This window comes from Aminobacter sp. MET-1 (assembly GCF_026521175.1).
Taxonomy (GTDB): domain Bacteria; phylum Pseudomonadota; class Alphaproteobacteria; order Rhizobiales; family Rhizobiaceae; genus Aminobacter.
Map to the genome: position 1 here is coordinate 53,879 of NZ_JAMSHL010000012.1, position 113,653 is coordinate 167,531.

Sequence of the window (113,653 nt, forward strand, 5' to 3'; positions counted from 1 at the left end):
TGCCGGCCTCCACTACCAGTTCGCCGTCGATGATCGCCGTTTTCACGTCAAGGGCCGTGAGCGCTTCGAGAATGGGCTTGCCGAACTTCCCCGTCCAGTCGAGCCCGCTTCGTGTCAGCAGCTTCGTGTCCTTTGTGTTGACATGGGCCTGCAGGCGATAGCCGTCGAACTTGATTTCGTGGACCCATCTCGTGCCTTCGGGCGCGGACGCAACAAGGGTAGCGAGCGCAGGATCGACAAAGTCCGGCATCTCAGCCAGTTTGGCCTTTTTCAGGTCGTTGGCGCCAATCGTACTTGAACCTGCGGCCTCGTCTTTGCTCCTTCTGATCCTGCCTGTCTTTGCCGACCATCCGGGCGCTTCCCGTTCGATTTCGAAAAGGCCGCGCCCGCTCGCAACCGATTCAGGTCGCTCGTCCAGAATGTCAGGCTCGTCATGGGTCCTTGCAGCGTCGTCATCGCCTTTGATGAGCAGCCAGTTGTTCCGCTTTTCGCGGGGCTTGCTCGCCATGCGGACCAGATGCCAGCGACCGGCGAGCTTTTCCCCTTCGAGCTCGAAATCCAGGTGCCCTTTGGCAAATCCACGTTTTGCATCGCCGATCGGCGACCAGCTGCCGCGGTCCCACAAGAGCACCGTGCCCCCACCATACTCACCTTTGGGTATGGTTCCTTCGAAGCTTCCATATTCTAGCGGGTGATCCTCGACCTGAACTGCGAGACGCTTTTCTCCAGGCACCAGGCTCGGGCCTTTGGTGACGGCCCAACTCTTGAGAACGCCATCCATTTCCAGCCGGAAATCATAGTGGAGACGGCTGGCGTCATGTTTCTGGACGACAAAGCTGTGGCCAGACTTCCTCGCTCGTCGCCCCCTTGGCTCCAAGGTCGCGCCAAAATCGCGCTTGCTTCTATAGGTTTCGAGTCCCATCTCTAGCTCACCTTTTTCCGGGACGACGTGGACTTGCCGACGTTTTTGACCTCGGGCTTGCTACGCGCTCTCTTCCGATCTTTCGTGCCTGCGCTTTGGCGCAGCGCCTCCATTAGGTCGACTACCTTGCCTTGCTCGCGTGGCTTGGGTGGAGTTATCTGTTTCCCCTCCATCTTGGCCTTCACCAACTCAGAGAGCGCAGCCTCATAGCGGTCGTCGAAGGCCTTCGGATCGAACGCGCCCTGTTTGGTTTTGATGATGTGTTTTGCCAGATCCAGCATCTCGCCCTTGATCGTGAAGCTCCTGACGTCGTCGAAAGCCTCCTTGGCGGGCCGAACCTCGTACTCGAAGTTGAGCGTCGTCGCGATCATACCACGGTCCTGGGCGCGGATAAGAAGCGTGCGAACCCGCCGGAAGAGTAGGGCATGGGCTATTGCCGCGACGTTCTTTTCCCTCATGCCGTCGCGAATGAGCGAAAATGCGTCCAGTGCATTCTTGTCGGCTGGGGCGAGATAATACGGTCTGTCGAAATAGACGTCGTCGATGTTTCCGCAGCGAAGAAACGCATCGATGGTGATTGACTTGTCGCCCTCGGGGATCGCAGCCTCGATCTCCTCATCTTCAAGCACGACATATTCGTCGGAGCCGATTTCGTAACCCTTGACTTGCTCGTTCCTATCCACTGCCTCGCCCGTTTCGCTGTCGACGAACTGGCGATGGACACGATGTCCCGTCTTTCTATTGATTGTGTGAAAGGCAATACGCTCGGAAGTCGACGCTGCCGTATAAAGGGCCACCTGGCAGGAGACTTCTCCCAGTATCAGATGGCCCTTCCAGTTCGCTCTTGGTGCCACGAGTGAGCCTCCGTTTTCTGGGAGGGCAACGTAAGGGCCATGCCAAGGTTCCTTTGATCGATCCGAGATGATGGACGAATTGCCAACGGTCCGATCACTGACCGATCGGCAACTCGGAGCCTCGTCACCTCAGACCGAAGAACGAAAGGATAGCCAGGACGATCACAACCAGGCCTACGAGATAAATAATGTTGTTCATGACAACGCCTCCTCGGGTTTCTGTCGTCATGGTCAACGTCGATCAGCCGACACTGTTCCGCCATGCATGCCTGTCGCGTGGGCTCCGTTGGCTTCGAAGGGTTGTTTGGCCTGCTTCGGGAACTTTCCTACGCCCAGACGATTGTGGATTTTATGCGAAACGAGGCCATCGGACTGATTCGAGCGAGGCGAAAGACGCCTCGTTACTCGTTTGTCATCCCTCTCTACAACGAAGAAGCCGTTCTGCCGCTCCTTGTCGAGCGCATTCAGGACCTGTTGGCTCGTCTGGACGGAGAGTCGGAAGTGATCTTTGTCGATCGGCGAGCTTAATCACCGGGTGAAGAATACGCTCGCAACAGTGCAGTCCCTGGCAGAACAAACGCTCAAGAGCGCCGCAACACCAAGTGCCTTTGCCGAAGCTTTCAACGGTCGACTGCTGGCCTTGGCCCGGGCGCATGATCTTCTGACGCGGCAGGCATGGCAGGCTATCGAACTCGATGACATCGCATATGCAGTGCTGGGAGGTTGGATTGAAGAGGGGCGTGCGTCGGTCGAAGGATCCGAAACTCGTATCACTCCCAAACAAGCCCTCGCACTTGCCATGGCATTCAACGAGTTGTTGACCAACGCAATAAAGTACGGAGCTCTGTCTACACCGGTTGGCAAGATATCCCTGACATGGGCTTGCAATGGCACTTGCGTTGTCCGCTGGTCGGAGCGCTATGGTCCCCTCGTTAGTCCACCGACGCGCCGAGGCTTCGGTCTGCGAGTTCTCAACCGGGCGCTGGCTTACGAGCTTGGGTATCCGGTGGAACTGCATTTTGAGCCAGAAGGCGTCACCTGCACCATCCGCCTGGACTTCATCGCCGATGGCTTGTCGAATTTAATACCTCGGCAGGAAGAGTGAGATCTCACCATGAGCAATTCCCTCTCGTCGCTTCGCATCCTTGTCGTCGAAGACGAAATGCTGGTCGCAATGTCCATCGAAGACGCGCTTGTCGAGGCAGGCCATGAAGTGATCGGGCCTGCAGCGAGGGTTGAACAGGCCCTGTCACATCTGGGGAGCGGGCAGCCGATTGACGCTGTGGTGCTTGATATGAACCTTCATGGTTTCAGCGGCGTGCCCGTCGCGGAAGAGGCAACGCATGCATCCATTCCAGTACTGATCTTGAGTGGCCACGGCGAGAATGCGTTGAACGGATTGAGTGCGGCCACGCCTCACATGTCAAAGCCTTTTGACAGCCCCACTCTGGTCGCCGCCGTGGAGGATTTGGTCAACCGCACGAACCGCCAGAGGAAGGGCGTAACGTAGCAAATGTGTCTACCACGAGTACCAGTCGTGTTGATTACGACCGGAGTTCATCTGGGTTGCGAGGCAGCCGAGCATGAAGCCAATCAGTCCCCCCACGATCATGGCGGATGAGACTGTGCCCGGGTTTGTTTTCACGGCTTGAGACACTGTCTGCGCCTGCTCGCGAAGCGTTTGAGTTGTCCGTGACGCCCTTTCGTTTGCACTGCTCAACCAACCTGCGGCGGCTCCGGTCGCTTGCTCTGCTTGCTCCGCGAGCGTTCGATTGATGCGCTCAATGTCGCGCTTCATCTGGGCGACCTGCTTTTCCAGCGCAACCTGTGCCTCGCGCTGCGAGAGCCTCGCTGCGTTCGGATTATCATTGGTGGCCATGAAGTCCTCCTGCTCGGCAAAGCGTTGTGATCAGAAGACGGCAAGATATCGAAGCAGGGATACTATGCCGATGATGATTACAACGACCTGAACGATCTGTTTGGTCTTGCCGTCCAGTGGCAGTCGATTGATCAGCCACAGAACCAAGACGATAACAAGAAAAGTGATCAAGATTCCGATCAAAATGCCCACGCTTGTATTCCCTGCGTTGTGCCGTGATCATGGGATAACGGCGCATGTGGCTCGCGGTTCCACATCAAGGTTGGGTCATCGACGCGAAATTAGGAACCCTCCCGTTCTCGCGACGTTGTGCGTCGGGAGGGACAAACCGATAGACAGGAGCGTCACGATGAAAACCGCTACAATTGCCGTCCTGGCGTTATGGGCTGGGATGTCCAGCGCGTTCGCTCAGGACGTCATCATTACGCCAGAGCGGGATACGGTGATCCGGGAGTACGTCAAGAAGAAGCCGCTGGCTTCTATCAGCATTCCTGGAATCGAGCTGAACATCGGCACCCCGCTTCCCGATGCTGTGGAGCTGCACAGCTTCGAAGGCGTTCCGGATGTTACCTATCAATACGTGGTTATCGATGGACGCACAGTCCTTGTCGACCCGGGCACACGGCGGATCGTCAAGGTCTACAACTAGGCCGAAGGGCCCGTTGCCGTATCGGCGGCGGGCTGCTTTCAGCTTCTGTCGAGTGGCGCGCGATAAAATGGATAGTGCCATGATCGTATGGGTCTGGATTGGCAGCATACTCATGGTTTGCGGTGTCTTGTTGCTCGCCATGGCCGGGATCCATTTCGGCCGTATGAGCGGATCGCGTCTGGATCCACTGGCGGGGAGAACGATTGAGCCACCCGGCCGGCAAGGACTTCGGGTCTTCGCCATCGACCGCACCTGGCCCGGGCTGCTGCTCGTTGCAGTGGGCGCGATGCTTTTGTTGGCCGGCGCGTGGATTGGCTAGGACGCTCGAGTTCATTATGCGGGCACGCTCCAAAATCAGTAGCTCATTGGTCCAGCCTGCCGCCCGTAGACTGTCGAGGTTTGCTGCTGAAGCGTCAAATTTGGCACGCGCCGGAACCAAATGCCGAAAGTCAAATTGTATTGCCAGGTGGGTCGAAGCTAAGCCCACTTGCGGTGCTTCAGCCGGGCGGCCGACTGTCACGAGGAGGCAACTGGTCGCGAGATATTCAGCCAATCAAGTACCAAACCTCCGAGTGGCTGTGGAATGATTGACTATCTCGACAATCCGTACGCGCTGAAATCCCTGTTGGCCGTCTATGATGAGGCGTGTCTGGCGCGTCGCATGGACCCGCAGAGCCAACCTGCAATCTCTCAAATATGGAAACCGCTGAAGGTGATGTATCGCGCCGGCGTGCGGGACCCGGGAATGTTGTACGCCCTCACCATGAGCCGCAATACACGTCCCGCTCGGGTTCGCCGATAGCTGCTTCTGTCGCTCTCACCCACTGAAGCGATGCGCCAGAATGGCCTCCAGCTGATGCGCGAGCTGCCGTGTCGCTTGATCAACAGTAAGGCCGCCTCCTGGGACAGGCCGTAACGAGTGGCCAGTTCTCCCACCCTACACGGCTCGTCGTCAGGTACGAGTTTCTCGATTTCGCTTGGGGTCGCCAGTTCTTGAGGCATCCGTATCGTTTCCAGTGATCAGGAAGGGAACCCATGAAACCGTATGGGGTTCCATAGTGGATCGTCTGTCCTCGGGCCGGACTAGATCGGCTGGCTGAAAATTTCGGAACCACCACCGCCGCAGCACGTTGGCCAACGTAGGTAAAGGAGATCAAGATGAACAATCTCATTGAAAGCGACAAGGTAGTTGGAACCGAGGTCTATGGACCTGATGGCGCCCACATTGGTGAAGTCGAGCGGCTGGTGCTGGAGAAAGCGGGAGGCCGGGTGGCCCACGCAATCATGAGCTTCGGCGGCTTCCTGGGTATGGGGCAGGATCACTATCCCGTGCCATGGAGCAAGCTCACCTACAATGAGAGCCTCGGCGGCTTCCAGATCGATATCACCAAGGAGCAGCTTGATCGAGCTCCGAGTTACGCCGATGACAGCTACGATTGGTCCGAGGAGAACAATCGGAGGATTTACGATTACTACGGCGCCCAGCCCTACTGGTAGGCGCGGTGTTTCCAGGTACCAACCTCCGGCCGACTGGTCGAATATGGGGGCGCGGCAACGGCTGCCGCGCCCCACTCTTCATGGCGGGTCGCGCAGAACTCCTGCATCGCGACAAAATGTTTCGAAAGCCAGCCTTGCAACTTCTGGCGGGATCGAACCTTCCTTCAAACCTTCAAAGGCGTCGCTAGCGAGATAAAAAAACGCGTTGCGAGCGCCGACGTCCCAATCCTCCAGAAAGGCGGACGCTTCATCGAAGGTGGTGATGTGGAGGAGTATGAATCCACCGACTTTCACCCAAATGGAAGGTTCCATGTTCATTCAACAGAAACAGCGTGGTCGAAAGGTGGTTGCTTCGGGCGGCCCGTGACGGCCAGCCTGCGATCGACAGTCGTCGCTATTTGGACCGCGGTTCCGAAAGCGCGGCGTCGGGTAGTATCAACCGCCGGTATCGAGGCGATGGTGCGACTTGGTTGACGCGTAACATTGTATGCAATGCACTAACTTCGAAGGCACAATCATCGGCAGCGCGATACGTTCCAATAAGCCGGTTCGCGTAGAATGTGACAAGCCTAAGCTTTTGAGCTTGGTTCGCGCGCTATTGAGAGTCACATTGGAACCGGCGCTGTTTGATGTGGAACCAAGCGCGGACTGGCCGCTTGTCCTCTCATGCCGGCTCGATCGAGCTCAATGGAGCAACGAGCGTCCAGCGCACGGAATCAGACTCTGCCAGAAAGGTGGCATTTCCATTCAGCGCCCTGGGAACTACCTGTTCCAGCACGATTCGGCCGAACCCGATCGGCGGCTCGGCCCCGGGATGAGGTCCGCCCGTCTCTCGCCAGTCTAGCCTTAAATTATGTCCTTGGATCTGCCATGACACTGAAACCCGGCCGGCAGTCGTCGAAAGCGCGCCATGTTTAGCGGAGTTCGTAGACAGTTCATGAAACGCTATTCCAAGGTTTTGAACTGCCGTTGTCGCCAAAAGGAGCGGCTCGCCCGACAAATTGAGCTGACTGACTTCCGCGAATGGCATGATCTGGCTCGTTGCGAGATCATAGAGGCTCGCCCCCTTCCACTCAGCTTCGACCAGGAGATCGTGAGAGCGTGAAAGCCCCATGATGCGCTCGCGAAACTGGCGTTGAAAGCTCTGCGGATCTTTCGATCGGCGACTGGTTGCCCCGATCATGGACAGGATGACGGCAAACTGGTTCTTAACCCGATGGTTCACTTCTCGCATCAGCTGATGAATTCTCAATTCTTTGTCGATGCGGTCGCTTATGTTCCGCGCGATTTTCGAGGCTCCGATGATCTTTCCCTTGTCATCCTTGATGGGAGATACGGTCAAGGATATCGGTACAAGACTGCCATCCTTTCGGCGCCGAATTGTATCGAAGTGGTCTATGCGATCCCCTTTGCGGATCTTCGTAAGGATCTCATCTTCCTCGGCAATCCGATCCGATGGAATGAGAATGCTGATGTGGCGGCCGACCATCTCATCCTGCCTGTAACCGAAGAGCCGTTGGGCGCCTGCGTTCCAGCTCTGAATAACTCCGCAGAGATCCTTGCTTATGATGGCGTCCTCGGAAGATTCGACGATGGCGGCAAGTTGATGCGCCAGACGCTCCGCCTTCTTGTGTCGAGACACGTCAATGAGCGAGTTGACCACACCGATCAACGGACCATGTTCGTGAAACAATGGCGACGAATAGACCAGGACCGGCAAAATTGTACCGTCCCCTCTGACAAGCGCGATCTCGCTACCCTGTTGTGCTCTTCTCTGGCCGACCGCAAGAGCCATTGGGCTTGCGTCAAGAGCGAGCGGCAGGCCGTCGCTGTGAAGAACCCCCAATCCACCACTCCACCTTGCCTCCGGCGCTGGGGCCTGGCCCCAGATTAATCTGGCCGCGTCATTAAACCAGATGATCCTTCCGGCGATGTCAGTGGTGTAGGTGGGCAGGGGCAGTTCAGCGACAGGAATGGCTCCTAGAAGCTCGGCTGGATTTGGTGATGCCTTGGTGGTCACGCGCGGCTCTCCATCATTGTACCTGTCTGCCTCGCCACCAAGATCATTGACGGCATCTGTCAGCGGTAATTCGCTCTTTCACTTAAGGTTCCGCCTTCGAGAGGATCCTGCAAGAAGGCAATATCGATGAAGTCTCTCGCTCGGGCCAAGAGAGCCTTGCTGGACCGACTTCGGCTGCAAGACCTCCTTCCGTGAGGCATTACACTTGGCTCAAGAATTTGCGGTGGCGAGGTTGGCTGGGCGGTGGCCATGATCGGTGGAACAGGAGCTGCCAAAAGACGTTTGGGATCAGAATATGTAGGAGTCTGCGTTATGGCGCCGAGATCGTTCTGGAAGGGATATCTGAAACTTTCCCTGGTGACTTGCCCCGTCGCGATGACGCCAGCGACGAGCGAAGCAGGGAAAGTCCGGTTTCACACGCTGAGCAAGCGCACCGGCAATCGGGTGGTCAGCCAGTATGTCGATGCCGGTACCGGCAAGGTCGTCGCGGAGGAAGACGAAGTGAAAGGATACCAGCGCGGCGAGGACGAATATGTCCTGCTTGAGGACAACGAAATAGAGGCGGTCGGACTTGAAAGCACCAGGACCATCGATATCGAAATGTTCGTCCGGGCCGATAGCATAAGCTGGGTTTGGTACGACAGGGCTCACTACTTGATCCCGGACGATCCTGTTGGGGAAGAGGCTTTTTCCGTCATTCGAGATGCGATGGAAGCCACAAACACTGTCGGTATCTCACGTGTAGTGCTGTACCGGCGCGAGCGTGCGGTCCTGCTTGAGCCCAGAGGTAAAGGAATCGTAGTCTGGACTTTGCGCTACGGCGACGAAGTACGGAGTCCCGACGCTTACTTTGGCGAGGTCGGCAAGGCCGAGGCAGATCCGAAAATTCTTGACCTCTTGCAGACCTTGATCGACGAGAGAACCAAGCCCTGGGACCCGAAGATGGTCAACGATCCCGTCCAGGAACAACTGCTCCAAGTCCTTGCGTCGAAAAAGAAAGACAGGAAGCAGCCACGCTCAAGGGCCGAGCGTGGAAAAGACGGGGGCAACGTAATCAACATTATGGATGCCCTGCGAAGCAGTCTGCGGTCGAGAGACGAAAAACGAAAATAGAGTCGTTTTCATTGGCGCGGTCGGAGCCAGACGAGTGCCCTTCATCCTGTTGCGGACGTTACCACCAACGCGTTGTCTGTCGGCCCGCCTAGTACCACCTTCCGCGCCCATACCAGCCACCTCCGCCGAGGAGAAGAATGATGAGAATGATAACCAACAAGGTCGTGAGATCCATAGGTGGCTCCTGTCAGTCATTGACCCGAGCGGGCCTCCGCTTCTGACATCTTTCAATCATCTCACTGCACCTATTGTTCCAAACTCAGATATTTGAAGAGCGGATACAGGTTCGGGCTCCACGGCGTTCGGAAAAGAGAAGCGAGGTGCTCACCGCCGCCCCCTGGGGGTGTCTGGCAGGTATCATGCGCTGGGAGACAATTTTATGGAACTCTTTGGAGCTTGTGGAATTAGGGGGTGCGAGGCGCGAAAGCGGAGCTAGAAAATGTGGTACGACCGTCGCTGCGGCACCCTTGTCCATAGTCCGCCCACCGAGCTTCTTGGCTTCGAAGATGCAGCACGACGCTTAGGAGATGCACATGATTGGACTGACATGTTTTATCTCGCGGTTCTGTTCGGAACGGCCAGCGGCATGTGTTGGGTGGCAGGGTTGTAGTTACCAAGGAGGTCCGGCATGACTTTGCCGATCGCAGTTCACAACACCCGAAATAGGATAAGAACCGGTAGGCTGGTCAACGCTGCGGCAGATTATCTGGGCGAGATTGAAGGTCCTCGTTGGGCCCAACTGTTCTACATTGCCGTCGCTTTCGGGACTGCGAGCGGTGTTTTTTGGTTAGCCGGGTTTTAGGTTTCCTATCCAAGCTCCTCGATCTGATCCGCGTGGGACCGCAATATCTCGGAAATTTCACAAAGCTTGAAGTCGTGTGCCATCAGGCAGATGGCGTTCTGAAGAGCCGCCTTTGATTGACGCTTGCGGATATCGAGGTTATCGCCTCTGCGAGCTCATTTAGCTTTCTGCGTCTGGACATGACAAAACCTCCGCCACATCAAGCGCAAGCTAGCTTTCTTGTTCCACGGCTCGCTGCTGAAAGCGCAACGTTTGGAGCGCCAAGAAGCGGCCAGCTACCACAACGTATGCGATTTTCTGAAAGAGCGACGTTCCCCGGTTGCATAATGAAGGTGTTGGGAGCTGCCCGGCCGATGTGCTTCGACATCCATTGGCTCGAACGCGAAAGTGAAGTTCGAGGGGTAACTCCAACCGGAGGTCACCATGCAGCACCATGGCCTTTCCAGGACATCAAAACGCTGGTGACCGAGGCTTAGATAAACCCCAACTTTGCCTGCTCGAACTCGACCTACGCTTCGGAGGATCGTTCAAGTTCTGGCGCGAGTGGGGGTTCTTGAAACATGATGGGTCTGCCGGTGAGGCGGACTTGGGCAAAAACTGCTTTCTCTATGTCTTCAAGAGCAACATTCTCGGTGCGGAAATCGTGCTGAATTTGTTTTGATATTGCCGCTACATTTATCCATCCGCCCTCGGTCGACGCTTTGACAACGCCCTCCCGAATTCCCTGCAACATTGCCTGTGAGATTGTTCGCATCGACGTATGCCTCCTTTAGGCATTATACGAGTTTGGGGCGACGACGCAAGATACCGACACAGAAAAACAAATAATATCAAATAGTTAGCTATCTACTTGTTGTGCTGATTGGTGCGCAATGGTGGGAGTTGCTGGGAGGTCCGACCTTGCCACAAATTAGGCTAAGCGCGTCTTGAATAACTTAGCGCCGTTGGGCATATATGAGTAACTTACTCATTGGTTTGCTTCTTGGGGTGCGATTAATGCCGGAGTTGGCACGCGGCGAACGCCTGCAGATCATGCTGAACGGCGACGAACTGACAGCCGTCGAGGATTTCCGGTTCCATAAGAGAATGCCAAGCAGGGCTGCGGCCGTTCGCGAGCTCCTGCGCCGAGGTTTGGCAGCCGAGGGCTTCCTAGTCGCCAATCCAACTTCGAAATCCCAGGACTTTGGCGTTCTAACTGGTGAAGAAGCGGAGGGCGAAGAGAAAGAGAGCGGTGCTTGATCGCGTCCGACCCCTTGGCGGGCCGATATGCGTCGCAAGGCGCTGTCGCTTCGGACCTCCTCGCGTTGCGAGAGCGCTACGGGAAAGTTGGGATGACCAGGCGATCGAACGTCCCCGTCTCCACGCCAAAGTGCTTGGGTGGGGATGACGACAATTTAGTGATATCCAGTTTCAACTGGCTTTCCGTTGATCTCAGTGAGCACAAGCCCAATCGCGAACCCGGGGTTCATATTCGGTCAAACTCGATTGCCTCAAAGTTTCTGCGGGATTGCGAAGTCGCCTAATAGTGATCGACTTGTCTCGATCACAGCATGTGAGTCAAGGAAAGCCACTTCATAAGCGATAGAGCAGAATGCACCGACTGAGAGAGGGTTGTCGCGGTCGCATCCATAAATCATGTCGCGCTCCACCCCGTATGTATGCCTGATGGTAGAACAGATGACCGGAAGGGGTCCTGCTTCAACGCTGTCCAGACCAACCTGGCGAGCCCGTAGATTGAAACAAACATTGAGACCCAAAGGAAAACGGGGAGGCCAAGCCTCCCCGTTGCACAGCTATTTTCTATAACCGCCGATCAGAACGGCGAATCCGGGAAGTGGTAGTTGGCGGCGTTGTCCTTGGTGACCAGCGTGGCGTCGAGGATGTAGGTGCCGTGAACCGGAACCTGATCGAACAGCTGTGCTGCCGTCAGTTCCATCGCGGTGCCAACCATTGCCGGCGGATAGAGAACATCGACAGGGACCATCTTGTCGCCGTCCATGACCTTCTTGATCATGTCCTTCGAGCCGGCGCCGCCGACGACATACTGGATGTCGGTACGCTTTGCCTGTTCGATGGCTTCGAGAATACCCACGACCATGTCGTCGTCCTGCGCCCAGACCACGTCGATCTTAGGATATTTGGTCAGGTAGTCCTGCATGACCTTGAAGGCATCGTCGCGGTTCCAGTTGCCGAACTGGCGGTCGAGAACCTTAACGCCCGAGCCGGCGATGCCTTTGTCAAAACCATCCTGGCGCTGCTGGTCGATCGGGATCGGCATGCCGCGCACGATGACGACTTCCGCGTTCGGTGTGGTGGCGGCAATGTACTTGCCGGCGACTTCGCCAAGCGCCGGGTTGTTGCCGGCAACGTAGAGGTCGCGGACCGAATCGTCATTGGTGGAGGGCGCACGGTCGACGAGTGCGACGAACTTGCCCTTGGCCTTGACTTCCTTGATCGCGCTGACCAGCGGATCGGGATCGGTCGGCAGGATGACGAGCGCGTCGATGCCCTGCGTTTCGAGGTCCTGTACGGCGTTGGCCTGCGATGCCGGATCGGGCGACGTCTTTACCACGACGTTCAGGTTCGGATATTCCTCCATCAGCTTCTTGGCGACACGTTCGGCATGAAACACCACGCCGGCCGTCCAGCCATGGTCGGCGGCGGGAATCGAGACGCCGATGGTCTTTTTGTCCTGCGCCAGGGCTGTGCCCATGGTCGCGGCGAGCGCAACGGCCGCCAGTCCCAGTAGAATTTTACGCATTAACCTCTCTCCCAAAATTGCAGGCCTGTCTTGAACCGACCGGGCGACCCGCAGTCCCGATTTGCTTCACGATTTTCGCGTCAGCGATCGCTGCACCAACATCGCGATAATGACGATTGCTCCCTGGATCGCGCCGAGCAGATACTCGCTGACATAGCTCGTCAGCAGCATGATGTTGCCGATGATTTCAAGGATGAAGGCGCCGGCCACGGTGCCCCAGATCCGACCTACGCCGCCGCGCAAGGCGGTGCCGCCGACCACGACCGCTGTGATCGCGTTCAGTTCCCACATCGTGCCTGTCGTGGCCGTGGTGGAGGAAAGGCGCGGAATATAGATGAGGCAGGCACCCGCCACGCACAGCCCCTGGATCAGGTAAGTCATGGTGCGCACGCGCGCGACCGAGATGCCCGAATAGCGCGCGACGTCCTCATTCGAGCCGACCGCGATCACATGCCGGCCAAACGAGGTGCGGTACAGAATGAACGCCGCGATCGCCGCCGTGATGAAGATTGCAAGTACGGGGTAAGGAATGCCGAAAAGATTGCCGAAATAGACCGGGCGATAGACCGCCTGCACCTCCGGATTGCGCAGCGTGATCGCGCCGCCTTGCGAAAGCCAGGTGGTCAGGCCGCGATAGATGCCCATCATGCCAAGTGTGGCGATGAAGGGCTCGATCTTGCCCAAGGTTATGACCAGTCCATTGGTCAGCCCACAGGCCATGCCGATTGCCAGCATCAGTGCCGCGGCAGCCAGAACCATCATCAACGGATTGTCGATACCGCCCGCATTCATGAACATGATGGCGAGCGAGGCGATAAAGGCGGTCATGGCGCCGACGGACAGATCAAGCCCGCCGGCGGTGATGACGAAGGTCGCGCCAATCGCAATGATTGCGATGTAGGCCGAGCGCGTCATGACGTTCAGCAGATTGTTGGCCGTCAGGAAATTGTCATGGGCAAACGAGCCAAGCACCAGAAGCAGCGCCAGTGCGATGAAGGGGGCGACGGCGCGCAGGTCGACATCCTGCCAGAGGTTGCGTCTTTGCGGGGCCGTGGTCGTCGTGTCGGTCATGTCTCAAGCCGCCTCAGAAGTTTTAACGCCCGTCGCAAGCACGACGATCTCTCGCTCGTTCATGTGTTCGCCGCTCACCTCGTCGGCAATCACCCCCTCGCGCATCACAACGATGCGGTCGGATATGCCGATCAGCTCGGGCATTTCGGAAGACACCACGATCACCGACTTGCCCTGCCGGGCGAGGTCGACGATGAACGTGTAGATCTGCTCCTTGGTGCCGATGTCGATGCCGCGCGTCGGCTCATCGATGATGACGATGTCAGGCTTCAGCATCATCATCTTGGCGATCAGCAGTTTCTGCTGGTTGCCGCCGGAAAGCTGGCCGGCCAGCAGGTCCTTGTTGCGGGTGCGAATATCGAATTCGGCAATCGCCTGATCGAGAGCGGCGCGTTCGGCCTTGCGGTCGAGCATCACCCCCCGCACGAATTTCTTCAGGCCGGCCAGCGTCAGGTTCAGGCCGAGCGCCTCCTGCAGCAGCAGGCCTTTGCCCTTGCGATCTTCGGAAAGATAGACGATGCCCGCCTTCATGCTTTGCTTGGCATTCGCAAAGGCAACCTGCCTTCCGTTAAGCCGGATCATGCCCTTGGCGGGGCGCAGGCCGACGATGCCTTCCATCAATTCGGTACGGCCGGCGCCGACAAGGCCGGCAAAGCCGAGGATTTCGCCGCGCTTCAGTTTGAACGAGGCGTTGCGGGCATAACCGGGCACATCCATGTTCTCGACTTCGAGCACATAGTCCTTGCCCTCGGGCGCAACGTGATCGGGATAGAGCTTGGACACGTCGCGGCCCACCATCAACTGGGCCATATCGAGCGGTTCGAGGCCGGCTGCCTCGCGGGTGGTGACCAGCTTGCCGTCGCGCAGCACGGTTACACGGTCGGCCAGCGTCTTCACTTCCGGCAGGCGGTGGGAGATATAGAGGACTGCCGCTCCCGATTTGCGGATATCGGAAATCACCTGGAGCAGCGCGTTGGTTTCTATCGGGGTCAGCGACGCGGTCGGCTCGTCGAAAATGACCAGACGGTGCGGCACCAGAAGTGCGCGGGCGATCTGCACGAGTTGACGCTGGGCGATCGAAAGGCGACCGACGACGGTTTTCGGATCGATATTGGCGCCAAGGTTCCGCACGGCCTTCGCCGCGCCCGCATTCATAGCCTTGTCGTCGACGCTCAGGCCCTTTTTGATCTCGCGGCCAAGATAGATGTTCTGGGCAACCGTCAGATCGGGCGCCAGCAGGATTTCCTGATGCACCAGCACGATGCCGCGATGCTCGGCATCCACCGGTCCGTTGAAGACGACGGTCTCGCCGTCGATCGTGATTGATCCGCGCGCCGGCGCGAGATGGCCCGCGAGGATCTTCATCAGCGTGGATTTGCCTGCACCGTTCTCGCCGATGATGGCATGCACCTCACCAGAGCGGATATCGAGCGAGATGTCTTTCAGCACCTCAACACCGCCAAAGGCCTTGGCCAGCCCATGTCCAGCCATGAAGGCCTTGTCGTCCTGCGGCTGAGATACCACGGACATGTTCATCCGATCTTCGTCCACACATTGCCGGCTTTCGATGAGGCGACGGAGGCTTCGATGAACTTCATGCCGTCGATGCCGTCCTCGACGGTGGGGTAGATCACGTCGGCATCGGCATTTTTACCTTCGCGCGCTGCGCGGATGGCGCGGGCTGCTTCGGTATAGATGGTGGCGAAACCTTCGAGATAGCCTTCGGGGTGGCCGCTTGGAACACGCGTGACACGCGTCGCGGCCGCACCCGCGCCGGACCCGGCGCGGGTGAGCAGCTGCTTCGGCTTGCCAAAGGGCGTGAACCAGAGATAGTTCGGGTCGGCCTGCGTCCATTCTAGGCCGCCCTTTGTGCCATAGACGCGCAGCTTCAATCCGTTTTCGTTGCCGACAGCCACCTGGCTTGCCCACAGCATGCCGCGCGCGCCGCCTTGGTAGCGAAGCAGGATCTGCACATCGTCGTCGAGCGGGCGGCCCTCGACGAAGGAGGTCAGCTGCGCCAGCACCTGCTCGGTCTTCAGCCCGGTAACGAAGGCGGCGAGGTTATAGGCATGGGTGCCGATATCGCCGATGGCGCCGCCGGCACCGGAGCGCTTGGGATCGGTGCGCCATTCGGCCTGCTTGGAGCCGGAGCGTTCCGCCGGCTCGGTCAGCCAGTCCTGCGGATATTCAGCCTGCACGACCCGGATTTCACCGAGATCGCCATTGGCGACCATTTCGCGCGCCTGCCGGATCATCGGATAGCCGGTGTAATTGTGGGTCAAGACAAACAGCTTGCCCGACGTCTTCACCAGCGCGGCGAGTTCTTCGGCCTCCTTGAGCGTGGTGGTGATCGGCTTGTCGCAGATCACATGGATACCAGCCTCGAGGAAGGCCCTTGCGGCAGGCGCGTGCATATGGTTCGGCGTCACGATGGAGACGGCCTCGATGCCGTCGGGGCGGGCAGCCTCCGCCTTGGCCATCTCTTCGAACGAACCGTAGGATCGGTCGGCGGGAAGACCGAGATCGGCGGCCGAGGCCTTGGCCTTTTCGGGGCTGGACGACAGCGCGCCGGCGACCAGCTCATACTGGTCGTCGAGCCGCGCGGCCATGCGGTGGACAGCGCCGATGAAGGCGCCCTGACCGCCGCCAACCATGCCCAGGCGGATGCGGCCGCTGCCGGCTTCCTTCTTGCTTGCTTCAATAGCCATGTCGCCTCCCCTCTCAGCTCAGGCCGAGCATCTTGCGATTTGCGGCCTCGTCGGTGCCGGCATTGGCGAAATCGTCGAAGGCATGCTCGGTGACGCGGATGATATGCGCCTTGATGAACTCTGCACCTTCGCGCGCGCCGTCCTCGGGGTGCTTGAGCGCGCATTCCCATTCCAGCACCGCCCAGCCGTCGAAATCATTGGCGGTCAGCCTGGAGAAGATCGAACCGAAATCGACCTGGCCGTCGCCCAGCGAGCGGAACCGGCCGGCGCGGTTGACCCAGCTCTGGAAGCCGCCATAAACGCCCTGCCGACCCGTCGAATTGAACTCGGCGTCCTTGACGTGGAACATCCGGATACGGTCGCGATAGATATCGATGTAGTCGAGATAGTCGAGCTGCTGCAGCACGAAGTGCGAGGGGTCGTAGAGCAGGTTGGCGCGGGCGTGGTTCTTCACGCGCTCGAGGAACATCTCATAGGAGACGCCATCGTGCAGGTCTTCGCCCGGGTGGATTTCGTAGCAGACGTCGACGCCATTGTCGTCGGCATAGTCGAGCAGCGGGGTCCAGCGTTTGGCCAACTCGTCGAACGCCGCCTCGACCAGACCGGCCGGACGCTGCGGCCAGGGATAGACATAAGGCCAGGCGAGCGCGCCCGAGAAGGTGGCGTGGGCCTTGATGCCCAAATGCCTGGAGGCGCGCAGCGCGCGCTTGACCTGGTCAACCGCCCATTCCTGACGCGCCTTCGGATTGCCCCGCACCTCCGGGGCCGCAAATCCGTCAAATGCGGTGTCATAGGCGGGATGAACGGCAACCAGCTGGCCCTGCAGGTGGGTGGAGAGCTCGGTCACGTCAAGACCATGCGAGGCGGCGACGCCTTTGATCTCGTCGCAATAGTCCTTGGAGTCCGACGCCGTCTTCAGGTCGATCAGCCTCGCATCCCAGGTCGGGATCTGGACCCCCTTGTAACCAAGGTCGGACGCCCATTTGCAGATCGAGTCAAACGAGTTGAACGGCGCCGCGTCGCCGGCGAACTGCGCCAGGAAAATGGCGGGGCCCTTTATCGTCTTCATGCACGTCCTCCCGTGGCGCTCGCGCCGAAATGTCGCTCCAGATTGGAGAGGATTCCCAGTTCACCCTGCGAGCGGAATTGATGTCATCTTATGTCCTGCGACCAGGTTTCGCCGTCATGCCGCCAGCCCGCCATACGGCGAATGGCATCTTCCACCGCACCTTAGACGTAGCGGTTGACGAGGTTTTCGAGCCGTTCCTGCCGGCCGGACTTCGGCTGGGGTTCGATCTTGTCCTTGACCACGCGCTCGGCCACGTCCTCCAGCGTGCGCTTGCCCGAGAGCATTGCCTCGCCCTCGGCGGTCTTCCAGCCGGCATAGCGCTCGGCCAGCGGGCCTGACAAAGCCTTGTCTTCGATCATGCGCGCCGCAGCCTTGAGGCCGCGGGCGCAGGCGTCCATGCCGCCGATATGGGCGATCAGCAGATCCTCAGGATCGAGCGATTGGCGGCGAAGCTTGGCGTCGAAATTGGTGCCGCCCGTCTTCAGCCCGCCGGCCTGGAGGATGTGGTAATACGCCAGCGCCATTTCCGGCACGTTGTTAGGAAACTGATCGGTGTCCCAGCCCGACTGGTAGTCGTTGCGGTTCATGTCGATCGAGCCAAGGATGCCAAGCGACCCGGCCAACGCCAGTTCGTGCTCGAACGAGTGGCCAGCGAGGATTGCGTGGCCTTGCTCGATATTGACCTTGACCTCGTTTTCCAGTCCGAAGTCCTTCAGGAAGCCATACACCGTCGCGACGTCATAGTCGTATTGGTGCTTGGTCGGTTCCTGCGGCTTCGGCTCGATCAGGATGGTTCCCTCGAAGCCGATCTTCTTCTTGTAGTCGACGACCATGGAGAGGAAGCGCCCGGCCTGCAGGCGCTCCTGCTTCAGGTCGGTGTTGAGCAGCGTCTCGTAACCTTCGCGCCCGCCCCAAAGAACGTAGTTCTCGCCGCCGAGCTTCTTGGTGGCATCCAAGCAGGCCTTAACCGTGGCTGCCGCATAGGCAAAGACATCAGGATCAGGGTTGGTGGCAGCGCCGGCCATCCAGCGCCGGCTGGAGAACATGTTGGCGGTGCCCCAGAGCAGCTTCACGCCGCTCTGCGTCTGCTTGTTGGCAAAAATGTCGACGATCTCGTCGAGCCGGTCCTTGCTTTCGGTGAAGCTGTCGCCTTCGGGGCGTATGTCGGCGTCATGGAAGCAGTAATAGGGCGTGCCGAGCAACGAAAACATTTCGAAAGCAACGTCTGCCTTCAGCCTGGCATGTTCCATCGTGGGACCAAACCAGGGCCGATCAAACGTTGGGCCGCCGAAGGGGTCACCGCCTTCCCAGGCAAAGGAATGCCAGTAGGCGACGGCAAAGCGCAGATGGTCCTCCATGCGCTTGCCGAGCACAAGCTCGTCCTTGTTGTAGAAACGGTAGGCCAAGGGACTGGCCGAGTCCGGCCCCTCATACTGGATCGGCTTGATGTCACCAAAAAATGCGGTGGTCATGTCCTGTTCCATCCTGCTTCTGCAAGTTCTGATGTACGTATATCAGAACAACCGGAGGCGCCAGAGGGCGCAGCCAAGAATCCGACGGTCAGGGTAGATTGTCGCGTAGATACACCTCGATGCGAATATGCTCCTGTCCCTCGATGAGGGTCCGCTGTTCGGTCAGCGAACGAAGCGTCCGGATGGCGCTTCGGACCTCATGGCCGGCATCCTGGTTGATGATGGCGTGGAAAAGGCCGCTTTCCAGTGCGGCGCGCGTATGGGCGCTCAGCTCGTGCGCCACCACCATCGGACGCCTTTCGACCGGGCGTTCGGACAGCGCCTCGATCAGGCCCAGATTGCCCGCCCCGATATTGTAGAGGCCCACAACATCGCTATCGCGATCCAGGCATTGCTCCACGATGCGCCGCGTCGCCATCCGGTCGTCCCGCCCCTCGACCACCGACAGCGCTTCCAGATTGGGATATTCGGTGCGGATCACCTGATCGAAACCCATGCGGCGCTCCACATGGTCACGCACCAGCATGGAGCCGGCGACCAGCGCAATCTTGCCCTTGACGCCGCGCAGGAAGCGCCCGAGCAGGCTCGCCGCAGTGCGCCCCGCCGCGACATTGTCGATGCCCACATAGCGATGGCGCTGAAAGGAAGGCGCATCCGAGACCAAGGTGACGACAGGCACATTCGCTTTATGCAGCCGCGCCAGCGCCTGGCGAACCGGGGGCGATTCGGTCGCAACCAGCGCCACGCCGCCTATCTCGTCGAGGTCCAGCCGGTTGAGCGCTTCGGCCAGTGCGTGCCCATCAAACGCAGGCACTGTGACGACGCCGAGTTCGATCCCGTCCGGCGCCATCTGGCGACCGGCTTCGCGCGCCTCGCTCTCGAGCCTGCGCATGAAGCTGTTTGCCCCTTCGGGTATGATGAAGACAACACTGTAGACGCGCCCCTTGGCCAGATTGGCCGCGGCCAGGTTGCGAACAAAGCCAAGTTGCCGGATCGCGGCTTCCACGCGCTGCACGGTCGAGGCCCGAACGCCTTCGCGGCCATTGATGACACGGTCGACCGTCGAGAGGCTGACGCCGGCTGATTGGGCAACATCATGGACCGTGGGGCGCATTGTGACTTCAGTATTTGAGTTACGTACATCATTACAGTTTTTTTGGGTGCTTGTGTCAATGACGCGATGCATGCCGACGTACAAGCAAATACGGGATCGCCTCAAAGGCACGGTTGGTCAAGAACACCCTGCCGAAAAACTGATCAGGCCAATATCGCCGCGGTGCTCACCGGACGGTTGCCGTTGGGCGCATGGCAGATGAGCTTCAAAAGGAGCCGGGAGGTCCTCAGCGTCCCCGCTGATCGATCAGGCAGAAGAGATCGGTGCGATCGAAGGGGAGATCAATATCCTGCGAGAGTCGGCGAATTTTCTTCGCCGGCATCTGCGTTGTCAGGCCAAGGCGTTCGCCGCCCGGGTGCCTGCGATCCCGTCAAGCATCGCACGCATCAATAAGTTCCATAATTATGCTTATGCGGCATTATTCTGTAGCCGCCATTTGGTAATGCGACAGTTGCCCCAGTTAGAGATGCGACACTTCCCGCTTCCGAGGCTGCTCAAGTCGCGCATAGCCGTGTCGTGATCCAGATGACGGTAGCACCGCACATCGAGGTCGGGACCTTGGCAACCCGGACACGCTGGCTTGTCCAGCCGTGCCCTAGAGCTTGGGCAGCGACAGACCAACTATCAGGACGGTGACACGGTGAGCCTCCATGCCGTAGCCTGCGAAAGCGGGTGCCATGCGGGACGTTGGAGCGCCGCCCGTCCTGATATCTCATCAAATTGTGGAGACCCTAGCCGACCTGATCCGCAAACAACTCGACTACTCGGCGCGGGCGTAATGTTCCTTTTTCACTCTACCCTCTTGGGAGAAACGATGACCCGCAGCTGTCCACGGCGCGGAACTGGGTTCTTAGCCTCGCCGAGTGAGATTGCGCCGGTCCGCTTCTCGAAGGCCGCCCATCGCTGACCGATGGCAACCTTTCTGTAGTCAGGCTCCAGTTGGCCTCTAAGCAGCCTGTCGGCTTCCGATATCGTTTCTTTGAACGCCCCCGTCCGTCGTAGCAAATCAAGTCGAAGCAGTCTCAGTTCGGTATCTGCTGCTTCCCCAATGGCGAGGATCATTTCGGCCGCGCGCACCCTCACTGAAGTCGCGTCCCGTTCGAAATCGTCGAGCACCCACGCGGCATGAAGGAGGCGTTTGATGGCTTCTCTCGGCTGCCCTATCTGCTCGTCGATGTAGGCGCGACGCATGAACCGGGTTGCCAAGTCCGGCATTCCCTCCGACATGCCTGCCTCAATGAACCCAACATGTCTTATGGTGTCGGATTCCTGCGCATCGGCAGAAGAGATGTCACGGGCAACATACAGACAGTTGGGGCATTCCTGGAGCCAAACTGCCATAGTTCCCCGGGCGCGCCAGGGCGGCCTGCCATCGAGGTCAGGATAACCGGAACTCGTTACGCTTCCGAGTCGCTCGTGGCTGCTTCTAGCGCCACAGTGAGCACACGTCACTGTGATGGGAAAATACACGGTCATGCGATTTCAGAGCATCCTCGCTTTGATCGAAGGTACTGAGAGGTGGCGCCATTGACAAGCAGCAGCGCTTACCTCCGGTAGCCTTGAGGAGCAAATTGACCGACGTTGGCATGGCCTGAAGGCATGGCAGCAGGCCCGCGAGAGCTCGCCGACAACCACTATGCGAGCCCTGCAAGGCAATGGGCAGGGGCACGCCGGCAACGGTGTGATCAACCATGGCCAATCGCGCCAAAGCCGCGCAGACGATGATCGCGATTTGCAGTGTGTCCATGACACTCTTCAGCCCTGCTGAATTGGCCGGGGTCTTTCTTGCGTTTCGGGCGGAACCTAGCCGCCATCCCAATTGTTTAACATTTACCCGATAACGAGGACGGGGAACGTGGTCCCTTTCAGCCACGTTCGAGAGTGAAGCCTGCCGCTCTTTGCCTGGCAGGCTTCACGTCGTATGCAGGTCTTCGATGCGACGGGCTTCTCATTTGTGACAGGAACTATTCGGGCTGCCAATGGTTGAGTATCGGCAGACGATTCCCTTCCCTACGTTTGCCAAGTCGCCGTCAGCACGCACTCTGGCGGCTAGGAGGCTGCCGAGACTCAAGGTCCCCTGGCTCGGCGGTCTCTTCTAAAATCTCGAGTGCTGCGCGGTATGGAACTTGAAGTCGGCGTAAAAGCCATCGCCGTTTCCATCGCCAAAATCAGCTGTTCCCAGGTCGACAAACAAGTGCTCGGCCTTGGCCGACCACTTGTCGTTGAAAGCCCATTCCAAGCCGCCGCCTGCGGTCCATCCCGCTTCCGTGTCGCTGCCACACCAAAAGTCGCCTGGCCACTCGCCATCAAGTTCACCACTGACACGTCCCATAGCCATAGCTGCTGAAACAAAGGGCAGGACTGGGCCTACCGCATACCCCGGGCGAGCGCGCATCGTTGCGGCTCAATCAACTTGGAAGGTGATGTCGTCATCACCAGCCCCAGTCGTCGCCACCGTCGCCTTTACCCGACATGCGAGGCCGCCAATGGCCCCGGGTAGCCGATTTCATCGGAATTTACGCCATCGGATGCGCTGGTGGAGCAAGATGGCAGCCGGAGGCATCACGCAACATGCTCGCATTCCTGCGGTCTCGCAACACTGTGTGGCGCTCGGGACGGCAATGCCTGCCAGCGCTCTCTGTGAATCAATAATTGACTGACCTCGTCGCTTGAAGAGCCTATCAAAGTACATGGTGGTTGATCTTTGGTCTCATCCTCGGGCTGGAACGATTCCTGTAGCCAGTAGTTGAGCCTGAGCCGCGTTGTCTATTGGCGCGGTTTTGAGGTCGCGGGTGTCCCCGACGCCCCCCACATAGCCCGCGGCCTCTCCGTTGTAGGGGGCTATCGCTACGGAAGGAACCTACCAGCGAGTTTGTCCGTGCAACGCGTTGCAACCCAGTGCAGTCGAACGGGGTCATTCTGAAACTGCGCTTAATAAGTCACATACCAGTGCGGTGTTTCAGCGGTTGAAAGCGGTGACTAGGGGAACGCCAAATAGCCGGGCCCACGACATAGCGTTGGCACTCTGTATGGCGACAATCGAGGTGCCAACGGTCCACCAGCCGTTCCCGGGTGCGACTACGAGTTCAGGCGAATAGAGCATCGACTGTAGTATGGGCCACAAGATGAGCTGCTCGTAGCATATCAAAATTGCAACCGTTCGGCCCTCTAGCTCAACGACCGGATTAGCGAATAAATGCGCCCGTGATCCACCGCTCTTGTTGATCCATGCTAGCCAGGGCTGCCACATAGAGACGGGGACCGGCATGCGCTCACGATATAGAATCTTGGCATACCTTGCCGAAATCTCGACCATGACATTGTCGTAGCCTTGCGCGTCGACCATTGTCGCCCCTGCCACCACAGAGGCATTGCTGCCATCCAGTCCCGCCCGCCAGAGCCTCTCGATAGTCGGTGTCCAGAGGCCGAGCGCGCTTTCGGGAAGGATGATAACGTCGTCTCCTGCATCAACATGCCGCCGGGCCCTCGCGATCAGATCGCGATGGTGTTCAAGTGAGCCGTCTCGTCCAAGGCCGCGACCAAACTCGAGGTCGACACCCTTCCATCCGTTCATCGGGATGGGATCGGACAATGTGGTGGCGGACCACAACCAGAATGCCCCTAGGGCGATAGCGACGGCTGGCCACCATCGCGATGCCATCATGGCTAGGGCTGCGATAGTTCCACCTAAACCCAACCATCCCCACCCCGGGAACAGAACGCCCGCCATTGTCGTCGGATGCGCCCAACCAAGAATGCCAAATGGTGGCAGCGCCATCACCACCATCGCGACCAGATAGCGCACTGACCTCCCACCCCCCGGCCGGCCGGTCCAAAGCGCGGTATGCACGCCCACGAAAGAGAGGGACGCAAAAACCCACAGCATTAAGCCAGGCCAAAGATCGGAGGCATAGTAGTTGGCAACGCCTTGCGGCAGGCCACGCGACGCTGCGAGAAAATACCCGGCCGACACCATCGTCGCGCCCAGGCGGGACGGCGACCTTGCCCATAGCAGAGGAAAAGCCAAGGCGAACGGCAAGGCTAGAAAATCGCCGCTCCATGCCACGCCGCCGACAACAGCTGCTGTCGTGGTCAGCGTCAAGGAGCGTACGACATCAGAAATGGAACGTGATGATCGGCCGGGCATAGCCGAGGAGGCCGCTTGCGGGGACGGGCCCGAAATACCGGGAGTCATATGAGTTCGCCGTCGTTGAGTGGAGGAAGAGGTAGCCCTGCGGAATTGTTCCCCCAGCAAAGGGGACAACCGCCCTGCCCTGACCGTCCGTGTGTCGGATGTCTGAGGAAGCCAGATGCTTGCCATCGATGACGACATCCTTGCCGGTCGTGACGTGTTGGCCAGGGATAGCCGCTATGGTCTTGAGCAGCGGCGCCAAGCCGCCTGGGCAAAGGCCGAGACCAAGATAGCCTCGACCGAAGGCGTTCTCGAAGGTGGCGGTATCGGGGGGACAAATGAAAACCAGGTCTCCAACCGCGGCGCTGCGGTACATAGCCTCAATGCGCCAAAGGCCACGCGGTGCGCTGGCCGTGAGATTGAACCTGTAACCAACAACTGAACATGTCATCGCAGGCAATGCCCCAGCAACCTCCACCATGAAGAGAATTCCAATGATGCGCCGGCGCCTCATTGCGTCCATGCCATGCCCTGCCTTGACGTCAGGCGAAGATGCTCGGTCTGCTTCAATGTCTGTGTTGTCCGCTCATGCTCAGCGAGCCACTGGGCCGCTCGCATCACCTGCCAGGCCTCTCGCAGCTTCTCGCGCGCGCTAGGAGGAAGGCTTTCGGCGGCCTTGTCGAACAGAGTGCCGGATGGTTCCCTTGCCGAGCTGCTGAGCAACGTCCGCTCACCGAAGCGTTCGGCTATGGCCCGGTTGAAATTGTTGATCTCGAGCTTTGTCTTGTGATCGCCCAGGACCCGATCGACAACGGCGGGAAAATCAATACGGTCGATCGCCTCGTGAATCTTCTCGAGCGCGGCGCCCGCCGCCGCGGACAATGCCGGAATGGCGATCGAGACACGACGACGTCGGGCCTGCTCCTCGTCTTCGATCTTTTCCGCCGCAAGCCTGCGCTGCCGCAGGTAGCACTCGACGTCTCGCTTCAGCGCCGGCAAATTGAGCTCGGCGATACGGCGCGCCTCCTTGTCGGCTCTGGATGCAAGAAGACCCGTCCGCCCCTTCAATGCTCCAATCGATACCGGCTCGCAGACCAGCCGAGCGAGCGTTTGTTCCGCGCTGGTCGGGTTAGCCAGAACCGCGGCAAAATCCATCGTCCGAAGGGCGGTTTCGGGATCCGCAAAGACATAACGGAAACGCGTGGATACCTCTTCCCACAGCTTTGCCAGAACCGGCTCGATGAGAAGCCTTTGCTCTACGACATCTTCAAGCGATATGGCAAAGAGCGTGACACCTGCGACCATGGGTTCGGCATCCTTCCGAATGTGCATCGAGGGCTGGAACAGGCCAAGGCGCTCGCCACTCACACGGAGTCGCCACACCAGATCGGCAAGCCGCTCCTTCTGGCGCAGCGCCCAGTCGAGGCGGTCACGAACCAGCGTGCGCGCGACACGCGATATGCGCAGCCCGCGATTTTCCGCAAAACGCAGTGCCTGTCGGTAGAGTGTGCCACGCTCGTAATCGAGCGTGGTTTCCTTGGTATTTGTTCGCGAAAGTACCTTCTCGAGCCCGCCCATTTTGGCGAAGGATCGGCGTCCATAGTAGAGCGCCAAGTCTTGCCGGTGCCGGGTCAAGGCGACATAGGCCAGATGCCGATCCAATGACAGAGAAGCCAGCACCTTGACCTGGTCGACGGTCGAACCTTGCGACTTGTGGATCGTGGTCGCATAGCCATGATCGATGTAAGGATAGAAGCGTTGCTCGACTGTCACCAGCCGGCGATGCTTACCCTTGCCGATCGCCGCAACGATCCTGCTTGGTGCCGCTTCGACAATCTGCCCAATCATGCCGTTCTTCACACCGAGCGACGTCTCGTTCTTCAGGAAGACAATCTGGTCACCGGTATCGAACTGGCGAAGACCGTCTTCGGTGCGGAAGGCATGTCCCACGCCGACGATCCCGCGCTCGACGAGCTTTGTGCGCGCGTGACGATTGAGCTCCCACACGTCACGTCGAAGATGGGCAAGGATGAGTGTTGTCTTTGTCGGATCATAGTCCCTGTTCCAATCAGCAATCAGACTGTCGATCGCCTGCGCCTTCAGCTCTGAACCACATACTCTGCCATGCTGACGATAAAGCCCGAGCGCCCGTACGACTCGGCCACGTGCCAGATCGAGCGAAGCCGCTCTCATCCACGCTTCGCGCTGGCGATAGATGGTCTCAAGTTCAGCATAACCGATGAGGTCGACAACGGCCCTAAACGCGCCCCCTGCTTCAATCGGCTGGAGTTGTTCGGGATCGCCGATCAGCACCAGCTTTGCAGCTGCCTTGGTTGCCGCTTCGACGACTAGGGCCATCTGCTTTGAGCCAACCATGCCGGCCTCGTCGAGAACAAACACTGTGCGATTGTCGAGCATGTCCCTGCCCTGTTTCCAGCGCAGCTCCCATGACGCCAGACTGCGGCTGACGATACCCGCTTCCGTCTCGAGACCTTCCGCTGCCTTGCCGGCAAGGGCAGCGCCGACAACACGATAGCCGGCAAGTTCCCAGGCCTCGCGTGCTGCCGTCATCAGGGTGGTCTTGCCCGTGCCGGCCCGGCCGACGACAGCTGCAATCCGCCCCTCTTTCGCCACATGCGCGATGGCGACACGCTGCTCCTGGGACAGTCGCGAATGGCGCGACAGAACGCAGTCCAGAACCTTCCCTTGAACGCCATGTGTTGGGCGACGAGAAAGCCACAGCGATTGCTTTGCCATCCTGGCCTCGATGCGGATCAGCTCTCGCGTCGTGAAGCGGGAACGGATTCTTGCTCCCGATGCAAGGTCGATACCGTCGCGCTCGATGCGTAGTGCCTCGGGGCTTTGCAGAATGCGCAACATCAGGTGCTGGAACATTGCGGCTTCATCGACATATCGATGCAGGATCTTGGCGATGTCGCGCTCGTCAAAGACGCTTTTCTCCGATGAGATGACGTCGAGCACGATCTCGGGACGCCTCAGGATCCGGCTAACATTCTCCTTGCGTCTGGCTTCAAGCACGTCGATTCGTTCAAGCGACAGTTCACGTCTCTCGCCCGCTGATTTGCGCTGGATCGCCTTGGCGCCAACGCCGATATGGCTGGTTGGGACGAGATCGATGCCGCGCGCGGCATAAGAGCGGCCATCAACGCGCAGGTCGATCCCGCCAAGAGACAGATGCCGGTTCTGCGTCTCGAACCAGGCGTTGCGAAGGGTCATGAAGTCACCCCTACCACCGGCCCAAAGTTCATAGACGATCTTGCCCGCCTTGGTGCGAACCACCTTGCCATTATCATCAATGACAGGAACCTTTTTGGGACCGAAGCCATCCTCAGCCAGAGGTCGCAATGTCGTCATCAGATGGACATGCGGGTTGCCAGGTGCATCGTGATAGACCCAGTCCGCAACCATGCCGTTGGCAAGAATATGTTGCTCGACGAAATCACTGACGAGCGTGATGTTCTGCTCGACCGACAGCTCCAACGGCAACGCAATGGTGATATCCTTGGCAAGCTGAGCGTCCGAGCGTTTCTCAAAAGCCTCCACCTTGTTCCAGAAGGCTTCCGACGCACCTGCCACCGAACGGTCGGTGATCAGCCCGCGCAGCCAATACGGCGCATCAGGTGGCGTTGAGAACGCCTCATACCGAAGCCCCTGCTTGCGTGTGTAGTCGACCGATCTCGCTTCCCTCTCGTAGTCCATTTTCGCGCAATGCCGATAGGCGGCCGACAGCACCACGCTGCGGCCGTCGCCGCTGCTGACGATGGAAATGGAAAAGTGGGGCACAGCCATGTCAGAAATTGCTCCTAAACAAAGAACGGACACTCGAGCGTTCGTCGGGAACTGCTGGATCGGTAGGTCGGTGAGCAAAACGTCGCGTGAGCGACGTATAATTGCGCCCTTGATCCGCTCCTTCGGAACGACGGGATCATCGTCGAGGGCGTCAGCTCTGCCGACTGCGCAATAAACGGGGATGCACTCCGTGCCCTCCCCGGCAATCCTCGCCTGATGCTTCGATCAATCCACAGCAACGGAAGGACGTCCCGAAATGAAGAAGCAGTCATCGAAAATCAGGGAAGAGATCGCCCGCCTGCAGGATCAGCTGAGACAGGCCGAAACGCGCGAGGCAGAGCGCGTTGGGCGGATAGCACTCAGGGCCGGAATTGGCGAAATCGAGATCGAAGAAGGAGAATTGCTGGCGGCGTTCGAGGAATTCGCGGCGCGATTTCGCGACAGAGCTGAGAAATCATCTGGAAGCAGGATTGGGAAAGCCGCCAGGACTGCGGCCGCCTCGGTCGCGTCTAGCCCGGCTGCAGGGGGCAATGGCGAGGCTTGAACGTATGTCACGAATGGTCAGATCAAAGGTCCGCAAACAGAATACGCGAGAGGAGATTGAGCAAGGTGCCCAAATGGTGAAAGCGGGTCGTCTCCATGAGAAGCACGCGCATATGCTTGGCCTGATGCCAGATGCACGCCAGAAACTCAAAGGGGACGAAAGCGAGCGATCCAGGCCGGAAGGAACCATCGTGAAGGGATCGGATCATGCCAGCGAATAGATTGTTGCTGGCCATCATCCCGGCGACACTGATGGTCGCAACTTTGTTCGTCACCAATGGCGTCGAACAAAAGTTAACCCAGCTCGCAGCCAACGATGTCGCGCGCCTGATGCTCGGTCGTGTCGGGCTTGCCCTGCCCTTTGCCTTGTCAGGAATTGTAGGCGTCATCTTGCTCTTTGCAGCAGCAGGTGCCGTACACATAAAAGCCGCCGGATGGAGCGTCGTGGTGGGAAGTGCGGCGGCAGTCATACTTGCCATAGCCCGCGAGAAGATTAGGCTTTCCACTCACTGGACGGTCGGAGACTCGGGACTGTCCTTTGCCGATCCCGCGACTATGTCTGGCGCGCTCATTGCTCTCTTATCAGGCTTCTTTGCGCTTCGTGTCACCGTCAAAGGCAATGCCGCATTTGTCAGACCTCTCCCAGTCCGCATTCGCGGCAAACGCGCGGTTCATGGCGAAGCAGAATGGATGAGCATGCGCGATGCCGAACGGCTCTTTCCAGGCAGTGGCGGCATAGTTGTCGGTGAATGCTATCGCGTCGATCGCGACAGCGTGTCCGCAATGGTCTTTCGCGCCGACAAAAGGGAAAGTTGGGGCGCAGGTGGGCGTTCACCGCTGCTCTGTTTCGATGGATCCTTCGGTTCGTGTCATGGTATCGCCTTTGCCGGCTCCGGCGGCTTCAAAACCACTTCGGTCACGGTCCCCACCGCACTGAAATGGGGTGAAGGCCTCGTGGTACTTGATCCATCATTGGAGGTTGCGCCGATGGTGATAGAACATCGCCGCAAAGCCGGCCGCAATGTCGTCGTTCTAGACCCCGCCAATGCCGCCATTGGGTTCAATGCCCTCGACTGGATCGGGCGCTTTGGAGGCACGAAGGAAGAGGACATTGCGGCTGTTGCGACCTGGGTCATGAGCGAAAATGCCCGACAGGCCTCCGCACGAGACGACTTTTTCCGTGCCTCCGCCCTGCAACTCCTCATCGCGCTGATCGCCGACGTCTGCCTGTCCGGGCATACGGAACCCAGACGCCAAACCCTTAGACAAGTGCGCTCCAACCTGTCCGAACCTGAGCCGAAGCTGCGAGAACGTCTCACGCAAATTCATCAGCAGTCGGCGTCCGAATTTGTGAAGGAGAACGTTGCTGCATTCGTGAACATGACCCCGGAAACATTTTCGGGTGTCTATGCCAACGCCGTCAAGGAGACACACTGGCTTTCTTATCCGAACTATGCGGCGCTCGTATCAGGCAATGCATTCGCAACCGACGACCTGGCAAATGGCGATATCGACCTTTTCATCGCGCTCGACCTAAAGGTTTTGGGTGCTCACCCAGGTCTTGCCCGTGTCATCATCGGCGCTCTTATGAACGCAATCTACAATCGAAAGGGCGCTATCGCAGCAAAGACGCTGTTCATGCTCGATGAGGTGGCCCGGCTCGGCTATCTCGGCATACTCGAAACAGCGCGCGATGCCGGGCGCAAATATGGCCTGACGCTCATCATGATCTTCCAGTCTATCGGGCAAATGCGCGAGACCTATGGCGGCCGGGAAGCTACGAGCAAATGGTTCGAAAGCGCATCGTGGATCAGTTTCGCGGCTATCAACGATCCTGACACTGCAGAGTACATCTCGAGGCGCTGCGGCGACACTACTGTCGAAGTCGACCAGACGAGCCGTACCAGCCAAATGTCCGGATCTACGCGGTCGCGATCAAAGCAGCTTTACCGGCGTCCCCTGATCCTGCCTGACGAGGTTATGCGCATGCGCTCCGACGAGCAGATCGTATTCACGGCCGGCAACCCGCCGCTCCGATGCGGGCGTGCGGTCTGGTTCCGGCGTGATGACATGAGGGCATGTGTCGCCAAGAACAGATTCCACCGCAGAGAAAACGAAGCATAAGTAGGGGAGTGCAAACCAACTGCGCGCATCGAAATCCACGGCCGTAACGCACAACCAATTTTGCAGAAGCGCGGTCCGCGTTTCACCCCGGCAAGAAACATCATCGCAATGAATCGATCACGGTGGAACGATTCAAACATGTTGTTGGACCTGGCGCGCATTCGCACCGAGACTGTCTGTCATGCTTGCGCCCTTGAACGATATTCATCTGCACCGCGTCGATCCGGCCCTGAACATGCGCCGGTTCTACAGCCTAACCCTCCAGCCGACTTTGTTTGGAGGCGTGTCGGTCATTCGGAACTGGGGAAGAATTGGTGCCAACGGACAAGTGATGATCGAAACCTTCGATGGCCCCGATGAGGCGCATCGAGCCCTGAGACGCTTGGAGACGATGAAAAAGCGGCGGGGATACTGCGTTCCTGGGGCCGAGCAATTGCAGGAATTCAAGGGATCGCGCGTTAGCGGAGTTGAAGCCGAACGCTCCTCATAGAGCGGAAACAACAACGAAAGGCGACAAGCCGTAATGCTGGAGGAGCCAGCTAGCCGGCAGGGCAGCAGCTGAAGAAAGACCCCGGCCGATCCGGCCGGGGCCTCGTTTGGGCTTAATCGCCGCGCCGACCGCTCGGGCGGGACCAGATTAGTGAGAATGTGTCACCTTCCTCATCGTCGAAGAGGTTGGCGTAGATCGGGGCGTTGAAGCTCGGATCGTCGAGCTTGAGGCCCAGGTAATCGCGGCCCTCGTTGGAGCACTTGGTCCAGGCGGCGCCGATTTCGGCGCGGCCGACCAGAACGCGGTGGCTGGGGGCGTTGTCGCCGGTGGCGCGGGTGTCGGGGACGATGCGAACGCCCTTGGCCTGGACGCTGAGGGTGACGATTTCGCCGGTGAACTCGTTCGAGCCGGCCTTCTTGAAAGTGCCGATGGTCGCCATGGTATTTCTCCGTTTTTCCGTTCCCGAGACCGCACCATGCGGCCTCGATGGCGATCGGTGGGCCGGAGGCGAGTGACGACGCATCGCTTGCGACCGAAGCAGAGCGGAGGACGGCGCAGGATCGAGTTTCTTGTCTCGCGAGGAATGGCGGCCACCCCGGGGTCCACATGCAGCTCGCTGCATGGGGTGGGTGCCGACAGGGGAAGAAAGTTGAGACGCGCTGTTGCGGCATAGACAGTCGAGGCGTCAGCCGTCCTTCGGCGAGATCAGCCCATTGGAGAGGCCGTTTGGAGCGCTCGTCGAACGGAGGCCAGACGGAGAATTTGGCGCCCATCGTCGCTTGAGAGTTGCCGCGGCACCGTTATCCGCCGATCTCACCCTTGCCTCTGGCTCAAGCTTGGGTTGTCCGGGCTCCGCATTCGAGCGCCACCAATACGGCCCCGGTCTCGTTTGGTCATGCCGCCTCAGATGGCATGCCGGTTTAAACGCGCCCTACGCGGCTGCCATCGCGGTCGCTACGGCAATCCAGCTCGTCGCTGCGTTCTATCCAGACCCTATATTCGAGAAGGGCATACATCGTCTCGTCTGGTTTGCCGGTGGTGAGTGACGACCTAAGCCTGGGCGAGCCCCTGACCGGGTTGGCCGCTACCTGCTATTCCGGCGATCCGCAAGAACGCTGCAACGCCGACGGCGACAGGACCGATGATTGAGAAGACGATTTGCTCTGCTTCAAAAGACATCAAGTGCTTCGCGATGCCATGGTGGAATAGTACCAGGAAACAACGGCGGGTGCGACGAAGACCAGTGCGATCGCAAACGTCGCTCAGAGCCGGCGAACGGCTCCAAGCAGGAGTTGGCCTGCTACGATGGTGAAACCAGCGGACAGCGCTCCGACTGGAATGGCGCCAAGCCATCCAGTACCGAATTCATCGTCCACATGCCGGTGCTCGCAGCAACGAATGGCAGCGTTAACAGGGCGAGCGTAAACAGCAACCAGCAAAAGAAGCCGATTGGAGCAATGCAGACGAGGATGCCGAGAATGATCATGGTGGTGTCTCCGATAGGAATGCCCTAACGGCTGCGCCTTCCACCGCCACCGCGCCGCAACGTCGAGCATGGCAACAGATCGGTGCCGCCGCGTGCGAAAACCACTGAGGTTTTCGCGTCGGCGGATACGATCTTCGCCTCGTCATGAGGCGAAGGGGTCGATTTCGCCGACGATCTCGGTGTCGTCGCCATCGTATTCGGTAGCGGGAACCACTGAGAGCGTTCCGTCGCCGGCGCGGAAGATCACGATGGCGACCATCAGGGTGGCGGCGAGGCTGAAGGCGAAGGCGTGTGCATCGGTGAAGGACATGGAACCGGCTCCTGTTGGGCGGAGGACCATCCCCCGCTGACAGGCGCCCGATGTGTCTGGCCGGTGGCCGCAATCACCGCGCGGGCGAAGCCGGCGCGGCGGCACGCTTTGCGTAGTCCGACCCCTTGCGGGTTGATGGCGTCAGGCCATCGGCTGGACCAAGGATCAGCGCAGATAGGCGGGGGGGCTTTTGCCATGGGGCTGGCGACCACGATTCCCCGACTCTATTGTCTTCATCGGTTTCAGGGCCGCACGGGCGTTCGCCGTCTGACCAATAAGTGCGTAGCAGGCGGGCTGCATCTCGCCCAGAAGCGGGGGTGATGCTTGAGATTAAGCGAGTTTTCGAGCCTGGTGACGTTGAGCAAGATCCTTGTGTCCGACGATGGCACAGGGTTCGAGCGGCTTGACGAAGGGAAATGGGTCAAGGGTCGCTTCGACAATAGCATACGGATAGATCAGCCGACCCATGGGGCTGGGCAGACGCACGCGCACGTCTATGGGCGCAAGGGCGATGAGATCGGAGTGGTCAATTTTGACGATTCCGCAAGCCACGGAACGATATGCAAGCTGAGCGATGATGATGATGATGCTGCTGCGCTGCGGAAGCGCGGGTTCACAATCGGACCGGGCAATATCGTCGAGTGGATCGTTCTGCCCACGCAGCCTCAGCTGCTTTTGGGCTGAAGGCGGCGCTCACGCGCCGCCAAACTTCCAGACCGGGATGCCGAGCTTCTTGGCCTTGTCGGCGAGGTTGTCGTTGATGCCCGTGCCGGGAAAGTGCATCACGCCCTTCGGCACGATGTCGAGCATCTCGTCATTGCGTTTGAAGGGCGCGGCGCGGCCATGCTTCGTCCAGTCGGGTGCGAAGGCGATCTGCGGGACATTGCGATTTCTTGCCCAGAGCGAGGCAATCTTTTCGGCGCCCTTTGAGGACTTGCCATGCATCAGCACCATGTTGGGGTGCTTTTCGTGGACCTGGTCGAGCCTGGTCCAAATCAGCCGGTGGTCATTGAAGTCCAGTCCGCCGGTGACGACGATCTTCGGACCGGGGGGGAGAAGGACCTCCTGCTCTGAGCGCTTTTTGGCCATGAGGAAGTCGCGACTGTCGATGATCGCGGAGGTCAGGTTGCGATGGTTGACCTTTGAGCCCGTGCGGGGGAGCCATGGCTTGCCGATCTGGCGTTCGTAGTGCTCGGCGGCCTGGTCGCGCATCAGCTCGAAAGCGTTCTGCCGTTCGATGAGTGTCTTGCCCTCGGCGATCTGGCGCTCGAGTTCGGCCGACTTCACCTCGCTGCCGTCCTGTTGCCGCTGCGAGCGCTTCTGCGCCTGTTCGTTGTCGTCGAGTTCGCGCGCGATCCGTTCGGTGGCGCGGTGGAAGACGTTGACGGTCGACCAGAGGAGATCGTCGAGGTCGGGTTCGAGGCGGGTGTCCTCCAGTGTCGAGATCAGGGCGTCGAAGATGTCGGCGATCGCGCCCGCGACGTGATTGCCGTCTGGCAGGAGACGCTGGTCCACCTCGTCGGCGAAAGGGCGGTAGCCGTGGAGCTGGAGTTCGTTGAGGATGTGGTCGGTGGGTGACGAATCGTGGTGGGGTTCGTAGTCGTCGTGCTCGGTCATGGAATGTTCCTTTGGCTGGACCGCGACCGTCGCGGCCTTCATGGCGACGGAGCCCACGGGCGGAGCGGACCTGCACCCGGCGCCAGGCGCCGGGCCGGAGCAACGCAGAGGATGCCGGAGGCCGGCTATTTTGCTTCGCGATGGAAAGCTGCCCCTCGGGGCAGCGCCGGAAAATAGTCGGCCGCAGACATTGCCTGTCCGAACCGCATGTGGGCCGATCGCCCTCCCGAAGGCCGAGGTGCGGCCCTCTCCAAGGGGCCGGGCATCCATGCGAGCATGATGGCGGCCGCGCGCCGCCGCCGTTCAGCCGCCGATCTATGCCGCCACGAGCATGAAGCGGGCGACGTCCTGTGGTGCGAGCTGCACCCGGAGATGCGCCATCAGCGCGTCACGGCCGTAGGTGCGGAGATCCTCGTTGAAGTCCTCGAGCATGGGCGACAGGGCAATCGCCTCGACCCCGACCGCGTTGGCCCGTTCGAGCAGCGTGTGCCACGCACCATCCCCCGCGAGATCATTGTCGCGGAGGACATAGAGCCGGCGCAGTGCATCGTGGAACTGGATGGCAGCGAGGTGCGCCGCGGAAAGTGCCGCCGCCGCCGACATGCCGGGCATGACATCTCGCACCGATAGCACGCTTTCGATGCCTTCACCGGCTGCCAGAACGTTGCCTGGAAGCCCGAAGCGGACCGCATGCCCAAGAAGGTCGCCCATTGCCTTACGCTGGATGTCGATCGGCGCCTTGCCGGAACCATCGGGCGCGAGCCAGGTCCGATGTGCGCCGGTGATCTTGTCGGTGAGATCGGTGACGGCGGCGACCATGGCCGGCCAGGTCTCGGTCGGGCTGTGCTCGTCGGGCCGATAGTAGCATCGGGAATGGAAACGCAAGCTTCCGCATACGTGCAAAGCCGTAATGCCGCGTCCGCGCAAATACGCTTCTACGAGTGTGCCGCCGAGCGGCTGACACATGGCGATGAGCCGGCGTGCAGTCTCGGCAGATCCCGATGACGCTGGCGTGCGCGCGTGTTGTTTCGGCTCTGATTCATGATCGGGCGGCATGCTGAGGAAGATGTGGGCCTCTTCCGCGACGTCGGCGAAGTCGATGAGGCCCAGCGATTCACGGATCACGTCGAGCAGATCGCCATGCTCGCCAGTTGCAGCGTCGGTCCATTTACCGGCCGGACCTTTGGCGGTGTCCTTCAGGCGCACGAACATGGACTGGCCCGGCGTATTGCGAACATCGCCAACCTGCCAATAGCTGCCCTGTCGGCGGCCGGCGCCGAGATAGCGTTTGCACACCGCCTCGGCCTGACGGCCCAGACGGGATGCGAGATCGGAAGCGTGGCGGCGGGCCATTACGCTGCCTCCCGCTCGCCGATGCGAGCCACCGGATAGGTGTCGAACAGCTTGGCGAGCACGGTCGGCCCCGTGCTGTCGATCGGCACGAAGAACCGCAGCGACCAGGAGATGATCTCGGTGAAGAGACCATAGGCGCGAAGGCGGTCGCGCATGGCTTCCGTGAAGCCGGATAGCTCGATGCGATTAGCGCCCATGACGCGCACGCGACGAAGCTGAAGCCCTTCCGCAAGGTCGAGGATCGTCCGCCCTTCGATCAGGGCCGCATAGGCGTCGTTGACCGATAGGACGGTCGTGCCGGTAGATGTCGCGTTGGCGGCCCAGGCCGGAGAGACGCGACGACCGATAATGCGCTCGCCATCGTCGGTCTGGAGCCGATAGACGCGGGTCGACTCGTTCGGCAGACGCTTCCACACCGGCAGCAGCAATCCAGCGACGATGTGGATGGTGCTCTCGCTGGAAGCGGGCACATCGCCGAGTTCGCAGGACCAGGCGGCGGCGAAGGTGCTGCGATCGGCCTCCTGCCAATGGCTTTCCGCCATCGACTTGAACGAGGCATGGAGATGTTCCATCGGGCGCATCAGCCGAACACGGCGTTCGATCTCGCCATCGTCTAGCATGAGCGACGGTGCAGGAATTTGCACGGCGGCTCGCCCGGATCGTTCGTTCACCAGCAGTTTCGCACTACGATCATCAAGCCAGCCGAGTGCGTCGTCGAGCGACAATGGACGATTGCGGATCCGCTGGGTGATGGTCAGCAGCCGGGTGTGCGCGCCCGATGCCGGATGGGTGTAGATCGTCGCGCGATCGGTGACGACGAAGCTCTCCGCCCTCAGCGTTTCGAGGCCGATGTCGTAGACACCGCTGGCGATCGCGCCGGACACCTTCGCATCGAGCAGCTGTTCGAAGGCGGTGAAGAGAATGCCCTGCAGCTCGATCGTGAGTGCAAGGAGCCGGTTGAGGAACGTAGTGATCGGCGGCAGTTCGTCCTTGATGCCGTTGTCGTCCATCAGCTTCAGGCCGGTGGCGGTCTCGAAGCGATGGAGCGAGCAGCCCTCGATCTTGCCGCGCACGATCAGGAGGTGGAGCTGGCGCAGCGCGTCGCGGGCGTAGCAGGATTCCAGATTGTCCTCGGGCCGGAACAAGCCCTGGCCGCCGGTCTGGCGCTGCCCGCGCGTGATGGCGCCGAGCGTGTCGAGCCGGCGCGCGATCGTGCTGAGGAAGCGTTTTTCAGCTTTCACGTCGGTCGCGATCGGTCGGAAGAGCGGCGGCTGCGCCTGGTTTGTCCGGTTCGTGCGGCCGAGCCCCTGGATCGCCGCGTCCGCCTTCCAGCCCGGCTCGAGCAGGTAATGCACGCGCAGACGCTGGTTCTTCGCCGACAGCTCCGCATGGTAGCTGCGGCCGGTGCCGCCGGCGTCACTGAACACCAGCACGTGCTTCAGGTCATCCATGAAAGCGGCTGTTTCGGCGAGGTTCGCCGATGGCGCGCGGTTCTCGACGGACAGCCGATCGCCCTTGCGGACGATCCGCCGCGAGCGGCCTGTCACCTCGGCCACCATATCGGTGCCGAAACGCTGGACGATCTGGTCGAGTGCCCCCGGCACGGGCGGAAGCGATGCAAGGCGCTCGGTCAGCTCGTCACGCCGAGCAACGGCTTCGCGGCTCTCTACGGGCTGGCCATCGCGATAGACCGGGCGAGACGACAGATTGCCCTCGCCATCGGTGAACGGCTCGTAGAGCTGTACTGGGAAGGAATGGGCGAGATAGTCGAGGACGTATTCGCGCGGCGTGATGTCGACGCGCACGTCGTTCCATTCCTCGGTCGGAATCTCGGCGAGGCGTCGTTCCATCAAAGCTTCACCGGTCGATACGATCTGCACGACGGCGGTATGGCCCGCCGCAAGATCGCGCTCGATGGAGCCGATCAGGGTCGGCGTCTTCATCGAGGTCAGCAGATGCCCGAAGAAGCGCTGTTTCGCGGATTCGAAGGCCGAGCGAGCGGCGGACTTCGCCTGACTGTTCAACGTGCCGGTCGAGCCGGTGATGTTGGCCGCCTCCATCGCCGCGTCGAGGTGATTGTGGATGATTGCGAAGGCGCCGGCATAGGCGTCATAGATGCGGCGCTGCTCATCGGTGAGCTGGTGTTCGACCGGCTCGTATTCCACGCCCGCGTAGGAGAGCGAGCGGGCGGTGTAGAGCCCGAGCGAACGCAGGTCGCGGGCCAGCACCTCCATCGCCGCGACACCACCGGCTTCAATCGCTCCGACGAATTCCGCGCGCGTGGCGAACGGAAAGTCATCGCCGCCCCAGAGGCCGAGCCGCTGGGCATAGGCGAGATTATGGACGGTGGTCGCGCCGGTGGCGGAGACATAGACGATGCGCGCGTTCGGCAGGGCGTGCTGAAGGCGCAGGCCGGCGCGACCTTGCTGAGAGGGGGCGACGTCGCCCCGTTCTCCCTTGCCGCCGCCGGCGTTCTGCATCGCGTGGCTCTCGTCGAAAATGATTACTCCGTCGAAATCGGATCCCAACCATTCGACGATCTGGCGCACGCGGGAAACCTTCTCGCCGCGGTCGTCGGAACGCAGCATGGCATAGGTTGCAAATAGGACGGCTTCCGACAGCGCGATGGGCTTGCCCTGCGCGAAGCGCGACAGCGGCGTGACCAGCAGGCGCTCCATGCCGAGTGCGGACCAATCACGTTGCGCATCCTCGATCAGCTTGTCGGACTTGCTGATCCAGACCGCTTTGCGGCGACCCTGGAGCCAATTGTCGAGGATAATGCCGGCCGACTGGCGGCCTTTGCCTGCGCCGGTGCCGTCGCCGAGCATGAAACCACGTCGGAAGCGAACGCTGTCGGGCGCGTCGGCGGGGGCGGCCTTCACGACATCGAAGGTCTCGTCGGCCGTCCACGATCCGGCGAGGTAATCGCTATGTGCCTCGCCGGCATAAATCACCGTCTCAAGCTGGGCGTCGGATAGCAGGTTGCGGATATTCGCCGGCAGAGTCGGCCGATAGCTCGGCTTCGGCGGCGCGATGCTCGCCATGGCGGCAGATTGGACGAGCTTGGTCGGGTGGGCCTGCGCGCCGGGAATGCGGATCGACTGCAATCCGTATTCTTCGTAGATCGCGTCGGTGAGGTGGGTGCTCTCGGCCGGCGTCCAGTCCACGGTCTCGTAGTCAAGCTGAACACCATCGGGGTCGGTGCCGGTCGGCGCCGCCGAACGTGACGTCGCGGCGCGGGCAAGATAGCCGCGCACGGATTTCGGAGGCGCGGTCGGGACCGTCGTGGACACCGACGGCATGGCGACAGGCGCCCGAGCCGGAACGCCCCGTTCGATCCAGCCGAGCAGCGTGGCGACATCGGGCGCAATGCCGGACGAGATCGGAAAGCTGGCGGGATCGCCAGCCGGCAGCTTGTCGATGACGGTCAGTCGGGTGGGAAACGTCGTGCCGTGCTTGGCGTAGACCGCGTCGGCGATCGCGGCCGAGAAGACGACCTTGCCGCGCTCCTGCAAGCGCACGAAGGCGTCGTGCCAATCCGGTAGGCCCGGCCCGACATTTGCGCCGGTGATCGCCACGAGACGGCCGCCGGGAGCAAGGCGGTTCAGCGCCGATGCGATATGGCGAAATCCGGCGTCGGCGACGCGCCCTGAGACGCTGGCCATCGCCGAGAACGGCGGGTTCATCAGCACGACGGACGGAATGGCTGCACGATCGAGATGATTGTCGATCTGGGCGGCGTCGAAGCGTGTCACGGCAAGGGTCGGAAAGAGGGATGAGAGGAGGTCAGCGCGAAGATCGGCCAGTTCGTTGAGGATCAGCGAACCGCCCGCCATCGATGCCAGGATGGCGAGCAGGCCGGTGCCTGCTGAAGGCTCCAGCACGATGTCATCAGGCGTGATCGCCGCGGCGGTCATCACTGCAAGGCCAAGGGGGACCGGCGTCGAGAATTGCTGAAGCGCCTGGCTTTCTTCCGAGCGGCGAGTGTGGGTCGGCAGGAGCCCGGTGATTTTCGATAGGGTGGAGAGCCGGGCTGTCGGTGATACGGATTTGCGGAAGAGCGCACGTCCGTATTTCCGTAGGAACAGGACGGTGGCGGCTTCGCAGGCCTCGTAGGCGGTTTTCCAGTCCCAGGCTCCGCTGGCGTCGGAGGCACCGAATGCGGTCTCCATCGCAGCGCGCAAGATGGAAGCCTCAACGCGCTCGCCGCGTTCGAGACGGCCGAGCACAATGTGGGCAGCCGAGAGGATGGCAGGCGCGAGCGCCAGGGGCACGGCCGGTACGGCCATGGGCAACAAGACAGTCATAGGAAGATCCTCGGGAGAGCGGTAACGGACAAGCTCGGCCGGCGCTCTCTCTCAAAACCGCCCGAACTCATCTCGTCCCGGCGGACCTCGCACTCTCGAAGGCTGGAATGAAAAAAAGCGCCCGGCCGTGTGGCGGGGCGCTTTGAAGACGGCCCGGGTACGCTGGACGGGCTGGGAAAACCGCCCCGCATCGACACGCTACTCTGCAGCGATCATCGCGCAGTGCTTGTCTTTCGGTTCGACGATTGCGTCGTCGCCAGCGAGGAATGCAGGCCGATTTTCGTCGGCTCGTTCTAGCGAAGCCTCTGCCTCGGGCTCGATCGCGCGCAGCGGCTCCGGCAGCCAACCGGTGTCGGCCAGCAGGCGTTCCGCTTCCTTGGCCATGTCGCCCTTCTTCATATGGTCGATGAGCTGGGCGGCCTGTTCGCCGGCGCCTTCGCGGACGGCCTCAAGGATGCGGGCCTTGGTGACGCGGCCGAGATAGTTGCCGACTGTCGGACGCCAGCCGGCTTCCACCATGTTCATGCCGGTTGCCCTGGCGAGGCGGCTGGCCTGTGTCAGGCGCACCTTCAGGCCATGCTCGCTCACGCCCGAGCCGCCGTAGGGGTTCACCTTTTCGTAGAGCGAATTGACGCCGTAGCTGACGCAATGCGCCAGCAGATCCATTCGGACGCCGTCATCGAGTTCGGTGAGCCAGTCCCACAGCCCTTCGTCATCGGCCGGGATCTGATCGCTCCATCGCTGGTGGCGGTCAGTGACGGATTTCGCGGACGAGCTATCCTTCAGCTCGTCCGCCTGCGCTGGGAAGAAGATGTGACGGACGTTGGCGTCCAGGCAACCTGCCGCGGCGTGATGCAGGAAGGCATCCGTCACCAGTTTGTGCAGAAGAGCAGTCATTGCGACACGGGGATTGTTCGCCACGGCGTCTCGTAGCGCGAGCGTGCGATGCGCGGTCAGCTCCATGACGAGGCGATCGGGCAAAGGCCTGATGCCGTCGCCTTCCTCATCCTCAGCTTGAACCGACTGCCCGCCAATGCTGATGACGGCGCGCTGGATTGCAGGGGGGCGGATCTCGCCGGTTTTAGGATCGACGTCGTCCTCCTGCGCCGTTTCATCAGCAAGCTCGACTGGCTCGTCCTCGGAACGGACATAGCCACGATCGACAAAGAGTGATCCTTCGGCATCGATGCTGACGAAGACGCCAGCGATGGCGATCTCATCCAGATCATAGCCGACTGGACGGTTGTCGATCGCTTTGATCGCCGCCTCGATCTCGCCCAGGCGGGCATCCACTTCGTCTGGAAGCTCATCGGCCTCCTCGTATTCGGCGGTCAGGCGGTCGAGTTCCTCCTGCAGAGCATCTCGCGCCACCAGGTCTTCCTCCGTGATGTCGAGCGGAACGCCCTTGATCGCACGCATGCCATGGGTGACGCCGTAGGGAATGCTGATGGCAGCCTCGACCCATTTCCAGCCGTGGGTCGCGATCTCGTCGGCGATGGTCGTGAGCTTCTCGGAAACAAGGCGATCCAGAAGCCCGACATCCTGAAGCCAGCCGCCGTCGTCGGATTCGAAAAGGTCGCGCATCACGATGCCACCGGCCGCCTCGTAGACGTCGATACCGACGAAGACGACCCGCTTGTCGGAGGCGCGCACCGTCGTCTCGGTCAGCATGCGGCGGATGTGGTACGGCTCCTTCTGCCAGCTATTGCGGATTTGCTCCCAGACCTGCTCCTGGCGGGCATGGTCGTGCGAGACGGTGAAGGCCATGAGGTGCTTCAGCTCCATGCCGTCCTCGGCATAGATGTCGAGCAGCGCCGGCGAGACCGACGCGAGGCGCAGCCGCTGCTTGACGATATTGACGTCAACAAAGAATGCCGCAGCGATGTCTTCCTCGGTCATGCCCTTGTCGCGCATGGCCTGGAAGGCGCGATACTGGTCGAGTGGATGAAGCGGCGCGCGCTCGATATTTTCGGCCAGCGAAACCTCGTCAATCAGGATAGTGGCATTGGCGGCAGATACGACGCAGGGGACCGGCGTGGCCTTGTTGAGGCGCTTCTGCTTGGCGAGCATTTCCAGCGCGCGGTAGCGGCGGCCACCGGCGGGCACCTCGAACATGCCGGTTTCCTGGCCCTCGCCATTGAGGACGGGTCGCACATGAAGGCCCTGGATCAGGCCGCGCCGCGCGATCGACTCGGCCAACTCCTCGATCGAGACACCGGCCTTCACGCGCCGGACGTTGGCTTGGCTAAGCACCAGCTTGTTAAAAGGAATGTCGCGCGACGACGATAGCGTGATCTTCTGAATGGCAGTTGCCATTTTCGTTACTCCGCGACGAGCACCGAGAGCCTCTCTCTCGAACCTAAACTCGTCACGAAGCGAAGCACTGCCCTCTCACTCTTGGAGGGCAGTGCCAGGACATAGGGAAAACGGAACAGCAGGGAGAAGCAGATCTCCGGCTTCACGGAAGTCAGGCGGCGCGGTCGAGCAGCTTCTTGGCCTTGCCCTCCAGTTCGAGCCGGGCGTCCTGATTGGTCTTTTCGCGGGCGACGGCGGTGATGCCCGCAACGAAATCGAAAATCGATTCGGGCGGGCGACCTTCTTCGGCCAGGACCGTCTCGATGATCTTGCCGGTCTCCGCCTTCGAAAATCCGCGTTTGCGCAAGAATTCCGAGCGGTCCTCGTCCGACTTCGCAACGATCCGCTCCCGCGCGGCCTCGATGCCGTTGATGAAAGGCATCGGCGAGGAGTTCGCGAAATTCAGCAGTGCCGGCGCAGCTTCGTGAGCGAAACGGGACGCCGCGTATTTGCTGTGGCGGATGGTGATTTCCTCGAAATCTTCCACGCCCCACAAATTGCGGTTCTGGCAGACCGCGCGGAGATAGAAACTGGCCATGCCGAGCGTCTTGGCGCCGACCTCGGAATTCCAGCAGTAAAAGCCGCGGAAGTACAGGTCGGGCGAGCCGTCAGCGAGCCGGCCGGCTTCGATGGGGTTCAGATCGTCCACGAGAAAGAGGAACACATCGCGATCGGACGCATAGAGTGTCGTCGTGTCCTTCGTGATGTCGACGCGCGGATTGTAAACGCCGGTCGACCAGTCGAGCACGCCGGGCACCTTCCATCTCGTATCGCCCGTGCCGTTGCCCGCAATGCGTTGCACCGCCTCGACCAGCTCGTGGTCGTAAATCCGGCCATAGTCGGGGCCGGTGACGGCGCGCAGCTCGATCCTGCCGTTGTCGGTTTCGAGCGCCTTGATCTGCTCGGCCCGATGCGAGGTCAGACCGAATTGCAGATTGATGCCCGCCAGTGCGGCCGGGAGTTGGCGCAGATAGGCAGCCGGAGCGCCGACCTGGCTGGCAAGCTGACCGAAGCTCCAGTGTGTTGGCACGACGGGCGTGTCAGAGCCCGGCAGGATGAGGGACAGCCGTTCGGGATCGGTCCGGCTCGCCTCGACATGGATCAGCGCAGTTTCCACCACGCGTGTCCGGCTGTGTTCCGACCGACTGCGCACCGTATCCGCCAACTCCGACAGAGACAGGTAACGCTCGTCATCCGGGCGCGAGAACCACTCCGAGGAAACGCGGCCGATCCGCTCGCCGCGGCTGACATCCACCTTGTAGCCGCCGCTGATTTCGCGGCAGACGTCGAGAACCTGCATGTCCATGAGGCAAACTCCATGACAGGCGCCGAGAGCCTCTCTCTCGACACTCAACCTGTCATGGAACCCCGATTCATGCTCTCACTCTCCAGGCCCGCCGAGGCTCGCAGCCCAGGCCGGACATCGGCGCCGGATCAGCTCGCTCGGCGGGCTTTTTTTGTCATGGACGGCAGGTCGGTGCAAACGCCCTCGGCAACTTCGGCGGCCATCCCGATAGTCTCGACGAGTGTAGGATGCGGATGGATGGTCTTGCCGATATCGACCGCATCCGCTCCCATCTCGATCGCCAGGCAGATCTCGCCGATCATGTCGCCGGCGGACGGGCCGACGATTGCACCGCCGATGATGCGATGCGTCTCCTTGTCGAACACCAGCTTGGTCAGGCCGTAATCGGCACCGTTGGCGATGGCCCGACCGGATGCGGCCCACGGGAACTTGCCAGTCTCAACCATGCGACCCGCGGCCCAGGCCGCATCCTCGGTCACACCGACCCAGGCAATCTCCGGATCGGTATAGGCGACTGACGGCACGACCTTCGCGTCCATGAAACTCTTGAGCCCTGAAGCCGCTTCGGCAGCGACATGGCCTTGGTGGACCGCCTTGTGCGCCAGCATCGGATTGCCAGTGACATCGCCGACAGCAAAGACGTTCTGGTTGCGCGTGCGCATCTGCGCATCGACCTCGATGAAACCTCTCGTATCGATGCTGACACCCGCTGCACCAAGGTGCAGCGCATCGGCGGCCGGCCGTCGACCTGCCGCCTGCAGGACAAGGTCGTAGCGTCTGACACCAGCCCCCTCCCCGCTCGTTGTGACAACAAGGGCATCTTCTTCAGCAACGACACTTTCGACGCGCGCACCCAAGAGAAAGGCATCGAAGCGATGGGCGTTGCGCTTGCGCCAGATCTCGACCACATCGCGGTCGACATCGGGCAGCAGCGTGTCGAGTTGCTCGACCACGTCGACACGTGCGCCGAGCGCACTGTAGACTGTGGCCATCTCCGACCCGATGATGCCAGCCCCAATGACCAGCATGCGGTCGGGGATGAAAGGCAGCTCGAGCGCACCTGTGGAATCGACAATGCGCGGATCGTCGGGCAGGAACGGCAACCTGACCGGTATCGAGCCTGGGGCGACGATCGCCTTGGCGAAGACGATCCTGCGGCTTGTGCCGTCAGAGAGCGCGACATCGACCGCGTTGGCATCGGCAAACGTCGCCGTGCCCTTGACCACCTCGACCTTGCGCAGCCGGGCCATGCCTTTCAGTCCCTCGGTGAGCTTGGCAACCACACCGGTCTTGAAGCTGCGCAGCTTATCGAGATCAAGGGTCGGCGTGCCAAACGCGACCCCATGATCTGCCAGGCGCTCGGCCTCTTCCTTGACCGCCGCGACATGCAACAGCGCCTTGGAGGGAATACAGCCGACATTGAGGCAGACGCCACCGAGAGTGGCGTCGCGCTCGACCAGGATCACGCGTTGTCCGAGATCGGCGGCGCGGAAGGCGGCGGAATAGCCGCCCGGCCCGCCGCCGATCACCAGCACGTCGCAATCGGGCGCTGCAGCTGCGGCAGGTAATGGCGTGGCTGCCACAATCGGCTTCGCAGCGGCGGCCGACGCTTCATGAATGGCCGCTTGCTTGGCTTCGCTTCCGCCCGCTGCCGCTTCCATGGTAGCAATCAGCGCGCCTTTGGATACGCGCTGGCCGATGGCCAGTTCGACCGAGGCGATGCGACCGGAGAACGGCGAAGGCACGTCGATCGAGGCCTTGTCGGATTCGAGCACGATCAGCGTCTGATCGAGGGCGACGTCGTCACCCGGCTTGATGTGCAATTCGATGACGGCGACTTCCTTGAAGTCGCCCATTTCGGGCACCCTGATTTCGGTAATGCTCATCTTCGCCTCAAATGATCGCGCGGCGGAAATCGCCCAGAAGGGCCGCGATGTGACCAAGGAACCTGGCCGCGGCAACGCCGTCGATGACGCGGTGATCCCACGACAGGGAAACCGGCATGATCAGCCTCGGCTGGAAGGCATTGCCGTCCCAGATGGCCTGCATCGCCGAACGGCCGGCGCCGAGGATCGCCACTTCGGGCGCATTGATGATCGGCGTAAAGCCTGCCCCGCCAATGCCGCCGAGCGACGACACCGAGAAACAACCGCCCTGCATGTCTACCGCCGACAGTCCGCCCTCGCGCGCTTTGTCGGCTAGGGTCCGCATTTCGGTTGCGATCTCGAGCACGCCCTTGCGGTCGCAATCGCGGATCACTGGAACCATCAGCCCCTTCGGCGTGTCTGCGGCAAAGCCGACATGGACGTATTTCTTGAGTACGAGGTCCTCGCTATCGAGCGACGCGTTGAAGCGAGGATAAGCCCTCAACGCCAACGCCGACGCCTTGATCAGGAAGGTGACCATCGTCACCTTGGCGTCCTTGTTCGCTGTATTGAGTTCCTTACGGAACTCCTCCAGGCCAGTCACGTCGGCCTTGTCGAAGTTGGTGACATGCGGAATGGTCAACCAGTTGCGGGTGAGATTGCCGCCCGAGATCTTCTGGATACGCGAAAGAGGCTGGCGTTCGACTGGACCGAACTTCTCGTAGTCGACCATGGGCCAGCCAGGAAGCCCAGTGCCGATACCGGAGCCTGACACCTGCACCGATGACGCCCCTGCAAGTCGCTCCTTAATGTGAGAGGCGACATCTTCGCGCAATATCCTGCCCTTGGCACCGGTAGGCTTCACCGCGCCAAGATCAACGCCGAGTTCGCGTGCAAATGCGCGCACCGACGGGGTCGCATGGGCGTCAGCAGAGGTCATGACGACTGCGGAGGCGTTGCTCGTTGGCGCCGGGGCCGCCGGCGCGGACGGCGCCTGCAGTTGAGCCAATGGCTCGGCCTTGGCAGGCAGTGGTGCGGAGGCAGCCTCGGCGTTCCCGGCCTCTGGGTCCGCACGTACCGGTTCGCCTGTCTCGATCGTCAGCAGCAGCGCACCCTGCGAAACGCGGGAGCCGATCGACACTGCAAATTCCCTGACCGTTCCCGCGAACGGGGACGGGATTTCCATCGTCGCCTTGTCGGACTCCACCGTCATCAGCGGGTCTTCGACGGCCACGACGTCTCCCGGCTTCACCAGGAACTCGACCAAAGGGACATTCTTGTAGTCGCCGATGTCCGGCAACCTGACTTCCATATGCTGGCTCATATCAACTCTTTCGGAACTGGAACTCGACCTGGATCAGCGCAGCCAGGGCGCATCGGCTGCGACGTCGAGGCCGTAGCGGGCGATGGCATCTGCCACCGTCTTGCGTGTCACCGACCCTTCGGCGGCGAGTGACGAGAGCGCTGCCAAGGAGATGTGGCGATGATCGACCTCGAAGAAGTCGCGCAACGCCGCGCGCGTGTCGCTACGACCGAAGCCGTCGGTACCGAGCGCGGCGAATGGCGCCTCGACATGGGACGCGATCAGCTGCGGATAGGCACGGACGTAGTCGGTGGCAGCAATGATCGGCGCCTTGCCCGGCAGGCAGTTGGCGAGGTGGCTGGCCACCGGCTCGGCAAGCGGGTTGTAGCGGTTGTGACGCTCCGCCTCCCGTGCATCGCGCGACAGCTCGGAAAAGCTGGTCGCACTCCACACCTCCGAGGCGACGCCCCAGTCGTTGGCGAGCATCTGCGCCGCCTCAATCACTTGCGGGAGGATGGTGCCTGAACCGAGCAGCCGGACGAGACCGACACACTTCTTCGGCGTGTGGCTGGCGATCTGATACAGCCCCTTGATGATGTCGGCCTCGGCACCTGCCGGCATCGACGGCTGGGCGTAGTTCTCGTTCATCGCGGTGATGTAGTAAAACTCGTCCTTGCCCTCTTCCATCATGGCGCGTGCGCCGTGGTCGAGAATGACCGCCAGCTCATAGGCAAAGGTCGGATCGTATGAGCGGCAGTTCGGAACGGTCGACGCGATCAGCAGGCTCGACCCGTCCTGATGCTGCAGGCCCTCGCCCGCCAGCGTCGTCCGGCCCGCGGTCGCCCCGATCAGGAAGCCGCGCGAGCGCTGATCGGCCGCCGCCCAGATCAGGTCGCCGACACGCTGGAAGCCGAACATCGAGTAGTAGATGTAGACCGGTAGCATTGCGAGGTTGTGCACGCTGTAGGACGTCGCCGCCGCCACCCAGGATGAGATGGCACCCGCCTCGGTGATGCCCTCCTCGAGCAACTGTCCGTTCGTGCTTTCCTTGTAGTAGAGCATCGAGCCGGCATCTTCTGGCTCGTAAAGCTGGCCGACCGGCGAGTAGATGCCGACCTGGCGGAACAGATTGGCCATGCCAAAGGTCCGTGCCTCGTCGGCGACGATCGGCACGATCCGTGGTCCGATCTCCTTGTCCTTGATCATGTTGCCGAGCAACCGGACCGCGGCCATGGTCGTCGACATCTCCTTGCCTTGAGCAGTGAGCGCAAAGTCGGCGTAGCTCCGGAGCGGCGGAATAGTTACAGGGTCTGCCGTGCGGCGGCGTGCCGGCAGGTAGCCACCGAGCGCTTCGCGGCGCGACCGGAGATAGGTGAGTTCGGCGCTGTCTTCGGCCGGCTTGTAGAATGCGACCTGCTCTGCCTGCTCGTTGCTGATCGGCAAGGCAAAGCGGTCGCGGAACGCCAGGAGCGCCTCAACGTCGAGCTTCTTGGACTGGTGCACCGTCATGCGCGACTCGCCCGCAGCACCCATGCCATAGCCCTTCTTGGTCTTGGCAAGGATGACGGTAGGCCGCCCTTTGGTAGCCTTGGCAGCCTCGAAGGCGGCAAACAGCTTGCGGAAATCGTGGCCCCCGCGCTTCAGGGCGTCGATGTCGCTGTCGGACATGTGGGCGACCAGCGCCTTGACCTCGGGATCCTCCTCGAAGAAATGCGCCAGGTTGTAGGCGCCGTCCTTGGCGCCGAGCGTCTGGTATTTGCCGTCGACGGTGGCGGCGAAACGGCGCAACAGTGCGTGATTGGTGTCGCGCGCAAACAGCGCGTCCCACTCCGATCCCCACAGCACCTTGATGACGTTCCAGCCGGCACCGCGGAAGGTACTCTCCAGTTCCTGGATGATCTGGCCGTTGCCACGCACCGGACCGTCGAGGCGCTGCAGGTTGCAGTTGATGACAAAGGTCAGGTTGTCGAGCTTTTCACGTGCCGCGATCGACAGACCAGCGACCGATTCCGGCTCGTCCATCTCGCCGTCGCCGAACACGCCCCAGACATGGCGGCCCTCGGTATCGGCGAGGCCCCGATCGTTGAGATAGCGCATGAAGCGGGCCTGGTAGACTGCGCTGATCGGGCCGATGCCCATCGACCCCGTCGGCACCTGCCAGAAGCCAGGCATCAGCCAGGGATGCGGATAGGAGCACAGGCCGGTACCGCCGATCTCCTGGCGGTAATGCTGGAGATGCTCTTGCGAAAGCCGCCCTTCGAGATAGGCGCGGGCATAGACGCCAGGCGCCGAATGCGGCTGGAAGAACACGACGTCGCCGTCGCCCGCACCGGTGTCGGCCCGGAAGAAGTGGTTGAAGCCGACCTCGAAGATCTCCGCTGCGGAGGCATAGCTGCCAATGTGTCCACCGAGCTCGCCATAGGCCTTGTTGGCCTTCACCACCATCGCCAGCGCGTTCCAGCGGATCATTGCGGTGATGCGCTCCTCCATGGCGAGGTCGCCGGGGAATGGCGGCTGCTTTTCCAGCGATATGCTGTTGCGATAAGGCGAGAACGGCAGGGCCTCATGCACGATGCCGAGTTCCTTCGCCTTGCGGTCGAGTTCACCCAAGATGTACTCGGCCCGTGTGCCGCCAGAACTGAGTAACAAAGATTCAAGGGAAGCCAACCAGTCGGCCGTCTCCTGCGGGTCGCTATCATTTACGGCGTTGGCTTCATTGATGGGGGCGGACGGGGTCTTCGTGAGCATGATCGCGCTCGAGCTCCTTGAGTTTCCACTTGGGCGCAAGGATAGCGGCAAGGCTCCAGCATTTTCTGCTGAAGATGTTGTAGATTTCGCCAGTTGCAGCAGCTACTGCTGAAACAAACATCAGTTTCAGCAGGACATGCTGCAGATGAACCTCGACGCGATAGACATCCGCATCCTCTCGGCGATTCAGGAGGACGCCAGCCTGAGCAATGCGGAGCTTGCCAGACGTATTGGCCTGTCAGCCTCCCCATGCCTTGCTCGCGTGCGTGCACTTGAAGACTCCGGCATCATCACCCGCCGCGTCGCCCTGCTTGATCCGGTGATGCTGGGGGCCAATGTCAGTGTCTTCATACAGGTCACACTGGAAAAGCAGATCGAGGCACTGCTCGAGGTATTCGAGGCCGCGATGTCGCGCTTTCCCGAGGTCATGGAGTGCTATTTGATGACTGGCGACTCTGATTATCTGCTGCGCGTAGTCGTGCGCGACACAGTCGCGCTGCAGCACTTCATCGTCGATCGACTGTCCAAGACCCGCGGCGTCGCCAATATCCGGTCGAGCTTTGCCCTCAAACAGGTCAAGTACAAGACCGCCCTGCCACTCGAAGACCTCGCCACACCTAGGTTCGGCTGATGACACGCTTGCCGCCAGGCAGTTGCGAAGTCAGCTTTATACGCGGGAGCCGGAAATCGCATTGCTGATCCGGCACACGATTCATAACTGACCAACAGAATTCAACCTTCGACAGGTGGGCTCCGCTGAAGTGCCTGGTCAGTGTGGGGGTCCTATTTGCGCCGATCACCGTCGGGCTTGGGCTGCGCGCTGCGGTGTCTGCCAACAATGACGGGGCTGTATGGTCTCAACCACTATTCTTGTGTTGCCCTCATATGCAGGGCCCTGACGCGTCACCGTATCTTGCTCAGCGTCAACATAGATGGCTCACCCGACACTCGAAGTCGGCTCACCTAGATAAGTGACGCAAACAGCCCGGACGTACAGATGTCCGGGCTGTTTGCGTTTGGCGGGTCCCACAATCAATCGCTTGCAGTCGACCCAGGGGGGCTTTGGCCCCGAAGAACAGAGCAGCACGAGTGCCCCGATAGTTGGCGTAGGCTCGTCTGCTGGAGCGCTCTCGGTCATGGCACAGCACTTGGCACTGGCGGCTTCTTGCGTCCAGCGTCAGTCGTGAGGCTAGAACGCGACTTTCGTGTCCTCGATGAGTCGAAGTGTCTTCACTCGATCCATGATTATCCGTGCGTGTTGGCCTGATAATGGTAGATTGTCCATCATCTCGCCCCAGGTGTCCGCAGCCTTTTCGACTGTACGGGTGACCTCTTTCTTGACGACGTTCGCGGGAACCCCAGCCAAATCGGCCGCCCGCTGGAAACGTGCCAGTCCGATGTTCAGCGAATCGTGGCTGTCCCGAAATTTCAAGGCAAGCTCGTTGCTGCCGTCATAGACGATCGTGGCGACGATATCGTAGGCTGGGCTGAGAGCGCCGTTGACCCCATCTTCATAAATCAGCGAGTGGTTTTTGAGATGCGCGTCGCCGTTTCCGAGCAATATGTTGACCGTGGTACGACGGACGATCTCCAGATAGTCCTTGGTGCCTCGGCCGAAGCGTTTGGCAAGGTTCATGACGGTCTCTTCGTTGGCCGCGGTATACTTTCGTTCCTTTGGCGCCTGCATCACCTGACAAAAATCCTCCATATGAACGCGTGCACCGTCAGCGGTGCGGTCAAACCTTTTGACCGCCAGAACGTACTCCCCCTTTAGTATCTCGGGCTCAATGCCCACCACCGAGCTGCTCGGGACCAACTCGCAGTGAGGGATTGTCACTCCTGCCGCTTCTGCGAGCTTCATTGACGAATACTCAAGCTCAGGGAGCATCGCGTAGCGTTCGCTGGGTAGCTTCGCGATTATGTTGCCGTTTATCCCTGTGGCCGGAAACGTGAGGCGCTCGTCCTGCTTCAGCATGCTCATCTTGAGCTGTACGCCTGCCAGAGAGAAGCGGATCTGGTTTGGTGCCTCAACCTGATCGGCAGGGACGGGTTCGGGAACAGCCGCAGCAGGCTCGTCCTCTGCTCGGACCACTACAGCTCCCGGCAGATCATGGCCAAGATGTGCTAGAACGTCAAAATCAGTTGTGGCCCCGGTCGGAAGTCCTCGCAAGACGAGGTCCCGAAGCGCACCTTCTGGCAACAGGTTGGAGAACCAGGGATGCAGGTCGCGCCCTGGTTGCGTGATGGGACCGGAGGTCAGCATTCGGACGGTTCGCTCTTCGTCTCCGATAAAGCGCACTGACGAGCTGAGGATAGGCCTGTTTTCACCAAGCGCGAGGTAGGCTCCGTCGACAACAAAGCGCATTAGCCCGCTTCGTTCCCTGATCAAAGTTCCAACCTGAGAATCTGTTTTACCGGTTCTCAGAACGACGGACAGTGTATTGCTCATCGCAATGCCCCCGGCGCGCCCCCTGTGGGTGTTTCGTCGTCTTCCCCATCATACCCATCAGGGATGAACACTTCTTCCAGCACTGAACCTTCGTAGGGTTTGTGAGGACCGGATGGCGGAGCTAGGTACTCTGAGATGATCGCATTGACGCGACTGACTGCCCGGTTGGGTACGAATACGATCTGCATCTGCAGTGCTTCGGCCACAGCCTGTAAAGTAGCAGCTTCCGGGTTGATGGCCCCTCGCTCAAGGCGAGAGACATAACCCTGGTCCAGGCCAATCAGCTCTCCCAGATCGCGCTGAGACATCGACGCAGCCCTTCTCAAAGGCTTCACCTGTTTTAGGAACGACGCGATCATGCCAACCTCATGATTCTTAATTCATATTTTTACCTAAATATGATTTTAAATACATAATGTCAAGCCTGCACGGAGAATGAAATGATGATTCAAGATACATTTTCTGAGCAATTTATGATCTATAATTCATGCAATACGGCGCGGCGGTCGGCAGGGCTCGCCGGAAGCTCGCCGGCAGCTTGGCCGTCGCCTACCATCCCGTCGATCGTGCGCGCCGCCCCCACACTCCTGCCGGGTCCAATTGTCCTAAGGACTCACTGCATCTCATCACACCGCAGCGCTTCTACACCTCAGGCCAAGTCGCGCGCGGCGACAGGCATGTTTATGCCTCTCGGACCCGTTTCATTCCGGCGCATTTGCTCGAACACTTCAAGTCAACGTCGTGGACGAGCCAATCGTATCGTCAAGATCAAGGCGCTAGGCCCCGAACGTCAGTCGACATCAAAGGCAAGATGCGTTCGATGTGGAAGTAGCGGCTACGGACGTAGATGGGCCGCGTAGCTTGGCAGCGCCATGTCTTCAGGGACTCGTTATGGAATGAGCTTCACAATCGAGATTCTAACTGCGGCTGAAGCGAGAAAGCATCAGCATAGGCTTGAGGAAATCCTGATCGGAAGCGTGAAGGACGGCGCGCTCATAAGCTTCGTCCTCCCGTTCTCTAGAGATCAGGCACGGCCGTACTGGGCAAGCACCTTTAGGTCCGTGGCCGATGGCGAGCGACTGCTGATTTGTGCAATTGCCGATGGTCAGGTCATAGGAACCGTGCAGCTCTACCTTTCGCCGGAACCCAATGCCCTACACAGAGCGGAGGTCTACAAGCTTCTTGTCCATCGAGAGTTCCAGCGACGCGGCGTTGCCTCAGCACTGATGGAGGCACTCGAATTAGAAGCACGCCGGCGGAGCCGCTCGCTTCTGATCCTTGACACGGTTCAAGGTGGGACGAGCGAACGGCTCTACCGCCGGCTGGGTTGGGACGAAATCGGTGTCGTTCCGAACCACTTCGTTGACCCTTTCGGAACGCCGAAGGCCTCCGTCTATTTCATGAAGCACCTCGCACCCTGGGAACCTGTTGTCGGATAGTGGCAAGGCGCGGACACCTCTTTTGAAATGCCCGCGCCGAAAGTCCGCCTTTCATCATTCTGCTGGTCGTTCGGCTCCGATGCCGTTGGTGAGCCGGACCAGCATGTAGGCCGATACGAGAATTGCGCCCGCTCCAAGCCATTGGATGGGGTCCAACGTTTCGCCAAGGAAGGCGTAGGCAAGCGCGATGCCGAATATCGGAATGACATTGAAGTAGCTGCCGGCCACTGCGGCAGGAACCGAGCGAAGGGCCGCAATGTAGAGCCAGTAGGCGGCCGCGTAATAGAGAAGCCCTGAAACCGCCGAGGCTACCAACATCCCACCGGGAATGGCAGGGATGTCTTCAACCGAACCAAACGGCGTATTGGACATCAATATTGTAAGAGCCCAACCCAATCCGGCGGATTGCTGTACGGCGACGACAACCACTGGATCCACGTGCTCGCCCACCCTGCGAGAGAACACCGTGTACAGGGCACAGCAGAACACCGCTCCCAACAGCAGCAGGATGCCTCCGATATCGACAACGGTTCCGACAGCCCCGCCAATGTTGGCAACAAGCAAAACCCCGAATGCGCCGAGCAACATCACCAGCACCAACTGCCTGGTGACACGCTCTCCGAGGATCAAGGCAGCCAACCCCAGGATCATCAAAGGTTCGGCGGCCCACAGCAGCGACGACACGCTCGCCGAAGTCCGTGCAAGTCCCATCAAGCTCAGCGTGTAGGAAATGCCCGGATTGAGAACGCCAAGTGCGATCAGCGGCAGCAGAAGAGACCGCCTAGGGGATGGGCAGCTCATCCAGCGAACGGCCAGCCAGAGCACGAGGGCGCTTGGAGCCAATTGAAGGACGAGCAGCGTAACAGGGTTGATCGACCCGAGAAGCGCCTTATTCAAGACGGTTGCCGCCCCCCAAAGGGCGCAAGCAACAACCAAGAGGGCAGCAGGAGGTAAGCGCAGCGAACGGCGCATGATGGCAAACTCCAGAAGTGGTTACGACAGCGAATGCGGTGAACGGCCTAGCGTTCAGCGCCGCATTCCGCGTCACAGCGGTCGTAACCGGGTCTTCTTGGAGGTCTGGGCATCCGTTTCTAGCCGATATCTCCTGATCGACTATTGGTACCAGCAACGGGCATAGCCATCAACTGAACGCCTATTGGCAGCATTTCGCGCTGACGGAACCGCAGCATCCCGATGCCGACTTGCTCTGCTCAGCAAGCCACCGGTCCCTCGGCTTGCAGCTCGCCGGGCGCGCGGAAAGCTCGACGACGATTTCGTCTTCCACTGCCTCTGGCGCGGCAGCCCGATGAAGCTGCATTGGCAGGATTCCATCGCTGACCTCGAATGTCAGCCTCGCATCCATGTCGAGGGCAACGTGTTCGGTCACCTTGCGGACGATCGCTGAGAACTTGCCCGCGGTCATTTGTTCGGGCGAGTCGTCGACATCCCAGAGTTGAACGAAGATCTCGTCCCAGGATTCGGGGTTTGCCCCGCAGTCGAGCGCGGCAAACGCGCCGGCCTTGACTTCGGTCACGTGATAGCCAGGCCGGGCAGTCCTGCCGTCATACCTGAAGGTCACGCGATGCTTCGGGTGACTGGCAAAGAAGCCCAGAAGGCTCCCGATCGTCGCCTCGCCCGGGTCCGGCAAAACTGTGGCTACAACATCATCCTTGCCAAGCGCGTTCATGTCGGCTACTCCTCATTTTGACATTTCTAGGATTATGGAAATATGGATGAACGTCAAGCCCTCACCGCCTTCGGGGCACTGTCTCAGGAAACCAGGCTTCGCATCCTGCGCATGCTGGTCGTCGCCGGCCCAGACGGCCTTGCAGCCGGCACGATCGCGGAGAATGCAGAAGTCTCTGCCTCTAACGTCAGCTTTCACCTGAAGGAGCTGGAACGGGCTGGACTTGTCGCCGGCCGGCGGGATTCACGCTCGATGATCTACAACGCCGAGTACGATGCTATCAGCGGCCTGATTCGCTTCCTGATGGAAGATTGCTGCTCCGGCCGCCCCGAGATCTGCTCGCCAGTCGTCAACGCTGCTGCTTGCTGCACTCCGGCGAAGGAACGCACTCAATGAGCGAGCGCACCTATCTTCCGTGTCGTGAGAGGTGACTCGACCGTCGGCTTCTGCGGATATGAAGCCGTTGGCGAAAACGTTCTGCTGCGCTCGATCGTCGTGCTGCCGTCGCTGAAAGGCCATGGTATAGGCGAGAGCGCCACCAACCTACTCATGGAGAAAGCCCGCCAAGGCGGTGCCCGGCAGGCCTATCTTCTCACGACATCAGCAGCGGCGTTCTTCGAGTGGCTGGGTTTTGTTCCCGTCGATCGCGCTTCCGTGCCGAACGCGATCCTTAAGACCAGGCAGGCAGCATCCCTGTGCCCGGCCTCCGCGACCGTCCTGACCAAGCAGCTCCAGGTCTGACCCAATGTCCATATTCGAACGTTATCTGACCCTTTGGGTCGCGCTATGTATTGTCGCGGGCGTTGCGCTCGGCCACCTCTTCCCCGGCATCTTCCACGCGATCGGTACGGCCGAGATTGCCAAGGTCAACATACCGGTGGCCTTGCTGATCTGGCTGATGATCATTCCAATGCTCCTCAGGATCGACTTCTCGGCCATGCGTGAAGTCGGCCAGCATTGGCGCGGGATCGGCGTGACCCTGTTCATCAACTGGGCAGTGAAGCCATTCTCCATGGCGCTGCTAGGTTGGCTCTTCATCGGCTGGCTGTTTCGCCCCCATCTGCCTGCCGACCAGATCGACTCCTACATTGCCGGCCTGATCATCTTGGCAGCGGCACCATGTACAGCCATGGTCTTCGTTTGGTCGAACCTGACCAAAGGCGAGCCGCATTTCACCTTGTCCCAGGTGGCGCTCAACGATGCCATTATGGTCGTGGCCTTCGCTCCGATCGTCGGCCTGTTGCTCGGGCTCTCCGCCATTACCGTTCCGTGGGACACGCTGGTCCTGTCGGTCGTTCTCTATATCGTCATCCCTGTCGTCATCGCCCAGCTTTTCAGGCGAAGCCTCTTTGCCCGCGGCGGCCAGAAAGCACTCGACCGCGTGCTACACGTCCTGCAGCCGATGTCACTCGTCTCGCTTCTCGCGACACTGGTGCTGTTGTTCGGCTTCCAGGGCGAGCAGATCATCGCCCAGCCGCTGGTCATCGCGATGTTGGCGGTGCCGATCCTGATCCAGGTCTACTTCAATTCGGGGCTCGCCTACCTGCTCAATCGGATTTCCGGTGAGCAGCACTGCGTGGCCGGACCATCCGCCCTGATCGGTGCATCCAACTTCTTCGAACTGGCCGTAGCCGCAGCCATCAGCCTGTTTGGGTTCAGCTCCGGTGCTGCGCTCGCCACCGTCGTGGGCGTACTCGTCGAAGTGCCAGTCATGCTGTCGGTCGTGTGGATCGTGAACCGGTCGAAGGGCTGGTACGAGCGCGGCATCGACCCCAAGCCATCCATAGAAACCGGGAGCGTCCAATGACCGTCACGATCTATCACAACCCGGGCTGCGGCACGTCCCGCAACGCGCTCGAACTGCTCCGCGCCAGTGGCGAGGACCCCGTAGTCATCGAATACCTGAAGTCGCCTCCCACCCGTGAGAAGCTGGTGTCGTTGCTGGCTGCGATGGAAATGTCGCCAAGGGCGCTGTTGCGGGAAAGGGGTACGCCCTATGGCGAGCTCGGGCTGTCCGATCCCAAATGGACCGATGAGCAGCTGACCGACTTTATGATGGCACACCCGATCCTGATCAACCGCCCGATCGTGGAAACGCCTGCAGGCACCCGGCTTTGCCGGCCGTCCGAAGCGGTCCTCGACCTCCTCGACAATCCGGTTGCCACCTTCACCAAGGAAGACGGCGAAGTCGTCGCATACGATAGAGACCGCAGCTGAAATGGATTTGCCCAATCTGGAGCGCCATGCGTTCCGCATGCCCGATGCCGATGCGCTGAAGGCTGCCTTCCCAACCCACAAGCCCCGCATACTCCTGCTCTACGGTTCGAACCGGGAGCGTTCCTACAGCAGGTTCCTGACACTCGAGGCCCAGCGTTTGCTGGATGCGATGGGCGCGGAAACACGCATCTATCATCCGAATGGCCTACCCCTTCCCGACGATGCGCCCGCCGAGCACCCCAAGGTTCAGGAATTGCGGGAAGCAATGCTCTGGTCGGAGGGCCAGGTGTGGACCAGCCCTGAGCGGCATGGGCCATGAGTGCAGTCATGAAGTCCCAAATAGACTGGATACCTCTGCCGGGCGGGGCCATCCGGCCAACACAGGGACGGACCTTGGCACTCATGCAGGTTTCCGGCGGCTCGCAGTCCTTCAATGCCGTGAACCAGATGCGAATCCTCGGTCGGTGGATGCGCATGGTGACCATCCCGAACCAATCCTCCGTCGCCAAGGCGTGGCAGGAATTCGACGAAGGCGGGCGCATGAAGCCATTCTCCTTCTACGACCGGGTCGTCGATGTGATGGAAGAACTGATGAAGTTCACGCTGCTGACCCGTGGCATCTCGGACCATCTCACCGACCGCTACAGCGAGCGCAAGGAAAGCCTTGCCAAGCTGGAGAAGCGAGTGAGCCTGAAATCCATATGACTTCCGAGCGTACGCCGACCGCCGCCATCGTCGCCCTCGGCATTACGCAGATAATCGGCTATTCGCCTCCGGTTGCCATCCTCTCATCAGGGTGGCTGTCGGCGTTGCATGCGCAAAGCGAAAATTGGGTCTGGCTGAGGTTGGTCTTTGCGCACTTTTAGCTCAAGATTCTGAGCAAGCTTTGTGCGGATAAAAGATGAGCAAGCCTGAAACGATCCGGAAAAATATCTATTTTTTACAGCATCTTAGACACGATAGTGAGCGAGAAATAATGACGCACCAGGAGGGCCGCCATGCGGCGTCGGCGAGAATTGCTCGAGCCGGAGAAGGGCAGTTAGTTCCTTGGCCGACGTGTCTATGCCAGAAGGGCGGACGCGAGTTACTCCTGCAGGTCTGTGCTTGCCCTAGGGCAAGGCAACATTTCGAAAACGTCGCGGTCGTTCGATAACCCTGAAAAAGAGCAGCGCATAAAGCGCAGACATCGGCACGTCCGCCAGACGGACATGCCGGGACGATGTCGAAGCAAATTCGCGTCCGGCTCGATCGGTCAACAAGGTGACCTAAGGAGGTTCAGCATAGCGCCGCGTGAGCGGGAACCGGGGCAGATCACCTCCGACGAACGGTCAAATTTGCCGGCGCAGTCTTGGCGCCGGCCAGCTTTGTTACGCAAGCCGACGGCTATGTATCTTGGTATGGCGAGGCGAATGTGTTCCCGTATGCTGGGGATACAGTCCAATCGCTGCAGTTTATCAACGTTCGGGCATCACACGATCGGCCCTGCCGGGGCCGGCTGCAGAGCTGCCGGTTTCGCTCGGCTGGGTGCGGAAGCGGACAATAAGGCGAGTGCGCAATGCCTTGAGCCTTGGACGGCGAAAGTACTCACAACGACCGTATTCCATCGCTTCACCCGCCTGCCTGTCCGCGATGAAATCAGGCATAGAAGGAAGCACCTTCAGCTTCTATCCAAGTTGCCTTCCCACTGCCTCTGTTGTCGGCCAGTTGGCCGGTCCGGGCCGTCTGAGCGAAAATCCCTTGGGCAGGGCGGGGTTCTCAATACCGAGAGCGGGGTAGCTGTTTTACCGGCCCCGTGCCTGGATCCGCTATCACCGCCCTGCTCTCACTTCCACAGGCTCGGCGGCGGCCTCCTCTCCATAGATCCGGGACAAACTCTTGATGCGCGTCGCGATCGCGTCGACGAGACGATCGACGACCTCATGCATGATCCCCTCCTTGCGCAGCTCTTGGGCGCAGTCCGATGACAGATCGGGCGTCACCGCCAGCTGGTGGCGGATTGTCTGCATCGTGTACTCGCCGTTGACCTTTGCCGAGGACGCACAGCGCTCCCAGTGGCGCGGCATGATTTCGTCAATAAGGTAGGTTCTGTCGATCTTCATAGCCAGCTTGAGGTCGCGCATCTCAGCCTGAACTTCTCCTTCGCCAAGGTGCGGGAGAATGGAGGAGATGTCGTAAAGTGGAGCAAGGCGGGCCTCGCCCTGAGCACCAAGCAGCATCGAGTAGTTCTTTGCGTGTGCGTCCGTGCCCGCGATGATCCAGTTGAAAACGTTCGCCGCCATAAAGCTCTGACGGTCACCGACAGGGTTCAGTGAGGCCGAAATCACCTTGTTGGAGATAGTCGTGACACCCGGCCCACCCTGGTTCTCGTATTTGAGCGTCGGCATCACCGACAGGGCCTGGCACATGTCTTCCTGATGGATGCGAATGGTCTTACCGTCGATGTTGCGGCGGTCGTAACGCTCGACAACGATCGCCTTTTCGCCTGCGAAGTCGCGAACCTGACTGTGTGCAGCGTCCATGCCGAGCTTGTTTGCGAGCTGCAAGCAGAAATGTTCGTTCTCGGTATGCCCGTGCAGGTGCGGCATAGGCGGCTTGAAGATGTGGGTGGTGGGCGTGTCGCCAAGAGGTATCCCCCAGCGATTATTGTCCTTGTCGTAGTGGAAGGCCGTTTTTGCCTGTGCTCCAGCGAGGCTGAACTGACCTGGATCGCCGATGCGCCGGGTCGCTGCACCGTCCCTGCGCAGGTCGCGCAGGCGTTCGCCGATCTGCGCTTCGCTAAGCAACACCACGTCCTCGCCGCGGGTAAGCGGGTCGCCATGCGGAAGGAACTGGACGGCGCCGGCGCAGTCGCGGCCCACATTCTTGAGCAGGGCAAAGGGGTTTCGGGCGGAGACCTGGAACCTTTGCGCCCATCTGGAGAGGGTCTGCTCATTATCTGGCAGCAGGCCCCAGAGGAATGCCTCGATGACCTTGCCCGCGTAGGTCCTCGTGATGGTGGGCATGGACAGGGAGAGCGGGATCGCCACTCGGCCTTCCATCCATGCCTCATGATAGGAGAATGAAAGCTTGCCGCTCTGCAGGTGGTGGAGCTCGCCAACCGGTCTGCCGGCGATGTAGACGTCGAGGACGTCGATCTGGTTCACCATGATCATCGTCGCTCAGAGCTTGTAGGGGGGCTCGAGGTCGTCATCATCGACATGCGGTTCATCGGCATTTTGATGATGACCAGCAGCCGACGTCGGCGCCGACGGGATCTGAAAGTCCAGCTCCACGCCAAGTGTGGTCAGCGCCAGCAGTACGTTGCCGATCTCGGCGCTCGGCTTGCCATTCTCGACCCACGAAATCCACGTCTGCGTGGTATTGATCATCCTGGCCAAGGCAGCCTGTGACAGGCCTTGCCGGGTGCGAGCCTCCTTTATCAGGATACCAATGTCACGAGCTGTTCTTATCTTCATGGCGCTCACGCGATGCAGAATATGGTCAATATATGTTCGTATATGACTCCTGTCAATATGCGTTCATATATCACCTTTCGCCATATACGCTTATATATCGCCTACGGTCATATAGGAGCATATATTGGAGATGACGGGCTAACCAATTTCCGCTCTTATGATGTCTCACTTGTGTCATGCGCGTTCCCCGGTCGCGGTAGAGACGGCAAGGCCCAGATCGGCCGCAACCATCGACCCGGCATTGTCGTCTTTTCAGACGTGCCGATATCTTCCATTTATGCGCTGCTTTTGGGTCGCTGCAAGCTGCGGCACCGATCGGAATTGTCCGTCGAGGGGGCCGCAAACAGACGGTCTCCCTCCGGGAGCGAACAAGGAAAGCTGACATGCGTTTGCGTTCGAGACAGATAGCAGGTTCGAATCTCGCCCGGCGCGCCGCGCCGAGCGATGATGACAACTAAATCTCCTCTATCGCGCTCTAAAGCCCTCCTGGATTGTATCGCCTGCCATGCTGGCAAGTTGCGCGTCTTGAAGGAAGCCGTGATCGCCGACCCGATCCAGAATGTGCAACTCTTTGATTGCACTATCCTGGCCGGCTTTGTATGGTGCAACCAATTCGTTGCACGATGGCGCGATGGGAGGCGCAGTGAACACATTCGATCGCATCGAGAAGGAGATCGTGCTGCGGGCGCCCATCGAACGTGTCTGGCAGGCCATCACCAACATTGATGAGTTTGCACAGTGGTTCGGTATCAAACTGAATCAGAACTTTGCTCCGGGTAAGACAATAACCGGCACATTCGAGGGTGGATTTGACGAGGCATATGTCATGCGATGCCAAGTTTCGTTCGGCCTTGAACCGACGGCCATACGTCTGCCTCAACCGAATACCGTCTTTTGTACAGTCGAACGCATGGAAGCCCCGAGCCTTTTCAGCTTCCGCTGGATTCCCTATGGCATCGATGCGGCGTATGATCCTGCGAAAGAATCCACCACCCTCGTTGAGTTTCGTCTGAAACCGGTTGCCGAAGGCACACGGCTGACAGTTACGGAAACTGGCTTCGAAGGCGTGCCGCCGCATCGTCGCAAGCGCGCCTTCATGATGAACGAGGGCGGCTGGAGTGCGCAGATCGGGAACCTCAGGCGCTATGTCGAACGGATCTGAACACGACTTAGCGAGTGTGTTCGCCGCGTTGGGAGACGCGACCCGCCTTGCCCTTGTCACTCGGCTTCTGGCCGCCGGCGCCTTGTCGGCTACCACCCTGGCGGACGGGCAGGCCATCTCCCGACAGGCGATCGTGAAGCACCTGCAAGTGCTGGAAGCCGCGAAGCTGGTGGTGCATGAGCGCCACGGCCGGGAAGTGCGATACGGACTCGACCCCCACCGCATCAAAGAGGCGCGCGCGTTCCTTACTGCGATCGCAACTGGCTGGGACCGCGCGCTGGACCGCCTCAAGTCCCTTGTCGAGACAGCCTGACGTCACTTCCGCCCACATCCGCAACTGCCGGATACGTCGGCATATTCATTGTCACTGAAGGAGATCCGTCGTGAAAGACATCCTCACCTTCCTGATGTTCTCGGGAGAGAACCACGGCAAAGCAAGACAAGCCGTCGACTTCTACGTCTCACTTTTTCCCCAAGCCCGTATCGAACGGATCGATCTCTGGGAACCCGGCGAGGGCCAGGCCGAGGGCACGGTTAAGACCGCGATCTTTGTCCTCAATGGGCGTCGTTTCATGGCCAGCGAGAATTCGCTCCCGCATGCCTTCAATTTCACACCCTCGATGTCGCTGTTCGTGGAATGTGACACGGAGGAAGAGGTCGAGCGCTTGTTTGCCGCCCTGTCGGACGGTGGCAGCGCCTTGATGCCGCTCGGCGACTATGGCTTCAGCCGCCGGTTTGGCTGGGTCGCCGATCGTTTCGGCATCACCTGGCAGCTGAATCTCGTCTAAGTTTGCGAGGGCTGTTCACGCAACAGCACTGAGGAAGCCCGATGACCAAGCCTCAAATATATTCAATGAGCTTCGCCAGCGTCTATCCGCTCTATATTGCCAAGGCGGAGAAAAAGGGACGCACCAAGGCGGAAGTCGACGAGATCATCCGTTGGTTGACGGGCTACACTCAGGAAGGGCTGAATGCTCAGGTCGAAAAGCAGTCAAGCTGCGAGGATTTCATTGCCGCCGCGCCTCAACTGAATCCCGCACGATCTCTGATTACAGGCGTGATCTGCGGCGTCAGGGTCGAAGACATCGAACAGCCGACAATGCGGGAAATCCGTTACCTGGACAAGCTGATCGACGAACTGGCCAAGGGCAAGGCGATGGAGAAAATCCTGCGAAATTGATGCGATCGCGTCAACACGGCCGAACTGGGAAAGCGATTACGTTTATCGGTCGAGACAGCCAGTAGTCGAACGGCGCAACATGAGACGGCCTTCGGCAGCGGACCTCATGATGGTCGTCGGTTGGAAACCGGCAGTGCGCCGAGGTGACGTCCCGGCTGAAGGCCTCTCTATGGTAGGCGGTCGCGAGAGCCGATCAGCCTGTCTCTTTCAGGGGCCAGACTTCAACGACGCCATGCGCCACCGCGCAGGGTACCTGCGAAACCTTTGCGATGGCGGCGGCGAGATCGGTCGCCTCGATGATGGCGAAGCCCGCGATCGGCAAAGCCGACGACATGAACGGTCCGTCGCGCGTTTGCAGGTCGCGGGCCTCTGGATTGCGGACCTGGACCGGGTTGCCGGCAATGCCTATGACAGCGCCTTCCGACCGCAGTTTCGCGTCCTGTGCATGGGCAGCGTCCCTGACAGACTGGGCTGTGCGGTCGTAGCCGGCAGCATCGCCATATCCGATTGTGATGAACCTGGGCATGGTTTCGTGTCCTTCTCCGGGGGGATCCGCGGTTGGTGGCCGCGGCGTCTCAGTCGGCCCGCAGACGATCGGGACACCAGGCGACGACCGAGGGGCCTGCACCTGATGTCCTTGGGCTTCGGCATGCCGGGCTGGCATTCTCACAACGTCACAAATCTGATTGCATTATGCAACCTGTTTTTTTGCGCCGCCCCGATATCGTGACGCAAGGCCTCAATCTCAGTCGAAACGTCTGGCAGCGCGACAAGGAGAGCCCCTTTGTGATGCATTCCGAGGACGCGCCAGCACTTGGAACAACCACAGGCGACCGTGGCTCATACGGTGCCGCGCAACACCTTTGTGACCGCGCAGTGTTCTTCGGCGCCATAACCCGCGTCCACCGCGCGCTGGAAAACCGAGGCCGCGAAGTTCGGAAAATCGGCGCCAATCTCCAGATTGTCGGATACTTCGACGAGACGCGCGATATCGGCGCGCACGGACCCGATCGTGCTTTCAGGCGCGCTGAAGCTTTGTGTGGCGATGACCCGGCCCATGCGACGCATGTCGTCTGCGAAGAACGGTGCCGAGCCCGCCAACAACTCCCCGAACCCAGCAGGATCGAGCCCTTCGGCTTCACAGATGACTGCGCCGTGACTGAAGCCGATCCAATGGGCGGCGTAATAGGCCAGGGCAGCGCCAAACAGCGCCTTGGCATGGCCCGCATCGGGGCCGACATGCACCAGGCTGCCGGCCAACGCCTGAAGAAGGGGGCTGACCGAGGCAAAAATCGTCTCGGGACCGGCAATCAGAATTGCGGCATCAGCTCCTCCGATCTGGCTCGGCCACGCGGAAATTGCGCCGTCGAGATAGTCCGCACCGCGCTTTGCCGCCCATGCCGCCATGGCTCGGGCTTCCCTCGATGTGCCGGAGGCCAATTGCACGACAAGCCGCCCACCGACGATCTCGGCCACGGCTTTGTCTTCGAGAATGCCGCGCGTCGCCGCATAGTCCGACAGGCACATGACGAGAACCGGGCTGGCGGCGACCGCTTCCGCGGCGCTCAGGGCGACCGCGGCCCCTTCATCTCCCAGAGCTTCGGCCTTTGCCGAGGTCCGGTTCCAGACAACAGTCGTTTTGCCGGCGGAAAGGAACGCGCGCGCCAATGCGGTGCCCATCGCGCCCAGGCCGATTACCGTGACGTCACCCATGTCCATCTCCTGCTTGACTGCGAACTTACAAAATGTAACCTACAAATTGTAGGCGTCAAGGAGAGGGCAAAAATATGAAGCTGCCGAGAGATGGCCGCCGCAGCCAACTGCTTGATACGGCCCTTGAGATCGTTCGGGAGCGGGGCGCCGATGAACTCACTCTGGGCACGCTCGCCCTGCGAGCCGATGTCAGCCGGCCGATCGTCTACGACCATTTTTCAACGCGCGCCGGCCTGCTGCTTGCCTTGTTTCAGCGGCTGGAGGACAATTATGTAAAGCAGCTGCGCCAGGAGCTGAGTGAAATGCCGGGCCAGCCTGCCGCCGTGGCCGACGCTATTGCCGCAGCCTATTTTGGCTGCCTGTCCAACATGGGCCAGGAAGGGCCTGCCATCTTCGCGGCCCTTCAGGGCAGCCCTGACATAGCGCTCCAGCAGTCGCGCATGCTGGGGGAATACGTCACCATCGTCGCCCTGGCGCTGCAACCCTTCACTCCTGTTTCCGGCGACAAGCTTCGTCTCCTGTGCACTGGCCTGTTGGGCGCGGCAGAGGCCATCGCGCGCGAACTGCAGGCAGGTAAGGTAACCGACACCGAAGCCAGGACGGTGTTCGTGAAGCTGATCGTCGGCAGCCTGCGTGCCGCCTGACGGCGCGGCATCTGCGCGAAAGCCAATCTTATCAGCTCGTCGCCTTCGACATGGCCAGTATCGACCTGTTGGAAAGTGTGTCGCAGATTGCGCCGTGCTTCGACGGCGCATTGGCGTTTATCGATCGAGACGAGCAGAGGCCGAACGAGGCCGCTTGAAAGCGGCCATTCCGCGGTCGGCCTTCAATTCGCATGTTCCGATTGGCACTGCCGCTGACCGAAACCTGCCGTACGTTCAGAGGCCGATTCTCGGCGTGATTGGGGCCGGAAGCGAACTGTCCGGTAACGGCTGGGTTTCGCAACAAGCTGCCGTTCAGCAACCGACCCTAAGGCGGTCGAAACGATGGCGCTACAGTTTCACTGAAAGCGAACGGCAGCTTATTCCAACCTTCTTTTTCTGGCTTCGCGAGTGCGATGTGCGCTTGCCGCCGCGCCGCGCTCTGCGATGTCAAAGGGGTTTCGCCCGCGCCTGCATCGACCCAAACGGTGAAGGCGATTTAGCCCCGTTTACCGCTAGTGAGGTTCAATGCAACCGATGGCAGCCAGAATTGCTGCAGTACATGTTGGGCCCAGACCGCGGCACGTTCTTGCAGCGTTGCTTTGATGCTTCCCGAGATGCGCACAACACGCGGACATATCAAGTTGACAATTCTGCGCGACTATATCTGAATAAGGAACGAATAACTACATTTCGCAGATGCCGGGGGGCAGTATGGCGAAAAGCAGAGGATTTTCGATCTACCTTCTGAAAGAAGACTATGACGCAGCGAACGCGCTGCGGGAAGATCATGCGCTCGCCGATAACGTCAGGGCGCAGGGGCTGCCCGAGAACGCTTCACTGTTCGTGCTGGACAGCGCGCCGCGCCCGCCCTGGTGGAAGGCATATTTCACCATTGAGGCCGAGTTGACCCAGGTCACGAAGGGCGCGCTGATCTTCCTGCCGGTCGGGGGAAGGTGTTTTGCGCTGTCGTTCGGGCATGTTTCCCATAGTTTGGTCGATTCCAGCTACGAGTATGATTTCGGGCTGCGGGTCACGCTCAACAGCCTCGACCCGCGCAAACTCAAGAGCACCGACACGCTCGATCCCGGCGCGGCCAAGCGCCAGCGCACGCAGTTGCCGATCGAATCCGAGCTGACGCTGTTCGATTTTGACCGCGACAGCACGATCCTGCGCAGCCTGACGGGGAAGGTGCGCGACGAGCATAAAGACTTGTTCCGGCACGCGACCGGCGCCAGCAATCTGCGTATCAGTACGGATGTCGAGGCGGACGAGCTGCCGGACCTATGCGTAAAGCTCCTCGCGCTGTATCAGAGCGATGCCTACAAGGCAGCCTTTCCGGAAATTCAGAACATCGTTCCAGTGCGAGACCCGGCTCAGATCGAGGCGCTTAACGGACGACTGCTTGAAGCCTTTCGCGCGCGCGATCCCGACCTCAACCTAACGGTCCCGGAAATCATCAATTACAGCGACAATGTTTACGTCACCTTCGCCGGCGCGGGACGCAGCCTCGTCTACGACGATGTCTATATCGGGCGATACTTCGCCTATCTCGACGAGCACGAGGTCGATTTCAACGAGATGGGCATAGACGATCTACGGCGGCACGCGCTGATCCTGACGGACGAGGACGGAAACAGCCGCGACCGCTACAGCATCTACAAGAGCCTTGTCTTCGACACGACGCTCGATGGCGCCGAGGGTGAAACGTTCCATCTGTGCGAAGGCAATTGGTACCGTATCGAAAACGCCTATATCGCGCGTCTAAGCGATTATCTCGACCCGCTGTTCGCCCCCAGCGATCTGCCCGCCTACACCCATGCAAGCGAAGGGGAGTACAACGCGGCCGTTGCTGCCGCCGATGCCGCCATCGTCTGCCTTGATACGCAGAACATCAGCCCGGACGGGCAGACCGTCGTCGAACCCTGCGACCTGCTGACGGTTCGTGACGGCGTGGCTGCTTTCTACCACGTCAAGGTCTCGACCCTGTCGGCCCAGCTAAGCCATCTTTTCAATCAGGGGGTGAACGCGATCGAACTCATGCGGCTGGAATCGCAAGCGGTGGATAAGCTGGAGACGCTTGTCCGCACCCTTCTGGCTGGCGGCGACCCTGATGCACTGGTGGCCCTCGTACGGGATCGCAAGTACCGTGTCGTCTTTGGCATTGTGACACGCAAGGACCCCGCCGGCAGATCGCTGAACCTGCCGCTATTCTCCCGCATCAGCCTGATGCGCGGCATGAAGGCGCTGCAGCTGATGGACGTACCGGGAAGCGTGGTCTTCATCGCTGACCAAGCCGTCGCCGCCGATGGCAGGAAGAAAAAGCGCAAGAAGAAGGATGTGGCTGAAGAGCTGCAAGAAGTGCAGGCCGAGGCTGCGGAGTAAGGCTGGTCGGGGCGCGCCCTGTCGGGCCGGGCTCAGTGCCAAGGTTCCAAGCCGCACCGCTTGGTCCATTTTGGCTACGTACACTTGCACATGAAGCTCAGGACCAACGCCAAGAGGCGGTCTGATCGCGGCGAAAATCAATTCTCGTCTGAAAGGGGCCGCTTCGGACAGTCAGGTGAATGAGTGGCTGTCTGCTGAAGCTGAAGTATGAGGGATCACGGCCGAGATTTGCTGCGGAGATCGGCAGCAGATGAACGTCAACTAGGATGAGGTCGAGCGGCCCGAAACTTAAGTGATGGACCCACCGCGCCTGTGATTGGCTGTTGACTGGTCGAGTGCTGCCGAAGAATGCACTAATCTCAAAATGGAAGCAGTTCCGGCACCGGTCGTCAATCGATTCGGCAGGGGTACGGGACCGATTCGCGAAGTGTAGTAAGGCTAGGAACGAGTTCGAAGAACATGCTGACCCCTGGGGAAATATACTCCAATCTTGACGACCTCGCCGCGAAACCTCCAGCAGGAGGCGAGTTCGGTTTGGCGTTGATGGAGGCAGTAGGCGCGCCGCGTGCCACGATCACGAAACTGCGCGATACCGCAAAAGACGGGGCATTCTTGTGGGCACGAATGCTCCGCTTCGAAGCCACAGGACCGGGAGGAGCGGACGCTGCGCTGGATCGGATGCGTGCAGCAGCTGCGGCTTCGCCAAAAGGACGTCGTCCGCGCATACTCCTCGCCTATGACGGCGAGCGGATCGCTGCCTATGATACGAGCCCGAAGTTCGACGAGGAGCCGCTGCGCGTCGGCCTCGATATGCTCTCGCTGGAGGGCGACGTTTTTTTTCCGCTTGGCGGGCACGAGAGATACGTTCCTAAAAAGGAGCGCATGGCCGATGTGCGGGCGACGCGATTCATTTCGCGCTTCCATGACGCGGTGCGCGACGCCAATCCCGGCTGGACGACAGAAGCGGAGCGCCACGCGCTCAATATATTCATGGCGCGCATCCTGTTTTGCCTATTTTCTGACGATGTCGGCATCTTCGACAAAGACGTATTCGAGACCGCTATGCGGCAGTCGAACGTGGACGGCAGCGACCTTGCCGCGTTTCTCGAGAACGCCTTCAAACATATGGACACGCCGCCAGAGAGGCGATTGCCGGAGACCCGTCCTTGGTCCAAGCTGAAATACGTAAACGGCTCCTTGTTCGAAGAAAACGTGCCAATGCCGGCGCTGGATGGGCGTTGCCGCAAGCTGCTGCTAGACTGTGCAGGGTTGAATTGGAAGCTCATCAATCCTGACATTTTCGGTTCTATGCTTCAGGCTGTCGTCGACGTTGAGAAGCGCGGCGAACTGGGAATGCACTATACCTCGCCAGCTAACATCATGAAGGTGTTGGAGCCCATCCTGCTCGATCCGCTGCAGGCGGAGCTGGAGCGGGCTGGAGCGAATAAAGGGCGGCTGCGCGACTTTCTTGAACGGCTCGGCCGCATCCGCGTGTTCGACCCGGCCTGTGGCTCTGGCAACTTTCTGATCCTAGCCTACAAGGAACTGCGGACCCTAGAAACCGAGGCCTTGCGCAGACTCGCCATGCCGCGCCTGTCGGGCATTGCGCTGGAGCAGTTCTTTGGAATTGAGATCGACGACTTCGCCTGCCAAGCGGCACGGCTGGGCCTTTGGATCGCCAAATACCAGTGCGACCAGCAGCTGGAACTTGACCTTGGCCAACGCACTGACTTCTTGCCACTCCAGAAGGCTGGTGTGATTGTAAAAGGCAATGCGGCCGAGATCGACTGGCTAGAAGTTTGCCCCCAGAATCCGGAGTCGGAGACGATCGTGGTTGGGAACCCGCAGTTCAAAGGCTCCAAGTACCAAACTAAACCACAGCGCGCGGATATGAAAGCGGTGTTCGCAGGCCGCGTGCCGAACTGGGGCGAACTGGATTACGTAGCCATCTGGTTCCTGAAGGGGGCCGAATACGCGCGCAACACGGGTGCGCCTTTCGCGTTCGTCTCCACGAACTCGATTGTACAGGGTGCGGCGGTGCCGACCTTGTGGCCCTACCTTATGGATGGACTCGAAATTCGCTTCGCGCACCGCTCGTTTAAGTGGTCGAACCTCGCTGCGCACAATGCGGGCGTTACCTGCGTGATCGTCGGCATGGATGCGCCTAGCGACAAGCCAAAGCGACTCTTCGACGGTGACACAGTGCGCGACGTTGACGTGATAGGCCCGTACCTGGCGCCCGGAACTACAACGATCGTGGACAAGCGCCGCAAGCCTCTTGCGCTCGACTTCGAGCCGATGGTGTTTGGAAACATGCCCAACAACGGCGAAGCTCTGCTTCTCGACCGAAACGAGCGCGACGCGCTGATCGAGGCACACCCGGAGGCAGCTAGATTTGCGCGACGGCTATACGGATCGCAGGAGTTGATGAAGGGCATTGAGCGATGGTGTTTGTGGGTGCGGCAGGACCAGGTGGAGGCGGCCAAAGCCATCCCGGCGCTGGCCGAGCGGTTTGAGCGAGTGCGAGCGCTTCGATTAGAGAGCCCGCGGCCACAGACGGTTCGTTTGGCGGCAACACCTTGGGCTTTTGATCCTCAGACCGAAGCGACCTCGCATACGATCATGGTGCCGCGTCCCGCCAGTAAAGACCGGGATTACCTGCCTGTGGATTTAATGGACCAGACGAACATCACGTCCAGCGAGGCATTTGCCCTCTACGACGGCGCTCTATGGCAAGCTGCCATCTTGTCCTCGCGCCTTCACCGGCTGTGGTTAGAAACAGTGGGCGGGCGGCTTAAGGAGGACCCACGGTACTCAAACACGCTGGTGTGGAATACGTTTCCCCTTCCGTCCCTCTCAGAACGCCGCAAAGCGGAACTGGAAGAGCATTGGTGGGCAATCTATGAGGCGCGCAAGGAAGCGGGATTCGGCCGCACTCTCGGCAATCTATACACCCCCGGCACCATGCCGCGCCCACTTCGCCGCGCACATGAGGAGCTGGACGAGACTATGGAGACGATCTTCGGTTCGCGCCGCTACCGCTCGGATGCTGACCGGATCGAACACATGCTGCAACTTTACGAGCGTATGGCGCTGGAAGATGGGAAACCGTCCAATATCAAGCAGGAGGTCAGCGTATGAGCGAGGTGGAGAACAAGGCGGGCGAGAACGGTCTCGGCTCCATTACGCTCAACTACGACGGTACGGGCGCGTCCAAAGCAACTAACCATCTCGGCATGCGCGTCATGCAGGCGCGGGTCTGGGACAAGCGGGACGCGCAGCACCTATTGGTAAAGTCGCCACCTGCCTCAGGCAAGTCGCGTGCGGCAATGTTCGTGGGGCTGGAGAAGCTGCGCACCAAAGCGGTCGACCGCGTGGTGATCTCGGTGCCCGAGCGATCCATCGGTGCCTCATTCCGAGACACAGGCCTTGCGGCAGACGGTTTCCACTCGGACTGGCGGCTTGACCTCGACCTCTGCACCGTCGGCTCCGAGACGGGCCGTAAGGTGGAAGAGCTGATTGGGTTCCTGCGCGGCGAGAGTGGCGGGCAAACGGCGCTGTGCACGCACTCTACCTTGCGCGCCGCGTATGCCAAGACCGATGACGTGACCTTGTTTGACCGTGCGCTCGTCAGTGTGGACGAACTGCACCACGCTTCGTCGGACGAGAACAGTAGGCTCGGCAACCTGTTACGCGGTTTGGTCGACCGGGCTGGCGAGGTGGGTCCTGACGCTGCGCATATCCTCGCCATGACTGGGTCGTACTTCCGTGGCGACGGCACGGCGGTGCTCCATCCGCAGGACGAGGCCCGTTTCGAGAAGGTAATCTACACCTACTACGAACAACTCAATGGCTATGAATACCTGAAGACTTTGCGGATCAACTTCCGCTTCTACCAGGGCAAATACCTAGACGCGATTGGCGATGCCCTTGACCCGCACATGAAGACGATCGTGCATATCCCTCATGTTGGCTCTTCCGAGGGCAGCGGGGTCAATAAAATGTTCGCGGTGGACGCTATCGTGGATGCGATTGGCGACCGCTTGGGCAAGACCCCCAAGACCAGTGTCGACTCCGCGACGGGCTTTGTGCATCTCACGGCGGACGGCCATACACTCAAGATCGCGAACCTCGTGGACGACAGCGCCGATCGAGAGAAGGTGCTGGCGAGCCTTCGCGCCGTAAAGGACCGCGAGGACGTCGATATCATCATTGCGCTCGGCATGGCCAAGGAGGGCTTCGACTGGGTGTGGTGCGAGCACGTGCTCACGGTCGGATACCGGGGCTCGCTGACCGAAGTGGTGCAGATCATCGGTCGAGCGACGCGGGATGCGCCTGGAAAGAGGCAGGCGCAGTTCACCAACCTAGTTTCCGCCCCCTTCGCGAAGGACGAGGCAGTCAGCCGCGCCGTCAATGATATGCTCAAAGCCATATCGGTATCGCTGCTGATGGAGCAGGTAATGGCGCCGGTCTTCAAGTTTCGCACGCACAAAGGTGCAGACCAATTCGACGGCTCGCCGAGCGACGTCTCGAAGCTGGAGCCGGTGACCAATGCGGGCGAGATTGAAATCGTCGGCATGCCGGAAATAGACGAGAAGGCCGTCGAGGCGATCGAAAATGACTTCAATGACCTGTTTGCAGATGTGCAGAACGACTCGCGCACGCTTACGGTCATGATCAACCCCGACGATCACCACACGGACGTGATGTACGACCTCGTGGTCACGGACGTTATCAAGAAACGGTATCCAAGCTTCTCAGATGATCAGGTCCGGGACGCGGTGGGCCTCTTCGGCGTGCGCGCCGGACTAGGTCGCGAAGTGGCTAAGGACCCGAGCATTATCCAAACGCCCGGCATCTCCGAGGGAGAACAGTCTCTCTTTGCCGAGCCACAAAATGGCACTGACGAGAATGCCCCGAGGGCATCGAGCGCCGGCGACAGGTTTGTGCAGCAAGCCAAGCGGTTCATAAACGTGCGGGAGTTGCAGGTTGATTTACTCGGCGGTCGGCGCGACTTTGATGATGCTTACGAGCTGCTGTCCAAGGAACTTTCCGAGGAGTTGCTCGCGCGCCTTCACGGCGAGGTTCGTGCGTTGAAGGTAAGCATGACGCAGGATGAGGCTGAAAAGCTCTATGCCCGCATCAAGGAATTCATCCAGCGCGAGGGCCGCGAACCCAACCTGAATTCTCCCAATGGTCGCGAAGTCAGGCTGGCAGAAGCTCTGGCCTTCATGCGCAAACTTTCGCGGGAGAAACGTGCTGCCATGGCGGGCGCGGACGTAGGACAGATCGATGCCTGAGAAGATCGACTATCTCACCGACGAACTTCTACTCACACCTGACGAAAAGCCTAAGGCAGCGCGAACGCCCCTCCTCGCCCGTGCCGTCGAGGTAATCGAGCGCATCAACGCCTTTGTCGATGAGACGGGTGTCGAGCCGGTCTCTGAGCCAGGGCGCAGTGTACGAGAACGCATGCTTGCTAATGAACTAGCGGGGCTGCGGGCATCGAAAGCGGACTTAGAGGGGCTCGCATATTACGACACGGGTCACCTTGTATTCGGTGGGGCGACCGTCGTCGATCCTCTCGATGATCCGTTGCTTTCCGACGGCCTCGATATCTTCGAGGTGCGCGACGAACTGAAGCCGATGGCACGACCCGACTTCGTCGCCGACCGGCGCCCATGCCCGGATTTCGAACGTTTCGGGCTGCTGTTTGATAGCATACGCAAGGCTGTCGACGAAGGGACGCGCAGACCCCAGCCTTTTCGGCAGGAGCGCGTCGAACTGGGCGAGTTCTTCGTTCTCAAGGGGCAACTCGTCCATGTTGCGGATCTTCGCGACGAGCATCGGCGCAACGGCAAGCCGGACGCTCGCCTGCGCGTCATTTTCGATAACGGAACAGAATCGAACCTGCTGATGTCATCGCTTGTGCGGCGGCTCTACGAAGATAAGGATGCGCGACGCATCGGTGCCACAAATGCCGGCCCAATGTTCGAGGGCGCGCGGACCGGCTTCGTTTACGTGCTGCGTTCCCGATCGGACAAACCCGAAGTTCAGGGGCTGCTAAAGGTGGGTACCACATCGGGAGCAGTTGAGGATCGCATCGCGCATGCTGAAACGCAGGCCACGTTCTTGTTTGCACCGGTGGACATTCTGGTAACGTTCGAATTGGTGGGGCACTCGGCGAAGGAAGCTGAACAGCTTATCCACCGAGCGCTTCGAACGTATCACGTCGCTCTAAGGGTGACGGGCCCGGATGGACGATCCTTCAGTGCAACCGAATGGTTCAAATTGACGCCAGAGCTGGTGGAAAAGGCAATAGAAGAAGCGCTCGGTTAGGGTTCTACAATTCTCACTATCCTTGCATCTTCTTATAACGCCTGGCTATCCGTTTCGCAGGGCAGCGAGTGGAGTGGCACTGCCCATCGGCGCTCACTTTGAAGTAGTGCTTGCAGGGTGCTTCCGCCGATCGAACAATAGAGGTCAGAGGGAGGCACTATGACCCTGAATATCGGCAAGACTTACGAAGCGATCCGCGCAGCTGCGAAGCAAAAGCGCTTTTTGACCTATGGTGAGGTTGCGGCCGCGAGCGGTGTCGAGTGGAACAAAGCGCGGCGTCCCATTCCTCAACACCTCGACCAACTCGTAAAGATTTCGCACGAACGCGGCTGGCCGCTCCTCTCGGCAATTGTCGTCAACAAAGAAAATGTCGAGACGGGCGAACTCGCCGGGGAGTCTCTTGCCGGCTTCCTCGCTGCTATCGAGAAGATCGGTATCCCTGTTGAGGACCCAAAAGCCTTTCTAAAGCAGCAGCAACAGGCTGTGTTCGCTTGGGCGGATAGCGCGCCTGAGCATCTCTCAGATGGGTCAGTCGCCCCCCCAAACGGCTCGGCTGGACCTCGCTTCGTGCATTATTTCAATCCGGTTCTCGATGCGCTCCGTTCGCTTGGTGGATCGGCTGCACCAGAGAGCGTGTATGATTGGATTCGCGGTCAAGTCCAGGTTCCCGTCGAAGAACTGGAGGGGGTCAATAAGGGGGGGCAGTCCAAGTTCCATAACAAGGTCGCTTGGGCACGTTTCTATCTGGCCAAAGCCGGACTCATTGACGCCTCCAAGCGCGGCGTCTGGGCTCTGACTCCCGAAGGGGTCAATACGACCCTCAGCCATACCGACGCGCTCCAGATATTCCGGCGCATCCAGAGCCAGTTCAAAACATCCGCAAATGATGAGGAGGAAGCACCCGACCTGATTTCGACTGAGGAGCTGTTCGCCGATCCCGATCGACGGTTCTGGTTCGTGGGCGCTGCCTGGGGCGGCACAGATGACCAGACGCCGCGTTTTTTGTCCGATGGCATCTGGCAGAATGGCTTCCACAACAAATTCGCGGACGAGGTCAAGAACATGAAGCCAGGCGACAAGATCGCCATCAAGGCGGCCTTCGTCAGAAAGAACAATCTCCCATTCGACAATCTCGGGAAGTCCGTCTCCTGTATGAGGATCAAGGCGATTGGGACAATCACCGACAATGTCGGAGATGGGAAAACTGTCAGGGTCTCCTGGGAGGCGCTCGATCCGCCCCGAGACTGGTTCTTCTACACTTACCGCGTGACCCTTGTTGAAGCTGATCGAAATGATGAGCTTGCCCGCAAGCTGATCGCCTTCACATTCGCCGGACGAAAGCAGGATTACGATTTCTGGATCAATGAGGTCCCGTACTTCGCAAAAAAGTACGGCCCGGTCGCTCGGCCTGCCAACGACGAGGACTTGCTAGCAGACGAGGAGACAGAAACGGAGGAGGAAGCGGCGGCGCCCTCCTATACCATTGAAAATATCGCCGAAGATGGCTGTTTCCTAGCGCCCGAACAGCTTGCGGACATCTTTGGCCGCATCCAAAGCAAAAAGAATCTTGTCCTGCAGGGACCTCCCGGTACTGGAAAGACCTGGCTGGCCAAACGTCTTGCCTATGCGATGATCGGATCAAGAGACCCCAAGGTTACACGAGATCGACTGCGCGTGGTCCAGTTTCACCCGTCTCTGTCGTACGAGGATTTTGTCCGGGGATGGCGGCCGTCTGTCGCTGGCAAACTCGAGCTTATAGATGGCCTGTTTCTTGAGATTGTCGAGGCAGCAAAAGCCGAGCCCGACCGGCCATTCGTACTGGTGATCGAGGAGATAAACCGTGGAAACCCCGCCCAGATCTTTGGCGAAATCCTGACCCTGCTCGAGGACACCAAGCGCAGCCGGGACGAAGCAATGGAGCTCGCCTATAGGCGCGAACCCGGAGAGCGCGTGTTCGTACCGAAAAATCTTCATGTCATTGGCACTATGAACATCGCTGACCGCTCTTTGGCGCTGGTCGATCTTGCGCTTCGTCGAAGGTTCGCATTCGTGACACTCGAGCCGACGCTCAATGAACTTTGGCGCGCATGGTGCGGCGAAAGGAGCGGGATGCCAGCGGACGCGATAACACTCGTCAAGCACCGCCTCGATGAACTAAATGACGAAATAGAGAACGACCGATCGCTGGGTCCGCAGTATCGGGTTGGTCACAGCTACGTCACGCCGCCGGCCGGGCTCATGGCCGAGAAGGCTGAGAGTTGGTTTAGTGATGTGGTTCGCACCGAAATCGTGCCACTTCTCGAGGAGTATTGGTTCGACGCTCCAGACAAGGTGAAGGCTGCAAAGCAGAAGCTGCTGGCGGGGTTCTGATGCTGCATGCAGGGAATGACGAGCCACTGGCGCCATCTAGCCAGTTGATTGGCCGCATCCCAGTGCGCAACATTTGGCTGCTGTTTCTCTACGCCCATAACCTTGCAAAATTTTATGGCCAACATGCCGCAGAGGTGGAGGAGTCCCCGGACTTCCCGTCGCTGGTGGCGCGTATCCTTTGTTATGCGGTGGAACGCCGCCTTCGCCGAAATCTCAGCCGCGGCTACGTTCAACGGCGTGATGCACTGACGCGGGTGCGCGGGCGTATCGACATCCTGGAAACCTTTTCTGGTGATCTGCTCAGAAAGGGCATGATTGCCTGTCGGTTTGAGGAATTGACGTTCGACACGCCCCGCAACCGGCTCGTCAGGGCCGCTCTCGATGCCCTGGCGAACCGCATAAATGATGGGCTTCTTGCTCATCAATGTGCGTGGCTTGCCGGTGATCTCGGGCGGCATGGCGTTGATGGCGCAAGGCCCAGTCGCGCAGAACTCAGCGCTGATCGGATCGGCAGACACGACGCCGATGACTTGCTCATGGTCACCCTCGCGCGCATAGTCTTCGACTTGGTGTTGCCAACCGAGGACGCTGGCAGAAACGCACTCACTCGGGTCGAAAAGGATCTTTTCCTCGTTCGTCGATTGTTCGAGAAGGCAATTGGGAACTTCTACGCCGCTGAGCTGCCGGCATTGGGGTGGAAGGTGTCGCAAGGGAAACGCCTGTCGTGGCAGATCGAAAACGCCACATCTGGTATTGCCGCAATAATGCCTGGCATGACCTCGGACATCATCCTTGAGCACTCCAGCCAACACCGGCGCATCATAATCGACACGAAGTTCACCTCAGTCTTCGGCGCCTCTCAACATCGAGCTGAGATCCTCAAGAGCGGCTACATCTATCAGCTCTACACTTACATCCGCAGCCAGGAGCGGGAAGAGGACCCGCTCTCGTCGTCAGCTTCAGGGATGTTCATCCACCCGTCGGTCGAAAGCGAGTTGGACGAAACGGTTAGAATACAGGGGCACGATCTGCGGTTTTCAACTATCGATCTCGGACTGCCGAGCACCGAGATTGTGAAGCGGCTGCGCGCGCTTGTCGCCGAGTGCAGCTAATCTTGCTAAGCCACTAGCGGACGCAATTCGAGGGCGAGAAGGGGATACACCACTGTTCCTACTGGCAACGTCCGCTTCCAGGAAGTGTGCACACAACGACCGACGACTGAAATGCGGGCGCATAGCTGCCATACAGCTGCCTTCAGCCAGCCTGGAAATCCAAGTCGCTTGTCGACCGCACGGGTTGGCCGTCTCTGAATTGGAGTCACCTCCCCTCCCCGCCTGATCGAGGTGGACTTTCGTGCATCAATGTTCCCGGAAAGCTGGGTTTCGATGCTGGCGCAAGCCGAACAGGATGCTCAAGCGCCACCTTTCGCTTCATGGGCTCACGCCAGAACAATATCGTGCCAAGCGGCGGCTCCCCAGGGATCATCCCATGGTTGCGCCGAAACTATTCGCTTCGTCGCTCTGAGGTAGCCAAGAGCTTTGGACCCGGCCGCAAGCCTGCCCAAAAAGAAGCTTGCAAGCAAAGCGGGATGCACGAAAGGCAAACCGGTAGCTAGGCGTACAGCTTTCGGCTCCGAGTTGGGCAGCCTGAGATATCGGATTCGTGGTTGCGAAGCGTGGCTGCCGCAAGGGGGCGTCGACTAGGAGCGGCTGGATGCGCACCAATGCTACCGCTTGCGAGGCCGAGGGGTTAGACAAAGGCTGATATTGCTTGTAGCGGCCGCCTCTTACCTTCCACAAGTTCGAGGCGCCTGTCAGGGACTGGGCGCGCGGACGAGCCTTACACCCATTCCACCACCGTTTTCAGGGATGAACACTATGCCAGCAATTACGAGGGCATTGAATATTTTGGCAGTGGTATCTGGGCGACCACCAAAAACACCGTCCTCTGCCTCCAGACGAGCGATAGTCGGTTCTGAAACCCCAGAATGATTGGCAAGGTCTCCCTGAGACCATCCGAGGAGCGCCCTCGCGGCCTTCACTTGCCGAGTAGTGATTTTGTAATTTGATAGTTTTTCTATTGACATCCAAAAGGGCTTATTGATATTTTTTCTATCAATCCTCTGAGGGCGCACGGCAAAACCGGGGCCGCCACCCAGAGCGGCTGACCGTGATGCGCGAACATCCTGGCCAGCCTGACCAAACCCAAGCTGGTTGGAGCTCGGATCATGGCTGATTCCGACAATACCACAGCTTTGCCTTTCGTCATCCAAGGAGGACGAAAGAAGGGCTGTGCTGTGGATGACGAAGCGAGAAGTAATGGCGTGGCACATGCCGAGCGGCGCCGCGCGGATTTCCTTACGCCATTGGATCCTTGTGTTGTCCTGCTGCAGGATTGGGAACAGGCACACCACATGGCCATGGTTTTGTGCCGGCTGCAGCAGCGTCTGGAGATAAGGATCAGGAATGCCCTGGCTTCCTCGGAAACCGAAGGCGGGCTCCAAAACGACCAGCAGCGCCCGCCGCAAGCATCCGTACCGACAGATCGTCAGACACGTTGGGACGACCTCGATCGCGAGATCGGATACTCGCGAGCCCGTGCCGCCGAGGCGCAGGCCATCGAGGCTGAAGAAGAGATTGTCGACGCTGTTGCCGACACACCCGCCCAGTCAATCGCCGGGGTGATCGCAAAACTGAAGATCATTGTCGGCGGTGGCGAGACCATGGCGGACACATCGGCGTTCCCCTGGCCGCAAATCCAGTCGACCTTGGCGGATCTAAAGGCATTGGGCGAAAGCGAGGTGGACGCAGAGACCTCCGGTCTTCGCCCATCCGTGTCCGCCGCCAAAAAGGCCACCAAACACCATCCACGGCGAGGCTGAGCGCTCTCGGGATCGCGGGAGGCGACACCGCGATGTTGCACGGCCAGATGCCAGGCGTCCTCGCATTCGCCGCCGAAGCAACCTTTTTGACAAGAATGGGAGAGAGAAAATGACTTTTGGGAGTTCTGTGCTTCAGCGGCTTGCGCCGATGTGGAGGGCATTGCTGGCGTTGACCTTCGCCCTTTCTTGCGGCGCGGCCTTGGCCGAGACGACGAAGGAGCGTGTCATGCGCGAGGGGAAGATCGTCATCGGCATTCACAACCGGACCCCATGGGGCTTTCGCGATGAGGCCACTGGCGAAGCCAAAGGATGGCATCCGGACCTGTTGAGAGCTGCCTTCTCCGAACTTGGCGTCAAGGAACTCGATATCAGGGTAACCGAGTTTGGCGCCCTTATCCCGGGGCTGCTGGCCGGTCGCTTCGATGCGGTGGCTTCCGGTCTTTCCATCACGCCGGAGCGCTGCAGGCAGGTCGCCTTCGGATCTCCTGATCTGAAGGTCCATGACGCGGCGATCGTGCTGGCCGGCAATCCAAAGCGGATCCATGGCTTCGACGATATCGTGCGGCAAGACATCATCATGGGTGCGGGCCGCGGCAGTGTGTCAGTCAGGAATGCGACCGCAGCCGGCGTTCCGGAAAGCCGCATGCTGCTGTTCCCCGACATTGAGGCGAACATCTCTGCCCTGCGCTCCGGCCGCATCGATGTGACGGTGCTGTCTTCTCCTACCGCGATCGGGCTGTTTTCGAGCGGTAAGCTTGAGGGTCTGGAAAGCGCCACTCCCTTCGTGACGACGGATGAACAGGCCACCTATGCAGCGGTCGCCTTTCGCACCGAGGATCAGGATCTCAGGGCGCTGTGGGATGAACGGCTTGCGGCACTGACGAAAGATGGCACGGCCCGCAAGGTCATGGCCAGATATGGCTTTGGCGAGACCGAGATCGTTCCAGAAACCGTCACCGTTGAGAAGCTCTGCGGTGGCAGCATGGCTGGTGCCGCAAAATGAGCATCCTAGAAATTTGGCTCGGCATCCTGCAGGGGTTTCGCGTCACCGCTCTGGTGACGCTCTATGGCCTTGTCTTTGCCATCCCCTTCGGCCTCGTTTTCGGCGTCGCCCAATATCTGACCAAGGGCCTGGCGCGCTTCGTGGTGACATCGATCATCGAATTCTGGCGCAGCTCCGCCGTCATCATCCTGCTCTTTGTATTCTATTACGCCCTGCCCATCGCCGGTCTGGCACTGTCGGCAATGACAGTCAGCGCCATGGTGCTGGGCCTCAACATTGGCGGCTATGCGAGCCAGGCGGTTCGAGCCGGCCTGCAGGCGCTGGACCGCGGGCAGAAGGAGGCTGGCCAGGCATTGGGTTTGTCGCGGTCCACCATCCTCCTGTGCATCGAGCTGCCGCAGGCGCTGGTGGCGATGAGCCCGACCTTCATCAACCACATCATCCAGCTGGTGAAGGCGACATCGCTTGTTTCATTGGTCACGCTGACCGACATGACCTTTCGCGCCAAGGAGATCTCACAGATCGAATACGACCCGGCGCCGATCTACACCTCGCTGCTGCTGGCCTACTTCATCGTCTGCTATCCGATTGCGCTGTTCGGTCGATGGGTGGAACGGCGTATCAACCCCGCAAGGGAGGCGCTTCGTGCAGTTTGATCCCGCCTTTGCGCTTTCGACGGCGCCAACCATCCTCGGCGCCATCGGCATGACGCTGCTGGTGGCAGCGGTCAGCTGTCTTGGCGCCTCCGCTATCGGTTTCGGCTTCGAGCTCGTCAGGCGTTCGGGTGGTGTGGGAGGCCTGTTCATCGGGTTCGTCATCGACTTCATCCGGGCAACGCCGGTGCTGGTCTGGCTCTACTGCCTGTACTTCATTCTGCCCTTCTACGGCATTCGCCTCGGCGCGCTAACCACAGGCATGATCGGGCTCAGCCTCTATTACAGTGGTTATCTCGCCGAGGTGTTCAAGGCGGGTATCGACGCTATCCCCAACGGTCAGGCGGAAGCCGCCAAGGCGCTCGGTCTCGGCAGGATCGATGCAACCATCTTTGTCGTTGCGCCGCAGATGTTGCGCAACATTGCAGCGCCCATGGGCAACTACTTCGTCTCGATCCTGAAGGCGACACCTTATCTTGCGGTGCTCGCGGTGCCGGAGATGCTGGGTCGTGCCTTCGACATTGCATCCGACACCTATCGTTATGCCGAGCCGCTGATGGTTGCCGGTCTCATCTTCCTCGGGCTTGCACTCCTGATTTCCCAGGTCATCAAACGGCTTGAAGTCCGCCTGCTTGGGCCGACAGGCAGATAGCCCACCGTCTGGCAACCCAGCCGCCGGCAACATCTTAGCTAAATCATAGACCTAGCTCGCTCCTTTCAGGCGAACTGCAGAGAAAATCCATGACCCAGACAGTCGATAAGCCTGCCGCCCAGATATCATCGCTCAACAAATGGTATGGCGCCTTCCACGTGTTGAAGGAGGTCAGCCTCGTCATCCCTAACGGATCCCGCGTCGTCATCTGCGGGCCTTCCGGTTCGGGCAAGTCCACCCTCATCCGCTGTCTTAACGGGCTTGAGGCCTATCAGCAGGGAACGGTGACACTCGGGATGATCGAAGTCGGCGCCAACAGCAAGCAGACAGCACTCGCTCGTCGGCAGACCGGAATGGTGTTCCAGAGCTTTAACCTGTTTCCGCATCTGACTGTATTGTCGAATTGTACTCTCGCACTACGGCGGGTGCTTTGCATGCCGCGCAACGAAGCCGAGAGCCTGGCTCTCCATTTCCTCGAAAAGGTCCGCATTCCCGAGCAGGCCAACAAATATCCTGCACAGCTGTCGGGCGGGCAGCAGCAGCGGGTGGCGATTGCGCGTGCGCTCTGCATGAACCCGCGCCTGATGCTGTTTGATGAGCCAACCTCCGCTCTCGATCCGGAAATGGTCAAGGAGGTGCTCGACGTCATGACCGGGCTGGCTCACGAGGGCATGACCATGATCTGCGTCACCCACGAAATGGGTTTTGCCCGCGAGGTGGCCGACCAGGTAGTGTTCATGGATCAGGGCAGCATTGTCGAGCAGGCCGAGCCGACAGCGTTCTTTTCGACGCCGAACCACCCCCGCGCCCGGTCTTTCCTCAACACGCTGTTGCACTGAGGGTGGAGGCGACATTGGCGAACGAGACACGCATCTGGACGGACGTCGATTTCCGCAGGGACGGCAAGCAGGTCAGTTGCCTGCGGCTGCCGTTTTCGAGCGACCGTTCAGCTTATGGCACCATTCCAATCCCGATTATCTGCATCAGAAACGGCGATGGACCAACCGCACTGCTGATCGCTGGCAATCATGGCGATGAGTATGAGGGTCAGGTTGCCTTGGGCAAGCTCGCCCGGCAGCTTGATGAGCGCGATCTCCGTGGCCGGATTATCCTCCTTCCGGCATTGAACTATCCTGCCGTGGACGCAGGCAGACGGGTGTCGCCGCTCGATGAAGGCAATCTCAACAGGATGTTTCCAGGCGACGCCAATGGCTCACCGACGCGGATGATTGCCCATTACGTCTCGACGGTGTTGCTGCCGCTTGCCGACATCGTCATCGACCTGCACTCGGGCGGCACCTCGCTGCTTTACCTCCCCTGCTGTCTGATCCGGGTCGGCAAGACCGAAGCCGAGACGGCAAGGCTCGTTGAACTTATGCATGTCTTTGGCGCGTCCATCGGCTCGATCAGCGATGGTTCGGGCGGCGGCGGCGCCACGACACTCTCGGCGACGGCACAGATGCTTGGCATTCCGGCACTGACCACTGAACTCGGCGGAGGAGCGTCAATGTCCCGGCAAGGGGAAGCCCTCGCGCGCAACGGGATCCTGCGTGTGCTGAAGCACATGGCCATCTTGCCCGACGCCATCGTCGAGCCGGCCGCGAAAACCCGATCCATGCGGGTCGATGGCAGGCAAGCGTTCACCTATGCGCCGGTTGGGGGCATATTCGAGCCGGCGGTGGCTCTGGGCGACGAGATCCAGACTGGAGACCTCGCCGGCATCATTCATTCTGTTGCGGAGCCAGCAACAGCGCCAAGATCGGTGCACTTCGGCCAGTCGGGTGTTGTCGCTTGTCAGCGGGCCCTTGCCCTTACAGAGCCTGGGGACTGCCTGTTCAAGCTCGTGGTGGACACGCCGCTATCCACAATCCTTGGATCTGATTGAGATATGGTCCGGAGGCTCCAAGTCAGGGTGAGCTTGCTTTTCCGATGGTGGTGCCGCGAATGCTTCCGCTTGCCACCTATGAGGCGCAGAGGATGGCAATCTCGCCCGTCATTATCGTTTCGGGGCCAATGCGCCCCTGGTGGAAGGCGCCGGTGCTACGGAACCCGCAGCTCAGATAGAGAGCGCAAGCTGATTCGTTCTGAGGGTTCACTGACAACATCAACTGCAAGATATTCGGACGGTTTTCAGCCACCCAGTGCGCTGCCTGCCTGACACTTGTTGCGCCAAAGCCCCGGCGCTGGAACTGTCTGCCAATACGAAAATTGTGCAGTGTCATCACATCTAAAGACGCCCAGACAGGGAGCGCCGGCGCCTCTCTGAGAACGAAGAAGCCAATTGCATCGTCGCCGTGATGCACGATGAAAGGGTAAAGAGCTTCCGGATACGGGCTGTTACGAAGGCGGTCGAAAATCTCCCTGACATGTCCGCCCGAAAACTCCCGCTGATCTGCGTCGAGATGTAGCCCTGCGACGAGATGCTCGTCGGACAGTAGGAGCGCCCGGAGGTGCAACTGCATCTGCGGCGCCTCCTAATGTGTATGGCCCGCGGCCTCAGTCGCGCGAACAGGTTCAAGAACGACCGATGGATGGAGCACTGGCCCTTCTATGCTGTAAAAGCGCCGGGTGCCTTCCAGCGCCGCCTCAGTGACCTCGATGAGTGCTGCGACTATCTCGCTATCGTCGAGCGCGAGTTGTTCGCCCAGAACCTCCACTGTCCAACCCAGCGTCCGCAGCCTGGCTGGCCAGAATGCCTCACACACGACGCTGATCTGCCTAACTCCCAATTGCAGGCTGGCTTCCAGCAAGCCGCAAAGCACTTCGCCTGCCAGGCGCGCGGATTTGCCTGTGGCACGGTGCGGAAATGCAATGAAGAAGCGGGTCCATTCGTAGATGGCGGGAGCGCGGGGCGGATTGCCCTTGGCGAGATGGGGAAACACGTCGCCAAGGAGATGTGGTCGGGTTGATGGGATTAGCCTTGATCCTCCTATGACATCGCCAGAACTATCCAGAGCAAGCAGATAAATTGCATGCTCGGTATCAAATGCGTCCATCTCGATATCGATGGGGCGTGCAATTGACTGCCACTGTCGTTCGACGACGTAGATTTCATGACGCAGCCGAAAATGCTGTTCCATCTGTTGCTGAAACAGCTTCCTGTTTGACCAGTCGACAACGAATACGCGGCGCATGGCGACCTCCTGCCTCGTTTGTATTTGGCCGGCGGGTTAGTCGCTATCGCCAGATCTTGTCATTGCCTGCCTGGATTTCGCCAAGGACGATTGCCTTGGAAACGGCTCGCGAGACGTTGTTTGCGCCGAGCTTTTCGCGGATGTGGCGGAGATGCGATTGCACTGTGAATGTCGATACGTTCAGGATAATCCCGATTTCCTCAGCGGTCTTGCCCGCGGCATTCCATTGGAGAACCTCGGCTTCGCGAGGTCCCAGTATTGGTCCGCATTCGACGTCAAGCAGCCCTTCCAGCCGACAGATCGTTTGAAAGGCTTTCACGCAGAGGACTTCAACCAGGGGGCGCGCCACTTGAGACAGTTCTAGTCTTTCCCCGGCTGCGGTCACGACGGCAGGCCCCCGGAAAGGGATGTGGATCGGAACGCAAAGTCCGTCTTTCATGGCGAAAGCCCGGGCTTCATCCATCACCAGCTTTGCGCGCGGTGACATGGGCTCGAACTGCAAGTCGCTCCAAAGAAAGGGGAAGGCTCGATGCCTGCATCGAGCGACACAAGGGTCATGCTGAAAATGCCCCTCTTCGACATAACGACGAAACCACTCCTGGCGCCAGCCATCGCAAAGTATTTCGCGGTGCCACTGTCGATCCTGGGGTACCGGCAGGCCAGTGATCAGGAGATCAGTGAAGCCAAAGCGCGCCAGATGGCCTTTGAGGGCTTTCAGGACATCGGAAGTTGCATTGACCTGCGAGAGGTCATGGGCCGCCTGGACCAGTTCAAGGATTAGTCTTTCTTCGTCGAGACGTATCGTGGGCCTCCCGAATCGTGGACAGAATGGTGTAAGAAATCATATTTTTGACGGCCGAAAATGCAATGTAACGAAGGTACTATTGAAAGGAAGGTATCTAATAACTAGAGGTCTTTGCAGAAGGGTTGGTCAATAGCCTAAATTTGTCTTAGGGGATTCTTTTTAAGAATCCTCAAAATTATCAGCTGTTTTCTTTGCCGCTGCGATCGGCGCGGCTTCAGTGTCGAGCTCAGTGGGGACGGCAATCAGTTCCCAGCCGTCGACGCCAAGTGTCCGTGCCAGGATCTCCAACGTATCCAGTGTTGCATTTCGGCGACCTGTCTCAACGCTGCTTACATAGGCCCGCGAGAGACCCGACAGAAGCGAGAGGCGCTCTTGCGACAGCTCTCTGTCTCTCCGCAGCCGGCGTACGTTAAGGCCCAGTCGATGTCGCAGGTCCATACGGTGCAACCTCTCCATTGTTCATTATAGGATGGCACACTTTAGGAGTCATTTTGATTGACTTCAACCGACATGCCTGATTGAAGTCGAGTGGCATGAACTCGCTATGGTGAGAGTTGAGATGAAGCAGTTTTCTCAGAATTTGATGGTCAAGCTTATCAATTCTGAAGTGCGTTTCGAGAAATCGTACAGAACGGCTATCCGGTTTACTCCACTGGCCCTGGTGTGGGGAGCCACCAGCAGCGCCAAGTCTTTCCCGGAGGCTCGCTCGTGACAAGCGTAACGGGCTATGCCTGCATAAGGTGCGACGCGCGTTATCCCGCAACACTGGCGATTGACTCGAGGGGTTGTCCGCTTTGTGCGCCGGTCGCACCTGCCAACCTGGCGCCGATATATGGTGAGCAGTCAGACGTCGGCCGGGCCTTTTCAGGGGAGCAAGCCGGTGGTTCGTCGTTGTGGAAATATATCCAAAGGCTACCTTGTGCATCCAAGGACATCGTTAGCCTGGGTGAAGGCCAGACACCTCTGACCCCTTGTTCCCGGATAGGTTCATCATTGGGCGTGCCCAACTTTGCCATAAAGGATGAGAGCCGTAATCCGACTTGGTCGTACAAGGATAGGTTCTCGACGGTAGCGGTCTCGATTGCGCGGGCGCAGGGCGCGAAGGTAGTTGCCACGGCATCATCGGGCAATGCAGGCGCTTCTCTTGCAGCCTACGCCGCAAAAGCGGACATGGATTGTGTCGTGGCGACGTTTGCGGGCACTGCCGGTCCGATGCTGTCCCAGATCAGGAAGCATGGGGCCATTGTCCTTACGCTGGCCAACAAGGTTGACAGGTGGAAGATCCTTGCCGAAGCGCAGGACCGGTTTGGCTGGTTTGTTACCTCTCCTTTCAGCGCACCTGTGGTGGGTAGTCATCCACTTGCCATCGAGGGCTATAAGACGATCGCATACGAGATTGTCGAACAGAGATCAGGCAATGTTCCAGACTGGTGTGTCATGCCGGTCTGCTATGGCGACGCACTCTCTGGCGTGTGGGCCGGGTTCAAGGAACTTTTCCACGCCGGTCTCATAGACTGCCTCCCGAAAATGGTGGCAGCGGAGGTCCACGGTTCCCTGACGGCCGCACTCGCCGACAGGACGGATCAAGTTGCGGAACAGGAAGCCAGTTTCGCCTCAATCGCCGTTTCGATCGGCACGTCGCGTAGTACCTATCAGGCGCTCCGGGCACTTCGAGAATCGTCAGGCCATGCGGTTCAGGTATCCAACGAAGGCCTGGTCGACATGCAGTCACGCCTCGCCAGAAGCGAAGGAATTTTTGCAGAACTGGCGTCCGTTACCCCTCTCATGGCGATAAGGGCCCTGACTGATCGCAGGATAATTGCCGCAACCGATAGCGTCGTTGCAGTTGTTACTGCTGGCGGCCTCAAGGATCTCGATCGGTCGACCGACCCTGGGGCAGACTATGGCGCATTCAACACAACTGAGGATGCCTGGAACTGGTTCCTGAAGGGCCACGGAATGGCCTGAGGCTAATTGCCTTGAGCTGCCGGGGCCCCGCACATTGTCAGCCGTCGGTCTGCTGGAGGCGCAACACGTCATCAAGGCTGCGCCGCCCCCAGTCAAAACGTGTCCACGCAGTCTCTGGTCTGGGTTCGATCCTGGAGATTCTTGTGGGCGCGCTGGATGCTGGGGTCCTCCAACCAGGCAAGGTGGCGAGCCAAATGTCGCTGTAAACTGTGTCTGCATGCCGATGGCCTTCATCCGGCAAGATCACGGCGACCCGCGCATCGGGAGAGGTTTTGCTCACCCACTGACCGACAAGGGCTGCGGCACCGCTGGTTGGGCCCATGAACATTCCATGCTGTCGAAACAGACGGTGAGCAGCATGAAATGCCGGGTAAGCCCCAACCCAGTGGATCTCGTCTATGAGCTCGTGGCGAACATTCCTGGGAAGAACGCTGTTTCCCAGGCCCCTGAGAACGCGTTTTCCGAGCGGCTGTCCAAACAGGATGCTGCGATGCGTGTCGACGCCTATGATCTTGAGATCCGGAAACACAGATCGCAAGAACGTGCCGGTACCGCAAAGTGACCCTCCGGTACCGATGCATCCGACAAGGCAGTCTATCTGGCCCATTGCGCGCACAAAAAGATCGGCTAGACGCGCGTATGCGAGCCAGTTCCCGTCGCTGTCATACTGGCGGGTCCAGAAGGCGTCCGTCTCCTTTCGCAGTATGGTGTTCAGACTTTCGAGCCGACCGGTCTGATTGCCATCGCCACGGGGATCGTCGAGGGCGATGACTTCAGAACCAAGGCGCTGAAGTCGCGCCTGGTACTTAGGGTCCATCAGGCTTGAGGCGGTGACCAATGTCAGTCGATAGCCGCGGGCTGCGGCGAGAAGCGCCACCGCCATGCCAAATGTGCCCGATGTTGTTTCGACTACATGCGCTCCGCTTTTGAGCTCGCCTGCTGCTTCAGCCCGGTCGAGGATGAAACGGGCTGGCATCAGTTTCATCAACGGAAAGGCTGCCGCGACAAGGTTGTCGGCCAACCGGGCCATTCGGGGCGTCTCGAGCGCCCTGAAATAGTCTGCGTCAATGCTCATCTGCCCCTCCTCTCGGGTAGATCGGCTGCACTGAAACGTCTCTGAAACCGACTGCGACGGCTGCTTCTGCAATGTTGCGGCTAGCGTCGGCCAGGCCGTATGCCGTAGCGTCCAGGAGAATACCGATGAGAGATCCGCTATGGGCGACTTGCACTCCGCAGGCCCGATACGCGTTCGCAATGCCAATGGCAGTTTCGAATTGGTCCTTGGCGAGATGACGTTGACTGATCTTTGCACTGAGGCTGGCTGCCTGACCCAACAGATATGGGTCCTGATGCCTTATTGCGCGGGCTGCCAACCCTCTCAACATTGCAAAAGTCTGGATCTCTTCGCCTGAATAGCGAGCGGGAGGCAAAACGAGCGTATCGACCGGTTGCCCGCCATTCGCCTTGAAGCCTATGACCCAGAGCGGCGGCAAGGCGTCACCGAAATGCTCGATCACCGTGCCTTCGCGCTGGGCAAACAGAACAGCCTGGTCCTCATAGGCTATGGCGTCGCTTGCTCTCTCGGCTTCGACCGCCAAACGTGAGACAACCGAAGGTCGAAGCATCGTCGTAAATGCATCGGCAACAGCGCGTATCGATGCAACGACATCGGCCGTGGAGGAGCCATATCCATGGCCTAGAGGAATTGTGCCTTCCACCGTGAGAAGGCCGCCCTGATTTTGGCGGTCCAAATGCCTCAGAGTGAGGAGCGCTGCCTTTGCCGCCTTGGTCTTTTCCGGCGGAACCACGCTGACCCCTTGCCGGTCAGCTCTCTGAAAGATTGCGTGAGAGCCCATGTTGCGCAGTGGAAGCGTGACCAGTCCGCGGTGCAGCCGTCCCGTTTCATCCTGGAATACGCCCTGAATCAGTTCGCCGTGATGTGCACAGGCCCGACCCTTTCCGTCGTGTTGGACAACATTTGGCTGAATCGGGTCGGGATACGATTTCGCGAGCCCTGTCATCACTCTTCTCCATCGCAACATCGAGCTGGATGAAGAATTTGATCGAGGAAAGCGTACACGTCACTCGCCACATTTGGCGATTGCCGGACTTTCAGAATAGACGACTATGCGATGGTGGCCAAAAGCGGAGGTCTTCGTCACTATGATGGGGGTAAGATCCATCGCCGTGACGACTCTTGCAGCGGCTAAATCAGGCGTATTTCAAATGATTTCCTGCACCCCTTTCCCGCTGCAAACCGGCAGTTTTTTATTTCGCGACCACCGGCGCCGCAACGGTCATATAAGGCTCATGGCAGAGCTTAGCTGGGACCAAACCGTGACAGCATCTGCGTGAGTTGTACGTTCTGGAATCGAAGGTGCTCGGCCAGCAGTTCTCTCAGGCGCTTGTTCTCTACCTCAAGAGCTGCAAGTTCATCCGACGAAACTGATCCTGCGACAGGCGTGGTTTTTGCGCTCTGATAATCGCTGGCTCGCTTCGACCGTTGGCTGCGTTCGACACGCCTTTTAGCAGGACCCTGCGATTTCAAACGAGGTTTCGTTGAGCGTACATTTTCTTGCACTGCCGCCAACGATGCAGCCTCGGGATGTTCGGTATCAGCGTCGGGCAACCCGTCAGTCGCCAAAATACCAGTTGCTGTGCTGGTAGTTTGAACAACGTCAGCGGCAGCGTCTGCTTCGTCTGCAGCCTCGAACGCTTCGGGTAACGTCACTGCACCTGCGATGGCGGTATCGGGCTCGTGGCCCGGAAGAGCCAGATTGGGGTGCAGATCTTCGACTTCCCTGGTCAACGCCTTCAGATCAGTGTCGTCCCAAATCGAGTTTGTCTGTGCATTTGTCCGGCGCCGAGGCGATTTGAACTCGACAACGAATTTCCGCTGTGGCGTCTTCATGATCAATTCCAGGTAACTTTCCAAATTGGCAACCGCTCGTCAGCGCCTTGCCACCTGATTTGGACATACAGCAGGCGGCTGTCCGCGGTAGCGGACAGCGTAAATGGCAGTGCCACTCACCAAAGTTGCTCCGCGTCGTCAAAAGACGCCGCAACTCAATAAGCTAGTCGCGAACGCTCTAGTTCATTCCGAGCCTTTTGCGCAACTCGAGATTTTCCGCCCGCAACTTTTCGGCCAGAAGTAAACGAAGCCGCTGGTTTTCCGCTTCGAGCTGAACCAGCTCGGCCAGCTCGTGGCCGCCTGAAGAAACCTTTGCAACCTTTGAAGCAGCGGGTTTCCCATTTTTCTTGGCGACAGGCTTTTCATGGCGCTGCCACAGATAGTAGGTCTGCATTGAGATTCCTGCGCCCTTGACTACCTCTCGCAGCGGGCCCTTGCCTTCAGCGATTTGTGCGCTGATTGCCTTGAGTAGATCGGCTTTCTGACTTTCGCTGTATATCTTGCGTTTGGTGCTCTGCGTTTTTGCTGGTGCTGCTTTCGGTGCAGCATGAATGGTCGCGGCCGCAGTTTTCTTGCGTCTCGGTGTCTTCTGCTTTGCAGCAGCAGTTCCCTCAGTGGGTTCGCCGGCCGCAGCCGGTGTATTGTTCTCGTCAGCCATTTGTACCGCCCTCGTTTGACAGCGCATTACTCGAACGAGTGGCAAATAGAGTCAACACGTCAGGAAGAATGTCCTTGAGCTAGTGAATGCAAATGCAACCTCACTAAGCCTGATGCGATGGCCAGGACCGCCAGTTCAGTTTCTGCCTTCCAAATTTTCTGGTTCACTGCGTGGGTAATGAATTACGTAAATCAGGCCCGTATATGCCGACGCAGCGTGCATATCGTCAGATAATTCCCTTATCTTTTGCGATCGAAACGGCCTGTACCAAATTGGCCGCATCAAGTTTCTTGCGGGCATTGTCGAGATAAAACTGAACTGTTCGGTATTGAAGGTTTGTGATTATCGAGATTTCTCGCATGTACTTACCCTTCGCTGCCCACTTCAAGCATACCGCCTCTTGAGATGTAAGGGTCAGCGAGCAACTCATGAGATCGCTGTCGCTGATGGCTCGAAGCCGATGGTGAACGTAAAGAACTGCCTGTTCCGCGCGCGCTACATTGGCAGACGTGGGAAGCAGGCTTTTCTGCCTCGCAGAGGTGAGTGACAGCATCAGGATGCTGCCGTAGCTGCCAAGCACCGGAATAGACAATCCTGAGCATAGTCCGTACTCCTTGGCCATGGAACGAAACCGCTTTTCCTCGGTCGTCAGACAGCGACTTGGCCAGTCCTGGACGGACCAGGTGAACACTTGCATAAGGCGCTTGGCGGTCGTTACGACTGGATCGATACGTGCAAACTGGTTCCGCAGATAGTCATGCTGCCACTCAAGCGGATAGCTGTTGATCGTTGAAATCTCCTTTGACGTTATCTCGAAGTAGGCAAAGCGTTCGTAGCCGCATGCAAGCGAGAATGACTTTAACGCTCCGCGGATCGATCGCTGATCCTTCGAAATGTCAAGCGCATCGATAAGCGCCGTGATCTGTCCGTCCAAATGAATTCTCCGGGATCAGAGATTGTTGCGTTGCGCGGGTAACGAATTTCAGCAACAACCGAGGTACCGGATAGAAAAAGCTATGCAATCGCACAATTTGAGGATTGATGATCGTCCCGAATAGTTGGCCCATACCATGGGATGTGCTGGGAGAAGTGATGGCCTGAGGCGCATAGGGCGGGCTTAGCTCTCTTCCAAATGGGAATTTGCAAGGACAGCCACTTTTGATTTGCGGCCGCGGATCTCAGCCTCGATAGGCCCCAGGAAAGACTATGTCCTGGTCAACAAGGATGTTGAACTTGTAACCCGGTCGGATTTCGAGGGTCGGCTGCACGTCGAGGTTCTTGCTGATGGTGCGCTCTGCCAGCCGCCCAAAGGTCTCGGCGAAATTCCGGCGCGCTGCATCTGATGCATTGTTCTGGTTTGAGCTTGTAGATGATTGCGGAACTGCCATGTCGATGCCAGTGCCGATGATTGCGAGCAGGATCGCCGAGCCGAATGTCTTGAAATAGTGGTTGTCGACCTTGTCCTTGAATCCACCATTGCCTTGCGCATCCGTGCCCGCCATGCCGCCGATCTGCAATGTTGCCCCGTTCGGAAAGATGATGTCGGTCCAGACTGCGAGCACGCGCGACTGGCCGAATGAAACATTGCTGTCATAGCGGCCAAATAGCTTCGTGCCTTGTGGAACGAGCAGACGGTGGCCGGTGGCGCTGTCATAGACGTTTTGGCTGACCTGGGCGGTGATGCGGCCCGGCAGGTCGGAATTGATCCCGGTGATCAACGTTGCGGGTATCACCGAGCCGCGTTTCAGCTCATAGACAGATTGCTGATGAACCAGCCTGTTCGGCAGGTAGCCGAGATCTCTCATGTCAGCATTGAAGAAATCAGTCTTGGCACGCTGGCCGTTCGGATCGAGGTTCTGGCCGCCGATACCTGCCTGAATGGCTGCAGCATAGAGATCGCCGGCCGCGGCAGGTCCGGCTGATATTGCCGATGCGTTTCCGGTGTTCTGTTTGTCGTTTGCATCGGGTGCTTCGAGATTGTTCAGGCTGACGGCAAGAGGCGAGTCGTAGGCAGCATCACTGGCCTGCAGGCGAGCCATTTTCTGGCGATGGCGTTCACGAATGTACTGCTCTCGCTGTTCACGTTCTAAACGGGCTTTCCAGGCTTTCTCGGGTTCACCCTGCTCAGACGATTGATCTTGGCGATCGTGCCTTGTTTCGAAAGGGTTCTCGGCCACCTGTGCTACTACTTGAGCCGGCACTGGTGGCGCCGGTGGGGGCGTGTTCACCTCGGCGGAGTCTCCAATAATGCCATCCGACACCCCGCGCTTCAGCTGCTCGGCATATGTCGATGCCGGGTTGTTCGAGGCAGCGTCGATGCCATCGTCGCTGCGAAAGAGCAGGCCACGCGACGTCAATCCAAAGATGATGACGGCGAAGAAGAGCAGGACGAGTACGACTGCGGCAACCACCGGCAACCTGTTGAGGCGCTGAATGCCGGAGCCGTTCTCCTGGTTTGGCGTACCGCCGAGTTTTAAGGATTGCACCATGTTTGTCCCTCCCCTATCCACGACGCATGACAGAGAGCGGACTTGCCGGGGACGCGCCTGACATTGTTGCCTCGTAGGCACGTCCGAGTTCGACGTTAGTTGTCGACATGCGTACCAGGACCTGGCCTTCATAGATGTCCATGACATAGGCGAGCGGGATCGTCTTGCCCTCCGTCTTCTGATCGGTGGCGACCGCATAACCCCAGCTTTTCAGCGCGGTCTCGAGTGCCTGACCGAACGGTGAGCTATCGGGTTTCAATATGATGGTGTTGTTTCCGGGCCCTATCTGTTCGGCAAGTTTCGTAACCATGTCGCCCGCAATAGCGCTGGCAGCGGACCCAGAAATTTCGGGCGGTGCCGAACTGGCGACAAGCCGATCGGTTGTAGGGGCTTGGCAACCGGCAACAGCAGACCATAGCGACAGAACAGCCAGGACGTGGCGCATCTTAGCGTCCTCGCCTTATGGTGATCTTCTCCTGCCTCCAGCCCACGCCTGAGATGAGAACGGCGCGTTCGAGGTGATAGTCGACCACCATCATATCGCCTTTCATCCGATAATTGACGACGCGGTTCTCGCCTCCAGAGACGACGAACAGCACGGGAGCGTCTTGCCCGGAGATTGATCGCGGAAACTGGATGTAGGTCTTGGTTCCATCGGAATATACACGTGTCGGCCGCCAGCGCGCATTACCGGAGACCGTGTAGCCAAAGTTCAGCCGCTCGGCTGGAACGGCCGCACCTGGCATGATGCTCGCCTCGAGCCGTGCGTTCATGTCAGTCAGCTTCGAGGTGACATCTTCCGGATACTCGAAGCCGACACGCGCCATGTATTGGCTATGATGCGATTTGAGCTGGATATGGTAGGTGCGCCGTGAGGTTGTCACCACCATTGAGGTGACAAGATCGGGCTCGGATGGCTTGACGATCAGATGGATCGCCTGTCCCCCGATCGCACCGGAGGTCGCAGGCTCAATCTTCCAGCGGACAGTATCGCCGACCAGCACGTCGCGTACTGCCTCTCCAGGCTGAAGCTCGATATCGCAGACCTGCAAGGGCGAGCAGACGACCGACGGCTGGATCTCGCCAAAGAGAAAAATCACCTTGCCATCGGTGCCCTTGGTGACGAGACCTCTTTTCCCACGCCACTGCCCGGAAATTCCGGTGCCTTTTTGCTCGTTGGCACTCATGCCTTCGGCACGGGCTCGCAATGAGAAGATCGGAGCCGCAGCGAACGTGGCGGCAAGCGCGATGGCGAGGGCGCGCGCAGTAATGCTGGAGGTGGTCGTATTCATCGGGGCCATGCCTTTCACAGCTGCGCGGTCCAGTCGAAGTCGCGGAGATAGAGACCAATGGGGTTGAGCCGGATGACGCTCTCGTCCTGTGGCGCGGTGAGCGTCACGGTGGCGATGCCGCGGAACCGGCGAAGGCCAGTTTCCTTGCCCCTGCGATCGCGCTCAAACTCGGTCCAATCGATCTGGAACGATTGCGCCGAGAGCGCCACGATGTTGTTGACCTCGATGGCGACGGTGGCAGTCTTGGCCCTGTCGAACGGCGAATTCGACCGGAACCACGCATTGACCTTTTCGGTCGCGGGGTCTGACGTCCGCAAAAGGGCATAGGTGCGGTCAATGTATTGTTTTTGCACGACCGCATCCGGGCTCACACTTCGAAAGTTGGAAACAAAGCTGCCAAGGGTCGCACGCACAACGCGCGCGTCGGCATACTCAATTTGCTGGGGGAACCCCGCATGAGCCGCCGAGCCAAGCTTGTCGACTTCGACAATGTAGGGGACGAGCTTGACCTGGGTGCTCTGAAACAGGGCATAGGAGAAGCCGATCACCGCCATAGCCATCCCGGTGACGCCGACCACACGCCAGCCGGCCGCCGCTCTTACATAAGAGCCATAGCGCTCGTTCCATTCCTGGCGGGCGGCGAGATAAGGGTTTTCTGGTGGGTTGCGCTCGGCCATGGCAGGCTCATCTCCGATTACTTGTTTTCGTTGGCAGGCAGCGGAGCGGGTGCCGCTTTGCCCGAGGGCCTGCTTTGGTCGAGCTTGGCATTGGCGAGCCCAAGCAGCGAGCCGGCATGGGCTCCTGGTGACGCGATCGCCTTGTCCTTGGCGGCTGATCCAGCCGCCCATCCGGCACTGCCAATGCCGGAAACCATTCCGCGAAAGGCTGCGGCTGCCATGGAGGCGCCTGCCGCCCGGGCAGCACTTGCTGTGGACGCGCCGTTGGTGGCGGCACTTGCACCAAGGAAGGCGCCACCAGCCGCAAAGGTCGCCGCCTGGCCGCCATGGCGTATTGCCTCCATGCCGCCGGATACAGAGGCTCCCTGCACAACCCCCTGGAGGATCGCCGGCACATACATGGCAATGATGAATACGACGACGGCTATGCCGGCGATGGCGAGCGTGGTGACGAATTTCTCGGAGTTGGCCGTTGGCGCTTCCGCCAGTCCAATCAGCACTTCCGAGCCGATCCGCGCGATCATCACCAGCGCCATGAGCTTCATGCCAACGGAAAAGGCGTAGATCAGGTAACGAACGGCAAAATCCTTGGTGAAGGACGATCCCCCCAGGCCGAGCATGATCATGCCGGCGAGAAGGCCGACATACATCTCGACCAGGACCGCAACGAAGATCGCCGCGACCAGGCTGAAACAGACGACCACCACGACCATGGCGAAGACGGCGGCTATCGCCAGCGCGTTGTCTTCGAACAGGCCGAACTTTGCCTGCTGGGACATCTTCGAGGCGACGCGGATGCCGGCGTCGAAGATGTTGGCGGGAGATGCCGATCCACCGCTGGCGCCGATCTGGAACAGACTGTCGACGATCGCCTTGGCGAAACTCGGACCTTGGTCAAGGATGAATGCGAAGAGCCCGATGAACATGATCCTGCGCACCAGCTCGGCAAACCAACTGTCGAGCGATGCGGTGTTTATGGCAAGCCAGACTGCTGCGATCGCAACTTCAATTCCGGCGAGGATCCAGAACAATGAGCGGGCTGCGTTCATCACAGTCGCCTGCCAACCGCGCGCGGCCGTAACGACCTGGTTCTCCAGCGTCGTCAGCACCGAGCCCTGCTGGGCGAGTACGGGCGTGCTGGCAAGCAGAATTGTACCGATCACTGCGCATGCGAGATGGCAGCTGGCGAATTGTCTGGCAGTTACCATCTTGGCCGCATCTCCTGGCCGCCTCGCGGAGTCCGTTCCGGATCGCCGCCGAAGAACTTTTCCGCATGTTCTCGGCGTGCGGTTTCCGACACGGATGCTGGCGCTGCATCCGTCGGCGCGGATTTCCGCAGCATCCAGATGGCGCTGCACGCGCAGAGGCCGATGGCGATCCCGATCGCAATTGCCGTGACCGTTGCGGAACTCACCAGCGCGGCTCCATCATTTGGCCGCCCCGCACACTGGGTAACGTAGAGCTGAAGAAGCTTTCTCGACGCGCTTGCGCCAAATCCTTGTCTGCTTGTCTGGATTGGAACCACGTTCCCATCATCGTCATCTGTTGCGAGACCAACCCGCGCAGCTTCTGGAACTGCGCAACTTGCTGAGCCGCTATCTGATGACCGACCTGAAGCGCCTTCATTTGACCGTCGGCGGTCTCCGACATCGAACGCAACGAGTTCATGGTTGATTCCTCCGAGGTGAATTGATCTGCCGTCAGCCCCGCCGCCCTGAGCGTGCCGGCAATCGTGTCGCGGTTTGTGGCCGACCAGCTCTGGTAATTGCCGGAAAAGGTCTGGCCCTCGGCAAGGCCTGTCTTGAAATCGGCGAAGCTCTGAAAGCGTTGCTTGAGCACGTCATCGACGTTGCCCATCGAGAATGCGACGCCCTGCCCCTGCCCGACAACCGCTTGCAGCTTCTTGAGGTCGCCTTCGACCTGTCCCCAGACGTGATCGGGCAGCCGGGCGGTGTTCTGCAGCAGGTTGTTGTAGATGTTCAGCTGGTTTTGAATCTGCTCAGCCAGCTGCGTGATCTGTTTGACCTGGTTGTTGACCTGTTCAGCAGACTTGCCGACCAGCGCGATCAACTCGGCGTTGTTGAGAAGCTGCGTCCATTCGGTTGCCTGGCCAGTCACGCCGCCGGCATGGCCGGTCCCCGGCGTGATTGTCGTGAAAATGAACATGGCCGCGGCACTGGCAGCCCGCAACCTATGTGGATGGAAGCCGTGATGCGGCATGACCAACTCCTCTCTGTTCAAGCCAATGGGTCGGCCATTCCAGGCCGTGTTTTCGCTTGAGTGCCAGGATGCGTTTGAGATCGTCTTTGCCGGATGCGCCGACGAAGGACAGGGCAACTGGTCCGAGCGACATGTCGAACAGCCGTCTGCCTTCAGGTGAAGCGACATAGTATTCGCGCTTGGGGATAGCAGCGGCCACGATCTCGATCTGGCGCTCGTTGAAGCCAATTCGCTCATAGAATTCGCGAGTGCCTGGCTCGCGTGCCGCCCCATTGGGCAGACAGATCTTGGTCGGGCAGGATTCCTTGAGCACATCGACGATGCCTGAGCGCTCCGCATCGGAAATCGACTGGGTCGCGAGCACCACGGCGCAGTTGGCTTTGCGCAACACCTTCAGCCATTCCCTGATCTTGTTGCGAAACGTAGGGTGACCCAGCATCAGCCATGCCTCGTCGAGGACGATCAGACTTGGCGCGCCACTCAGGCGTTTCTCGATCCTGCGGAAGAGGTAGGCCAGGACTGGGACGAGGTTGCGCTCGCCCATGTTCATCAGTTGCTCGATCTCGAAGGTCTGGAAAGATCCAAGCGACAGCCCGTCGCTCTCGGCATCGATCAGTTGCCCCATCGGTCCGTCGACGGTGTAGTGATGAAGTGCTTCCTTGATCTCGCGCATCTGGACGCCAGAAACGAAGTCCGACAGCGAGCGGCCGCGGGCTTCCCCCAAAAGTGTGACCTGCCGCGAGATCGCGTTGCGGTGATCCGGCTTGATGGAAACACCCTGTAGGGCCACCAGCGTCTCGATCCATTCGGACGCGAAGGCCTTGTCGGCATCGGTGGAAAGATCCGAGAGCGGGCAGAAAGCGAGCCCATTACCGGAGTTGACTTCACCTGCCGGTGAAACGTCCCTGTCTGCCCCGATCTCGTAATGATCGCCGCCGGCCGCCAGTGTCAGCGGCAGCATCGACCGGCCCTTGTCGAAGACGAAGATCTGGGCATCTGGGTAGCGTCGAAACTGAGCGACGATCAGGGCAAGGAGTGTCGACTTGCCCGACCCCGTTGGCCCGAAGACCAGCGTGTGGCCGACGTCGTCGACATGCAGGTTCAGTCGGAAAGGTGTCGAGCCCGACGCAACCTGGATCAGTGGCGGCGAGGCCGGAGGAAAAAATGGGCATGGCGCAACAGGGTTTCCGGACCAGATCGAGTTCAGAGGGATGAGATCGGCAAGATTGCGCGTGTTGATCAGCGGCTCGCGGACATTGGCGTACCAGTTGCCAGGCAACGAGCCAAGGAATGCCTCGGTTGCGTTGAGCGTCTCGATCCTCGCGCCGAAACCCTCAGCCTGGACCATGCGCCGAATTGCCTCGCAATTCTCCCGAAGGCGGGTGCTGCTTTCGTCAAACAGGACTATCACTGGGGTGTAGTAGCCGTAGGCGACAAGCTGCGATGAAGCTTGCGCGATCGCATCCTCCGTCTCTGCCACCATGGTCATGGCGTCCTGGTCGATCGCACGGGACTGCGTCTGGAAAAGCTGATCGAAAAACGGCCGGACTTTCTGCTGCCACTTCTTGCGTGTGCGCTCGAGCTTCTGGCGAGCTTCCTGGTCATCGAGGAACATGAAGCGCGACGACCAGCGATAGGTAAGCGGCATCAGGTCGAGGCAGTTGAGTATTCCGGGCCAGCTCTCTGCTGGCAATCCGTCTATTGCAACCACCCCAAGAAAGCGGTTTTCGACGACCGGGGTCAGCCCATGCTGAAGCTCAGCCGTCACCAACCAGTCGAGATACATCGGGATGTCAGGCAGGCGCACCGGATGGTTCTCTCCGGTGACGCAGAAGCGGATGAACTGGAACATTTCGTCATAGCGAGCGGTCACAAAGCCGCCTCGCTCCTCGACCGGTCGGGTAACCATCCGTTTGATCGACAAGACGTTGGCGAGATACTGCTCGACTTCGCGTATTGCAGTCTCAAACGTCTGTAGCACTGTGTCGGCATAGGTTGCAGCTCGGCTCCCTGGGTCCGAATAGAGGTAGCGGGTGAGGCCTGAACGTTGCCGCGCCGGCGGACGATAGGTCAGGATCAGCGCATGCCGGCTCTCAAAATGCCCTTTCTCCCGCTCGAAATGCGCGCGTCGTTCGTCGTCGATGGCGCGCGTAACGGGATCGGGGAAATGGCATTCTGTAACTGCGGGATAGGCAACGGTCGGTACGCGTACCGCCTCGACCTGGATCATCCAGCCCGAGCCGAGGCGCGAAAGGATCGCATTGATCTGGCGTGAAATCTCGTTGCGCTCTGTATCGGTAGAGCTCTCCGAATCCGGACCGGCGAAGTACCAGCCTGCCATCAAACTCCCGTCCTTGAGCAGGATGACGCCATTGGCGACCAGTCCCGCATAGGGAACAAGATCGGAAAAAGACGGTCCGGAATGGCGAAAAGAACGCAGCTTGGCCATTGTTCAATGGTCCTCAGTGTCGGCGCCAAGGCGTCGAGGTAGGCCGGTAGTACGACCGATAAGAGACGTGCCTGAGGTAGATGCGCCGCATCATCGGGTCGGCTTTGGCCATCATTCGAAGCGCCGCAACCACCAAGATCCACACTGCGATGCCAAGCACAGCGGAATGAATGGTCAACACCACAAAGATCAGGATCACCGCGGCAAGGCCGGCGAGGAGCACCAGTTCGCGGTCTGCGCCCATCAGTAGGTTAGGGCGTGACAGCGCTCGATGGATGCGGTTGCGCTGGAGATTGGAGCCGGCGTCAGCCATTCCTCCCCTCCCCAGTCTCGGTATGGACAGCAGAGGCCTCGCCGTCACCGAGAACCGCGCCGGTAGCGCCGAACAAGGCAACAATCTGAGTTGCGCCAAGGAGAATGCCGGCAACAAGCACTACATACATGAGCCTGCGCGCGAAATCGTTGAGCTCTCCGCCAAAGATCAGCATGCCACCTGCAATGGCAACGGCCGCAAGTGCAATGAAGCCTGCGACAGGCCCGGTGATCGATTGCTGGATCCGTTGCAGCGGGCCCTCCCACGGCAGACCTCCTCCCGAACTGGCAAGCGCCGGATCGGTCAGTATCAATGAAAGCGACAGCGCCAATGCGCCGCATACAAGAATGGACTGACGATCATGCGACATGGCGCTGTTCCTCGACCTGAGCGTAGGTTTCCGTGTGGTACTGAGTGTCGGCGAAACGCTCGACGCGGATGACATCGCGCACCTGTCGACCTCTCGGCGTTCGCTCGATCGACACGACGAGGTCTACTGCTTCCCCGATCACTTCTCGCATCGGTTGCTGGCTGACCTCCGCAGTCAACTGTTCGAGGCGGCGTAGCGCAGACATTGCCGTATTGGAGTGGATCGTGGTCACGCCGCCGGGATGGCCGGTGTTCCAGGCTTTCAGAAGCGTCAGAGCCGCACCGTCACGAACCTCGCCGACAATGATGCGGTCTGGCCTCAGCCGCATCGTGCTCTTGAGCAGACGGCTCATGTCGACCATATCGCTGGTATGTAGCGCCACCGCATTCTCGGCCGCGCATTGTATCTCCGTTGTGTCCTCGAGAATGAGCAAACGGTCCTTTGGCGCTGTTTCGACGATCTCGGCAATGACAGCATTGGCCAGGGTTGTTTTGCCTGAACCCGTTCCGCCGGATATGACGATGTTCAGCCTCGAAGTGATCGCGTTGCGGATCACGGATGCCTGCTTCTCGGTCATGAGATTACATGAGACATAGTCGGCAAGCCGGATCAGCCTGGAAGCGCGCCGGCGGATTGTGAATGTCGGGGCCGGGACAACAGGCGGCAGCAATCCTTCGAAACGATGGCCTCCGATCGGCAATTCGCCGGAAATAATCGGGTGTCGCTCGTCAGCCTCGGAGTGCAGTACGTGTGCGACGCTGCCGATAACGACCTCGGCAGCGGCTGCATCCATCTGGCCGGCTGGTGAAGTACCGTGGCCAATCCGTTCGATGAACAGCCGCCCGTCGGGGTTCAGCATGATCTCGACGACAGATCCATCGTCGAGCGCAACGCAAAGGTCGTGGCCGAGTGCGTCTTGCAGCTTGCGGATGAGGCGAGAATGGGAACGAAGTTGCGGCATGTCGGCTACCTCACGCCACGCGACGCTGTGTTGCCCCAAGGAAAGCCCGCTGCCTCGCTTGCAGTGGGCCACGCGTCGGTTCGAACCACGCGTTTTCGTTCAGCGTCGCAGCGACAGATTGCCGCCTGGGTGCATGGAAGTTGTGTGCCTGCAAATAATCATAGTAGTGGCATGCTCGTCCTTTAGTCGAACCATCTATTGCACTCCGCATCACCCCTCACAGTCCCAACATTTGGATGGGGCGAAGTCATCACAAATCATGTCTTGGAAGGAGTGCGGAATTCTACAGTCGCCCGACCTTTCCGCGCGGCCGGGCCAATCAAAAGCAGCAGCACCAATATTGTTAACGATTGAAATCCTTGCTTGTCATATTATTTAGTTTTCGCCGATCTTACGAGGGCGGGCGGCAGGAAATGAAATTTCGGTCCATAAGCACAACACGGGCGCCGAGCCGCGCAAAACTACGCGCAATAGCCGCTCTCAGTCCTTGTGCTGCGCCAGTTACGATGACGCGCTGCCCATTCATGTCACTCATCTCTTGCAGCGCTCCGTTGGCGCCCCCCCCCAAGAGCCATGCTGGGTGTAGTTGCTGGAACATAAAGGGCGCGGTGCTCAGTCAGTCTGATCCGACGGCGGTTATGCTTTGAGCGAGGCGAAGCTTTCCCGCGCTCGCCGCTGCGACGCCTTGAGATCGACGAGCGGGCGTGGATATGTTTCGCCGAGGACCACCCCAGCGCTTGCGAGCACGTCTTTTGGCGCCTCTGACGGACGGTGTATCCAGGCATCCGGCAATCCGGCTAGCTCCGGCAGCCATTGCCGGACGTAGGTACCAGTAGGATCGAAGCGTTCACCCTGCAGCAGGGGATTGAAGATACGGAAATAGGGTGCAGCGTCCATGCCGCATCCGGCCACCCACTGCCAGTTGCCGGGATTGCTCGCCACGTCCGCGTCGACCAGCGTGACCCAGAACCATTGCTCGCCCCGCCTCCAGTCGATGAGCAGGTTCTTGGTCAGGAACGACGCCACCAGCATGCGCACCCGGTTGTGCATCCAGCCGGTCTCCCAAAGCTGGCGCATGCCGGCGTCGATGATCGGAATGCCGGTGCGCCCTAGCTTCCAGGCCGCGAAGGCGGGCTGGTCGTCGCGCCACTCAAACCCGGCGAGCGTGTCGCGCATGGCGATGTTGGCAATGTCGGGGCGATGGTAGAGTTGGTGGTAGTTGAAATCGCGCCAGATCAGTTCCGACAGGAACTTTTCGACCGCCGTGCCCTTGGCCGGATCGTTTGCGGCAACGGCCTGAGTGGCATGCCAGACCTGCCGGGCGCTGATCTCGCCGAAGCGCAGATGCGGCGACAGGACAGACGTGCCCGGCTGGTCCGGACGGTCGCGATCCTCGACGTAATCAGCGAGTGCCTCGTCAAAAAAGCGCAGCAGCGATAAAAGTGCGCCGGTCTCGCCGACCGACCAGTGATGTTCTAGCTTCTTGGCCCATTTGGACTGAAAGGTCGACGTGGCGACGCCGTCCTCCGAGGGTTCTCGATCTCTGGGGACAGGATTTGGCAGCGGAAACGCGATCGGCCATTGCCGGACTACCCTGGCGAAGGGCGTGTAAACCTGGAACGCGCCGCCGCTGCCGGTCTTGATGTTCCATGGTTCGGCAAGCACGTTGCCGGGAAAGGAAATCGCCTTTATCCCACCATCCTGCAGCGTGGTCTTGATCGCACTGTCGATCGCGCGCGCGCCAGGCGCATAGCGGCGGTTCCAGAGAACATTTGCAACGCTGAGCCGTTTGGCTGCGGCAGGCACGATCTTGCGGGGGTCTCCGGTTTCGATCTGCAGATCGATGCCGACAGCATCCAGGCTCTGGGCCAGTGATGCGAGGCTTTTGCCGAGCCACCACGAAGCCGCGCCGCCGAGGGGCCGCAAGCCGGCGGCCTGCTCAAGCACATAGAGGGCCGTGATGCGACCGCCCTGCGCGACCGCGGCGTCTAGCGCTGGATTGTCGGCCAGCCTGAGGTCGTCGCGAAACCAGACCAGCGAACCAACCATTATGCAATCCCCTGCCCTTCGGGCGCACATGCCGGGCATGCTGTTCGGCCCGTTACACGGACCACCCATTGAACCAATCGCCTGCTTCCAACGTAACAGGAGTGAAGACCCGATCTTGCAAGGGAGCCGACATGCGTGGAAACATAGACGTAGACAAGCGCGGCCGGGCCAGGCCGGCCGGACGGACGGCGTGGGTCACGGGAGCCGGTTCCGGCATCGGCCGTGCCCTGGTGGTTCGCCTCGCCCATGAGGGCTGGCAAGTCGCTGTCAGCTCGAGGACGGCACGAGACCTCGCCACGCTTGCAGCTGATGAGCCTGACCTCATCCATGCCTTTCCGCTCGACGTGACGGACGCTGAGGCCGTGCGCGAGACCGTTGCCAGCATCGAAGATGACCTTGGGCCGCTCGATCTTGCTGTTCTGAATGCCGGCACCTACGCCCGCGACTCCGCAATCCGCTTCGACGCCGCCGCCTTTCGCGCTACCGTCGAGGTCAACCTGATGGGCACTGTCCATTGCCTGGCTGCGCTGATGCCGCGCATGCTGGCGCGTGGGTCGGGACACATCGCTGTCGTGTCTTCGGTTGCCGGCTATGTCGGCCTGCCAGGCGCCGCCGCCTATGGCGCGTCCAAGGCGGCCCTCATCAACATGTGCGAGGCGCTGCACCCCGATCTCGCCGCCCGCAACGTGCGCCTCAGCCTGATCAATCCGGGCTTCGTCGACACGCCGCTGACGCAGAAGAACGACTTTCCGATGCCGTTCCTGATATCGGCCGATGCGGCGGTCGACCACATCATGGCTGGATTGATATCGCGGCATTTCGAGATTGCCTTTCCGTGGAAGATGGCGCTATCGATGAAGCTCCTTGCGGCACTGCCGGCATGGTTGCGCCTTGCTGTGACGCGGCGCATGGTGCGTAACTGACGATCGCGTCCAATCGGTCAATCACGAGCCAGGAGGAACTGGCAGACGTCGATCCTGCCGCTGCGAAATCCAATTGCGCAATAGTGCAGATAGTAGCGCCACATGCGCTTGAAGCGAGTATCAAAGCCGAGCGGCTCGATGCGATTCCAGGCGGCGGCGAACGCCCTGTCCCAGGCAAGCAGCGTCCTGTCGTAGTCGGCCCCGAAGAACTTTTGGTTCAGCACTTCGAGCCCGCGTTGGTTCGCCACGGACGTGAACGCGGTCGGCGACGGCAGCATTCCGCCGGGAAAGATGTAGGTCTGAATGAAGTCGGCGTTGCGGCGATACTGGGCGAAACGTTCTTCGGCAATGGTGATGGACTGCACCATGGCGCGGCCACCTGGCTTCAACAGCGCCCGCAGCGTATCGAAATAGGTTGGCCAGTTTTCCTCACCTACGGCCTCGAACATCTCGATCGAGACGATCTTGTCAAACCGGCCGGTGCAGTCGCGATAATCCTGGAGCCTGATTTCTGCTCTGTCCGAAAGATCGGCGGCGGCGAGGCGGTCCCGCGCGAACTCGGCCTGCTCGCGCGATAGCGTAAGGCACGTTATCCTGCAGCCCGTCTCGGCCGCCGCATATTCGGCAAAGCCGCCCCAGCCGCAGCCGATCTCCAGCACATGATCATCCGGCCCAAGCTCCAGCACTTCGACGATGCGGGCATATTTGGCCCGCTGCCCATCGGCCAAAGGCTGGTCATCGCGCTCGAACATGGCCGACGAATAGGTCATCGTCTCATCGAGCCAGAGCCGGTAGAAGTCGTTGCCGAGATCGTAGTGGAAGGCGATGTTGCGGCGGCTGCCAATGCGTGTGTTGGCGCGAAGCCGATGCCTGAGGAAAGCGAAAAGCCTGGCCGCACCCGGTGCGTCGAGGAGAGTGGCGAACGCAGCTTCATTTGCAGCACCCAACTGCAGCAACGCGCCGAGGTCGGGTGTGTCCCAGTCGCCGTCGAGATAGGCGCGGGCAAAACCCAGGCTGCCGCCGCTTGCCAGCTTCCACACCAGCTTGGCCGAACGCGCATTGAGGCTTGCCGACGGACCTGGCAGGGCGCCTTGCGCAAAGTGCGTGTCTCCATTCGGAAATCGGATGGTGAGTTTGCCGGCGGCGATCCTGTCGGCCCAGCCGCAAAGAAGTCGCGCCCACAGCAGCCGGCGAAGGCTCCTCGCGGAGATCGACTTTCCTTCAATATTGCTCATGAATTTGTATGTCCTGAAATTTTTCCCGCCACGACGGTCGTGGCGACCCTGCTCGCTGCGGCGCTATGGTGGTGTACGGGAATGCCTTTCCACCAGATGCGCAGCGCCTCCCAGTGGATGCCCAGGGTCACCTTGAGCGTCATCAGCGGGTAGCGGAACAGCGCACGCAGAAGCGCGCGGTCCGTCAGCGGTTGGCGCCGGCCGGAAAACGAAGCGACCAGAAGCGCCCCCCCGGCGTCGGATTCATCGATGCGCACGAGCACGTTTTCGCCTGGCGGCTCGATGTGGAAACGGTAGAAGCACGACATCGGCATGAAGGGCGAGACATAGAGTTCCTTGGCGCAGCCCTGCCGCACAGGCCCCGTCGCGCCATCCTCGACCGGGATGACATAGGTATGTCGCTCGGCGAAGGTATTGCAGACCTCGTAGAGGATGGCGCGCAGCGTACCGCCCGAGGCGTAGCAAAAGTAGACCGTCAGCGGATTGAAGACGTAGCCGAGGATGCGGGGATAGCAGAGTACGCGGATGCTCATGCCCTCCTCCAGCCTGCCGGCTTCGCGCAGACGCGCTTCGATCCAGGCGCGCAGGCCACCAGGGCTACCGTCGCCGTGGTCGGCGTCCCAGAAGCTCAGCATGGCCGGGCGGTTGTAGCCGAACAGTCGGGACGCCGCGCTCACTGCCTCCAGCTCGTCGAAATCGAGCAGCAGCGAAAAGACGCGGTAGCGGAGCTTGTGCCGGCGCGGCCGCACGCGCATGTGCATGACCTTGCCGCAGAACAAAGCCGACTGGCTGCTCATTCCGCGGCCTCCAGTCGTGGCTGCAGCCCAATGCGCCCGGATTCGTCGCTCACTTGCCAGGGCCGCCGCACGTCGGCGACGCTCTCGGCCGCGGCCAGCCCGGCCTGCAAGCCGTCCTCATGGAAGCCGAACCCGAAATATGCACCGCAGAACCAGGTGTTGCGCCTGCCCTGCAGGCGCCAGAGCTGCTGCTGGGCGTCGAGCGCGCGCTGGTCGAACAGGGGATGGGTGTAGTCATAGCGCCCGATGACTTTCGACGGCGCGATCTCGCGGGTCGGGTTGAGCGTGACGAAGAGCGGATGACGCCTGTCGAGGTTCTGCAGCCGGTTCATCCAATAGGTCACGCACAGCGGCTGGGCGCCTTCGTCCCTGCTTTCGCCGATATAGTTCCAGCTCGACCAGACACGCCGGCGCCTGGGCATCAGGTTTACATCGGAATGCAGCACGGCCAGATTGTCGGTGTAGCGGAAGGCGCCGAGCAGGCTGCGCTCCTCATGATCGGCATCGACCAACAGGCCGAGCGCCTGGTCGGCATGGGTAGCAATGACGACGTCGGTGAAGGTGTCGGAATTACCCGTCGTGTCGGTGACGACGACGCGGCCGTTTTCCCGCGAGATGCTGCGGACCCCGACGCCCAGCCGTACGCCTTCGATGGAGCTTCCGCTTAGGCGCCGTACGTATTCGCGGCTGCCGCCAAGCACGGTTCGCCACTTCGGGCGGTCGGCAAGGCTAAGCAAGCCATGGCTGGCAAAGAACCTGACGAAGGCAAGCAGCGGATATGCGCGCATCTCGCGCGCCGTGGTAGACCAGATCGCGGCCCCCATCGGCAACAGATGGTCCTCGATGAAGGCCGGGGCATAGTCGTTGCGGTCGAGATATTCGCCGAGGCTGATGCCGTGGAGGTCCGTTCGAAGCAGCAGGGCCGGCGCCTCATGGTAGAAGCGAAATATGTCGCGCATCATCCGCCAGAAGCGCGGCCGCACGACATTGCCCCGCTGGCCGATCAGCCCGTTGAGGCCGGAGCCGGAATATTCGAGCTTGCCACCCTCGAGCGAGGCGGCAAAGGACATGTTGGAGGCTGCCGTCGGCACCCCGATTTCCTTGAACAAAGCAACCAGGTTCGGATAGTTGCGCTCGTTGTAGACGATAAAGCCGGTATCGACGGGGATCGTCCCGTCCTTCGTCGGAACCATGACCGTGTTTGAATGACCGCCGAGGCGCTTTTCGCTTTCATAGAGGGTGACGCTCAGCCTGCGGCTGAGCAGCCATGCCGCCGACAGTCCCGAAATCCCAGACCCGACGACCGCCACGCGGCGAGCATGGTCCGGCAACTTCCTGTTGGAATGACTTCGCACTTTACGCCTTTCCGATCCTGCAATGGCCTTGTGCTTTGATACGCAACCACGGCCGCGCCGGATCGGTGGGCGTCAAATTTTCGTGCATCGGTGATCTGGCGCCTTGCCGGCCACGTATCACCGGCATGGACACGAACGTTCCCATAAGCTCGCCGGCGTGGCACAAGCGCCCTGTGGTGGGGCGGTGGCGCTCAGCGCCAAGGCGTGGCGAATTGGGAATTTTGGGTATGAGCCGCCAGACTGATGCCGACAAGGTTCCAGACATGCGCGAGCTGCTTTGCGCGGTGGGCGCACGGCGCGACATAGAAGCATATGAGACGCTTTTCCGCCACTTCGCACCGCGGGTTAAGGCCTACATGGCGCGGATGGGCGGCGACAGCCAGCTGGCCGAGGAACTGATGCAGGAAACCCTGATCGCGGTCTGGAATAAAGCCGAGCGCTTCGATCCCTCGAAGGGCGCGGTCTCGACCTGGATCTTCACCATTGCGCGCAACCTGCGCATAGACGCGTTCCGGCGCGAGAAGCGCCCGGATTTCGACCCCAACGATCCAGCGTTTGTGCCCGAGGACGTTGCTCCGGCCGATGCCGAACTCGACGCACGCGAGGCCTCCGAGCAACTGCACCAGGCCATCGCAGCGCTGCCGGAGGAACAGGCGGCACTGCTGAGATTGTCGTTCTTCGAAGACCAGTCGCACAGCGCGATCGCGACGCGCCTCAAACTCCCGCTTGGGACGGTAAAGTCGCGCATGCGCCTCGCCTTCGACAAACTGCGGGCCGCCCTCGCCCGCTCGGGAGACGTATCGTGACCATCCGTCACCATATCAGCGACGACCTACTCTTGAGCTATGCCGCAGGCAGCCTCGCCGAAGGCTGGAGTATCGCGGTCGCCACGCACCTTGCCCTCTGCCCCTCTTGCCGGCGGCGCCTGACTGTCGCCGAAGGCATCGGCGGCGACCTGCTAGAGACCCTTCCCGACAATGGCTCGGTCGATGACGCATGGGCCAGCGTGCGCAGCCGGCTGCAACAGCAGCCGCAAGCGGCTTCATCCGCCACCCGCGCAACGCCTGTCGTAAGCCATCGCAGCGGCGGCTTGCCGGAGCCGCTGCGCTCCTATGTCGGCGGCGACATCGAGGCGCTCAAATGGCGGCCACTTGGCCGCGGCGCCTACCAGATCCCGATCAGAACAGGGGATCGCGAGACCAAGGTGCGACTGCTGCGCATCCCCGCCGGCAAGCCGGTGCCGGAGCACAGCCATGGCGGGCGCGAGCTGACCCTGGTGCTCAGCGGCAGCTTCGTCGACGGCAACGACGTCTTCGCGCGCGGTGATCTCGAGGACGCTGACGCCAGCCTGACACACCAGCCCGTCGCCACGCCGGACATCGACTGCATCTGCCTTGCGGTGACGGACGCGCCGCTCAAATTCCGCAGCTGGATCGTCCGTGCAATCCAGCCCTTCCTGGGTATCTGACCGGGCGCCCTCGCCCGAGCCGCCGAGAGCATCGCATCTATGTTCGCCAGCTACGCCATCGCTTATGCCGCCACCGCCGTGGTTTTCTTCGGTATTGACTTCGTGTGGCTGTCGACAATTTCCACCAGCTTCTACCGCAACCGGATCGGCAGCCTGCTCCTCGACCAGCCCGATCTCGGCGTTGCCGGCTTGTTCTATCTCGTCTATGTCGCCGGAATCGTGCATTTCGCGGTGATACCGGCGGTGCATAGCGCGAACTGGACGACAGCGCTGCTCAATGGCGCGCTGCTCGGGCTGGTCGCCTACGGCACCTACGATATGACCAACCTTGCTACGCTGAAGAATTGGTCGGTTTCCGTCAGCATCGTCGACATGATCTGGGGCATTGCGCTCACCGCGTCTGCGGCAACTTGCGGATACCTCTTCACTGCCCTGATGGTGGCAAAGGACGGCTGACCGTCACCGGCGGCGCGGGCATCGGTGCAAGGCAGGAGCATCTACAAACGGCCAAGTCCCGGTTGTGGCAGTCAACTTAATTCATGAACACGACGCCCGCAGTTAGCGCGGTAGCAAATGCGGTCCATGCCGCATAGGGTAGAAACAGCACCGCTGCCAGTCTGTCACTGTTCCATGCCGCTGCTATGAAGGTCAGCACGGCCGCCAATGCTGCTATCACGACGACCAATGCCATACCCGGTTGCTGTGCCCCGAAGAAAACCGGCGACCACAGAAAATTCAGCGACATCTGTACGAACCAGAGTTTCATCGCCGTGCTGTTTCGATCGCGAACCCAGCACCGCCAGCCGGCAATCGCTATGGAGATGTAGAGCACCGTCCACACAGGGGCAAAGATCCAGTTTGGCGGCGTAAATGACGGTTTGTTCAAGCTCGCATACCATTCCCCCGGCAGCGTTGCGTAGCCGATGAGCATGCCGATCAGGACAACCGCCAGCACGAATAAGATAAGGGAGAAAGCTCTCGACATCAGGCTTCCTTTCCATCGGCGCTCGACGGTGACAAGGGGACAACGGCCGCACGCGAGCTTGGTTCTTCACCAAATGCCTTGCCGTATGACGCGTTGGCGTCGATGTGTGTTCGCAATGCCTGTTGGGCTTCTTCGTCGAGCGGAAAGTTCCACATCACGGCTATGGCGGCGGCCTTGGGCAGAATGGGTAACCAGGCATATAGCGCGGACAGCGTGCTCAGGGCCGTTTCCGGCATGGTCTGGCCGGCGGCAGTGTCGAAACCTGACCAGGCAAGAATGGGGAACACCAGGCCGACGCTGAGTGCGAGCGACAGCTTGGTCGCTAGGCCCCATGCGGCGAAATAGAGTCCCGAACGCTGTTCGCCTGATTTTGCCGTGTCGTAGTCGATGACATCGGCCTGGATGGCTGGCGGCAAAGCGAGATCAAAGCCCAGAAGCAGGCCCGTTGTCGCGCAGATGACGGCGAACGCCACGGTGTCGCCAGCACCCAGGAAACCGGCAAGAGCGAACACCGCGCAGGCGATGGTCATCGCCCCGCACCAGGTGCGGTGCTTGCCCGCTTTCGACGCGAGCCAGACGGCTAGTGGCACGCCTAGGATCCCGCACAGGAAATAGAGGAAAAGCAGCGGACCGCGAAGCTCGGCAGCACCGAGCCGTTCGGAGACGAAATAGAGAAACAGCGTCGCCGGGATCGCGTTGCCAAAGCCGTTGAGCAGGAACGCGACGATAAGTCGGACGAACGGCCTGTTTCGGACAACGAAGCGCAGACTGTCCGCCAAGTTCAGTCGCGTCGTCGAACGATTGGCCGGCTCCGGCACGGTCCTGACGGCAAGCACACTGGCAGCCGGCAGCAAGACAAGTGTAAGCAGGGCGACGGCCGCGAGGCCGTGGATGCCGTTATTCCTGTCGAGCCCGACCGCAAAGGGCAGCACGACCGCAATCAGCGTTCCGATGAGCGTCGCCCCTTCGCGAAAGGCCGAAACCACCGAGCGCCCGCGATAGTCCGTTGCCAGTTCCGCGCCCCAGGCAGTGTAGGGCAACAGCGTTCCGGTATAGCCGACCGAAAGCAGCGTGCCCCACAGCGCCAGATAGGCAACGCTCGCGCCTGAAGGTGGCCAGAAGACCATGAACGCGGCGAGGGCCGTCAAAGGCACCGACAGTAGAAAAAGAGTTCGCCTGCGCCCGGATTTCGTGAATACGCGATCACAGAGCCAGCCAATCAGCGGGTCGCTTGCCGCATCGATCAGCCGGATCAGCAACAGAACCGTTCCCACGTCAGCGATAGGCAGGCCGAGATTCTGAGCATAGAAGGTCGGCACCACGACATAAATTGGCAAAGCCACCGTTGCCAAGGGTATCGCCGGCAACGCATAGCACAGTAGTTTCACTGCATGTTCCGGGAGGGGCTTGTCTCGATTACCCATCTAGTCGCCGACACGGGCAGTGCCCTTGGCGCCATCATCTCGGATCCAGGAAATCCTGCGGTCGCCGAGCGACGTGATCTTGAAGCAGAATTGGCGCCCCTTGTACCAGCTTGGCCATTTCTGGCAGAGAGAGTTGTCCTCGATCCACCAGCGGCCCTCCTCCTTTGGCGTAAACATTCTTGCCGCCGAAATGCCCGTGACATCGCCGACAACAACGCCATCCGTGCGATAGCGCAAAGGCAGAGCAATGCCGAATGGCGTGTTCAATCTCACTGTCTCTCCCGCAATCAGTTTTTTGATCTTTGGGCCATCCAATTGGTCGGCCGCGGCCGCCCCGTTGGTCAGGCACAGCGCGGACAAAAGGAGCATGACGAGGCTTTTTTGCGCAGGATTTGACATGATCAGCTCCTTCTTGATGCAGCTTCATTCATGCCGGTTTGGCCGCCTTGGCGGACCGGCCTCTCAGCGGGTTTGGAATTCCACACGCGTAAGCGCCACAGGCAGTCCGAACTTGGTCACGATCGCCTTGTTGAGCACCGTGCCGTCGCCCCGCAGCTTCATGGTGTCATAAAAACGTACACGGTTACCCTTGCCTTTCGGGTCTAGGTCGACAAGGTAACTGAAGCGGGCGGTGCCGCCGCTGATCGTCACCAGCGTCTCGCCGATCACGTCCTCGCGTGTGCCACGATATTTGTTTCTGGAGATCTTTTCGAAGCGCCAGGTCTTCCGCTCGCGTTCGCCATTGTCGTAAATGAAGTCCTCCACAAGCGTCAACGTCTTGCCGTTCCACTTGCCCAGCAGATCGACCGTGAACTTGCGCTTGACGCCATTGACCGCACTGAAGCTGCCGATCGCGGATGTTCTTCCGGCAAAATATGCTTCAAGCGAAAAGTCGCCCGCGGCAGCAGGTGCCAGGCCAAGCAACAATGTCATTGCCAAGCCTGCAAGGCCGAAATTTACCGCTTCGCATCGCATGCCTCCAACCTCTCGAAAACGTGCACTCGCAGGTTGATACGGCACCGCGACCCGGCTGGATCACCTACGGCGCGGCAAATCGGGTTTAGCAATCCAGCTCAGATTCGCTCGACGAGTGAAGAACCGCGCTCGGCAAAACCCTTCCGCATCAGAGAGACCGCAACGTCTCCAGTCGGAGATTCGCATCTGATAGGCCCGCACGTTCGGATGAGGCATCCACCACATGCTATAGATCGGAGCATGTTTACCTCTGGTCGTTGTATGGGCCTTTGATCTGACCGACCATGCG

The 113,653-nt window shown here is 60.0% G+C and carries 108 protein-coding genes and 1 pseudogene (1 of these 109 only partly in view); 43 read left to right on the plus strand and 66 right to left on the minus strand.

The annotated features are described in order from the left end of the window. Window positions 1-922 carry the beginning of a DNA ligase D gene (ligD, locus tag NDO48_RS17370; protein ID WP_267321897.1) on the minus strand. It extends 1,586 nt beyond the left edge of the window, so 922 of the gene's 2,508 nt are visible here — the first part of the coding sequence; the start codon lies at window positions 920-922; its stop codon lies beyond the left edge, outside the window. A 2-nt stretch (window positions 923-924) separates the two neighbouring features. Then, window positions 925-1,776 (minus strand): Ku protein, encoded by an 852-nt coding sequence (locus NDO48_RS17375; RefSeq protein WP_267321898.1) that lies wholly within the window; start codon window positions 1,774-1,776, stop codon window positions 925-927. 508 nt (window positions 1,777-2,284) lie between these two features. Here NDO48_RS17375 and NDO48_RS17380 point away from each other — a divergent pair. Together NDO48_RS17380 and NDO48_RS17385 are read left to right on the plus strand one after the other, a co-directional pair. Further along, entirely contained in the window at window positions 2,285-2,881 is a 597-nt protein-coding gene (locus NDO48_RS17380) for a sensor histidine kinase (protein WP_267321899.1), read from the plus strand. Between the two features lie 9 nt (window positions 2,882-2,890). Then, window positions 2,891-3,286, plus strand: coding sequence for a response regulator (locus tag NDO48_RS17385; protein ID WP_267321900.1), 396 nt, complete (start codon window positions 2,891-2,893; stop codon window positions 3,284-3,286). Window positions 3,287-3,295: 9 nt separating this feature from the next. Here the strand turns inward: NDO48_RS17385 and NDO48_RS17390 are convergent, their stop codons facing one another. Both NDO48_RS17390 and NDO48_RS17395 read right to left on the minus strand, forming a co-directional pair. Beyond that, a complete protein-coding gene (locus NDO48_RS17390) occupies window positions 3,296-3,655 on the minus strand; it encodes a hypothetical protein (RefSeq protein ID WP_267321901.1) in 360 nt (119 codons plus the stop codon). Between the two features lie 30 nt (window positions 3,656-3,685). Further along, window positions 3,686-3,847, minus strand: a complete 162-nt coding sequence (locus NDO48_RS17395; RefSeq protein WP_267321902.1) for a Thivi_2564 family membrane protein — start codon at window positions 3,845-3,847, stop codon at window positions 3,686-3,688. Between the two features lie 157 nt (window positions 3,848-4,004). On the opposite strand from NDO48_RS17395, the gene NDO48_RS17400 reads away from it, so the two are divergent. From NDO48_RS17400 to NDO48_RS17415, 4 genes are all read left to right on the plus strand, one after another. Continuing rightward, window positions 4,005-4,304: a DUF1236 domain-containing protein gene (locus NDO48_RS17400; RefSeq protein WP_267321903.1), complete on the plus strand. Its 300-nt coding sequence runs from the start codon at window positions 4,005-4,007 to the stop codon at window positions 4,302-4,304. A gap of 79 nt (window positions 4,305-4,383) precedes the next feature. Beyond that, on the plus strand, window positions 4,384-4,623 hold the full coding sequence (locus tag NDO48_RS17405; RefSeq protein WP_267321904.1) for a hypothetical protein: 240 nt from the start codon (window positions 4,384-4,386) through the stop codon (window positions 4,621-4,623). Between the two features lie 264 nt (window positions 4,624-4,887). Beyond that, a complete protein-coding gene (locus NDO48_RS17410; protein ID WP_267321905.1) occupies window positions 4,888-5,106 on the plus strand; it encodes a hypothetical protein in 219 nt (72 codons plus the stop codon). A gap of 356 nt (window positions 5,107-5,462) precedes the next feature. Further along, window positions 5,463-5,801, plus strand: coding sequence for a PRC-barrel domain-containing protein (locus NDO48_RS17415; RefSeq protein ID WP_267321906.1), 339 nt, complete (start codon window positions 5,463-5,465; stop codon window positions 5,799-5,801). A gap of 78 nt (window positions 5,802-5,879) precedes the next feature. Here NDO48_RS17415 and NDO48_RS17420 read toward each other — a convergent pair whose 3' ends face one another. Next, on the minus strand, window positions 5,880-6,113 hold the full coding sequence (locus tag NDO48_RS17420; protein WP_267321907.1) for a hypothetical protein: 234 nt from the start codon (window positions 6,111-6,113) through the stop codon (window positions 5,880-5,882). Between the two features lie 352 nt (window positions 6,114-6,465). Continuing rightward, window positions 6,466-7,821, minus strand: coding sequence for a sensor histidine kinase (locus NDO48_RS17425; protein WP_267321908.1), 1,356 nt, complete (start codon window positions 7,819-7,821; stop codon window positions 6,466-6,468). 312 nt (window positions 7,822-8,133) lie between these two features. Between NDO48_RS17425 and NDO48_RS17430 the strand changes: the two genes are divergently transcribed. Then, window positions 8,134-8,934, plus strand: coding sequence for a Ku protein (locus NDO48_RS17430; RefSeq protein WP_267321909.1), 801 nt, complete (start codon window positions 8,134-8,136; stop codon window positions 8,932-8,934). Between the two features lie 1,310 nt (window positions 8,935-10,244). Here NDO48_RS17430 and NDO48_RS17435 read toward each other — a convergent pair. Further along, window positions 10,245-10,490: a hypothetical protein gene (locus tag NDO48_RS17435; protein WP_267321910.1), complete on the minus strand. Its 246-nt coding sequence runs from the start codon at window positions 10,488-10,490 to the stop codon at window positions 10,245-10,247. 242 nt (window positions 10,491-10,732) lie between these two features. Between NDO48_RS17435 and NDO48_RS17440 the strand changes: the two genes are divergently transcribed. Then, a complete protein-coding gene (locus NDO48_RS17440; protein ID WP_267322001.1) occupies window positions 10,733-10,975 on the plus strand; it encodes a hypothetical protein in 243 nt (80 codons plus the stop codon). A gap of 574 nt (window positions 10,976-11,549) precedes the next feature. On the opposite strand, the gene NDO48_RS17445 is transcribed toward NDO48_RS17440, so the two are convergent. From NDO48_RS17445 to traA, 12 genes are all read right to left on the minus strand, one after another. Further along, a complete protein-coding gene (locus NDO48_RS17445) occupies window positions 11,550-12,497 on the minus strand; it encodes a substrate-binding domain-containing protein (RefSeq protein ID WP_267321911.1) in 948 nt (315 codons plus the stop codon). Between the two features lie 66 nt (window positions 12,498-12,563). Beyond that, window positions 12,564-13,568 (minus strand): ABC transporter permease, encoded by a 1,005-nt coding sequence (locus tag NDO48_RS17450; RefSeq protein WP_267321912.1) that lies wholly within the window; start codon window positions 13,566-13,568, stop codon window positions 12,564-12,566. A 3-nt stretch (window positions 13,569-13,571) separates the two neighbouring features. Continuing rightward, the gene (locus tag NDO48_RS17455) at window positions 13,572-15,104 is read right to left on the minus strand and encodes a sugar ABC transporter ATP-binding protein (RefSeq protein WP_267321913.1); all 1,533 of its coding nucleotides are present in this window, start codon (window positions 15,102-15,104) and stop codon (window positions 13,572-13,574) included. Further along, a complete protein-coding gene (locus tag NDO48_RS17460) occupies window positions 15,101-16,276 on the minus strand; it encodes a Gfo/Idh/MocA family protein (protein ID WP_267321914.1) in 1,176 nt (391 codons plus the stop codon). The genes NDO48_RS17455 and NDO48_RS17460 overlap by 4 nt, the downstream gene beginning before the upstream one ends. Before the next feature lie 13 nt (window positions 16,277-16,289). Beyond that, a complete protein-coding gene (locus NDO48_RS17465; RefSeq protein WP_267321915.1) occupies window positions 16,290-17,345 on the minus strand; it encodes a sugar phosphate isomerase/epimerase family protein in 1,056 nt (351 codons plus the stop codon). A gap of 161 nt (window positions 17,346-17,506) precedes the next feature. Continuing rightward, entirely contained in the window at window positions 17,507-18,817 is a 1,311-nt protein-coding gene (xylA, locus tag NDO48_RS17470) for a xylose isomerase (protein WP_267321916.1), read from the minus strand. A gap of 88 nt (window positions 18,818-18,905) precedes the next feature. After that, window positions 18,906-19,931, minus strand: coding sequence for a LacI family DNA-binding transcriptional regulator (locus tag NDO48_RS17475; protein ID WP_267321917.1), 1,026 nt, complete (start codon window positions 19,929-19,931; stop codon window positions 18,906-18,908). A 789-nt stretch (window positions 19,932-20,720) separates the two neighbouring features. Continuing rightward, window positions 20,721-21,272 carry a hypothetical protein gene (locus tag NDO48_RS17480; RefSeq protein WP_267321918.1) on the minus strand — a complete coding sequence of 184 codons (552 nt, stop codon included), beginning with the start codon at window positions 21,270-21,272 and terminating at the stop codon, window positions 20,721-20,723. 754 nt (window positions 21,273-22,026) lie between these two features. Then, window positions 22,027-22,326: an outer membrane protein gene (locus NDO48_RS17485; protein ID WP_267321919.1), complete on the minus strand. Its 300-nt coding sequence runs from the start codon at window positions 22,324-22,326 to the stop codon at window positions 22,027-22,029. A gap of 564 nt (window positions 22,327-22,890) precedes the next feature. Next, the gene (locus NDO48_RS17490) at window positions 22,891-24,078 is read right to left on the minus strand and encodes a conjugal transfer protein TraB (RefSeq protein ID WP_416377208.1); all 1,188 of its coding nucleotides are present in this window, start codon (window positions 24,076-24,078) and stop codon (window positions 22,891-22,893) included. After that, window positions 24,047-24,586: a conjugative transfer signal peptidase TraF gene (gene traF / locus NDO48_RS17495; RefSeq protein ID WP_323848108.1), complete on the minus strand. Its 540-nt coding sequence runs from the start codon at window positions 24,584-24,586 to the stop codon at window positions 24,047-24,049. The genes NDO48_RS17490 and traF overlap by 32 nt, the downstream gene beginning before the upstream one ends. Then, on the minus strand, window positions 24,574-27,873 hold the full coding sequence (gene traA / locus NDO48_RS17500; RefSeq protein ID WP_267321921.1) for a Ti-type conjugative transfer relaxase TraA: 3,300 nt from the start codon (window positions 27,871-27,873) through the stop codon (window positions 24,574-24,576). The genes traF and traA overlap by 13 nt, the downstream gene beginning before the upstream one ends. Before the next feature lie 256 nt (window positions 27,874-28,129). On the opposite strand from traA, the gene traC reads away from it, so the two are divergent. The 4 genes from traC to NDO48_RS17520 all read left to right on the plus strand — a co-directional run bounded on the left by traC (window position 28,130) and on the right by NDO48_RS17520 (window position 31,030). Next, window positions 28,130-28,417, plus strand: coding sequence for a conjugal transfer protein TraC (traC, locus tag NDO48_RS17505; RefSeq protein ID WP_267321922.1), 288 nt, complete (start codon window positions 28,130-28,132; stop codon window positions 28,415-28,417). Window positions 28,418-28,430: 13 nt separating this feature from the next. Further along, window positions 28,431-28,637, plus strand: a complete 207-nt coding sequence (gene traD, locus NDO48_RS17510; RefSeq protein ID WP_323848115.1) for a conjugal transfer protein TraD — start codon at window positions 28,431-28,433, stop codon at window positions 28,635-28,637. Next, window positions 28,624-30,540, plus strand: a complete 1,917-nt coding sequence (gene traG, locus NDO48_RS17515) for a Ti-type conjugative transfer system protein TraG (RefSeq protein ID WP_267321923.1) — start codon at window positions 28,624-28,626, stop codon at window positions 30,538-30,540. Before traD ends, traG begins: the two co-directional genes overlap by 14 nt. 181 nt (window positions 30,541-30,721) lie before the next feature. Next, entirely contained in the window at window positions 30,722-31,030 is a 309-nt protein-coding gene (locus tag NDO48_RS17520) for a WGR domain-containing protein (RefSeq protein WP_267321924.1), read from the plus strand. A 112-nt stretch (window positions 31,031-31,142) separates the two neighbouring features. Here the strand turns inward: NDO48_RS17520 and NDO48_RS17525 are convergent, their stop codons facing one another. The 3 genes from NDO48_RS17525 to NDO48_RS17535 form a co-directional block, all read right to left on the minus strand. Further along, window positions 31,143-31,469, minus strand: a complete 327-nt coding sequence (locus tag NDO48_RS17525) for a DUF736 domain-containing protein (RefSeq protein WP_018431074.1) — start codon at window positions 31,467-31,469, stop codon at window positions 31,143-31,145. Between the two features lie 861 nt (window positions 31,470-32,330). After that, complete coding sequence (locus NDO48_RS30465; protein ID WP_323848109.1) at window positions 32,331-32,516, minus strand: hypothetical protein; 186 nt, start codon at window positions 32,514-32,516, stop codon at window positions 32,331-32,333. A 142-nt stretch (window positions 32,517-32,658) separates the two neighbouring features. Then, on the minus strand, window positions 32,659-32,826 hold the full coding sequence (locus NDO48_RS17535) for a hypothetical protein (RefSeq protein WP_267321925.1): 168 nt from the start codon (window positions 32,824-32,826) through the stop codon (window positions 32,659-32,661). 357 nt (window positions 32,827-33,183) lie between these two features. Between NDO48_RS17535 and NDO48_RS17540 the strand changes: the two genes are divergently transcribed. After that, window positions 33,184-33,510, plus strand: a complete 327-nt coding sequence (locus NDO48_RS17540) for a hypothetical protein (protein WP_267321926.1) — start codon at window positions 33,184-33,186, stop codon at window positions 33,508-33,510. Window positions 33,511-33,519: 9 nt separating this feature from the next. Here the strand turns inward: NDO48_RS17540 and NDO48_RS17545 are convergent, their stop codons facing one another. The 8 genes from NDO48_RS17545 to mdeB form a co-directional block, all read right to left on the minus strand. Then, window positions 33,520-34,443 carry a DUF2493 domain-containing protein gene (locus NDO48_RS17545; protein ID WP_267321927.1) on the minus strand — a complete coding sequence of 308 codons (924 nt, stop codon included), beginning with the start codon at window positions 34,441-34,443 and terminating at the stop codon, window positions 33,520-33,522. 315 nt (window positions 34,444-34,758) lie between these two features. Further along, window positions 34,759-35,796, minus strand: coding sequence for a DUF7146 domain-containing protein (locus NDO48_RS17550; RefSeq protein ID WP_267321928.1), 1,038 nt, complete (start codon window positions 35,794-35,796; stop codon window positions 34,759-34,761). Then, the gene (locus tag NDO48_RS17555) at window positions 35,796-40,103 is read right to left on the minus strand and encodes a strawberry notch family protein (RefSeq protein WP_267321929.1); all 4,308 of its coding nucleotides are present in this window, start codon (window positions 40,101-40,103) and stop codon (window positions 35,796-35,798) included. Before NDO48_RS17555 ends, NDO48_RS17550 begins: the two co-directional genes overlap by 1 nt. Window positions 40,104-40,301: 198 nt before the next feature. Continuing rightward, on the minus strand, window positions 40,302-42,419 hold the full coding sequence (locus tag NDO48_RS17560) for a ParB/RepB/Spo0J family partition protein (RefSeq protein ID WP_267321930.1): 2,118 nt from the start codon (window positions 42,417-42,419) through the stop codon (window positions 40,302-40,304). Window positions 42,420-42,570: 151 nt separating this feature from the next. After that, on the minus strand, window positions 42,571-43,764 hold the full coding sequence (locus tag NDO48_RS17565) for a DUF932 domain-containing protein (protein WP_267321931.1): 1,194 nt from the start codon (window positions 43,762-43,764) through the stop codon (window positions 42,571-42,573). Window positions 43,765-43,892: 128 nt separating this feature from the next. Then, on the minus strand, window positions 43,893-45,650 hold the full coding sequence (gene lpdA, locus NDO48_RS17570) for a dihydrolipoyl dehydrogenase (protein ID WP_267321932.1): 1,758 nt from the start codon (window positions 45,648-45,650) through the stop codon (window positions 43,893-43,895). Window positions 45,651-45,657: 7 nt separating this feature from the next. Beyond that, window positions 45,658-46,953 carry a dihydrolipoyllysine-residue acetyltransferase gene (aceF, locus tag NDO48_RS17575; protein ID WP_267321933.1) on the minus strand — a complete coding sequence of 432 codons (1,296 nt, stop codon included), beginning with the start codon at window positions 46,951-46,953 and terminating at the stop codon, window positions 45,658-45,660. A gap of 33 nt (window positions 46,954-46,986) precedes the next feature. Then, a complete protein-coding gene (gene mdeB, locus NDO48_RS17580) occupies window positions 46,987-49,680 on the minus strand; it encodes an alpha-ketoglutarate dehydrogenase (protein ID WP_267321934.1) in 2,694 nt (897 codons plus the stop codon). 145 nt (window positions 49,681-49,825) lie between these two features. Here mdeB and NDO48_RS17585 point away from each other — a divergent pair, with 145 nt between their 5' ends. Further along, the gene (locus NDO48_RS17585) at window positions 49,826-50,311 is read left to right on the plus strand and encodes an Lrp/AsnC family transcriptional regulator (RefSeq protein ID WP_267321935.1); all 486 of its coding nucleotides are present in this window, start codon (window positions 49,826-49,828) and stop codon (window positions 50,309-50,311) included. Window positions 50,312-50,869: 558 nt separating this feature from the next. Here the strand turns inward: NDO48_RS17585 and NDO48_RS17590 are convergent. Both NDO48_RS17590 and NDO48_RS17595 read right to left on the minus strand, forming a co-directional pair. Further along, complete coding sequence (locus tag NDO48_RS17590; RefSeq protein ID WP_267321936.1) at window positions 50,870-52,129, minus strand: type II toxin-antitoxin system HipA family toxin; 1,260 nt, start codon at window positions 52,127-52,129, stop codon at window positions 50,870-50,872. Further along, entirely contained in the window at window positions 52,126-52,488 is a 363-nt protein-coding gene (locus NDO48_RS17595; protein WP_267321937.1) for a helix-turn-helix domain-containing protein, read from the minus strand. Before NDO48_RS17595 ends, NDO48_RS17590 begins: the two co-directional genes overlap by 4 nt. Window positions 52,489-53,025: 537 nt before the next feature. On the opposite strand from NDO48_RS17595, the gene NDO48_RS17600 reads away from it, so the two are divergent. Continuing rightward, entirely contained in the window at window positions 53,026-53,568 is a 543-nt protein-coding gene (locus NDO48_RS17600; RefSeq protein WP_267321938.1) for a GNAT family N-acetyltransferase, read from the plus strand. A 54-nt stretch (window positions 53,569-53,622) separates the two neighbouring features. On the opposite strand, the gene NDO48_RS17605 is transcribed toward NDO48_RS17600, so the two are convergent. Continuing rightward, window positions 53,623-54,540: a DMT family transporter gene (locus NDO48_RS17605; RefSeq protein ID WP_267321939.1), complete on the minus strand. Its 918-nt coding sequence runs from the start codon at window positions 54,538-54,540 to the stop codon at window positions 53,623-53,625. A 181-nt stretch (window positions 54,541-54,721) separates the two neighbouring features. Continuing rightward, window positions 54,722-55,255, minus strand: coding sequence for a DUF6428 family protein (locus NDO48_RS17610; protein WP_267321940.1), 534 nt, complete (start codon window positions 55,253-55,255; stop codon window positions 54,722-54,724). 42 nt (window positions 55,256-55,297) lie between these two features. On the opposite strand from NDO48_RS17610, the gene NDO48_RS17615 reads away from it, so the two are divergent. From NDO48_RS17615 to arsH, 5 genes and pseudogenes are all read left to right on the plus strand, one after another. Further along, on the plus strand, window positions 55,298-55,651 hold the full coding sequence (locus NDO48_RS17615; protein ID WP_267321941.1) for an ArsR/SmtB family transcription factor: 354 nt from the start codon (window positions 55,298-55,300) through the stop codon (window positions 55,649-55,651). Between the two features lie 24 nt (window positions 55,652-55,675). After that, entirely contained in the window at window positions 55,676-55,996 is a 321-nt protein-coding gene (locus tag NDO48_RS17620; protein WP_267321942.1) for a GNAT family N-acetyltransferase, read from the plus strand. A 4-nt stretch (window positions 55,997-56,000) separates the two neighbouring features. Further along, window positions 56,001-57,062: an ACR3 family arsenite efflux transporter gene (arsB, locus tag NDO48_RS17625; RefSeq protein WP_267321943.1), complete on the plus strand. Its 1,062-nt coding sequence runs from the start codon at window positions 56,001-56,003 to the stop codon at window positions 57,060-57,062. Further along, window positions 57,059-57,472 carry an arsenate reductase (glutaredoxin) gene (gene arsC / locus NDO48_RS17630; protein ID WP_267321944.1) on the plus strand — a complete coding sequence of 138 codons (414 nt, stop codon included), beginning with the start codon at window positions 57,059-57,061 and terminating at the stop codon, window positions 57,470-57,472. The genes arsB and arsC overlap by 4 nt, the downstream gene beginning before the upstream one ends. Before the next feature lies 1 nt (window position 57,473). Continuing rightward, window positions 57,474-58,177: pseudogene (arsH, locus tag NDO48_RS17635) on the plus strand (arsenical resistance protein ArsH). Between the two features lie 1,103 nt (window positions 58,178-59,280). On the opposite strand, the gene NDO48_RS17640 reads toward arsH, so the two are convergent. Both NDO48_RS17640 and NDO48_RS17645 read right to left on the minus strand, forming a co-directional pair. After that, window positions 59,281-60,624 carry a type II toxin-antitoxin system HipA family toxin gene (locus NDO48_RS17640; protein ID WP_267321945.1) on the minus strand — a complete coding sequence of 448 codons (1,344 nt, stop codon included), beginning with the start codon at window positions 60,622-60,624 and terminating at the stop codon, window positions 59,281-59,283. Between the two features lie 6 nt (window positions 60,625-60,630). After that, window positions 60,631-60,927, minus strand: a complete 297-nt coding sequence (locus tag NDO48_RS17645) for a helix-turn-helix transcriptional regulator (RefSeq protein ID WP_040457500.1) — start codon at window positions 60,925-60,927, stop codon at window positions 60,631-60,633. Between the two features lie 643 nt (window positions 60,928-61,570). Between NDO48_RS17645 and NDO48_RS17650 the strand changes: the two genes are divergently transcribed. The 4 genes from NDO48_RS17650 (at window position 61,571) to NDO48_RS17665 (ending at window position 63,269) form a co-directional block, all read left to right on the plus strand. Further along, the gene (locus tag NDO48_RS17650; protein WP_323848110.1) at window positions 61,571-62,089 is read left to right on the plus strand and encodes an SRPBCC family protein; all 519 of its coding nucleotides are present in this window, start codon (window positions 61,571-61,573) and stop codon (window positions 62,087-62,089) included. Beyond that, a complete protein-coding gene (locus NDO48_RS17655; RefSeq protein ID WP_267321947.1) occupies window positions 62,073-62,402 on the plus strand; it encodes an ArsR/SmtB family transcription factor in 330 nt (109 codons plus the stop codon). Before NDO48_RS17650 ends, NDO48_RS17655 begins: the two co-directional genes overlap by 17 nt. Before the next feature lie 70 nt (window positions 62,403-62,472). Continuing rightward, a complete protein-coding gene (locus NDO48_RS17660) occupies window positions 62,473-62,877 on the plus strand; it encodes a VOC family protein (protein WP_267321948.1) in 405 nt (134 codons plus the stop codon). A gap of 41 nt (window positions 62,878-62,918) precedes the next feature. Further along, window positions 62,919-63,269 carry a DUF2200 domain-containing protein gene (locus NDO48_RS17665; protein WP_267321949.1) on the plus strand — a complete coding sequence of 117 codons (351 nt, stop codon included), beginning with the start codon at window positions 62,919-62,921 and terminating at the stop codon, window positions 63,267-63,269. A 193-nt stretch (window positions 63,270-63,462) separates the two neighbouring features. Here the strand turns inward: NDO48_RS17665 and NDO48_RS17670 are convergent, their stop codons facing one another. Beyond that, window positions 63,463-63,795, minus strand: a complete 333-nt coding sequence (locus NDO48_RS17670) for a YciI family protein (protein ID WP_267321950.1) — start codon at window positions 63,793-63,795, stop codon at window positions 63,463-63,465. A gap of 314 nt (window positions 63,796-64,109) precedes the next feature. Then, window positions 64,110-64,982, minus strand: a complete 873-nt coding sequence (locus NDO48_RS17675) for an NAD(P)-dependent oxidoreductase (protein WP_267321951.1) — start codon at window positions 64,980-64,982, stop codon at window positions 64,110-64,112. A 74-nt stretch (window positions 64,983-65,056) separates the two neighbouring features. Between NDO48_RS17675 and NDO48_RS17680 the strand changes: the two genes are divergently transcribed. The 14 genes from NDO48_RS17680 to NDO48_RS17750 all read left to right on the plus strand — a co-directional run bounded on the left by NDO48_RS17680 (window position 65,057) and on the right by NDO48_RS17750 (window position 83,791). After that, entirely contained in the window at window positions 65,057-65,626 is a 570-nt protein-coding gene (locus NDO48_RS17680; protein WP_267321952.1) for a TetR/AcrR family transcriptional regulator, read from the plus strand. Window positions 65,627-66,337: 711 nt separating this feature from the next. Then, window positions 66,338-68,008: a DUF6119 family protein gene (locus NDO48_RS17685; RefSeq protein ID WP_267321953.1), complete on the plus strand. Its 1,671-nt coding sequence runs from the start codon at window positions 66,338-66,340 to the stop codon at window positions 68,006-68,008. 459 nt (window positions 68,009-68,467) lie between these two features. Further along, window positions 68,468-71,149: a DNA methyltransferase gene (locus NDO48_RS17690; RefSeq protein ID WP_267321954.1), complete on the plus strand. Its 2,682-nt coding sequence runs from the start codon at window positions 68,468-68,470 to the stop codon at window positions 71,147-71,149. After that, window positions 71,146-73,308, plus strand: coding sequence for a DEAD/DEAH box helicase (locus tag NDO48_RS17695; protein WP_267321955.1), 2,163 nt, complete (start codon window positions 71,146-71,148; stop codon window positions 73,306-73,308). Before NDO48_RS17690 ends, NDO48_RS17695 begins: the two co-directional genes overlap by 4 nt. Then, the gene (locus NDO48_RS17700; protein WP_267321956.1) at window positions 73,301-74,347 is read left to right on the plus strand and encodes a GIY-YIG nuclease family protein; all 1,047 of its coding nucleotides are present in this window, start codon (window positions 73,301-73,303) and stop codon (window positions 74,345-74,347) included. Before NDO48_RS17695 ends, NDO48_RS17700 begins: the two co-directional genes overlap by 8 nt. Window positions 74,348-74,506: 159 nt before the next feature. Continuing rightward, window positions 74,507-76,717 carry an AAA family ATPase gene (locus tag NDO48_RS17705; RefSeq protein WP_267321957.1) on the plus strand — a complete coding sequence of 737 codons (2,211 nt, stop codon included), beginning with the start codon at window positions 74,507-74,509 and terminating at the stop codon, window positions 76,715-76,717. Further along, complete coding sequence (gene mcrC / locus NDO48_RS17710) at window positions 76,717-77,829, plus strand: 5-methylcytosine-specific restriction endonuclease system specificity protein McrC (RefSeq protein WP_267321958.1); 1,113 nt, start codon at window positions 76,717-76,719, stop codon at window positions 77,827-77,829. Before NDO48_RS17705 ends, mcrC begins: the two co-directional genes overlap by 1 nt. Window positions 77,830-78,124: 295 nt before the next feature. After that, on the plus strand, window positions 78,125-78,241 hold the full coding sequence (locus NDO48_RS30470; RefSeq protein ID WP_323848111.1) for a MucR family transcriptional regulator: 117 nt from the start codon (window positions 78,125-78,127) through the stop codon (window positions 78,239-78,241). Between the two features lie 703 nt (window positions 78,242-78,944). Beyond that, window positions 78,945-79,598, plus strand: a complete 654-nt coding sequence (locus NDO48_RS17725; RefSeq protein ID WP_267321959.1) for a hypothetical protein — start codon at window positions 78,945-78,947, stop codon at window positions 79,596-79,598. A gap of 109 nt (window positions 79,599-79,707) precedes the next feature. Next, entirely contained in the window at window positions 79,708-80,601 is an 894-nt protein-coding gene (ehuB, locus tag NDO48_RS17730; RefSeq protein WP_267321960.1) for an ectoine/hydroxyectoine ABC transporter substrate-binding protein EhuB, read from the plus strand. Further along, entirely contained in the window at window positions 80,598-81,257 is a 660-nt protein-coding gene (locus tag NDO48_RS17735) for an amino acid ABC transporter permease (RefSeq protein ID WP_018431295.1), read from the plus strand. Before ehuB ends, NDO48_RS17735 begins: the two co-directional genes overlap by 4 nt. Next, complete coding sequence (locus tag NDO48_RS17740; protein ID WP_018431294.1) at window positions 81,247-81,906, plus strand: amino acid ABC transporter permease; 660 nt, start codon at window positions 81,247-81,249, stop codon at window positions 81,904-81,906. Before NDO48_RS17735 ends, NDO48_RS17740 begins: the two co-directional genes overlap by 11 nt. A gap of 89 nt (window positions 81,907-81,995) precedes the next feature. Next, window positions 81,996-82,745, plus strand: a complete 750-nt coding sequence (locus NDO48_RS17745; protein ID WP_267321961.1) for an amino acid ABC transporter ATP-binding protein — start codon at window positions 81,996-81,998, stop codon at window positions 82,743-82,745. 14 nt (window positions 82,746-82,759) lie between these two features. Then, entirely contained in the window at window positions 82,760-83,791 is a 1,032-nt protein-coding gene (locus tag NDO48_RS17750; RefSeq protein ID WP_267321962.1) for a succinylglutamate desuccinylase/aspartoacylase family protein, read from the plus strand. A 76-nt stretch (window positions 83,792-83,867) separates the two neighbouring features. Here the strand turns inward: NDO48_RS17750 and NDO48_RS17755 are convergent, their stop codons facing one another. The 4 genes from NDO48_RS17755 to NDO48_RS17770 all read right to left on the minus strand — a co-directional run bounded on the left by NDO48_RS17755 (window position 83,868) and on the right by NDO48_RS17770 (window position 86,301). Further along, window positions 83,868-84,368, minus strand: coding sequence for a GNAT family N-acetyltransferase (locus NDO48_RS17755; RefSeq protein WP_267321963.1), 501 nt, complete (start codon window positions 84,366-84,368; stop codon window positions 83,868-83,870). Between the two features lie 12 nt (window positions 84,369-84,380). Continuing rightward, entirely contained in the window at window positions 84,381-85,040 is a 660-nt protein-coding gene (locus NDO48_RS17760) for an acyl-homoserine-lactone synthase (RefSeq protein WP_267321964.1), read from the minus strand. A gap of 43 nt (window positions 85,041-85,083) precedes the next feature. Further along, window positions 85,084-85,842: an autoinducer binding domain-containing protein gene (locus tag NDO48_RS17765; RefSeq protein WP_323848116.1), complete on the minus strand. Its 759-nt coding sequence runs from the start codon at window positions 85,840-85,842 to the stop codon at window positions 85,084-85,086. Window positions 85,843-86,004: 162 nt separating this feature from the next. Next, window positions 86,005-86,301, minus strand: a complete 297-nt coding sequence (locus NDO48_RS17770) for a helix-turn-helix transcriptional regulator (RefSeq protein WP_323848112.1) — start codon at window positions 86,299-86,301, stop codon at window positions 86,005-86,007. 435 nt (window positions 86,302-86,736) lie between these two features. Between NDO48_RS17770 and NDO48_RS17775 the strand changes: the two genes are divergently transcribed. Continuing rightward, complete coding sequence (locus NDO48_RS17775; RefSeq protein WP_416377209.1) at window positions 86,737-87,813, plus strand: threonine synthase; 1,077 nt, start codon at window positions 86,737-86,739, stop codon at window positions 87,811-87,813. A 37-nt stretch (window positions 87,814-87,850) separates the two neighbouring features. Here NDO48_RS17775 and NDO48_RS17780 read toward each other — a convergent pair whose 3' ends face one another. The 17 genes from NDO48_RS17780 to NDO48_RS17860 form a co-directional block, all read right to left on the minus strand. Further along, entirely contained in the window at window positions 87,851-88,888 is a 1,038-nt protein-coding gene (locus tag NDO48_RS17780) for a PLP-dependent cysteine synthase family protein (RefSeq protein WP_267321967.1), read from the minus strand. Beyond that, window positions 88,878-89,834 carry a kinase gene (locus NDO48_RS17785; RefSeq protein ID WP_267321968.1) on the minus strand — a complete coding sequence of 319 codons (957 nt, stop codon included), beginning with the start codon at window positions 89,832-89,834 and terminating at the stop codon, window positions 88,878-88,880. Before NDO48_RS17785 ends, NDO48_RS17780 begins: the two co-directional genes overlap by 11 nt. A gap of 299 nt (window positions 89,835-90,133) precedes the next feature. Continuing rightward, a complete protein-coding gene (locus NDO48_RS17790; protein WP_267321969.1) occupies window positions 90,134-90,724 on the minus strand; it encodes a hypothetical protein in 591 nt (196 codons plus the stop codon). 178 nt (window positions 90,725-90,902) lie between these two features. Further along, complete coding sequence (locus tag NDO48_RS17795) at window positions 90,903-91,382, minus strand: transposase (RefSeq protein ID WP_267321970.1); 480 nt, start codon at window positions 91,380-91,382, stop codon at window positions 90,903-90,905. A 226-nt stretch (window positions 91,383-91,608) separates the two neighbouring features. Further along, window positions 91,609-92,316, minus strand: coding sequence for an autoinducer binding domain-containing protein (locus NDO48_RS17800; protein ID WP_267321971.1), 708 nt, complete (start codon window positions 92,314-92,316; stop codon window positions 91,609-91,611). A gap of 244 nt (window positions 92,317-92,560) precedes the next feature. After that, window positions 92,561-93,871, minus strand: a complete 1,311-nt coding sequence (gene trbI / locus NDO48_RS17805; protein WP_267321972.1) for an IncP-type conjugal transfer protein TrbI — start codon at window positions 93,869-93,871, stop codon at window positions 92,561-92,563. Between the two features lie 13 nt (window positions 93,872-93,884). Next, window positions 93,885-94,316: a conjugal transfer protein TrbH gene (trbH, locus tag NDO48_RS17810; protein WP_267321973.1), complete on the minus strand. Its 432-nt coding sequence runs from the start codon at window positions 94,314-94,316 to the stop codon at window positions 93,885-93,887. A gap of 1 nt (window position 94,317) precedes the next feature. Beyond that, entirely contained in the window at window positions 94,318-95,172 is an 855-nt protein-coding gene (trbG, locus tag NDO48_RS17815; RefSeq protein WP_267321974.1) for a P-type conjugative transfer protein TrbG, read from the minus strand. Between the two features lie 5 nt (window positions 95,173-95,177). Further along, window positions 95,178-95,840, minus strand: a complete 663-nt coding sequence (locus NDO48_RS17820; RefSeq protein ID WP_267321975.1) for a conjugal transfer protein TrbF — start codon at window positions 95,838-95,840, stop codon at window positions 95,178-95,180. 17 nt (window positions 95,841-95,857) lie between these two features. Next, window positions 95,858-97,048 carry a P-type conjugative transfer protein TrbL gene (trbL, locus tag NDO48_RS17825; protein WP_267321976.1) on the minus strand — a complete coding sequence of 397 codons (1,191 nt, stop codon included), beginning with the start codon at window positions 97,046-97,048 and terminating at the stop codon, window positions 95,858-95,860. Beyond that, window positions 97,042-97,182 (minus strand): entry exclusion protein TrbK, encoded by a 141-nt coding sequence (trbK, locus tag NDO48_RS30565; protein ID WP_416377210.1) that lies wholly within the window; start codon window positions 97,180-97,182, stop codon window positions 97,042-97,044. Before trbK ends, trbL begins: the two co-directional genes overlap by 7 nt. 68 nt (window positions 97,183-97,250) lie before the next feature. Then, window positions 97,251-98,006 (minus strand): P-type conjugative transfer protein TrbJ, encoded by a 756-nt coding sequence (gene trbJ, locus NDO48_RS17835; protein ID WP_267322004.1) that lies wholly within the window; start codon window positions 98,004-98,006, stop codon window positions 97,251-97,253. 25 nt (window positions 98,007-98,031) lie between these two features. Further along, window positions 98,032-100,509 carry a conjugal transfer protein TrbE gene (locus tag NDO48_RS17840; protein ID WP_267321978.1) on the minus strand — a complete coding sequence of 826 codons (2,478 nt, stop codon included), beginning with the start codon at window positions 100,507-100,509 and terminating at the stop codon, window positions 98,032-98,034. A 13-nt stretch (window positions 100,510-100,522) separates the two neighbouring features. Continuing rightward, complete coding sequence (locus tag NDO48_RS17845; protein ID WP_267321979.1) at window positions 100,523-100,822, minus strand: conjugal transfer protein TrbD; 300 nt, start codon at window positions 100,820-100,822, stop codon at window positions 100,523-100,525. Further along, window positions 100,815-101,192: a TrbC/VirB2 family protein gene (locus tag NDO48_RS17850; RefSeq protein WP_267321980.1), complete on the minus strand. Its 378-nt coding sequence runs from the start codon at window positions 101,190-101,192 to the stop codon at window positions 100,815-100,817. Before NDO48_RS17850 ends, NDO48_RS17845 begins: the two co-directional genes overlap by 8 nt. Then, window positions 101,182-102,153 (minus strand): P-type conjugative transfer ATPase TrbB, encoded by a 972-nt coding sequence (trbB, locus tag NDO48_RS17855; RefSeq protein WP_267322005.1) that lies wholly within the window; start codon window positions 102,151-102,153, stop codon window positions 101,182-101,184. Before trbB ends, NDO48_RS17850 begins: the two co-directional genes overlap by 11 nt. A gap of 636 nt (window positions 102,154-102,789) precedes the next feature. Continuing rightward, entirely contained in the window at window positions 102,790-104,202 is a 1,413-nt protein-coding gene (locus NDO48_RS17860) for a cryptochrome/photolyase family protein (protein ID WP_267321981.1), read from the minus strand. Window positions 104,203-104,333: 131 nt separating this feature from the next. Here NDO48_RS17860 and NDO48_RS17865 point away from each other — a divergent pair, with 131 nt between their 5' ends. Next, window positions 104,334-105,125 (plus strand): SDR family NAD(P)-dependent oxidoreductase, encoded by a 792-nt coding sequence (locus tag NDO48_RS17865; protein WP_018431233.1) that lies wholly within the window; start codon window positions 104,334-104,336, stop codon window positions 105,123-105,125. A 17-nt stretch (window positions 105,126-105,142) separates the two neighbouring features. Here NDO48_RS17865 and NDO48_RS17870 read toward each other — a convergent pair whose 3' ends face one another. From NDO48_RS17870 to NDO48_RS17880, 3 genes are read right to left on the minus strand one after another with little or no spacing between them, the layout of a single operon-like run. Next, complete coding sequence (locus NDO48_RS17870; protein ID WP_267321982.1) at window positions 105,143-106,360, minus strand: SAM-dependent methyltransferase; 1,218 nt, start codon at window positions 106,358-106,360, stop codon at window positions 105,143-105,145. Beyond that, window positions 106,357-107,157 (minus strand): DUF1365 domain-containing protein, encoded by an 801-nt coding sequence (locus tag NDO48_RS17875; RefSeq protein ID WP_267321983.1) that lies wholly within the window; start codon window positions 107,155-107,157, stop codon window positions 106,357-106,359. The genes NDO48_RS17870 and NDO48_RS17875 overlap by 4 nt, the downstream gene beginning before the upstream one ends. Next, a complete protein-coding gene (locus NDO48_RS17880) occupies window positions 107,154-108,488 on the minus strand; it encodes an NAD(P)/FAD-dependent oxidoreductase (RefSeq protein ID WP_267321984.1) in 1,335 nt (444 codons plus the stop codon). Before NDO48_RS17880 ends, NDO48_RS17875 begins: the two co-directional genes overlap by 4 nt. A 287-nt stretch (window positions 108,489-108,775) precedes the next feature. Between NDO48_RS17880 and NDO48_RS17885 the strand changes: the two genes are divergently transcribed. From NDO48_RS17885 to NDO48_RS17895, 3 genes are read left to right on the plus strand one after another with little or no spacing between them, the layout of a single operon-like run. Continuing rightward, window positions 108,776-109,318, plus strand: coding sequence for a sigma-70 family RNA polymerase sigma factor (locus NDO48_RS17885; protein ID WP_040457461.1), 543 nt, complete (start codon window positions 108,776-108,778; stop codon window positions 109,316-109,318). Further along, entirely contained in the window at window positions 109,315-109,980 is a 666-nt protein-coding gene (locus NDO48_RS17890) for a ChrR family anti-sigma-E factor (RefSeq protein ID WP_267321985.1), read from the plus strand. The genes NDO48_RS17885 and NDO48_RS17890 overlap by 4 nt, the downstream gene beginning before the upstream one ends. 39 nt (window positions 109,981-110,019) lie before the next feature. Next, on the plus strand, window positions 110,020-110,436 hold the full coding sequence (locus NDO48_RS17895) for a DUF2177 family protein (RefSeq protein WP_267321986.1): 417 nt from the start codon (window positions 110,020-110,022) through the stop codon (window positions 110,434-110,436). 76 nt (window positions 110,437-110,512) lie between these two features. On the opposite strand, the gene NDO48_RS17900 is transcribed toward NDO48_RS17895, so the two are convergent. The 4 genes from NDO48_RS17900 to NDO48_RS17915 all read right to left on the minus strand — a co-directional run bounded on the left by NDO48_RS17900 (window position 110,513) and on the right by NDO48_RS17915 (window position 113,364). Continuing rightward, a complete protein-coding gene (locus NDO48_RS17900; RefSeq protein WP_267321987.1) occupies window positions 110,513-110,965 on the minus strand; it encodes a TspO/MBR family protein in 453 nt (150 codons plus the stop codon). Next, window positions 110,965-112,389, minus strand: a complete 1,425-nt coding sequence (locus NDO48_RS17905; protein ID WP_267321988.1) for an MFS transporter — start codon at window positions 112,387-112,389, stop codon at window positions 110,965-110,967. Before NDO48_RS17905 ends, NDO48_RS17900 begins: the two co-directional genes overlap by 1 nt. Then, window positions 112,390-112,788, minus strand: coding sequence for a hypothetical protein (locus tag NDO48_RS17910; protein WP_267321989.1), 399 nt, complete (start codon window positions 112,786-112,788; stop codon window positions 112,390-112,392). 63 nt (window positions 112,789-112,851) lie between these two features. Then, complete coding sequence (locus tag NDO48_RS17915) at window positions 112,852-113,364, minus strand: DUF3833 family protein (RefSeq protein ID WP_198292925.1); 513 nt, start codon at window positions 113,362-113,364, stop codon at window positions 112,852-112,854. Between the last annotated feature and the right edge of the window lie 289 nt (window positions 113,365-113,653).

Excerpts from the sequence above, each read along its gene's own strand:
- NDO48_RS17415 (WP_267321906.1), top strand. The coding sequence starts at position 5,463 with ATGAACAATCTCATTGAAAGCGACAAGGTAGTTGGAACCGAGGTCTAT.
- NDO48_RS17790 (WP_267321969.1), bottom strand. The coding sequence starts at position 90,724 with ATGAAGACGCCACAGCGGAAATTCGTTGTCGAGTTCAAATCGCCTCGG.
- traF (WP_323848108.1), bottom strand. The coding sequence starts at position 24,586 with ATGGACGCAATGAGGCGCCGGCGCATCATTGGAATTCTCTTCATGGTG.
- traD (WP_323848115.1), top strand. The coding sequence starts at position 28,431 with ATGGTCAGATCAAAGGTCCGCAAACAGAATACGCGAGAGGAGATTGAG.
- lpdA (WP_267321932.1), bottom strand. The coding sequence starts at position 45,650 with ATGAGCATTACCGAAATCAGGGTGCCCGAAATGGGCGACTTCAAGGAA.
- NDO48_RS17735 (WP_018431295.1), top strand. The coding sequence starts at position 80,598 with ATGAGCATCCTAGAAATTTGGCTCGGCATCCTGCAGGGGTTTCGCGTC.
- NDO48_RS17405 (WP_267321904.1), top strand. The coding sequence starts at position 4,384 with ATGATCGTATGGGTCTGGATTGGCAGCATACTCATGGTTTGCGGTGTC.
- NDO48_RS17480 (WP_267321918.1), bottom strand. The coding sequence starts at position 21,272 with ATGGCAGTTTGGCTCCAGGAATGCCCCAACTGTCTGTATGTTGCCCGT.
- ehuB (WP_267321960.1), top strand. The coding sequence starts at position 79,708 with ATGACTTTTGGGAGTTCTGTGCTTCAGCGGCTTGCGCCGATGTGGAGG.
- NDO48_RS17910 (WP_267321989.1), bottom strand. The coding sequence starts at position 112,788 with ATGTCAAATCCTGCGCAAAAAAGCCTCGTCATGCTCCTTTTGTCCGCG.
- NDO48_RS17840 (WP_267321978.1), bottom strand. The coding sequence starts at position 100,509 with ATGGCCAAGCTGCGTTCTTTTCGCCATTCCGGACCGTCTTTTTCCGAT.
- trbK (WP_416377210.1), bottom strand. The coding sequence starts at position 97,182 with ATGCTGCGGAAATCCGCGCCGACGGATGCAGCGCCAGCATCCGTGTCG.
- NDO48_RS17850 (WP_267321980.1), bottom strand. The coding sequence starts at position 101,192 with ATGTCGCATGATCGTCAGTCCATTCTTGTATGCGGCGCATTGGCGCTG.
- NDO48_RS17615 (WP_267321941.1), top strand. The coding sequence starts at position 55,298 with ATGGATGAACGTCAAGCCCTCACCGCCTTCGGGGCACTGTCTCAGGAA.
- NDO48_RS17445 (WP_267321911.1), bottom strand. The coding sequence starts at position 12,497 with ATGCGTAAAATTCTACTGGGACTGGCGGCCGTTGCGCTCGCCGCGACC.
- xylA (WP_267321916.1), bottom strand. The coding sequence starts at position 18,817 with ATGACCACCGCATTTTTTGGTGACATCAAGCCGATCCAGTATGAGGGG.
- NDO48_RS17475 (WP_267321917.1), bottom strand. The coding sequence starts at position 19,931 with ATGCGCCCCACGGTCCATGATGTTGCCCAATCAGCCGGCGTCAGCCTC.
- NDO48_RS17560 (WP_267321930.1), bottom strand. The coding sequence starts at position 42,419 with ATGGCAACTGCCATTCAGAAGATCACGCTATCGTCGTCGCGCGACATT.
- NDO48_RS17450 (WP_267321912.1), bottom strand. The coding sequence starts at position 13,568 with ATGACCGACACGACGACCACGGCCCCGCAAAGACGCAACCTCTGGCAG.
- NDO48_RS17545 (WP_267321927.1), bottom strand. The coding sequence starts at position 34,443 with ATGACCGAGCACGACGACTACGAACCCCACCACGATTCGTCACCCACC.
- NDO48_RS17400 (WP_267321903.1), top strand. The coding sequence starts at position 4,005 with ATGAAAACCGCTACAATTGCCGTCCTGGCGTTATGGGCTGGGATGTCC.
- NDO48_RS17865 (WP_018431233.1), top strand. The coding sequence starts at position 104,334 with ATGCGTGGAAACATAGACGTAGACAAGCGCGGCCGGGCCAGGCCGGCC.
- trbL (WP_267321976.1), bottom strand. The coding sequence starts at position 97,048 with ATGGTAACTGCCAGACAATTCGCCAGCTGCCATCTCGCATGCGCAGTG.
- traA (WP_267321921.1), bottom strand. The coding sequence starts at position 27,873 with ATGGCTGTGCCCCACTTTTCCATTTCCATCGTCAGCAGCGGCGACGGC.
- NDO48_RS17410 (WP_267321905.1), top strand. The coding sequence starts at position 4,888 with ATGATTGACTATCTCGACAATCCGTACGCGCTGAAATCCCTGTTGGCC.
- trbI (WP_267321972.1), bottom strand. The coding sequence starts at position 93,871 with ATGGTGCAATCCTTAAAACTCGGCGGTACGCCAAACCAGGAGAACGGC.
- trbB (WP_267322005.1), bottom strand. The coding sequence starts at position 102,153 with ATGCCGCAACTTCGTTCCCATTCTCGCCTCATCCGCAAGCTGCAAGAC.
- NDO48_RS17420 (WP_267321907.1), bottom strand. The coding sequence starts at position 6,113 with ATGGAACCTTCCATTTGGGTGAAAGTCGGTGGATTCATACTCCTCCAC.
- NDO48_RS17845 (WP_267321979.1), bottom strand. The coding sequence starts at position 100,822 with ATGGCTGACGCCGGCTCCAATCTCCAGCGCAACCGCATCCATCGAGCG.
- NDO48_RS17785 (WP_267321968.1), bottom strand. The coding sequence starts at position 89,834 with ATGACAGGGCTCGCGAAATCGTATCCCGACCCGATTCAGCCAAATGTT.
- NDO48_RS17440 (WP_267322001.1), top strand. The coding sequence starts at position 10,733 with ATGCCGGAGTTGGCACGCGGCGAACGCCTGCAGATCATGCTGAACGGC.
- NDO48_RS17755 (WP_267321963.1), bottom strand. The coding sequence starts at position 84,368 with ATGCAGTTGCACCTCCGGGCGCTCCTACTGTCCGACGAGCATCTCGTC.
- aceF (WP_267321933.1), bottom strand. The coding sequence starts at position 46,953 with ATGAGCCAGCATATGGAAGTCAGGTTGCCGGACATCGGCGACTACAAG.
- NDO48_RS17535 (WP_267321925.1), bottom strand. The coding sequence starts at position 32,826 with ATGTCCTTCACCGATGCACACGCCTTCGCCTTCAGCCTCGCCGCCACC.
- NDO48_RS17430 (WP_267321909.1), top strand. The coding sequence starts at position 8,134 with ATGGCGCCGAGATCGTTCTGGAAGGGATATCTGAAACTTTCCCTGGTG.
- NDO48_RS17485 (WP_267321919.1), bottom strand. The coding sequence starts at position 22,326 with ATGCGCGCTCGCCCGGGGTATGCGGTAGGCCCAGTCCTGCCCTTTGTT.
- mcrC (WP_267321958.1), top strand. The coding sequence starts at position 76,717 with ATGCTGCATGCAGGGAATGACGAGCCACTGGCGCCATCTAGCCAGTTG.
- NDO48_RS17665 (WP_267321949.1), top strand. The coding sequence starts at position 62,919 with ATGACCAAGCCTCAAATATATTCAATGAGCTTCGCCAGCGTCTATCCG.
- NDO48_RS17690 (WP_267321954.1), top strand. The coding sequence starts at position 68,468 with ATGCTGACCCCTGGGGAAATATACTCCAATCTTGACGACCTCGCCGCG.
- NDO48_RS17565 (WP_267321931.1), bottom strand. The coding sequence starts at position 43,764 with ATGGACATGCAGGTTCTCGACGTCTGCCGCGAAATCAGCGGCGGCTAC.
- NDO48_RS17870 (WP_267321982.1), bottom strand. The coding sequence starts at position 106,360 with ATGAGCAATATTGAAGGAAAGTCGATCTCCGCGAGGAGCCTTCGCCGG.
- NDO48_RS17885 (WP_040457461.1), top strand. The coding sequence starts at position 108,776 with ATGCGCGAGCTGCTTTGCGCGGTGGGCGCACGGCGCGACATAGAAGCA.
- NDO48_RS17590 (WP_267321936.1), bottom strand. The coding sequence starts at position 52,129 with ATGAGCAATACACTGTCCGTCGTTCTGAGAACCGGTAAAACAGATTCT.
- NDO48_RS17525 (WP_018431074.1), bottom strand. The coding sequence starts at position 31,469 with ATGGCGACCATCGGCACTTTCAAGAAGGCCGGCTCGAACGAGTTCACC.
- trbG (WP_267321974.1), bottom strand. The coding sequence starts at position 95,172 with ATGGCCCCGATGAATACGACCACCTCCAGCATTACTGCGCGCGCCCTC.
- NDO48_RS17645 (WP_040457500.1), bottom strand. The coding sequence starts at position 60,927 with ATGAAGATAAGAACAGCTCGTGACATTGGTATCCTGATAAAGGAGGCT.
- NDO48_RS17550 (WP_267321928.1), bottom strand. The coding sequence starts at position 35,796 with ATGGCCCGCCGCCACGCTTCCGATCTCGCATCCCGTCTGGGCCGTCAG.
- NDO48_RS17770 (WP_323848112.1), bottom strand. The coding sequence starts at position 86,301 with ATGGAGAGGTTGCACCGTATGGACCTGCGACATCGACTGGGCCTTAAC.
- NDO48_RS17795 (WP_267321970.1), bottom strand. The coding sequence starts at position 91,382 with ATGGCTGACGAGAACAATACACCGGCTGCGGCCGGCGAACCCACTGAG.
- NDO48_RS30470 (WP_323848111.1), top strand. The coding sequence starts at position 78,125 with ATGCTCAAGCGCCACCTTTCGCTTCATGGGCTCACGCCAGAACAATAT.
- NDO48_RS17745 (WP_267321961.1), top strand. The coding sequence starts at position 81,996 with ATGACCCAGACAGTCGATAAGCCTGCCGCCCAGATATCATCGCTCAAC.
- NDO48_RS17695 (WP_267321955.1), top strand. The coding sequence starts at position 71,146 with ATGAGCGAGGTGGAGAACAAGGCGGGCGAGAACGGTCTCGGCTCCATT.
- NDO48_RS17385 (WP_267321900.1), top strand. The coding sequence starts at position 2,891 with ATGAGCAATTCCCTCTCGTCGCTTCGCATCCTTGTCGTCGAAGACGAA.
- NDO48_RS17670 (WP_267321950.1), bottom strand. The coding sequence starts at position 63,795 with ATGCCCAGGTTCATCACAATCGGATATGGCGATGCTGCCGGCTACGAC.
- NDO48_RS17455 (WP_267321913.1), bottom strand. The coding sequence starts at position 15,104 with ATGAACATGTCCGTGGTATCTCAGCCGCAGGACGACAAGGCCTTCATG.
- trbH (WP_267321973.1), bottom strand. The coding sequence starts at position 94,316 with ATGCGCCACGTCCTGGCTGTTCTGTCGCTATGGTCTGCTGTTGCCGGT.
- NDO48_RS17875 (WP_267321983.1), bottom strand. The coding sequence starts at position 107,157 with ATGAGCAGCCAGTCGGCTTTGTTCTGCGGCAAGGTCATGCACATGCGC.
- NDO48_RS17655 (WP_267321947.1), top strand. The coding sequence starts at position 62,073 with ATGTCGAACGGATCTGAACACGACTTAGCGAGTGTGTTCGCCGCGTTG.
- NDO48_RS17760 (WP_267321964.1), bottom strand. The coding sequence starts at position 85,040 with ATGCGCCGCGTATTCGTTGTCGACTGGTCAAACAGGAAGCTGTTTCAG.
- NDO48_RS17610 (WP_267321940.1), bottom strand. The coding sequence starts at position 55,255 with ATGAACGCGCTTGGCAAGGATGATGTTGTAGCCACAGTTTTGCCGGAC.
- NDO48_RS17685 (WP_267321953.1), top strand. The coding sequence starts at position 66,338 with ATGGCGAAAAGCAGAGGATTTTCGATCTACCTTCTGAAAGAAGACTAT.
- NDO48_RS17435 (WP_267321910.1), bottom strand. The coding sequence starts at position 10,490 with ATGCGAACAATCTCACAGGCAATGTTGCAGGGAATTCGGGAGGGCGTT.
- NDO48_RS17905 (WP_267321988.1), bottom strand. The coding sequence starts at position 112,389 with ATGGGTAATCGAGACAAGCCCCTCCCGGAACATGCAGTGAAACTACTG.
- NDO48_RS17820 (WP_267321975.1), bottom strand. The coding sequence starts at position 95,840 with ATGGCCGAGCGCAACCCACCAGAAAACCCTTATCTCGCCGCCCGCCAG.
- NDO48_RS17705 (WP_267321957.1), top strand. The coding sequence starts at position 74,507 with ATGACCCTGAATATCGGCAAGACTTACGAAGCGATCCGCGCAGCTGCG.
- NDO48_RS30465 (WP_323848109.1), bottom strand. The coding sequence starts at position 32,516 with ATGATCATTCTCGGCATCCTCGTCTGCATTGCTCCAATCGGCTTCTTT.
- traG (WP_267321923.1), top strand. The coding sequence starts at position 28,624 with ATGCCAGCGAATAGATTGTTGCTGGCCATCATCCCGGCGACACTGATG.
- NDO48_RS17595 (WP_267321937.1), bottom strand. The coding sequence starts at position 52,488 with ATGATCGCGTCGTTCCTAAAACAGGTGAAGCCTTTGAGAAGGGCTGCG.
- trbJ (WP_267322004.1), bottom strand. The coding sequence starts at position 98,006 with ATGTTCATTTTCACGACAATCACGCCGGGGACCGGCCATGCCGGCGGC.
- NDO48_RS17390 (WP_267321901.1), bottom strand. The coding sequence starts at position 3,655 with ATGGCCACCAATGATAATCCGAACGCAGCGAGGCTCTCGCAGCGCGAG.
- arsB (WP_267321943.1), top strand. The coding sequence starts at position 56,001 with ATGTCCATATTCGAACGTTATCTGACCCTTTGGGTCGCGCTATGTATT.
- NDO48_RS17640 (WP_267321945.1), bottom strand. The coding sequence starts at position 60,624 with ATGATCATGGTGAACCAGATCGACGTCCTCGACGTCTACATCGCCGGC.
- arsC (WP_267321944.1), top strand. The coding sequence starts at position 57,059 with ATGACCGTCACGATCTATCACAACCCGGGCTGCGGCACGTCCCGCAAC.
- NDO48_RS17675 (WP_267321951.1), bottom strand. The coding sequence starts at position 64,982 with ATGGGTGACGTCACGGTAATCGGCCTGGGCGCGATGGGCACCGCATTG.
- traC (WP_267321922.1), top strand. The coding sequence starts at position 28,130 with ATGAAGAAGCAGTCATCGAAAATCAGGGAAGAGATCGCCCGCCTGCAG.
- NDO48_RS17600 (WP_267321938.1), top strand. The coding sequence starts at position 53,026 with ATGAGCTTCACAATCGAGATTCTAACTGCGGCTGAAGCGAGAAAGCAT.
- NDO48_RS17915 (WP_198292925.1), bottom strand. The coding sequence starts at position 113,364 with ATGCGATGCGAAGCGGTAAATTTCGGCCTTGCAGGCTTGGCAATGACA.
- NDO48_RS17465 (WP_267321915.1), bottom strand. The coding sequence starts at position 17,345 with ATGAAGACGATAAAGGGCCCCGCCATTTTCCTGGCGCAGTTCGCCGGC.
- NDO48_RS17700 (WP_267321956.1), top strand. The coding sequence starts at position 73,301 with ATGCCTGAGAAGATCGACTATCTCACCGACGAACTTCTACTCACACCT.
- NDO48_RS17460 (WP_267321914.1), bottom strand. The coding sequence starts at position 16,276 with ATGGCTATTGAAGCAAGCAAGAAGGAAGCCGGCAGCGGCCGCATCCGC.
- NDO48_RS17555 (WP_267321929.1), bottom strand. The coding sequence starts at position 40,103 with ATGACTGTCTTGTTGCCCATGGCCGTACCGGCCGTGCCCCTGGCGCTC.
- mdeB (WP_267321934.1), bottom strand. The coding sequence starts at position 49,680 with ATGCTCACGAAGACCCCGTCCGCCCCCATCAATGAAGCCAACGCCGTA.
- NDO48_RS17680 (WP_267321952.1), top strand. The coding sequence starts at position 65,057 with ATGAAGCTGCCGAGAGATGGCCGCCGCAGCCAACTGCTTGATACGGCC.
- NDO48_RS17725 (WP_267321959.1), top strand. The coding sequence starts at position 78,945 with ATGGCTGATTCCGACAATACCACAGCTTTGCCTTTCGTCATCCAAGGA.
- NDO48_RS17585 (WP_267321935.1), top strand. The coding sequence starts at position 49,826 with ATGAACCTCGACGCGATAGACATCCGCATCCTCTCGGCGATTCAGGAG.
- NDO48_RS17780 (WP_267321967.1), bottom strand. The coding sequence starts at position 88,888 with ATGAGCATTGACGCAGACTATTTCAGGGCGCTCGAGACGCCCCGAATG.
- NDO48_RS17895 (WP_267321986.1), top strand. The coding sequence starts at position 110,020 with ATGTTCGCCAGCTACGCCATCGCTTATGCCGCCACCGCCGTGGTTTTC.
- NDO48_RS17860 (WP_267321981.1), bottom strand. The coding sequence starts at position 104,202 with ATGGTTGGTTCGCTGGTCTGGTTTCGCGACGACCTCAGGCTGGCCGAC.
- NDO48_RS17605 (WP_267321939.1), bottom strand. The coding sequence starts at position 54,540 with ATGCGCCGTTCGCTGCGCTTACCTCCTGCTGCCCTCTTGGTTGTTGCT.
- NDO48_RS17900 (WP_267321987.1), bottom strand. The coding sequence starts at position 110,965 with ATGTCGAGAGCTTTCTCCCTTATCTTATTCGTGCTGGCGGTTGTCCTG.
- NDO48_RS17520 (WP_267321924.1), top strand. The coding sequence starts at position 30,722 with ATGCTTGCGCCCTTGAACGATATTCATCTGCACCGCGTCGATCCGGCC.
- NDO48_RS17490 (WP_416377208.1), bottom strand. The coding sequence starts at position 24,078 with ATGCCCGGCCGATCATCACGTTCCATTTCTGATGTCGTACGCTCCTTG.